Below are 115,343 nucleotides of genomic sequence, written 5' to 3'. Positions count from 1 at the left end.
GGGCCGACAATGATCACCGTCCTCGCGTCCTGCTCGGCCCCTCCCGGAGGCTGATCTGGGCGAACCGGGCAGCCGAGGCCGAACTGCACAAGGGATCAAGCCTCAGGCTGGAAGGCGGCCGGGTCGCGACACGCCGGCCTGACATGACGGCTGAACTCGAGCGCATAACCGCGATTGGGGGTCCCGATCGCGCTCGCATCTTCGTGCCGCTCGCGGATGGCACCGATCACCTCATCATCGACACGGCGCGCCTTCCTTCGAACAGGGAACACGTCGCGCTCCAGTTCCGTCCCGGCACCGCAAAGCTCTTCGACCCGGATGAGGCACTCCGGCCGTTTGGCCTCACTCCTGCCGAGCGGGACGTGGCTGCCTTCCTTCTGGAAGGCGCCACGGCGCGTGAAATCGCCTCGGCGCGGCGCAGCGCTCCGGATACCGTACGTGCCCAGGTCAAGAGCATCTATGCCAAGCTGGGTATCGGGTCGCGCACAGAGCTTCTGCGACGGTTGATCCCCTATTTCTGTTGACCACCCTGAGAAAGGAGGTTTGGCATGGAAGTCTGCGGTCGGCTGCGAAGGAGCCTGGCTGTCTTCAACGCACCTGCGTTGACTATCTAGAAGCGGCTGATGTCACGATGGCTGCGTTTGGGACTTTCGCGCCGTTCCCGGTGGCCTCCGCCAACGGCGCCTTCCGCCGGAACGGGACGTTCCCCGCGCGATCGCACCAGCGGTTATCTATGAGCGAGCCTGGCCGGTTGCTGTCAGAACTTTTCTAGGCGCGATGATCGGTGAAACAGCCAGTCAATTGATTAGAAACCAGCGTGTGCCGGTTCCACAGTCGGCAGCACAAGGCCGCGTATAAAAGGCGGAATTATTACTCAAAAACGATAATGGCTCGGATATTAGTTGTCACAGTCGAGGGTGCCGGGTATCCTAACCCTGTGTTACATACTGAGAATCCGCCGCTCGCCGCACTCAAGTCCTTCTTCACCGACGCGACCGGGGGCTCAGGCACCTACGGCCACCTGCTGCTGGAACAATCAAAAGCTCCGTTTCAGGACGCCACAGTTGACGCACTTCGCCCCTACTTCGAATCAGCTCACGCCGATGCGCGCGAAAACTTCCACAAGGCTGTGCGGATCTCGCTCCATCCTGAGACGGGCGAGATGGGTGCCGACGCCACCTATCCGAACTGCCTGCCGCCCAAAACCATCCGCGGTCTGTTCGGCGAGGTAATGGCGGGCATGATCGCCGAGGCCTACCCAATGGTGGGTGCAAAGTCATGGCGGATCCCGATTTTCCTTTTCCGCTACCATGGCGCGGTCGAGGATTACATCTTCGACCTCGCGCGCGATCCCACGAAGAAGCGGGAGGTGCACGGGCGGCCCGGCAACGACTTCATCGGGCTCGAGATGGCCGCCGACGGTACCGTGACCGCCTTCATCGCCGGCGAGGCGAAATGGCGCGCCGATCTCACGGCTTCGACAATGGACACGATCATGAAGGGTGATGGCACCGGAAAGGGTCCAGCGCGGGTCTACAAGGACAACGGCGTCTGGAACGACATCAACACCGCGCTCCCGGTGCCGAAGGGTCTCCAGCAGATGTGCGACCTGCTCGCGATCAAGGATCGCGACGCCTTCGCCCGAACCATCCTCTCGCTGGACGAAGCGCTGCTCGGGAAGTCGAGCCCGCCCCGCACCGACCTCGTCCTAGTCGCGGGCAACCGATCGCCGACGCGCCCGAAGGGGGCGACGCTACTGCCGACGGCGGCTGCGCCCGCCGACTACAAGGCGGCACGCCCGCTGCAAATCGTGGAGATTGTCCTCGAAGGCGGCGAAGACCTAATCAATCGGATATACACCAGCCTGTGGGTGAAGCATGGCGGAACTTGAGGCGGAACGCCGCGCATTAGCCGAGGCCTTCGTCGCGGTCCATGCTACGGAGAACGCGCTGACCGCGCAGCAGGCGCGCCTCTTCGTGCGGTCAATCCAGAGCAGCTGGCGCGTCACGTCCCTCGACTGGTCAGTCAGGCAATCGATCGAGCTTTTCAGCGATGCGCGCAGGCTGCTGCACGCAGCGACGATCTTCGAGGAGGGTGACGGCCCGGACGGCCCGGCGGCGGCGGCCTGTTACCGCCGCGCGGGCGAGATCCTGGAATGGCTGGCCCGCGCGGGGGACGACGTCACACATGACGTTCCTGCCGAGGTGCTCGCCGCCGGCGCATATCAGCTCGCGGGTCTGCCGGCGATGGCCGGAGGGATCTTGAAGCGGGTTAAGCTCGATGGCGTTGGCGCCATCCTAGGCGCGTTCCTCGGTTGCGACTTCGACTCCGTGATGGAGCTCACCGCCGCGTTCTGGGCCACGCATGGGGATCTGACGGGGCCGGACGGATCACAAGGGCTTCTCGCAGAGGGCGATGACGACCCGTCACCGATTGCGCCATCCGCCGCGTCGGGTGCCGACGAAGAGCACGAAGTGCCGCCGGAGAGCCGGACGAGCCGGGTCGCCTGGTATGTCGCCGTCGAGACGGTTCGGTCTATCGGTCTCCTCGCAGATGGGCTGCGGCGCGGCGAGCTGATCAGGACCGAGACGGCGTTGCAGAAGCTGGCGGCATTGGCGGATGTCGCGACGCGCATCGTCGGCGACGAGGCTTGGATCATGCTCAAGCTTGTCAGCGCTTCCGCCGCCCGTTTCGCGCGGGATAGCCTGCACCGTCGTGCTGCGCCACTTGCGGCGCCCGGCCTGGATGCGGCTGCGAAGCTGCACAGGTTTGCCCGCGAGCAGTTCGCCCGTGGTCGTGGCGTGCTGTGGCCTTCGCAGGTCAGCGGCCTCGCCCGTCTCGCGGTCAGCAGGTCGTTCGCGCTTTGCACGCCGACGGGATCGGGCAAGACGCTGGTCGCCAATCTCGCGCTGGTGAAGGAACTGCTTCTGGCCGCACCGACGGACAGTAAGCCATCACCGCTTGCGCTCTACATCGTCCCGTCCCGCGCTTTAGCCGGCGAGGTCGAGGCGAAGCTGAGCGCTGAGTTCCGCGGCGAGATCACCGTCACCGGCCTCTATGGCGGCACAGACTGGGGCATCACCGATTATTGGCTGACTGCCGACACCCCGACCGTGCTGATCGCCACGGTGGAGAAGGCCGAGGCTCTTATCCGCTATGTCGGGCACCTTCTCGTCCGGCGCCTCGAACTGCTGATCATCGACGAGGCGCACCAGGTGGTCGTCGACGGCACCCCGCGGACCATGCGCGATCTCGCCGCCCACTCCGATCGGGCGATGCGGCTCGAAGGTCTGGTCACTCGCCTTCTTGCGCTCAAGCCAGACATCGGCCGCGTGGCGCTTACCGCCGTCGCGGGCGGAGCGGCACCGCCGGTCGCACGGTGGATCGAAGGGGGCGATGCGGCCGAGCCCGTGGGGCTCGGCGACCGCAGCAGCCGTCAGCTGGTCGGCGTGCTCGAATCGCGTCCGGGCCGGTCGGCGCGTATCACGCTTGAGCTGAACAACGGCCAGCCGCTTTACGTGCGCGGCCGCGAGGACCCTGTCTTCCTCAAGCTCGGCCTTCCCCCGATGCCCGAACCGCTGTCGGCCATACGCAAAAGTCTCCCGCACTACGTGCAGAACCATGCACTGTGGACAGCCATGAACCTAGTCCCCGGTGGTCGTCGCATCCTCATCTCGGTCACGCAGGCGCCCGACCGCGTAATGAAGCGCTATGCCGAGGCGTTCACGCTAAAGGGATGGGACGCCCTGCCGCCATTCGAGCCGCCGGCAGATGGCGCGCAGCTTTTCGCCGACGCGCGCGCAACCTGCGTCGACTATTGCGGACCGGCCTCGTCCGAGGTCGCTCTGCTCGACCGTGGCATCGCGACCAGCCATGGCCAAATGCCGCAGCGTCTGCGGCGCTTTATGGTCGAGTTGATCGAGAGGCGCGTCTGCCCGGTGACATTGGCGACCGCTACGCTGACCGAGGGGGTGAACCTCCCGTTCGACCTCATCATCCTGCCGAGCCTGGAGCGGACCGTGGACATACGGCCGACAGGCCAGCCGGTTACCGACATACTGCCCACGGCGGAATTCCGCAATCTCGCGGGTCGCGCGGGCCGGCCGGGCGCGGCGGAGTCGATGGAAGGCATCACGCTCGTCTGCCTGCCGATGGCCAACTCGTCGACGGCACAGGCCGAGCAGGCTACGCAGCGCAATCAGCGCGACGGGTTCGTTCGCAACCTGAACCGGCTCCTCGACGCGATCGCTGCCGAATCCCGCGCCGACGCCACCGTCAGCACGCCGCTCCAGACGCTGCTACGCTCGATCTGGCAGAAGGCGCACGATGTGCTGGGTCTGCGCACGGTCGCGGACCTGCACGCGTTCCTCGAAACATCCCTGCCCGAATCGGTTGGTGACAACCTCGGTGTCGGATCGACGCAGACCCTGGATATGCTCGGCGACAGTCTCGACGAACTCGACGGCTTCATTCTTTCGGCGATCGAGGAGATGGAACGCCTCTCTGGAACACCCACGGACGTCGAAGCGGCGATACGCGACATCTGGAACCGGTCCTTTACCCGATACGCCGGCGTCGCGGAAGAATGGCTGGAGGCAGCCTTCGTGAAGCGCGGCGGAGCGGTCGCCGCACGGCTATATCCCGATCCCATCCAGCGCCGCGCGCTCTACCAGATCGGCTTCACGCCCTACGTCGGGCGGCAGTTCCAGCAGGTGTCGCCCGCCATCATGGAGGCGCTTCGTGGTGCCGCCGACTATGGCACATGGAGCACCGCTGAGCGGTTCGCGCTCGTCGCGCGGCTGGGCGAACTCGTGCGGGGCGGCAGGGGCTCCGGCTTCACGGCGCGTGGAGCGACCGAGCAGGCGCTGATCGACCGGTGGCTGGATATCGCTGGATGGTGGGTGCAGCGTGACGGTGCGTCGCCGCCGGCGGCCGGCGAACTCCGCCGCTGGCAGGGCTTCGTGGCCAACAACCTGGAGTTCCGGCTTGGCGTCTCTGTCGGCGCGGCGGTCGCGGAGGCATGGAACGCCAACGCCGGCGAGGCCGAAGTCCCCAACCTCGCGGCATGGCGCGAGACCACGAAGCTGCCCTGGATCGGTTTCTGGTTCCGCGAACTGCTCCGCTGGGGCACGCTCGATCCGTTAGTCGCGTTCGCCATGGCGCAAGGGTTGGCCGGGACGCGCGAGGCCGCGACCGTGCTGCGTGCTGAATACGAGACCTGGCTCGCGAGCCGCACGTTGGTCCCCACTGCCGAGGAGCGGATAGATCCGCAGCTCTTCCTCGCCTGGATGGAGGCGCGGCCTCGGGGGATCGTCCCGCCGGCGGTGCCGACGACGGCGGCCGCGAGTTTGACGAGGGTCACCGGTTCGCGCGCCTCGTATGCCGTTCGCCCGATCGTTCGCGACGGCACCGTGACGTGGATAGATCCCGCCGGCTTCGAGGTTGGGAAAGGCCAGACGATCCCGGGTGCTGTCGCGGCGCGGCCATCCGGGCACGATTATGTCATCGCGAACGACCAGTTCGGCGTGCGGGTCACGCGGACCTTCTGAGCCCTCCCCTCCGCAGTGGTTCACTCGAACCGCTTTTTCAAGTCGATCGCGCTCGATTCCAACGCTGCCAAGAGCGGTGTCATTATCGCTTCGTAGTCGCGCGGATCGCCGACCCCAAGCTTCGCGGCGGCGCGCCAGGGAAGTGCGAACGGCGGCGCCTCTGGCCCTCGCAAAGGTTTTCTTCCATCGCCATGACCAGTGATGGCTCGGTGATATCTGGCTGGGGTGGCTTGATGTTAGCTCCGCGTGGAATCCCATCGACATGGGAGGACCAATGTGATTGCTATCGGCAATATGAACGTCAGCGAGAACATCAGGAAGCTTCGCGCATCCCGGGCGATGACCCAAGAGGATCTGGCCGCGTCGGCGGGTGTAGGCATTGCGACCGTGCAACGCGCCGAGGCGGGGCGCAAAATCGCCGCGGCGTCGCTCGCTTCGCTGGCTGCGGCTCTCGGCGTGCCCGCGTCCGAGCTTGGCTCGGCCGGATCGGTCGCCGATCAACCTCACGTACCGCTCGACCGGATAACGACTGGCGGCGGGCTGGTCGGCTTGCTTCGCCGAGGTCGCAACATCGACTTCGGGTTCTGCGAACTGGATAGTATCGACGACGCCCGCTCGATCCAACTTTTTCAGGAGCATTGCGAGGCAGTGGCTGCAATAGAGGGAGCCTTGCGTCCCGTCGACCAGGTCGTGCGGGAACTTGAGGCGAAGACGCTGCTCGACGGCCTTGCCGCCCGGGGCTTCGTGGTCGGTGGCGCCAGTTTCGACGTCCAGTGCTACGACGTCGACGACCACGGAGGTGGCGGCTTGGCGATCCTGATGGCGCAGTGGACCGAGACGAGGATCGCGCTGCGCGTCGGTCGGGACGCATCGGGTATCTCGCGCGCATTCGTGATGGATGGCCTTGGCGAATATGAGACGCCGCGCAATGGTTTGGTCTTCCCGGAGCGAGCCGAGGATGCCGCGGCGACGACCGAAATGGAAGATTGAGGCGGCATGTTCAACGTGATGGTCACCGCAGGCGACAACGCCTGGGAGGAAGGTGCCTACGTCTGGGACCGCAGCCGGGTGCTCGAGCACACCGCTGATGATATCCGGGCGCCGTTGCGGGCGTTAACGCCCGCAGTGCTGGAGGAACTGGCTAAGCTCCCGACGCTGTTCATGTATGAGCAGTCGGCGGACGGCGTCCCGCGCATCGGGCACATCCGTCGAATCCAGCAGCGCGGCAGCGATATCCGCGTCATCTTCGAGTTCGACGTTTCCGTCCCCCCGCTGACGGACGAGGAGCTCCAAGAACTCCGCTGGGACCTGCAGCTGGAGGATTTCGAGTTCAGCCGGACCCATTGGGCCGTGAAGGATGGCGACCTTCTAGCCATCCTTCGCGAGCATGGCATTATTGGCGCGGTCGCCGCCGAGGCGCCCGCAGTGGAACCCGAGCCAGTGGCCCCGGCGGTCGACGTCACGCCGGCGAAGGTGTTTCTGGTGCACGGTCGGGACGAGGCGTCCAAGCACGCGGTCGCACGGTTCCTCGAGCGTCGGGTTGGCGTCGATGTGGTGATCCTGTCGGAACAGCCGAACCGCGGTCGCTCGATCCTCACCAAGTTTCGTGAGGAGGCCGACGGTGCGGCGTTCGCTGTCGTTCTTCTGACCGGCGACGACCTCGGTCATCTCCGGCTCGAACTCGTCCCCGCCGGCGAGGCCGCGCCGGTCGCGGTCCAACGCCCGCGCCAGAACGTGCTCTTCGAGATGGGCTTCTTCATTGGTCAGCTAGGTGTCGAGCGGGTGTGCGCGCTCGTCTCGCCGGGTGTCGAACGCCCGTCCGACTACGACGGCGTCGTCTACGTCCCGCTCGACGATCAAGATGGGTGGCAGCGGCGGCTCGTGACCGAGCTGCACGCCGCTGACGTGCCTGTGTCGGCGACTTGGTGGCAGGCCTAGGGTGGCCACGCGGGACGAGCTCTACGCAAAGGTCAGCGTCACCGCCGAGGCGACGTAGCTCTTCGAGACCGAACTCGGCACGCTGATCCTGTGCTTGCGCGGACTCGCAGAAGGTTGGCACGTCGAGCCTGGCAGCCGGCTGACCCAACGCGGAGATCTGGTCCGCACGCAGGTTGCCACCTTATTGCAGTCTAAAGCGAGGTCGGGGCTCCTTCATGAAAGCCGCTTGGCTGCTTCCGGCTGAAGTAGACATTCATTCTTCTGATCTGGGACGACCGGCTTTGGTCGGTGGCTGCCAGTAGGTCTTGGGATTTTCCTACCCTTCCTAAATGATGTGAAGAATGATCGGCTTCACCAGAATCCGACATTCTGTCGGCCATTTTGGGCACAGCGACTGTCACGGGTTCCTTCCGAATGAGACGCTATTCGAGCTTCGTCCTTTCTTTACGTCAATGTCAAAAACCCGACCGGTCTGCCTCTCAAACTTGCACCTTCAGTTTTTCTCGGAACACAGCAGTCGCTGGCCGATGGTTAGTCGGCCTGTTGCGCGGGCAGAGCGGTGCAATCAGGATTCATCGCGAGGATGGTCATTCCGGGCGCCGGGCACCCGACATGTTAAGGCTCTAACGAAAGGATGGCACTCCGTCTTTAGAGTCTCCGTGATGATCAAGCGTTAAGTGCAGCCGTCTCGCCTACCATCATCGCCAGCAGTTCGGGCATGGCGATCGCCTGCGAGAACAGATAGCCCTGCGCCTGGTCGCAGCCCATGGCGCGCAGTGTCGCGGCAGCCGAGACATCCTCGACCCCTTCGGCGACAACCACCTTACCGAGCGAGTGGGCGATCTCGATTGTCGCGCGCACCACGGCGCGGCTCTCCTCGGAATTGGCCATGTTCAGGACGAACCTCTTGTCGATCTTGAGCTCGGAGCTCGGCAACTGCTCGATATATTCGAGGTTCGACTGGCCGGTGCCGAAATCGTCGATCGACAGACCGATGCCGCGCGCCTTCAGGGCGGCGATCTGCGGCACGATGCGGTTATCCTCGAGCTTGGCGGTCTCGGTCAGCTCCAGCGTCAGGTTCTGGGGCGGGAAGTTGTAGCGGCCCAGCAGGGTCATGATATCGAACAGCAGGTGCGTGTCCGACAGGCTCTTGGCCGACATGTTGACCGCCAGCTTGAAGCGCGGATCGAGCGCGATGGCCTGCTTGCCGTCAACGAGTGCGCTCTCCATCACCACCAGCGTCAGCTCGTTGATGCGGTCGCTTGCCTCGGCGGCCTGCACCAGTTCCTGCGGGTTAACAAAATCGGCTCCGTCGGGTTGCCAACGGATGAGCGCTTCCGCCCCGACAATTTGGCCCGAGGCAAGATCCACCTTCGGCTGGTAGGCGACCCCGATATCACGATCGCGCAGGCCCTGCTCGAGCAACCGGATCATTTCTAGCCGGTTATTGCGCGCCTTAAGGTGTGCCGCGTCATTGATAATGAAGCGCACGCCGCACGCGGTCGCCTCGTCGGCCGCCTGCATCGCCTTCTTGATGCGCAGCGTCACGGGAAGATCGTAGTTGGTATCGACCCCCAATGCCGGCGCGCCGTTGGCAGACTGCCATTCGAGGCTGATCGCGGTGCGGAGCATCAGCGCAAGGCCATCGGCATGGCGTTCAAGCTCGCCCGCCTCCATGCGCGGCGCAAGCCACACGAGGATATCACGCTCGAAGGCAATATCGCCGATCTCACCCGGCTCCTTGACGTAACCAATGAGGGTGTTGACGAAAACGCCGATATCGCGCGCGCTCCAATCCTCCGACAACTCGGCAAGATTGGCGATCTTGAGCGCAAACACGTCCCAGTCGGCCTGCGCCTCGTCGGAACTGATCGCCGACGTGGTCATCGCATCGACCCCCACGCTATAATATTTCTTATTGATCCGGGCGTAACCAAAGGCTGCGAAACCAAGTGCGAGAAGCGCCGACAACACGTCAAGACTGACCAACATCTCATCCAGCACGAAGGTTGCCGCAAAAAGGCCGAGCGCAAGGATCCACAGGGCGCGCAGCGACCGTTGCTGGGTGAAGGCGAGCAGCGCGATCGCGATGGCAGCGACAAGCACTGCCGGGAACCACATCAGATTAACCGGCGTCCCTCGTTTGAGAGTATGGGCACCCAAGACGTGGAAATAGGCCCCGGGCACACTGCCAAGGAACGGATGGTGGATGACGTCGCTTGAAGTAATGAAGGTGTCGCCGATAATCACCGATTTTCCAGCGAGTTCGGTGGCCCCGACATTGCCGCGCAGGACATCGACATAGGAATAGGTCTGCACCTTACGGGGGTCGATTGCAGGATCAGGACGGTAGCTTACCGCCGGGCCGTCATAGTCGGCCAGTAGCGCGGATATTGTCGGATGACTGCGGCCGTGCAATTCGACCTCGGTCGGGAAGACCACGGAGAGCCCGAACGGCGCGACCATGCCAAGCATGGACGCCATGCCGACCTTATCGCGGAACAGCTTGTGCGGCACGATCGCAGGAACGTCCTGGAGGGCCGCCTTGGTTTCGGGCGCCATGCCCAACCAGATTATGCCGGAGTGCTTGGCGAGTGCGCGCGCAAATGCGGCATCGCTTGCCGGCGTTTCCGGATCGGCAAAGGCTCGATCGAAGACAATCTTCTTCACATCAGCAGCGACCAGGCGCTCGATGAGCTGGCTGTGGTGGTGGCGGGTTGGGATCGCAATTTCGAGCTCGTTGAGGGTTTTATCGTCGATCTTGATCACCGCAATGTCCAGCGGTGCAGGGCGCTCGCGCAGCTGTGCACGGGCGAGCCGGAGCGTGTCTTCGGCCGGCAGCGGCAAATCGATTGCGCCTGACACCACGCCGAAACCGATCGCCATCAGCGCGACCTTGATGCGCTTACGGCGCAACAGATCGGCCCCCGAAAGACGCTCGCTTTTGGGTTTCAGAACATGCGCTTCGCCGCCAGAACGTCCGAGCGCACGACGCAACCTGCCAGCCAGAGACGGTATTGAGGCCATGATCAAGCGCGCGATCCCGGGGAAAATCCAAACTTCTCCCTGAGGTGCGGCCGTTGATTCATTGCAAACGGGGTACGTCGTGCGATCCCTGAACCGACGTCACAGCACCCGCGGCGCGATCAGTCCGACCACGATGGTGAGCGTCCCGCCCTGTCGAACAGTGCAAGCGAAGCCGCAGGAAATCGCGTGCGGCGTCGCCCAAGCGCGGCTGGCCAACGGCGAGAGTATGACCAGCGCGCCCAGATAGAGCAGCGCCGGGCCCGGCCGTCCCCAGCAAAAGCTCCACGGCAGGAACAGCGCCACCGCCAGCAGACCCGGCAGAACGGCGAGGATGTAGGCCTCGATGGTCGCGGGCGCATCAGACCGGGCGCTGACGAGCGCCTGCCCTCACCATACGCCGCCAAGAAAACTGAAGACGCCGCTGCATATCGGACGTGATTTTACTCCGTGATGGGGGCTTGCGGGCGCAGATGAGCGATCACGCCGTGTTCGAAGGCGCGAGCGTCGTCAGCGCCTCGCGCAATGTCTTCCGGCGCGATCGCCAACCGGATCGAACCTTCGGCCATCAGAAATCCCTCACGACAGTCGTGGATCAGCGTGGTCAAATCATGCAAGGCGCTGACGATCAGCCGGCCGTCACGCGCCATGTTCGCCAGCGCCTGACGGGCATCGAAGCAGGCCACCGGATCGAGCCAGTTGAACGGCTCGTCCAGCAGCACGATACGCTGGCCGCCGACAAAGGCAGCGTAAAGGGCCAGCCTTTGCCGCATGCCTGCGGACCATTCATCCACGCGTCGCGACCAAAAGCGGGGAAGGTCGAGCGCTTCGCGTAATCCGGCGAGATCGGACGCGGCACAATCGCCCCCCGTGGCGCGAGCGGCAAGAGCGAGCAGCTCGCGGCCGGTCAGCTCGCCGGGGAGCATCGCGATATCCGGACTGAACCCGATCGCCATCGCCCGCGCCCGGCGGTCGCCGCCGATCTCGACACCGTCGAGGCGGACGCTGCCGCGCGTCAGGGGAAGCCGTCCGCCCAATGCGCGCAGCAGCGTCGTCTTGCCCGAGCCGTTGGCGCCGACGATGCCGACCCAGTTCGGTCCCGTCAGTCGCAAATCGGGCACCCGTACGATTGCGCGGCCGCCGAGCTCGACCTCGATGTCAGTGGCTTCGAGCTTCGCTAGCCCAGGCTCCAGAGCCGCTCGTGATCGGCCCGCATGAGCCTCCAGAGCCGGGCTCCGCCGATGACCACTGCCGCGGGCGGTGCCAGAATTGCGGCAAAGGCCACCGCTATCAGCAGCCATTGCAGCTGTCGTTCGGCCTGAGCGCGCGACATCTGCCGATAGTGGAGCAGCCGCGCCGTCATCAGCGCCAAGCCCAGAAAACCGCCCGCTGCGGCAGCGGCGGAACCGCCGCTCCACGCCACCCCGAGCAGCGCGCCCAGCACCGCCGCGGCCGGCGCGCGCGCCGTTTCGAGCACGTGCCGGGCGAGCGAAGTGCCCGAATAGGAATGAAAGCGGCACACCGCCGGCGACACGCGCGCGCAGGCGGCGGCGCCGAAGCCGGCAAGCGCACCGGGTAAGCCGGCACCGATAGCGGGGACAAACAGGGTCAGGCTCGCCAGCGCCAATCCCATTAACGCGCCCCAGACGAACGGATAGAGGACAAGGCCGCGTTCGGGACCGATCTGGCGTCGGCCCCTCAGCCCCGGGCGCAGAACCAGTTTCGGCCAGGCCGGCAGTATGCCGCCGACCAGTGCGCTCATGGCCAAGACGACGGCGGCCATCGCCAGAACGTCCGGGCGGCGCAGCTCGACAATGCCCGCTATCAAACCGATTGCAGGCAGCAGTGCAAAAACGGCCAGCAACGGCACAGCGCGGCGCCAAGCGCTGGCCGCCGGGCTGAGCGCGTGCGCGGCCATAACCGAGCCCGAGGCCAGTTGCGCGACACGGTTCGCCCCGGCCCGGCCGAGCAGCAATCCGGCCAGCCCGGTGCCGCACAGGATAAGGGACACGGGAAGATGCTCCCGCGCAGGCCGGGCAGCGGTGTCCGCGACAAAGCCAGTGCCGATCAGCAGGAGGACAAACAGCAGTGCCCGGTCCGGCCAGCGGGAAAAGGCACGTTCGACGTTTCGCCGCGCGCGCAAACCGTCATAGACCAGCAGTCCGAACGGATCCGGCATGATCTGGCTCAATCTGCCTCGTTCGAATGGAGGATAGTTTTCATACGCATGTCTTGATCGAGGATATATTGAATCCGATCCCCTGTCTCGAAATCGCGCGGGATTACGTTCAAGGTGACGCCAAACGTTTCCTGCCAATGCTGGGCATGATAATCTGCCCCGGCCGCAATGAACAGCACGGGGCCGCGGGGGAGATGGATAGTTCCGAGCGGCTCCACCTCGATCCAGTCAGCGAGCTCGCGTCACCTGGCGAGCCCAAACCCAGGCTGCTCGATGGATACGCACATCCGCCCGGCGTCCTGTGCAGCCCATTGCTTCAACCGCGCCAGTTCCCAAAACAACCGCCCGGCGCTATTCCCCGCTGGGGGAAGGCTTGGGGTCACGTCAGCCGGTTTCTCCTGCCACGATGCTGTCAGCAGGCTCAGATTACATGTGAGCTTCCATAACGGGAGGACAGCATGACAGACACATACGCCGATGGTCTCGTGATGCTCGCCGAGCTGCAGATCAAGCCGGGCGAGCGCGAGGCATTTCTGGACTACGCGGTTGAGAACCTGAAGCTCAGCAGGTCAGCGGTAGGCAATCTCGCCTTCGACATCCTGATCGACGAATCCAACCCTGAGACGGTGCTGTTCTATGAAGTCTGGGAATCGGCCGAGGCTCAGCAAGCCTATATGGCCTGGCGTATCGAGCGGGGCGATCTGACCACGCTGATGTCGTTTCTGGCAGGCGAACCCAAGTTCACCGCTCTGCGGAGTCTCGCAAGCTAATGCAGCCGCTGTCAGGTGATGGCCCTGGATAGAGACGTCAGCCTGACACTCGCTCTCGCACGCGCCAATGTCGTTCCCGCGCCGTCCTGAAGTTCGGCTTCTGCAAAACCAATCGTCCTCCCGAGCTGGACGATGCGGCCGGTCCCGATGAGCGGGCCGGGCTTCGCCGGCGCGAGAAACTGGACGTTCAAATCGATGGTCGACGGAAAGACTTTCGCGTCGCTCGCGATGAGAATGGCAGGACCTATGCAATCATCGAGCATGGCGGTCAGAAATCCTCCCTGCACGTTGCCAGCAGCATTGCAGAATTCCGGGCGCGCGGTGAACGCGATCCTGACCAGGCCCTCCTCCGGATTGGCGTCGATTATGTCGAGCCCGAGCAAGGTCGCGCAAGGCGGGGTCGGAAAGCGATCAAGGACGGTTGGAATGGACATGCCGCACTCCTGCTGGTCTCAGGCTGGGAAGCGTAAACTGGCACTCCTGACAGCCTTGTGTCAGTAATCAGCCATGCGCCGCGCCGAACGCCTGTTCCGATTGGTTCGCGAGTTGCGATCTCGACACATCAGCCGGGCGGAGGATCTGGCGGCCACTTTCGAGATCAGCGCGCGCACCATCTACCGCGACATCGCGCATTTACAGGCGTCGGGACTGCCCATCGAGGGCGAGGCCGGGGTCGGATATATTCTGCGCCCGGGTTTTGACCTGCCAGCCATGACGTTCACGTTCGAGCAGATCGATGCTCTGGCTGTTGGGTTATCCTTCGTCGAGGCGGCCGGCGACGCCTCGCTGTCGCTGGCCGCCAAGGAGGTTCGGGCAAAGCTGCAAGCCGCGCTGCCGGAACCCGACCAACGCAAGTTGGAGCAGGCGCCGTTCTTTGCGAGCAGGCGTGATGGGCCCGCCGATCCAAAACTGCGAACGATCAGGGAGGCAATCCGCGAGGCGCGCATCTTGCGCTTGGACTATGTCGATGCCGATGGCACGATCACCGATCGTCTTGTCCGTCCGCTCGCCATCTGGGCCTTTACCGACGGATGGCTGTTTGTTGCCTGGTGCCAACTGCGTAGCGACTTCCGCGCCTTCCGGCTTGATAGGATTTCCATGATCGAGCTGACGGGCGATCATTTTGCCGACGAGCCTGACAAAGACCTTCGCGCTTATCTTTCATCCAAGCTTCTGGTGCATCGAATCGGGGGTTAGATCAGGAAATGTGCTCCCGATCACCCCGGTTTGATCTCATTGCCGCCATTCGCCTCCCCACCCAATTGCAGTAGATAATCGTGTTATGCCTCGGCCCAGAAAGACGCCTGCCGGCTTTCTGGGGAAATAGACGATCATTGCTCTGACCCGGAACGACTGGGCTTGGTCGGCAGCCGTTACGGTTGAGGTCGAGTCGGGAGTGACAGCTTTACCCGCCTTTCGGAAAACACCTGCCGTTCGACAATCGACCCCGGAGCAGACATTGCCGCTAGTCCTGACGCGGCCAAGCTCCTGCCTCTGCACCAGCAATCACTTTTGCGACCGTAATCGGCTGCATCCTGCCGAGCCCGCCCCCAAGAGCAATGTCGGCGGCCTCGAACTCCCTCTCGCGCAGCACCGATGCGCTCGCGAGATGATCCGTGAGCAGTTTGCGACGGCGGCGGCTCATCTCCACCGGAAGTCAGAGAACGGCAGCGAAGGGTTGCAGCTCGGCCGCTGTCGTGATGAGCCCCTGCCGGGTGAGCGTGTCGAGATAATCCTCAACCGAGTAGCATGGGTTTCTGAGCCGTGCCGGGACCTTCTGAACGGCGGTGCAGAAGAGGCCGGGCGCAAGGCTCATCTGGTTGCAAAGAAAAGTGTCCGGATGCTGCACCTCAATGCCGAACGGAGCGAGCGCGGCGTCGGGAAAATCCTTGAGGTTCTAGGTGACGATCACGTCGCAGCGGCCGGTGATGGCTGCAGCGAGGACGTGGCGGTCGCCCGGATCGGGCAAGGTAAGGGTAGGGATAAGTGCCTCATAGCCGAGGACCAGCGCATCGCGGGTATGGCGGTCCATGAGGTCGCGCGTGCGTTCGAGTGATGCACGGTCGCGATGCGGCTGTTCGCGCAGCAAAGCCTCGATCCATTCGCGATGAATGTCGGCGCTCCAGCGCGCCTTGAACAGGTCGGTCACGGCAAGCTGCAACAACAGGTCCCGCATTGGCGCGGGGTAGAGGACGTTCGCATCAAGCAGGGCCGTGTAACGGCTCACGGGCGACTATAACCCATGTCCTGTTCCTGGGCTTCGGCGGCAAGCTGGTCGAGCACCGCCTCTCGATCGCTGTCGAGTCTGGCCTTATAGGCCATGACGTCCTCCATACGAATGCGCCGATGCTTGCCGACCTTGCGGTGGGGGATCTGGCCTTCATCAAGCAGCCGGATCAGGAAGGGCCGCGACACATTCAGAAGCTCGGCTGCCTGCACAGTGGTCAGCTCGGCGTTCTCGGGAATGAGTGTGACGCCCCGCCCGGCGGCCATGGCCTCCAGAATATCCATCAGCAGTTCGACTGCGCCGGTCGGAAGCTCAAGCGGTTCATCATGGCCAGCGTCGCGGACGCGCAGTGTCAGCGGCCGCTTGCGGTTTGCAAATCGGGACAGAAGCTGCCCAGAAGCGCGCGCGATGGCTGCATCCTGCGCAGAGGGCGGCATCTGGCGGTGGGCGAGCATGGTCATGGGAACCTCCTAGTTCTCTCGAGCCATAAGTGCATTATCTGCTTTAAACGCAATAAATGCATTTTGGCGGGGGCCTCACATGCGCTGACCTCAATACGCGCTCGCCAGCATGATCGTTAGCACCCGCTGGATCACGGCAGGATCGGCGGGGTCTTCGCTGCCGACACTGGCGCAGCTGGCCCGCTTGAACCGCAGAGCATTCCATCTTTAAGCTGGCGCGTGCGCTGCCACCTCCTGCTCCCGCTTCTCGCCCTCGCCGCGTGCCAGCCCGCCGCGCCGGCTCCGGAGATGATCGTCTGGGCTTGGGAGCGGCCCGAGGACCTCCGCTTTCTGCCCAAGGGGGCCGAGATCGCCGTGCAGACCGGCTTCATCGATCTCGCCGGCGACAATTTCCTCGCACGTGGCCGGCGCTTCCCGCTGCGCACCGATCGACCGCCCACCACCGCGGTCGTCCACATCCAGATCGACGACCGCATGCCGCTGCGCTGGACGCCGGCGCTCCGCGCCCGTGTCGCTGCCGCCATCCTCCACTTTGCCCGTGTCATCCCCGCGCGCCGCGTCCAGATCGACTTCGAGGTCCGCCAGTCGCAGCGCCGGGTGCTGATCGATGTGCTCCACGACGTCCGCGCCGCCCTGCCCCGCAATGTCCTGCTGTCGATGACCGCGATTGCCAGCTGGTGCCAGGAGGATTGGCTGGACGCGCTGCCGGTCGACGAGATCGTCCCGATGCTGTTCCGCATGGGACGCGGCGGCGCGGCGCTCCGCGCCCGTATCGAGGGCGGCGGCGACTGGGCCGAACCCGCCTGCCGCAACGCGCTCGCCGTGTCCGCCGACACCCCCATTGCCCGCGCGCCGCAAGGGCGTAGAGTCTATCTGTTCGCCCCCCAAAGCTGGACACCCTCCACCTTCGACGCGGTGCGGAAACGGGTGGAGCAATGGCGATGAAGCGCGGGTGGTGGTTGGCAGCGGCGGCATGTGTCGCGGGACTGGCGGGAAGCCAGGCGGCCGGCTCAGGCGATCAAGGGCCGATCCTCGACTATGTCACCAGCCATGCGCTGCACCCGATCGATCGCGCAGCCTTCGCAGCCGGCAATGTCGGCATCGTCAAACCCAGTGCGCCGGCGGCGGTGCGCTATCTCGACTGGCGGCTGCTCAAAGGGTTGGATGTCGGCGCCGATGCCGCCCGGGCGCTCGCCACCCCGTGCTGCGGTGACTGGCAGGATCCGACCGGTGTCTGGCTTGAAGCACGGCGGCAAGTCCCGGGCCTCGAAGCCGATTATTACTGGGTGTCGACCGAGCGCCGAGGCCCGGACTACACCTCGATCCCCACCTGTTTTGGCGACGCCTTCACCACCGCCGCAGCGACGCTGAAGGCGCGGATCGCTGCGCATGGCGCCGCTTCACCCTGGGTGCGCGCCTGGGTCAATGCGCAGCACCGCGTGTTCGAGGCGTGCAGCAAAGAGGGCGTGACCCTGCCGCCGCTCGATCCCGGCGCTCCGGCCTGGCTGCGCGCCGACCGGCTATACCAGCAGGCGGCGCTGGCGCTCTATGACGGCCGGCTCGCCGATGCCGAAGCCACCTTTGCCGCGATCGGTCGGGATCCGGCCTCGCCGTGGCAGAGGCTGGCGCTGTACCTTCAGGCACGCACCATCCAGCGCGCCGCACTCACCGCCCGCAACCCCGTCGCCTTTGCCCGTGCCCGTGCCGCGATCGCCACCCTCGCCGCTGCACCCGATGGCACCTATGGAAAAGGCGAACTCGTCCGGATGCAGCAGGTGCTCGACTATCACGAGCATCCCGCCGCGCTCCGCGACCGGCTCGATCGCGTGCTCAATGCAAAGACGCCTACCCCGCACATCGCGGTCCAGTTCAAGGACTATTGGAGCCTTTCGGCCAGGCAGCCCGAAAGGCCAGAGGCAGCCGACTGGATCGCGACGCTGGACACGCGCAATCGAGAGGAAGGGTTCGCCCACGCCACCGATCGCTGGCAGACGACGCACCGCACCGCGTGGCTCGTTGCCGCGCTCGGCCTTGCCCGCCCGGACGATGCCGGCGTCCCGCCTCTCCTGAAGGCCGCTGACCGGGTTGCGGCGGACGACCCGGCCTGGCTCACCGCACGCTACCATCTGCTGCGGCTGCGCATCGGCCGCGTGCCCGATGCGACGCTCCGGCCCCAGGTCGACGCGCTGCTCGCACGGCGCGACCTCACGCCGTCGGATCGCAACATCTTCCTGTCGATCCGCGCCCAGCTGGCGACCAGCCTCGCCGATTTTTCTGCATACGCACTCCGCCAGCCCTATTGCAGAGGCGGGGCTGCAGATTGCGCCGCCGTCGCCGCCGAAGCGCAGCTGGGGCAGCGCGGGCAGGACTGGCTCGGCCTTGGCGACGATGCGCGGATGACGATCGACCGGCTGCCGCTCGCCGAGCGGCTGGCGCTCGGCCGCAGCGCCAGGCTGCCCGCCGAACTGCGGCTCGACCTCGCGCTCACCAACTATGTCCGCGCAGTGCTGCTGCGGCGAGATGCAGCGGTGAACGAGACCGCCCGGATGCTCGTGACGCTGCTGCCGCAGGTGAAGGCCGACTGGCAGCGGATCCTGCGCACCCCACCCGGCCGGGCCAAGCGCTTCGCCGAGATCTTCGTGATGACCAAAATCCCCAGTCTGCGCACCGATCTGGCCGATTATGCCCGCCCCCATGGCAATGAGCCTTCGTTCGGCGGTTATTGGGACGATTGGTTCGTGCAGCTGCCGCGCGGCATGGCGCCGGCCACCTTCCCGGCCGCCAAGGCCTATTATCAGGGCAGGTGGTGGGACGGCGGGGACCGCGGTATGCAGGAAGACGCTGTCGACCTGACCTGCAACGGGCGCTGCGGCGAGGCCTTCCCTGCCCGCCCCGCCCCTTTCGTCAAGCCGCTGCACGCCGCGGCGCGCAGCGAACGTAGCGCGTTCCGGCGCGCTGCCGATCTCGATCGCGGCAAGACCGGCGGGACGACGCTGTGGGAAGAGGCGCTGGCCTATGTCGCCGCGCACCCACGCGATCCGCGCGCCGGCGAAGCGCTGTATCGGCTCAACCGGGTGGGACGCTGGGGCAACAACCACAACCAGCTGAGCAAGCGCGCTTTCCGGCTGCTCCACGCCCGCTATCCGGACACGGTCTGGGCGAAGCGCTCACCCTATTACTACAACTGAGTCGACCGGGCGCGGGCCGACTTTGGCAAAGAGGCTCGGGCTCACGCCGCTATGTGTAACCACACTGATGAGCGTTCGCGGCTGAAAGGGAAGGCTTGCCGCCATGCCGCTTCGGTGCGCAAAGAGCGGCCGCCCGGTGGAGAAGAATGCTGTGAAGATCAGTCGAAGGGTTCACCATGCCGCTAGCAGGTTGCACAAATGGCTGGCGCTGATCATCGGGTTTCAGCTGCTGCTGTGGTTTGCCAGCGGCGCGCTGATGGCGTGGCTGCCAATCGGCGAGGTGCGCGGCGAACATCTGGTCGACCGGGCGCGGGCCGAACCCTTGACGGCGGAGCTGGCGCGGGTCGATCCGGCCATGCTCGCCCGGATCGCTGGCGACGGCATAGAGACGATCACGTTGCGCCGGGTCGATGGCCGTCTGATGGCCGAGGCCGGGGAAGGCGATACCGCCCGGCTGTTCGATCCGTTGAACGGGCAGCCGGTCGGTCTGCTTGGCGAAGCGGCGGCGCGGCGGATCGCCAATGCAGCCTGGACGCGGCGTCCTCCGTCGATCGCCGAGACCCGGCTGGTGCGCGCACGGAGCACCGAATATCGGGCGCAGCTGCCGGCATGGCGGATCGCCTATGCCGATGCCGAAAACACCGCCGTTTATGTTGGCGCGCTGACCGGCCGGATCACCGCAGTCCGCACCGGCACCTGGCGTCTCTATGATTTCTTCTGGGGCCTCCATATCATGGACTGGGCCGAGCATGCGGATTTCAACACCCCATGGCTGGTCGGCTTCGCGCTTGGCGGGCTGGTGATCGGTTTGAGCGGCACCCTGTTGCTGCTGGCACGATGGCCGCTGAGGCGCAGACGCGCCAGCCGCTAGGGGGCTCCCCCCTGACAAAATGTCTCATCGTCAACCAGTAGGTCGGCAGGCATGGTGGGTCCGAAAGGACACGGAATGGTCGACCTTATCGATGCCTGGGTCTGTCACGGCCAGCAGCCATGCGGTGCTGCACGAACCGGCAGAATCGATGAATGCAGCCGGCAGGTACTTCCCGGCGCAGGAACGCGCGCGCCATCTCGTTTCGGATGACAGGGAACGGGAAAAGGGGTATCGGCGCGGCCATGTTCACCGCCATGCGCCATGAACGAGGGCTGCGCGCGCTGTTTGCCGTGCTCCTCGTTTGCGTTCTGGCGCTGCGCATGGTCGTCCCGACCGGCTTCATGCCCACGCGGACGGCGGACGGCATTGTCGTCACCATCTGCAACGGGCTGGGCGAAAGCCAGACCGTGCTGGTCGACCTGCAACGGTCCGATGACCAGGATCATTCCGGCCACGAGCAGGCCGAGCACAAGCCGTGCGTGTTTGCATCGGCATCGCTGCCGGCAATCGCCGGCGCGCAACCCGCGCCACTTGCCAAGCCGGCATTGCTGCTGCGCGAATTCGCGCTGCCGCCGCCGGTCGACGCCGCGCCTGCCACTGCCGATTTTCTGACGCCGCCGCTGCGCGGCCCGCCTGCTCTGGCCTGATCGCCGGAGCCACCTGACCGGACGCGATCCCCAAGGATTGCGCGTCGCTGTTCCCACTCCGGCCGATGCCGCGCCTGCATGGCGCGCCCTTTTCCCTGCCGGAGTTTCACATGACCAAGACCTGCCTGCTGGCGTCCGTCGCCGCATTCGGCCTGCCCGCCATTGCCCCCGCCATTGCCCACGCCCAGGATGCGCAGCCCGAACGCTGGACGCCCGCCGATATCATCGTCACCGGCGAGCGCCAGAGTTACCGGGCCGACGAGGCCAGCGTCACCCGCACGCCCGTGCCGCTGATCGAGACGCCGCAGTCGATCCAGGTGCTCACCCGCGCCTTCATCCGCGACCAGGAACTGAACACGCTGGACGAAGCGCTGCGCAACGTCTCCGGCGTCGTCCCCACGCTGCCGTCCGAAGCGGTGCTGGCCAATCCGATCGTGCGCGGGTTCGAGGCGGAGATCTTCACCGACGGCCTGATCGGCTATGGCGACACCGCCGTCATCGACCCGGCCTCGCTGTGGAACGCGGAACGGGTCGAAGTTGCCAAGGGCCCGACATCGACCCTGTTCGGCGGCGGCACCGGCGCCCCGCTGGGCGGCCTGATCAACATCGTGTCGAAAACTGCCAACCAGACCCGCGCCTTCGGCTTCCGAGTCCGCGCGGGCAGCTTCGACGAATATTCGGCAGCGGTCGATGCCAATGTGCCGCTGTCGCCGACGCTTGCCATCCGGCTTGTCGGCGAAGCGCAGACCAATGGCGATTACATCGATGAAGTTGAGGTTGATCGCACGCTGATCGCCCCGTCGATCCGCTTTGCGCCGTCCGATGCGACCGAGATCGTCGCGCGGCTTACGCACACGCGGGTCGAACAGCTCGAATATGCCGGTCTTCCGGTCCAGTTCCGCGATGATCCCCGTGTCGATCGCAACCGGTTTACCGGGGCGGTCGATGCACCGCGCACGACCATCGACAATCTGACCTATCAGGTCGAGCTGAAGCAGCGTCTGAGCGACAGTCTCACGCTCAATGCCCGGCTGCGACGCTATGAAAGTGCGTTCGACGAGCGCGCGACGACGCCATTCTTCGGCTTTTTCCCGTGCGGCGCGGCCTCGCTCCTGAACGAAACGTCATGCCCGCAGGTCAGCGCGCGGCTCCCCGCCGATGTCGGCGAATGGACCGGCGATCTGTCGCTGACCAGCGAGTTCAGCACGGGTGCGGTCAAGCATGTCGTGCTCGCGGGCGTCCAGGCCGACCGCACCGATTATGATGCGGCGATCGGGTTCACCATCTTCACGCCCTTCCCGTTCGACTATGCGGGTCCGGCGCGCGTGACCGGGTTCACCGAACCCACGCTCAATCAGTTCATCACCAACCGCTACAAGACCAACGCCGCCTATCTGCAGGATCAGGTGACGATCGGTCCGGTCCATCTGCTCGGCTCGATCCGCTACAGCGAGCTGCGGCTGGAAGAGGTCGCGGGGGGTGCCGGCACCAACCGCACCTATCGCGAATGGGATCCGCGCATCGGGGCGACCCTCGATCTGGCCGAGGGCGTTTCGCTGTTCGCAGGCTATGCGACCGGCTCGCGCCTCGCGATCTTCTTCACCGGTGCCGAACCGCCGGTGCCCGAGCGCTCCGAAAGCTTTGAAGGCGGCATCAAGTTCGGGCTGGCGCGCCTCGGGCTGTCGGGAACCATCGCCGCCTATCGCATCGACCGCAACAACGTCCCCACGCCGGACCCGAACACGTTCGGCAGCTCGGTTCAGGTCGGCAGGCAGCGCAGCGAGGGGATCGAGGCCGATCTGATCTTCGAACCGACCCCGGCCTTCTCGCTGCTGGCGAGCTATGCCTGTACCGATGCCCGGGTGGTCGAGGACAATGCGATCCCGGCCGGCAGCCGCCTCCCGCGCGTTCCCGAACATAGCGGCCGGCTGGCCGCGCGCTACCGCGTTCAGGATGGCGGGCTGAGGGGACTTGAGCTGGGCGCGGGCGTCACTGCCAACTCGGGCGCGGTGATGACGCTGCCCAACGGAGCCAAGACGGACGGCTATGCCGTCGTCGATGCGCTGGCGAGCTACCGGATCGGGCGCGCCCGGATCGGCCTGCGCATCGATAACCTGCTCAACACCGATTACTTCATCCCCTACCAATATCTCGCGCAGGATGTGGTGCGCCCGGGCAATCCGCGCTCGGCCTTTGTCACGCTGGGGTTCGACCTGTGATCGCCCGCGATCCCCGCGGACCGGCCGCAGCCGCCCCCGATGCCGGCATTGATCGTCGCGCCGCCCTGATGGCGGCGCTGTTCGGGGCGCTCGCCGCCGGCACGGCCAGCGCGCAGGACAAGCCGGCGGCCGACGCCCAGGCCGGGCACGACATGGGCGGGATGCCGCCGGGCTGGATCAAGGCCGACCAGATCGCCATGCTCTGCTATCCGGGCATGACCATTCTTGATCTGATCGGCCCGCAATACATGTTCGCGGCGCTGATGGGCGCGACCGTCCATCTGGTCGGCAAGACGCGCGATCCGATGACCAGCGATACCGGGGTCACGATCGTCCCGACCGCGACCTTCGACCAATGCCCCAGGGATCTGACCGTCCTGTTCGTCCCGGGCGGCACGACGGGCACGCTGGCGGCGATCGGGGACGATGAAACGCGCAACTTCATCGCGGACCGCGGCGCGCGGGCGCAATATGTGACATCGGTGTGCACAGGGGCGCTGGTGCTCGGCGCGGCGGGTCTGCTGAAAGGGTATCGGGCGACGACGCACTGGGCGGCGCTGGAGACGCTGGCCGATTGCGGCGCAACCCCTGTTGCCGAGCGCGTGGTGCGCGACCGCAACCGGATCACCGGTGCAGGCGTCACCGCCGGTCTCGATTTCGGCCTCAGCATGGTCGCGGAGCTGCGCGACGCGACCTATGCGCAGGGGGTTCAGCTTGGCTGCGAATATGATCCGCAGCCGCCGTTCAACGCCGGCTCGACCAGGACCGCACCGGCCGATGTCCGGGCGATCATGGCCTCGATGTATGCCAGCTTCCCCGGCCGGGTCCGCGAGGCGTTCAAGGCAGCGGGAGCGGGTCGATGAACAGCCGCCAATCGGGCTTTATCGGCTGGCTGCGCCAGGCCCGGCGGTCGGCATGGCTGCTGGTCGGGCTGTGCATGCTCTATCGGGGCGGCGAGGCCGTCATCAACGACACGATGGTCCCGGTCGTGGACAGTGCGGCAATCGCGCAGGTGCAGCAATGAGCGCCCGGATGTCTTCAGCGGGCGCCCGGGTCAGTCCCTGGTGCCCCGAACAGATGGCGGACTGCGCGGTCAGGATGGTCGCCCCCAGGTCCACCATGCCGATCCCGAACAGCTATATCCTGGCCGGCGTCGGGGTGGTCGCAGCCCTGCTGTCCGTCCGCTTCGTGATGCTCGGAGCGTGGCCGGTGCTTGTCTTTGCCCTGCTCGACATTGGCGCTTTGGCGGTGGCGTTTTACGTCTTCAGCCGCCGGCCAGTGCCCGAGGAGCAGATCTCGCTGATCGGAGACCAGGTCGTGATCTTGCGCAGCGATGGGCAGGGCAAAGCCCATCGGCTTGCCCTGCCCGCGTTTTGGACGCGGCTTGAGGTGACCAGCCATTCCGAGGTGCAGTGCGATCTCCACCTCGTCTTTCGTCAGGGGCGGCATCCCATCGGCAGCTGCGTGTCCGCAGCCGAACGGCGGTCGCTGATCCCCAGGATCGAAGCCCTGCTCGCACGCGCACGCCGGCCCTGACCATGCCCCGGCGATCCACCGCTCATCCTGCCTGTCGAGGAAACATCATGCGCCTTATTGCCTCATTGCTCGCGGTTGGTGCGGTCACCAGTCCAGCCCCTGCTCAACCTGCCCAAATCACCCAAACTGCCAGCCCGACAGTGCCGGTGGCGGCGCCGTTCACGCTGGCCCCGCTTCCCTATCCGGTGGATGCGCTCGAACCCGCGATCGATGCCCAGACCATGACCATCCATCACGGCCGGCATCATCAGGCCTATGTCGACAATCTGAACAAGGCGGTGGCGGCCGACCCGACGCTCAAAGGCCAGACGCTCGCGCAGCTGGTCGCCCGTGCCGGCACCCTGCCCGCCGCGGTGCGCAACAATGCCGGCGGACACTGGAACCACAGCTTCTTCTGGGCGACGATGGCACCACCGGCTGAAGCCGGCCAGCCATCTCCCGAACTGGCCGACGCGATCACGGCCCAGTTCGGATCGCTCGATGCGTTCAAGGCGCAGTTCAAGGCGGCCGGCACCGCACGCTTCGGCTCAGGCTGGGTGTGGCTGATCGTCGGCACCGACGGCAAGCTGGCGATCACCTCGACCCCCAATCAGGACAATCCGCTGATGGACGCGGCTGAGGTCAAGGGCACACCGATCCTCGGCAATGACGTGTGGGAACACGCCTATTATCTCAAATATCAGAACCGCCGCGCCGACTATCTCGATGGCTGGTGGCAGGTGGTCAACTGGCCCGAAGTGTCGCGGCGTTTTCGTAAAGCCATATCCCGATAAAAATAACATTCTGACATTCAGAAAAGGGCAAAAATGATATTCCGCCTTGCTGTCGTTTCTGCCGCAACATGCCTCGCTGCGCCGTCGCTTGCGCAACGTAGCGCAGACCAGGATAATAATGCCGGACGCGACGAAATCGTCGTGAACGGTCAGAATTTTGTCGTGCTGAACACATCATCCGCGCTGAAATCCGATGCGCCGATCATTTCGACGCCACAATCCGTATCGGTGGTCAACGACGAGTTCATCGACTCGCTCAATCTTTGAACCGTTGCTGAGTCGCTTGGCTATACGTCAGGGGTGCGGGCGCAGACATTTGGAAGCAATACCCAGATCGAATATTTCCAGATCCGCGGCTTTGCGAACTCAAACTTTTTCAAGGACGGGCTCGTCCTGTACAACGCCGGAGCGTTTCTGTCCTGGACGACGCCGGCCGAAGGCATCGAGCGGCTTGAGGTGCTGAAAGGCCCATCCTCCGTCCTCTATGGTGCCGGCAGCGCCGGCGGACTGGTCAATATCGTGTCCAAGACGCCGTCACGCCGCCGGGTCGTCGCGCTGGAGGCCGGTGCAGACGAATATGGCTCCGCCTATGGCTCGGCCGATATCGGCGGCGCGATCTCGGATAACTTGGCAGTGCGGGCCAATGCGCTGGTCAGGCGCGGCGATACCCAGGTCGAACTTGCCGATGACAATCGCACCTATGGTGCTCTCGCACTGGGCTGGACGCCGACCGACAGGACCGTGCTGACGCTGCGGGCCAGCCATGTGCGTGACCGGTCAAGGCGGCCGACCGGGTTTCTTCCCTATGCCGGCTTTGTGACGCCGCTGCCCGACGGGCGGAAGATTCCGATCGACCTGTTCGTCAGCGATCCTGCGATCGATGCCTATGATCGCGATCAGACCGAACTGGGTTACACGTTTGAAACCAGCCTCAATGACCAGCTGAGGTTCGTGTCCAACGGCAGATACGCCGAGATCGATCTGATTTACACCGGCTTGTTCGGATCGTTCACCGGCAACCCCGCGCTGGTGCGCGGCCGCTATGTCATCAACCGGGGAAATGCATCGCTGGATGCAGAGCTTGACAATATCACGGTCGACAACCGTCTCGATATGCGCTTCGCGACAGGCGCATTCGGTCATCAGCTGCTTGTCGGGATCGATTACAGCGCCTCGCGCAACCGGAATACGAACCGGTCCGGGACAGCGCCGGCGCTCGACATTTTTGCGCCCGTTTATGGCGTCGCGATCCCGGCTCTCGGGCCGGCCACGACAACCCGTCAGGATCTCGACCAGACGGGGATCTATGTGCAGAACCAGATCAGCTTGGGCGGCCTGACCGCCCTGCTGTCCGCGCGACACGACTGGATCGGCATCACGGGGATCGCCGCGAACGGACGTGTTGCCCGCGGCGAACCGGGCAAGACGACATACCGGGCCGGCCTCAGCTATCTGACCCCGGCCGGTCTCGCGCCGTTCATCAGCTTTGCCACCTCGTTCACGCCGGTCATTGGGGTCGAGCTTGCCACCGGCCGCTACTACCGGCCCGAAACGGGCAAGGCATGGGAAGCCGGGCTGAAATATCAGGCCAATGCCTTCCCGCTGCTGGCGACGGCATCGCTTTTCTCGATCGAGCGGGACGGGATCCTGGTTTCCAACCCCGTCGCCGGATTCCCGACCAACCAGAGCCAGCTCGGTCTCGTCCGTTCGCGCGGCGGCGAGCTTGAGCTGCAGGCGCGGCCGGTCCCGACACTGAACATCACCGCCGCGCTCACCGCGTTCGACATTCGCAATCGCGCCGGTGCCGTGGCAACGCTCGACAAGGCACCAACCGCAACGCCCGAGTTCGTGGCCTCGGCCTTTGTCGACTACACGCTGGCCGAAGGCAGCTTTATGCCCGGCCTCGGCCTCGGCGCGGGCGTGCGACATGTCGGGCGCAGCTGGGCCGACACGCTCAACACACTGCCCGTACCCGCCGTGACCCTCATGGACGTAGCGATCCGTTACGACATCGGCGCGCTGCGGATTGCGGCGAATGTATCGAATGCGTTCAACACGGCTTTCGTCGCGGCCTGTCCGGCCCCGGGGACCTGTTATTCGGGCAATCTGCGACGCGCCACGCTCAGTCTCACCTATCGGTACGGAGATCCGCGATGACGGGCCTCGATCGTCGGCAGCTGCTCACGCTCGCGGCATTGACCGGTGCCGCCAGTGCGGTGCCCGCCCTTGGACAGGACAGGCGGGCCAGCGATCCGATGGCGATCCCGCCGGATGCGCCCCAGATCGCCATGCTTGTGCACCCCAACATGGTCGCACTTGACCTGATCGGGCCGATGACCGTGTTCAGCATCATGCGCGCGCGGGTCAATCTGGTCTGGAAGGACCTCAGCCCCGTCACGACCGATATCGGCCTGCCCGTTGCCGCGACCCAAAGCTTTGCGGACGTTCCACCAAATCTCGATGTCCTGTTCGTGCCAGGCGGGCTGATGGGCACCATTGCCTGCATGAACGATCCCGAGGTCCTGGCCTTCCTTGCCGACCGCGGCGCGCGGGCGAAATGGGTGACGAGCGTTTGCACGGGCAGTCTTGCGCTTGCCGCAGCGGGCCTGCTCAAAGGCTATGGCGCGACATCACATTGGCGCGTGGCCCGGCATCTGCCGAAAATGGGCGCACGCCATATCGATCAGCGTATCGTCATCGACCGCAATCGGATGACAGGGGGCGGCGTGACGGCAGGGATCGACTTCGGCCTCACGCTCGCCGCCCGCCTGAAGGACGAGGAAACAGCCCGGCGCATCCAGCTGATCCTTGAATATGCGCCAGAGCCGCCATTCCGGAACGGGACGCCGCAAGAGGCCGGGCCGCAGCGCGTTGCCGAACTGACCGGGCGCATGAGTTTCATGGACGCCAAAGTCGACGCTGCAGTCGCATCTGCCGCCAGGCGGCTTGGCACTGCGCGATGACCGGACTGCCCCGGATCATCGCAAGCCACCGCGTCATCGCTGGCGCCGCTCCCGGCAACAAGGAAACCAGATCGTGACCAGTAAGAAGCTTTTCGTGGGTGCCCTGTCGGCGCTGATCATGGCCCCGGCTCAGGCGCAGCCCGTCACCCAGCCGGTCGAGATCCGGTTCGATGCGCATGTCGGTGCTGAGGCCGCGCGCTGCGGTCAGGCCTATACCGGCATCGGCATCGCCAAGGCGGGGCTGCGGTTTCAGGACATCCGCGTCTATGTCTCGGCAGTGCGGCTGATCGCTGCCGACGGCAAGGAGGTCCCGGTGACGCTGACGCCGGACGATCAGTGGCAGAATGACCAGGTCACCCTGCTCGACTTCGAAGACGCGACCGGCAATTGCAATGGGAGCGCCGGCACCAACCGGGTCGTGCGCGGCACGGTTCCGCAGGGCCGCTATCGCGGCCTCGTGTTCGAGATCGGCGTGCCGCGCGCGATCAACCATCAGGACCCCACCTTGGCTGCGGCGCCGCTCAATGTCACGGGCATGACCTGGCCGTGGCGGATCGGCTACAAGTTCATCGGCATCGATCTGGAGACGACCGGCGGCAGCGGCGGCCCGAATGCGGCGACCGGATTTTCGGTCCATCTGGGCAGCACCGATTGCGGCGACGGCCCGCCAATGGCGGCCCCCAGGGTCGCCTGCGCCAACCCCAATCGCCCGGCCTATCGGCTGCCCCGCTTCGATCCGGCCAGGTCGGTCGTCGTGCTGGACATCGGTGCGCTGCTGGCCGGGACCGACATCACGGTGAACGCGCCCAAATCGGCTTCTGGCTGCATGGCCTTTCCCGGCGATGCCGACTGCGCGGCGATCTTCGACCGTCTGGGCCTCGCCTGGGCGGGCAAACCGTCGGCCGGCCAGCAATGGGTGCGGGCGGACTGACCATGCAGTTCGCATCCCGCCTGGCCCTGGCTGTGGCAGCATTGATCCTGGCCTTCAGCGTCGTTCACGCGCAGCAGCGGACGGGCGGCCTCGACCCGATCGACGCGCTGGTCGCCAGCACCCATGATTTCGGCCTGCCCGGCTGGGCACCCAGGCCGATGGAGCCTGCCGCCAACCGGACCACGGCGGCCAGGATCGAACTCGGGCGGCACCTGTTCTATGACACGCGGCTGTCGCTGGACGGATCAATGGCCTGTGCGAGCTGTCATGAGCAGGCGCGTGCCTTTACCGATGGCCGGGCGACCTCTCCGGGCGTCACCGGGCAGCAGACGCCGCGCAACGCCATGTCGCTGGCCAATGTCGCCTATTTCCCGGTGCTGACCTGGGCCAACCCGCTGATGAAGCATCTGGAACAGCAGGCGATTGTTCCCCTGATCGGGCAGGAACCGGTGGAACTCGGCCTTGCCGGCAGGGAAGCCGACATGGTCCGGCGGCTGGCCGCCGAGCCGATTTACCCGCGATTGTTCGCCAACGCATTCCCCGAAACCGGCGGCGAGATATCACTGGCGACCGTGGTGCGGGCGCTGGCGGCGTTTCAGCGGTCTCTCATCTCGCTGCGTTCGCCCTATGACCGCTACCGGTATGAGGGCGATGTCGATGCGATTTCGGACAGCGCGATCCGCGGTGAGGCGTTGTTCTTCTCCGAACGGCTGGAATGCCATCACTGCCACAATGGCATCAACTTTGCCGATACCGTGCTGCATGAACGCAACAAGGCCGGCGAGATCGCCTTCCACAACACCGGCCTTTACAATCTGGATGGCAAGGGCGCGTATCCCGCACCAAACATCGGCATTGCCGAGATCACCGGCCGGCCCGAGGATATGGGCCGGTTTCGTGCGCCCAGCCTGCGCAATGTCGCGGTGACCGCGCCCTATATGCACGACGGATCGATCGCGACTCTCGACGAGGTGATCGATCATTATGCGGCCGGCGGGCGCACGATCGCGGCCGGGCCGCATGCCGGCATCGGCCGCGCCAATCCGCTCAAAAGCTCCTTCGTTCCGGGCTTTACCCTGACGCCCGGGGAGCGCGCGGATCTGCTCGCCTTTCTGACATCGCTCACGGACCGGCAATTCCTGACCGACCCCCGCTTCTCGGATCCCTGGACGAACAAGGAGGTGCGCAAATGAACCCTGGTTTCGGCATCGCCGCCGCCATCGCAATGGCCGTCGTGCCGGCAACGTCCGCACTGGCGCACACCGCCCTCAAACGCGCCAGCCCCGCCAGCGGCAGCGTGCTCACCCAGTCGCCACCAGTCCTGACCTTGACCTTTCTGCAGCCGACCCGGCTGACATCGCTGGTGCTGGTCACGGCGGCGGGCGAGCGGGCGCTGCCGTTCAAGCCCGGCGGCAGTGCGCGGACCTTCTCTGCCGCCAGGCCAGGTCTGGCGCGCGGCCGCAACGAAATCCGCTGGCGCGCCCTGTCGCAGGACGGCCATGTCGTTGAAGGCAGCATCATTCTCGTGCTGAGGGTCCCAAAGCCCTGATGCTGGATATCCTCGCTGCCATCATAAGAGGCGTCAGCTATCTTGCCGTGCTTGGCGGCGCCGGGATTGTGATCGCGGGGGTGACCCTGCCCGGCGATGCGCGGTCACCTGCCCGCGCCATCGCGATGCTGGTGCGCGGCGCCGGCGGCCTCGCCATGCTGTGCGCGGCACTGACGGCCTGGCTATTCGTCGCGCGGCTGGGCGGCATTGCCGACCCGGCCGCTCGTGACGCGGTGGCATGGTCGCCGGTCGGCGCGGCGCTGGCGCTCCAGTTTTTGGGCGGTGCCATGCTCGCGGCGCTGTCGGCCCCGGGCGCCATGCGTGTTGGCGCGATCGTGCAGCTGCTCAGCTTTGCCGTGGTCGGCCATTCTGCCACGCTCGGGCCGGTCAGTGCGCTAACCGTGCTCGTGCATGTCACGGCGGCGGCATGGTGGCTGGGTGGCCTTGTTCTGCTGCGCATGGCGGGCACGGGCCTGCCGCATGAGCGCCATGTCCTGCTGGTTGCCGGGTTCAGCCGCCAGGCGATCTGGGTGGTGGCGGCACTGCTGCTTGCCGCGACCCTCACCGCAGCCATGTTGCTCGACTGGACGGTCGATCTCGGCCGGACCTATGACAGGGGGCTGGCGCTCAAGGCGGCGCTCTCTTCATCGCTGCTCGCACTGGCCGGCATCAACCGGTTTGCGCTGCTCCCGCGGCTGGCCGCCGGCAGCCGGCCCGCGCGCTGGCTGGCGCGCACCGTAGTCGCAGAGCTGCTGATCATCGCGGCGATCCTGGCAACGACTGCCTGGCTCACAGGTTTCCAGTCGCCCCACAAGACAGACCATGCCGCCAGCGCACCACCGCCCATCGAGGGCCCGGTAGCGATCATCGACGCCTGGGCGCCCGCCTCGGTATCCGGCCTGGGGACGGGCGCGGGTTACCTGACGATCGTGAACAACCAGGACGCCGATGACCGGTTGATCGGCGCGAGCAGCCCCTGGGCGGACGCGCTCACGCTGCACCAGTCGCGGCAGAATGGCGGCATCGTGAGAATGCAGAAGATCGCATCGCTCAGGCTGCCCGCGCATCAGCGCACCAGATTGGCGCCCGGTGGCCATCATCTGATGTTCACCGGCCTGTATTCACCGCTGGTGGCGGGCGACTCCGTCCCGGTCACGCTGACCTTTGAACGCGCGGGCACGATCTCAATCACGCTCAAGGTTGGCAAAATCGGCGATCAGGCCCCGCACCGGCATTGACGTCAGACCCGCGACAGTCGGGCTGGATCATGTCGCGGGCGCGAGGCTGCTTTACGAACCTCTCCACGGCCCCGATATGGCAAGGGTCATTGCCGGGCTGTAGAGATTGACGAACAGCACCCGTCCATCGGGCGAGAAACAGGCACCGGCAAGCTCGGTCTGCAGGCGGCAGCGCCCGATGGTATAGACCTGGCCGGAAGGGGTGACCCCGCGCAGATGATTGTCGACGGGATCGGTATATTGATCCTCGCAGACGACCAGATGGCCATTGGGCGCGACCGTCAGATTATCCCCGAAGTTGAACATTGCCGGGCTGGTCGATTCCACAAAGTTTTCGAGAACACCGGGCCGCTCGCGCTCGCCCGGTTGCCCTTCCTGCGGGCTGGGCCGGTAGCGAAAGATCTGGCCGAGCTTTGCTGCGCCACCTGAGGTGCAGCAGAAATAAAGTTCGCCCGCCCCGAAATGAATGCCCTCGCCCCGCGCAAAGCGGGCCGCCCCGGCCGCATGGCCGCGCCGGCGCAGATCGTCATCGGCGCTGTCGGTCCCGTCGAGGTCGATCCAGCGCACCGGGCGCGTCGCCCGCGCCGGGAAATCAAGCCCGGTCCAGTTGCGGGTGTCGTCCCCCGCCATCAGCGCAAGCGCCTGAAGCCGCCCGCCCTCGGCCAGCCGGCCGCGACGGGCAGGCAGAAAGCGGTAGAACAGCGAGTCGCTGCGATCCTCGGTCAGATAGACGATGCCGGTGGCCGGATCGACAGCCACAGCCTCGTGATTGAACCGCCCCATCGCCTTGAGCGGCACGGGATCAACCAGCCCGCGCGCGGCGGCCGGCACTTCGAACACCCAGCCATGGTCCTTGCCCACCCCGTCCCCGGCGCGGGTGACATCCTCCTCGCAGGTCAGCCAGCTGCCCCATGGCGTGGTCCCGCCCGCGCAGTTGCGGATGGTCCCGGCAAGGCTCTGGAACTGGGCTTCGACCCGGTTGCGCGCGACGTCGTAGATCAGCGTCGATGTGCCCCCGGGAAGCGCGGTGCCGTCGGCCAGCCGGTCATAGCTGGCGGCCACGGCCCGCCCATGAAACGGGCCGGCATCCTGGTGGCGTGGCCCCAGTTCATGATTGCGCACCAGAATGACACGGCCGCGCCCGGCCGCAAAACATCCCATGCCGTCGGCGCGGTCCCCGACGACATGGCCATCGTCCATCCGGTCGCCCAGCCGGGAGATGATCCGGTACCGATAGCCCGGGAGCAGATCCAGAATGCCGTCAGGGTCCGGCACCAGCCCTGCTGGCGGTGATGCCGCCAACGGGCCGGCCCGGCTGGCGCAGCCGGCCAGCCCGGCAAAGGCGGCCATGGCAAGCGCCGTCGTAAAGTCTCGGCGGTTCATGTCGCATCTCCGCTGGCGGGTGGATGGGCGGGGCATATCACAATCGGTCAGGCCAGCGTCATGCCAGCCGGCTGATCAGCTCGGCATCGGCGCCGGGGCCGGTCCAGTTGGCGAAGAATGTGGCGAGCCGCTCCGGATCGATGTTGCGCGTGATGAAGACGATGCGGCTGCGGCGATCCTCGCCGGGCCAGCCATCGAGCCGCACCGGCGGCGCGATCAGGTGCTGGACAATGTGGATGACGACCGGATGGTCGGGATAGTCGGCAATCGCCACCAGTCCCTTGACGCGCAGCAGATCCGGCCCCTGATGGGCGGCAAGCAGCTCAAGCGCGAACGAAAACGCTGCCGGATCGAGCGGCTGGTCGATCGTCAGACAGAAGGCACTGATCTCGTCGGAGTGACGGTTCACGTCATCGGCGTGGTCGTGGCGGTGATCATGGGCATGATCGTGCGCATCGCCATGGCCGTGCCCCTCGCCCGGGTGATGGTGATGCCCGATATGGCGCTGCGCATAGGCTTCCGCATTTAGCCACTGGACGACCTCGGGCGGCCTTGTCGCAGCATCGAATCCGGTCAGGCCGTCGACCGCATGTCTCAGGTCGAAGTCCGGGGCGCGCGTGTCGGCGATGGCGGCCCCCGGCGCGCGGCGTGCAAGGTCGGCGCGCAAGGCCGGCAGGGCGACGCGCCCTGCCGCCATGTCGGTTTTGGTGATCAGCAGGCGGTCGGCAATCGCCACCTGCCTTGCCGCTTCGCCATGCGCTGCCAGCGTTGCCTGCCCGTTGACCGCGTCAACGACGGTGATCACCCCGGCCAGCATGAACCGGGCGGCGATCCGCGGATCGGCCAGCAGCGTGTGGACGATCGGCGCGGGATCGGCGAGACCCGTGGTCTCGATGATCAGCCGGGAGAATAACGGCAGCTCCCCCGTCTCCGACCGGTGATGGAGCATCAGCAGGGCGCGGCGGACGTCGCCGCGCACCGTGCAGCACAGGCAGCCCGAGGTCATCTCGACGATCGGATCGTCGGGAAGATGCTCGACCAGCAGATGGTCCAGCCCGATCTCGCCAAACTCGTTGATGATGACGGCAGTGTCGGAAAATCGCGGATCGCGCAGCAGCCGCGACAACAGGCTGGTCTTTCCCGCTCCCAGAAAACCGGTGAGAAGGATGACCGGGATGCGCGAACCGCCCGTCACTGGCCGGTCGCCCGCGCGGTCTGGCAGGCGGCGCACAGCCCCACGACCTCCAGCACCAGATGGAGCCGGACATAGCCATGGGCGGCCCCCAGATCGAGCAGCCGGTCAACCTCGGACGGCCGGGGAACGGGCTGGATCGCCTGGCAGCAGGAGCAGATCAGCATGAGATCGCCGGGCACGCCCGCTTCGACCCGCATCCAGCCACGCGAGGATTCGACGCGGCGTATGCGTCCTTCATCCTCAAGCGCCCGCACAATCCGATACACGCTGAAGGGAGACACCGATCGGCCAAGATGCGTGCTCAGCGCATCGCGCAGCGCATAGGCGCCCATCGGCGTGCGCCGGCCCGCCAGAGCATCGAGGACGAGCGCCCGCGAAAGCCGTTCCCCCCGCGCGCGCTGCGGGCTTTTGCTCTGGCTTCGCTGCAGCATCGCAGTATGTTATGTGACAACATACCATTTGACAAGATATCCTGCCAGGCCCGAAACTGCCCGGGCGTTGATTTCGCCCGCTGGACAGGAAGGCGTGCGGCGTGGCCTTTCCCGCGGCCGCCTGCGGCCATTTTTAATCGTCTGGCGGCCGCCTGCCGCCGCTGGCAACGCTCGTTCGGTGCGCCAGACCGGCAAGCAGCCTGTTCGCCGTCCGCGCAAGCAGGCATGGTCGGTCCGGCGTCTCTTTTCACTCGTCAGCCAGAGGTTCAGCTGTGCGTCTTTCCCTGATCGTTGCCCGGACGGCGTGGTTCGCCGGGCTGCTTGGAGTGGCCGGCCCGGGTGTCGCCGCGCCGTACGCGCCGTCCCTCCAGCCGCCATTGCCGGCACCGGCGGCGAAGCCCCTGTCCGAACCTCCGTCCGCCCATCTGCCGGCCCCCCTGCCCCCGGCCTTGCCATGGTCCGGCCGCAGCGAGGCGCTGGTCGTCGCCGCCGATGATCCATGGATCACCCCGGCAGAAGCCTCGGGTTTCGCCGACACGCCCGACTATGCCGCGACGCGGGCATGGCTCGACCGACTGGTCGCTTCATCCCCCCTTCTGTCGATTGAAAGCTTCGGCCGGACCGCCCGGGGCCGCGAACTTTATGCCGTGCGGGCGCGCAAGGGCGATGGCGGGAAGCCGGTCGTCCTCGTCCAGGCCGGCATCCATTCGGGAGAGATTGACGGCAAGGATGCCGGGCTGATGCTGCTGCGCGACATTGCACTGCGCGGCAAGGAGGGGCTGCTTGACAGCGTCGACCTGGTGTTTGTGCCGATCTTCAACGCCGACGGCCATGAACGATCCTCTGCCTGGAGCCGCCCCAACCAGCGCGGCCCGAACAGCCAAGGCTGGCGGACCACGGCCCAGAACCTCAATCTCAACCGCGACTATCTGAAGGCCGACAGTCCGGAAATGCGGGCGATGCTCGGCCTCATCCGCCGCCTCGATCCGGTCCTGTATCTCGATCTGCACGTGACCGATGGCACCGATTACCAATATGACATCACCTACGCCTTTGCCGGCTGGCGCGGGCTGTATGCGACGGCGCCCGCCATCGGCCGCTGGCTTGATCAGCGGCTGCGTCCGGCGGTCGATGCCGCCCTTGTCCGGCATGGCCATGTGCCGGGCTATTATGTCAGCGCGGTCGACAATCGCGACCCGGCCCGCGGCATCCTTCACGACCCGGAAAGCCCGCGCTACTCCACCGGCTATGGCGATTTCCGCCGCATGCCCACGGTGCTGGTCGAGACGCACGCGCTCAAGCCCTACCGGCAACGCGTGCTCGGCACCTACATCCTCGTCGAGGAAGTACTGCGCCTTGCGGGGGCCGAGGCCGCCGCGCTGCGCACCGCGATCGCGGCCGACCGGCAGCAACGGCCGGCGGAGCTGGTGGTCAAATGGCAAAGGCTGACCGACCCGATCTACACCGTCGATTTTCGGGGTGTCGCCCATGAGATGTTCCGCTCGCCGGTATCGGGACGCGACGAAATCCGCTGGCTCGGCCGCCCGGTCCGCCTGAAAATGCCGGTGTTCGGCGAGGCACCGGCGCAAAGTGTGCGGTTGCCGGCAGCATGGTGGGTGCCGGCCGAGGCCGACAAGGTGATCGAGCGGCTCGACCTGCACGGCATCGCCTATGAACGGATCGCCACCCCGCGAACGCTCCGTCTCGACATGGTCCGGCTTGCCGAACCCGGATTCAGGCCCGCCAATGAAGGGCATGTGCCGCTCGACGCGCGCCTGACCCATGAATGGCGCGAGGAGCATTATCCGGCAGGATCGGTCCGCGTGCCGGCCGACCAGCCCCTCGGCCTGCTCGCCGCAGCGCTGCTGGAGCCGGAAAGCCCGGAGTCGCTGCTGGCGTGGAACTATTTCCCCGAAATCCTGCAGCGCACCGAATATATGGAAGGCTATGTGATCGCGCCGATGGCCGAACGGATGCTGGCGGCCGATCCAGCCTTGCGCGAGGCGTTCGAGACGCGGTTGCGCATGGATCCGGCATTCGCCAACGATCCCGAAGCGCGTCTGGCGTGGTTCTACGAGCGCTCCCCTTATGCCGACGCGCGCTACCTCCTCTATCCCGTGGGGCGCGAACTCGGCCCCGATCGGCGGCAGCCGGTGCAGTCAACGGCAATGACCGGCAGACGCGCTGGGGGGTGATGATGGCCTCGACGGAAGCCGCGCTCGCATTCATCAAAGGGCTCGGCGCGGTCCACGCGATGAGCCATGCAGCAGGCCGGCTCAAAGACCTTAGGCCACACCACGGCACACTCAGTGCCCTATTCTTTGCAGCGGTTCTCCGGTTCAATGCTGACATGCTCCCCCTGATTTTCCTTCACGCGCAGTAAGAGCCTGGCCTGCACATGAGCTGCTCCGCGTTGTCGGACCACTGGCCGGCCTTCATCCAGCTTTTACCGGCAGCGGCGGGCCATGTGCCGTCGACCGGTTCAGCAGCGATATCGGCGGCTTGTTGCCGATCGCGCAATGTGGCCGCCCCTCGTTGCGGTCACTACGCCAGCCCCGGCAGCGGCAAACCGCTTTGGTTCTGGCCGTCACACGATCCCCAGCGCACTGAGTGTGAAGGCAATGCGTTCTGCCTGCCACCGTCTGGCTGTCATGGGATCAGCCGGGGCCCAGTGATTGCCGTCCCGATCCAGTCTGAGCGCCAGCCGGTTCTCGGGATGCGCCGCGCGCAGGCGGGCGACATATTTGAGCACGCCCTGCCAGGGGATGCGCACATCGGCGAGCGAGGCGGTCAGATAGACTGGCGGCAGCTTCCGGTCAGGAAGGTTCTGGTAGGCGCATAGTCGCAGCACCCGTCCAAAGGCAGCCGGATCGCCCGCCACATCGCCGACTTCCGATCGGTCGGCGGCAGAGGCTGCTGTGCGCGTATCGAGGAGACCAGTCAGCACATCGAGAAACGGCACATTGGCCATCACCCCGGCCCACAAATCGGGCGCGCGGTTCAGTGCCGCGCCGACCAGCCAGCCTCCGGCCGATGAGCCCGAGCTGACCAGCTTTCCGGCCGGCACGATCCCCTGCGCGGTCAGCGCGCGGGCGCAGGCGATGAAATCCTCAATCGGCTGCCCGCGCCGCTCCCCGCGGCCTGCCTCGTGCCATGCCCCGCCCAGATCGCCGCCGCCGCGCACATGGGCGATGACATAGGCGACCCCGCGCGTCAGCAAGCTGAAGCGTTGCGGATCGAAATCGGGATTTTGCGGAATGCCATAGGCACCGTAACCGTAAAGCACCGCGCCGCGCAGGGATTGTCCGCGCGGCCGGATCATCGACATCGGGATGATCGTGCCGTCGGGCGCGTTCGCGAACAGCCGTTCGGCGACGAAGCCTCGGGGCGGGCCTGAGGCCGGCGCGAGCGGTGCGAGGGTTCCATCGGCGAAGCTGTATTCGGACAGGGCCTTGGGCGCGGTGAAACTTTCCACCCCGAGCCGGAGCCTGTCCGGATCGGGTTCGCGGTTGGCTTCCGGTCCGGCGGTCCAGCGATCGAACCCGGCCACCGTGACAGCCTCCGGAAAGTTCACGATCCGCCATGTCCCTGCTTCCCGGTCGAGCACCCGCACCCGGCTTGCGCCTTCATGGCGCTCGGCCAGCACCAGATGACGCCGGAAAGCCTGATGCCATGTCATGCCGGTGCGATCCTGTGCGGGCAGCACCTCGCGCCAGCGATCCGGCTGCGCCAGTGGCGCGGTGACAAGGCGGAAATTGGGATGCGTGTCGTTGGTGAGCATGTCGAGCATCTCACCGCCGCCGTGATCGACGACATAGGTGCGGCCTGCCCTGCGGAGACTGACAGGCCGGGGTGTCTCGGGCTTTGCGCGGTCGAGCAGCCAAACCTCCTCGGCAGAGGTCTGTCCGGTGTTGATCAGGGCAAATCGGCCGGACGTTGTCTGGCGGATCTCGACGAAGAAAGCAGGATCGGTCTCAGTGAACAGCACTGGCCCCGCATTTTGCGGCTCACCCAGCCAATAGACCCGCGCTCGCCACGCTCGGCCTGATGCATCGACTTCATTGTAGATGATCCCTCGGCTGTCGGCGGTCCAGACCAGACGCTCCGAGGTGATGGACACCCCGACGTTCCGGATCGTATCGCCCAGCAGCCGACCCGTCGTAAGGCTCTTGAACCGGACGGTGTAGATTTCGGGCGTATCGAGAACGGCAAAGGCAAGCATGGTCCCATCGTCTGACAGGCCCCAGGCCGCGAACTCTCCGATCGGACGGCCATCGGCACCGTGCTCGGCGGCATCGAGCAGAAGCTGCCGTTTGCCGCCCATGCGGTCAACGCGCCAAAGCTGCCTTCCGCCTGCCTCCCATTGGCTCCAATAGCCATAGTCGCCATCCCAAACTGGCGCAGGTGGGCGCACGGGAGGGACCGCCGCATCGGCTTCGGCGAGCAGCGTCTTCACCAGTCCGTCAAGCGGGGCCATGACCCGTTCGGAGGCGGCAGCAAGCTCTTCCATAAGCTGCGCGACCTGCGGATCATCGAGCGCAGCCTCGTCCAGCCAGCCAAAGGGATCGGTGATGGTCACGCCGTGGACCACACGGGTGCGCGCGCCGGATGCGGCCCGTTCCTTCGCCAGAACCGGGATCAACGGCATGCCCGCCAACAGTCCGGCCCCCGACAGGCCCTTGATCACAATACGGCGGCTGGGTGCTGCGGCGGGAGGAGGCATCGGTGCAGGGCTCCATTCACGAAGGAGCCGCCTGATCGCCGTTCTGGCCATTTGCAGGGGGATTTTGCCATGAACGGGCACATCGGGCCCGCAAACGGGCCTGTCAGACGATCAATTGTCGGAGCGCCTGCGAGCCCGTGCGGCTCATCGCGACGATCGCCCCTGTCGCCATATGCGCGACCAGCCGCCCGCCGCCGGCAGGCTCGGCATGATCGAGATGGTCGATATTGATGATGTGCGAGCGATGCACCCTGATGAACCGCGCCGGATCGAGCCGCTGTTCGAACTCGCCAAGGCTCATGCGCACCAGATGGATGCCGGTGAGCGTCGTGACCTCGGCATAGTCCTGCGCGCCAGCAATCAGCACGATGTCGCGCACGTTAACGGGCGCAATGTCATCGCCGGTCCGGGTGAAGTAGCGCTCGAGCGGCGGGGCGGTGACGATCGTGACCGCGGCGGCTGACCGCCCGCCGCGCACGGCATAGGTGGTGGCCGCCACCGCCCAGTAAAGCACCAGCCCCTGCAAGGCCTGCCAGATGAATGCGCCGCCGGTGAAGCCGGTGAAATCCAGCGCACCGCCCGATATCAGCGCATTCATGACCGCCAGCAGGCAGGTCACCAGCGCGAACCATATGACAGCAAAAGCCGCGGCGGCCGCGACATTGCCGATGATTTGCGCCGCGACCGACCATTGCATCAGGTGTCGCCTGATCAGCCAATAGGCCGCCGCTGCCAGAACCGCGAGCGGCGCGACGTTCACAAGCGCGATGAGCGCGGAATGGGCAAAGCCATTGCCCGGCACCTGCAGAAACACCAGCAGATACAGCGCCCAGACCCCGGCCGATGCGCACAGCCAGAGTGTCAGCGGGCTCGGTGGCGGCAGAGTTTCGCTGGGCTTCGCGTCAGGGTCCCGCACGTTCAGCATCCTCGCCAGATACCACCCCTCCGACAGCTCTCACAGCCTTACACAGGCGTCACGCGCCATCATCGATTTTCAAACATTTTTCCCGCCCGTCACCGGCCATGAGCTGGGCCTATCCGCGGTCCCTAAAGCAGCGTGGCGGGATGAGGCGGAACCGGACATTGATTTCACCGGCTGGCTATGAAGCGTCCCGGGTTTTCCGGAAGCAGTTTCATTTGAGTTGACGTGCTCCCCTGATTGTTACCAGTCAGAGGTAGAGTCTGGCTCCTTGATGATGGTTGTTTGATGGGTTGGCAACGTGTCTGGGGGCATGCCCCCAGACACGTTGGCCGGCGATCTCGGCGGGGGTCTTCCCGCCCAGTTTGGAGTGCGGCCTGACCGTATTGTAATCGTGCCGCCAGGCGGCCAGCACGAACCGGGCATGGGCCAGCGAGGTGAACAACGTCTCGTTGAGGCACTCGTCCCGCAGGCGTCCGTTGAAGCTCTCGACGAAGCCGTTCTGCATCGGCTTGCCCGGCGCGATGTAGTGCCACTCGACCCGCCGCTCCTGCGACCAGCGCAGGATGGCCGACGATGTCAGTTCGGTGCCATTATCGCTGACCACCGTGTGCGGCTTGCCGCGGTTGCCCATCAGGCCGGTCAGCTCCCGAACCACCCGAGCCCCCGACAGCGACGTATCGGCCACGAGCGCCAGGCACTCCCGCGTGTAGTCATCGACCACGCACAGGATGCGGAAGCGCCGGCCGCAGATCAGGCTGTCAGAGACGAAGTCGAGGCTCCAACGCTGGTTCGGGCCGTCCGGCAGCACCATTGGCCTGCGCGTGCCCAATGCCCGTTTCCGGCCGCCACGGCGCCGCACGCGCAGTCCTTCCTCGCGATAGATGCGCAGCATCTTCTTGTGGTTGGGTGTGATGCCCTCCCGCGCCAGCAGATAGCCCAGGCGGCGATAGCCGAACCGGCGACGCTCCGCCGCCAGCTCGCGCAACCTTTGCCGCAGAGCCCCGTCATCCGGCCTTGTGGGCTCGTAACGGATCACCCTGCGGCTCACACCAACCAGTGCACACGCCCGACGCTCGCTCAACCCGTGATGCTCCCGGGCATGGGCGACGGCTTCCCGCTTGGCGCCGGGCGTTACCATTTTTTTGATGCCAGATCCTTCAACACGGCATTGTCCAGCATGGCCTCGGCCAAGAGCTTCTTGAGCCGCGAGTTCTCCTCTTCAAGGGATCGCAGCCGGCGGGCCTCAGACACATCCAGACCGCCGAACTTCGACTTCCACTTGTAGAACGTCGCAGAGCTGATCCCATGCCGACGGCAGACCTCCGCTGTCGCCATGCCAGCTTCCTGCTCCTTCAAGATCGCAATGATCTGCTCTTCGTTGAACCTGCTTCGCTTCATTCTAGTCCGACTCCTTGCGTCAGACCCTACCAAAAAGCGGTCACATTTCAGGGGAGCACGTCAGAACTCACTACATGCGTCGAGGGGATAATCGGGCGCTGATATCGTTGGCGACGCTCAGGCGCCCGAATTCGGGGGTCATGCGTTCGGCGAGTCCACAATGACCGTAAGCGCTTTCCTCAGGTCACGGCCTGAACACGCCGCTTGCCCCCGCTGGCCTAAACGGCCTCCGGCAATCGTGTGGTGATCCGGTGACAGACGGAATCGGCACTACCGCCGACGGGCAACGGGCTTATCTGCCTTTTTTTCCCTGACGGAGTCCCGCGGACGGAGGAGTTGATCGCGCTCAATCCGTGTCTCGATCCGTGTCGCAATCCGTGACTCGATGCGGCGTTCCAGCCGGCCGACGGCTTTGATGCCCGCACGATTGGAAAGCTCGGCCGCATTCTGGCGGCGGCCAAAACGACCAATTTCGCCCTGGGTGGTCGCAGCCCGTGGCGGTGCCGGACGATAAATGCTCGGGTCAATCGGCTCGGCTTCAACAGGCGGCGCGATAGCCTGCGCCATTGCATGGCCCAAGCCTCCGCCCCACAGCAACAGAACCGAAGCTGCCCAAATGAAAGTTTGCCGCCGCACGAGGCTCCGGCCAAGGCGATAACCAGTCGTCATCTCACAGGGTCCCGATCGATCGGCGCCAGCACGACATAATCAATCTGGCCAGCAACGCCGCCGACGGCATTTGACGGCCGCACGACCAGGCGCAGATACTGCGCCGAACATGCGGACGGAACAGTGAACTGCCCGGCAAACCGGCCATCGGCGCTGCTCGAATTCGGTATGTCAACTCGGCCCAGCTCTCGACCATCAGCACATACCAGCGTCCAATAGGGACGGGCACGATCCGACTGCTCGACCCCGATGCTGTGGCCGCGCAGCTGATAAGCGCCGGGCTGCAGCAACAGCAACTGTTGCACGGCAGCGCCGCCCGCAGTAGCCGGCGCGGAAAAATCGATCATACCGTGCCGGTCAGAGCGCGCGACGGTTGCCGAAACGCCCCGATCCCCCGTGACGGTAACCCAATCAAATACCGTGGGGTAAACAATGTTTGCCCCAAATTTGGGATCACGGGACTGGTTTCGGGGGGTATCTGGCCGGATGGACAAGAAGTAACGCCACGCCTCATCGAACTTTCTGTCGCGGACCAGGGCCTGGATCACCGCTGCGCTCGCACTCTCGGCGACGGCAATCTGGCTCGACAAAGTACGGAAGAGGGCTGCGGTTGCGACCGGATCGGGTGTATTCCCGGCCAGATACCCGACAAACCCTTCTGCCCATGGCGGGTTTTTTGCCAACTTGCCGGCAAGCGCGCGCGCGATGGCCGGATCGGTGCTGGCTGTCGCAAGAATGGGGTAAAGGATCGCCACCGCCGTGCGAGATGTTCGCAGCGCTGTGTCATAATGCCCGAGCGCCTCATCGATACGTTCTCGCCTGACCGCATCCTCGATCAGCCAAAGGCGGGTGTTGAGGTCGCGACGCGAGATGCGGTCCGAATACGCAAACAGCGCACGAGCCCGGGACGGGTTCTTGTCGATATCGGCTGAAAGGCCCAAAGTGACAACGGCCGGCACCGCGGTTGGATCATGCAGCAACGCCAGCGAGGCGAGCGATGCCGCCGCCGCCCGATCGGCGCTATCGGTCCCGTTGCCGAGCTTTAGTGCCGAATACTGAGCGGCGACCCGGGCATGCCACGGCGCAATACGATAAGCCTGGTCCGGCGCTTTGGCGCGCAAGACCGTCGCGAGACTGTGGGTGCACGCAATGTATCCCGCGATCACCGCCAAGACCGCAAGCACGATCCGCAACGCCCATGCGCTGCGGGGAAGCGGCGCGCCGACAGTGCCGCGCGACAGGCTCACCGCGCCGTCTCGGCGCGGCTGTCCCGGCCATAGCCATAGCCATATTCATAGCCATAGCCGTAATGCGCCTTACGCGCTTCGAACTTTGTCAGCACACAGCCGACAAGGCGTGCATTCGCGGCCGTCAGCCGGCCCAGAGCAGTCTTCACAAGGCTTGAGCGAATGCCGTGCGACTCAACAACATAGACCACACCCTCCACCCGGCTGGCGATCAGCGGAGCATCGGCGAGCCCCATCACCGGCGGCGAGTCGACGACCACATGGTCATAGGTCTCAAGCAAGCGCGTCAGCAGCAGCCCAAGCCGGTTGCCTGTAAGCAGCTCGGCCGCGTTGGGCGGGATCGGCCCGGCCGACATGGCGGTGAAACCAAGGTCGCGCATGGCGAATGTCAATGGCTCGATCGCATCCTGACCCGACAGGAAGTTGCTCAGCCCATGGTCATGGCCGACGCCGCCAAGATGATGGACCGACGGCGAACGCATATCGCCATCGATCAGGATCACGTTCTTGCCTGCACGCGCCAGCATGGTTGCGATCGACAGGGCGGTCGTCGACTTGCCCTCGGCCGGGCGCGTCGACGTAACCGCAAGCGTCCGGGGCACCCCTTGCTCGCTCGTAAAGCCGAGATTGGTCTGGATCGCCAGATACGCATCGACCAGATCCGACTTGCGGTCGAGCAACGCTTCTTCCGGGCTGCCGCCGTCCACCTTCGGCACAGTGCCGAGCAGCGGCAAGCCAAGAAGTCGCTGCACCTCGCCCGGGTCTGCAATGGCTTCGTCGATCTGCTCGAGCGCGAACGCAAGAGCCCCACCCATGACGATACCGGCAAACAAGGAGGCCAGCAGGTTCAGGATCAACCGCGGACTGGACGGACGCTGGGGCGTGTCGGCCGGATCGACGACCGAAATGTTGTTGACGCCCACCCCGCCTGCAACGCCGATCTCTTTGAAGCGCTGGAGCAGGCCATCGTACAACGCACGGTTGGTATCCACCTCCTGCTGGTAGATGTTGTACTGGATCGACCGACGCCTGACCTCAAGGAAACTGCCTTTGAGCTGCTCAACACGCTGGCGAAGAGCGCGCTCCCGCTCGTCGGCCTGGGCATATTCCGCTTGCAGCGTGCTCGATACGCGGCTCTCCTCGCGCCGGATCGACCGGTCGATCTGGTCAAGCTGCGACTTGAGCGCCCGGGCCTGCGGAAATTCAGGCTCGAACTGCACGAGCAGCTTTTCATATTCGGCCGACAATTCGGCGCGGCGCTGCCGCATGCCGTTGATCGCGGGGTTGCGCAGCGCCTCGTTCGACGCGCCGCCAGCGCCAGCCTGCCTAAACCGGGCCTCGGCCTGGATACGGTCGGCAACCGCCTCCGACAGGGCGGCGTTCAACGCGGCGAGCTCGTCCGCGACGATCGAACGCTCGGACGTCGTGCCATTGCCGTTGGCCTGGCTGGGAAGATTGATGATCCTCTGGCGCGAGGCATAGGCGACAAGCTGACGCTGGGACTCGTCAAGCTTGTCCTTGGCCTGGGCCAGTTCGCGTTGCAGCAGATCGCGCCCATAGGACGTCGCCTGAATCTTCCGCTCGAGGTTGGTCTGGATGAAGTTTTCGGCCCAGGCATTGGCGACCCGCACCGAAAAGCCCGCATCCGGGCTTGTAAAATGAAGATCGACCAGACGCGACAGCCTGATCGGCGCGACCTGCAGATTCTTGAGCAGGACCTCGCCGGCGATGCGCTGGCGCGTCGCGCGCCCGGACGGCGGATAGCGGCCGTTGATCAACTCAAATGCCGGATCGTCCTGCGCCACCGAGAAGCGCTCGAAAAACTGAGGATCGTCAACCAGTCGCAGCTGGAGCGCCACCCTCTCGGACAGCGATCGCGACTGCAAAAGACCATATTGGGTCTGGTAGAATTCCTGATCGGCGACGCTGGTTTCGCGCTCGATGCCTTGAAAGTTGGTAACCTGGTTGGCTTCGCGCGAAATCTCGATCTGCGCGGTCGCAGTGTAGCGCGGCGTCATCAGCAGCGTCACGACAAGGCCGATCATCACGCACGCAACGATCGAGCCGAGGATCGCGTACCGCCACTTCGTCGCGATCCGGAGATAACGACGGATAAGCGGAACCGGCTCTGCCAGATTGGGCTGGTGCCCGCCGACCGTCACCGCCGGCGACAGGCCGTCCAGCATATTTGAGGCAATCACGTTCATTGAAACCGGACCTTATTGCAGCACGGCAATCAGTGGTGCTGCGAGGAGTGGCGCAAGGGCGACAAAATCGCGGAACAGCCGTCGCTGCGGGGAATCCCCAACGATGATCACATCATTGGCATAGACGGACGGGTCGTCATAGGCGCCGCGCCGGATGGCCGCCAGATTGTACAGGCCCGCCATCCGCTTTTCCCCGACCGTGCGCAGGATGACGACGTCATCGACCCGGGCAAACTCGTTGAGCCCTTTTGCGGACGCGACGACACGCATCAACGTCATCTGATTGGTCACCGGATACAGACCCGGCTCGGCCACCTGACCATCGATCGTGACCACCTGGCTCACCGAAGCCTTGATGTTCACGGTCACCTGAGGTTCGCGGACGCCTCGCGCGCGCAGCGCCGCGTCGATCTTGGCCGCCAGCTCCTCTGCCGTCGTGCCGCGCGCATCAATCGTGCCGGCCAGGGGCATCGCCACGCGACCGCTGGCGTCCACCTGCAGCTCGCGCGCAAGGTCCGGCACGGAAAACACATCGACCTGGATCGTGTCGAGTGGCCCGATCAGCGCCGGCCTGTCGGCCGCAATCAGATCGTCGCGCCCCGGAGGCGGAAGAACCGAGCGCCCGTCGAGCACGGTCAGCCGCTCACTCGGCAAGATGGCCCGCCTGCCGGCACAGCCCGCAAGCAGCAATGCGCCGGTCAGACCAAGACAAACGAGGCGCAGGCCCGTTGAGTTTTTCACATTGAAAGCCATCGTCACTTCATAGTTGCGAAGGGGAAGAGGGTAAAGCCGAGGCCTCGGGTGTCCGGGGAGGAACACAAAGCCAAGAGGCCACAATGACGATCACCGCCATGATCATGGGCGTCCGCGCCGGATAGTCGAAAATGCTGGCAATCAGAATAGCCAAAATCGCGACGGATCCGGCTCTGGCGAGCGCGTCCGGCACACCTTGCCGCCAGCTGCGCCAGGTCGCTCGCACCCACCACGCCAGCGCCGCCGCCAGCACCAGAACCGCGGGCAGCCCGCCCTCGATCGCAACCTCGACAAAGTCATTATGGACATGATTGAAGTAGGTCGTCCGCAGCATCGCAAAGGGCTCGGCGATCCGAAAAACGGGATCAAAGCTCCCAAATCCCGAACCGGCGGGAAAATATTGACGGATCATGTCAAGCGCGACTGGCAGAGCCTCGAACCGCAGATCCTGACCGACATCCAAAGTCAGCGCACGCTCGATCGAAGCGGCGCGCCCGGTAATCACCGCGACCAGAACAACCATTGCGACAATGGCGCCGAGACCAGCGATGGCGGCCGGGAACGCCCAGCGCGGGGCGTTCATCATCATTTGAATCGCCGGGCGGCGCACGATGAACAGCCCCGCAATGATCGATATTGCGCCGACGAGCATCCCGGCCCGAGAGCCGGTTGCGAGGATCGCGAGGCCGAAAAGCAGGACCAGGCCGAGCGCAACCGGCATCCGCCACGACGCAATCGGCCCTGACGCGCGCCGCCGGCGGCTTGGCCGCGATGCGCGGGCCCGCCCGGCTTCAGAACGGCGCGAAGACGCAGCACGCTCTCCGCCCGTGCTTCCGAAAGCCCATATCGGCGCGACCAAGGCACCCACCGCAAGGAACAGGGCGAAATGGTTGCGGTTCGCAAAGGTGCTGCTGACATGATAGCGGGAGTCGTTGATGAGCGGGTTACCCACCCCAACTCCGGAAAACTGAAGCAGGCCGATCAGCATAGAAATCGTCACGAGCAACAGCAGAACGGTTGGCAACCACGCGCGCTCAGCCTCACGCATGCCCGCAACCAGGGTCAGCACGACGAATGGCACGGACAAGGAAAAAAGGGCGTTGATTGTGCCATCAGGCACCAGCGAAAAGGCGCGCCACTCATCCCCCTTGCCCAGAAGAGCGGTGATTTCGATCGCCGGTTCGCGACCCGGCAGCGCCTGCCACAACGCAGGGGGCAGAGGGACGAGATGCAGAAGCGGCAGTGCTGCGGTCGCGCCCAAGATGATCAGCAGCGGCTTGAACTCGACAAACCGCGGGCGCACCCCAAGCAGCAGGGCGGCAGCGAGCGTCGCCCAGGCAACGGCGCGCACAACCACCTGACCGAGCACATCGGCTCGGGACGCGCCCCCGGCGAACAGAAGCACGACCAGCAAGACAACAAGCAAGACCAAGGCGATGTGATCGCGAAAGGCCCCACGAACGAAATTATTCCCGAGCATCGGACCGTCGATAGAAGAAAGCACGCCTGACCGATACCCGCTTTGGACCGGAAAAATGGCAGACAGGCATCATTTCGGTGCGGCTGGCCTCAGGCATTGGCCTCCGGTTGCGACCATATTGCCTTGTCCCAGATCTTCAAGCCGAAGCGGGTTTACGCAACCGATGTGCAAGACATCAACGGCCACATTGGCGCTGAGCGGTCCGAGGCGGAGACCATAGCGCGCCAATCCACCAGCCTCGACATACCCCCCGGAGACGCGGATGTCCCGACCGTCTATCCGCATGACCCCGGCGGCATGATGACCGTCGGGTTGAGGCACCACATTCTGCAGCACATTGTCGCGCCACGTCACCGCGCGCGCATACTCGCTTTCCTGCGAAAGCAGAAGCTGAGCGCCTTGAACATCGGCACGCTCGACAATCGTGCCATGTGCGCCGGAACGAGGCGACAAATCGGCATCGTCAAGCACGACGCCCTTAAATGCACCCCAGACATGAACATCGCGAATGACGTTCATCTCGCCGCCGGCATAGCCGGCCAGACTGCTGGGCAGGGTACCAACGACCACGCCATAGCCCTGGCTATCGAACATATGGGCATTTGCGCGCGTCACCGGACTGCCGACCGGCGGGGTGTTTCCGACATGCACCCGCTCGACCACGGACCTCGTAACGTTGCGCAAATCGATGCCAATCTGGATTTCAGAACGGCTGATCTGGTCTTTGGGATGCGTAAGCAGCACAGCAAAATCAGCCAGATATACATAGGCGATATAGGGATTAGGCCCCTCAGGGTTGAAATCCCGACCGATGATAACGCCGCGCGGCCGATACGCCGCCAGATCTGCAATACCCCCTCCGCCCGGCGCCGCAACGATCACGGTAGCAGCGATGCCCGCCCCCCGGATCTGCGTACCGTTTCGCAAGCGCAGCCCCCGGCGAGGATCGACGAGATACACGCCGGGGGGAAGGTAGACCGAAGCGTGCAGGTCGATTGCCCGCTGGATCGCCGAGGTATCGTCGGTGCGCCCGTCTCCCCGCGCGCCGAAACGCGGGTCCCGGACATTGACCGCGCCGAGGGCCCCCTCCCGTCCGCTCGCGGCGACCGCCTGGGCGGCCAGTGCGAGGATCATTGCCAAGGCACCCATAGCTTTGATCAAAACGCGAACGCTGCGACCAAAGCGATGAGGCTGGATCATCGATCGCAGGCTTCCATTTCCAGTCGCGCACTGACGTGATCGACCACTTTGGCCGGAGCCGAATACTCCGGAACCAGATACTTGAGGCTTTCCTTGAGCTTAACAAGATCGTTCATGGCCAGCGCCTGATCGAGCTTGGCCAACTCACGCTCCAGTTCGTCCAACGGAAAGTAATGCTCGTTGGTTTTCATGATCCGCGGATGAGTCGTCTGCTCGGGATTGTCGCCGATCAGCAGCTCTTCATACAGCTTTTCACCGGGACGGAGGCCGGTTTCCCGAATCTCGATATCGCCGTCCGGATTGCTGGCGTCGCGCAACGAAAGCCCTGACAGCTCGATCATGTTGACGGCGAGGTCACGGATGCGAACAGGTTCGCCCATGTCCAGCACGAACACTTCGCCTCCCTGCGCCATGGCTCCGGCCTGGATCACCAGCTGCGCAGCCTCGGGAATGGTCATGAAATAGCGCGTGATATCGTTGTGCGTGATGGTGATCGGACCGCCATCGGCAATCTGCTGCCTGAACAGCGGGACAACCGAACCGCTGGAACCAAGCACATTGCCGAAGCGCACCATCGTAAAACAGGTCGCGCCCCCGCGATCCGCCATGGCCTGCAAAACCAGTTCGGCGATCCGCTTGCTCGTTCCCATCACATTGGTTGGCCGCACCGCCTTGTCGGTGCTGATGAGGACAAACTTGTCGACGCGATGGGCCGCGGCAACCCGCGCGGCAGTCAGCGTCCCGAACACATTGTTTTGCACGCCCTCGACCGGATTGTGCTCGACCAGGGGCACATGCTTGTACGCCGCCGCATGATAAATGGTGTTGGGCCGCCACGTGCCGACGATCCGGGACAGTCGCAACTCATCCCGCACCGACGCCAGCAGCGGAATGATGGACACGGCCGATCCGCTGCGATGGGCGAGGCGAATGAGGTCCTGGTGAACAGCATAAAGTGCATATTCGCTGCTCTCGACCAGCAACAGCGTGGCCGGACCGACATTCAGGATCTGCCGGCACAGTTCGCTTCCGATGGATCCGCCCGCCCCGGTGACCAGGACGGTCTTGCCGGCGACATCGGCACGCAGCAGATCACGGTCTGGTGCCACGACGTCTCGTCCCAGAAGATCCTCGATCTTGAGTGGACGAACATCGCTGAACTGGATCACGCCATTGGCCAGATCCATGATCCCAGGGACAGTGCGGACCGGGACATGCAAGGCTTGCAGCGCCTTGACGATTTCGCTGCGTCGCGCCCGGGATGCGGACGGCAGCGCAAGAAGCACCTCCTGAACGCCGAGGGATCGCAGCAGGGTCGAAAGATGCCCCGGATCGTAGATCGTCACACCGCCCAGACGCCGCCCCTGCAGGTCGGGATTGTCGTCGACAAAACCCACCACGCGCAACTGCCCGCTGTAAGCGATTGAGCTGGCGAGTTGCCGTCCCGACGCGCCCGCTCCATAGATCAGCACGCTCTTAAGCGGCCGCCCGTTGCCGTTCCGCCGCTGACCGCCACCGATCCAATAGCCGACGATCGCACGCGAACACCCAACCCCGAGAAAGAGCAGGATCGGCTGGAGCAGACCAATCGACCGGGGCACGCCGGGCACGCGCAACACCGTGAAAATCAGGGCATAAAGCACGGCATAAATCAGCACCGCCCGCACGATGTCGAGCATCATGTTCCAGGTCACATGGCTGAGAATGACCCGGTAGAGATTGGAGAAATAGAAAGTCGGCAGCGCAATGGCCAATGCGACGACCGTTGCAATCTGCACAGGCTGATCAAAGGGAACAAGTCCATCAAGGCGCAACGAAAACGCGATCCAGACCGAAACCGGGCAGACCAGCGCATCGGCGGCAAGCGCGTAACGTCCACGCCCCAGTTTGTTCACGCGCGGCATTCCCTCAATCGTTTCCGACATTTCCGCCCTTAGCCTCTCGTCACACTCTCATCGGGAGCAAAACGCTCCGGGACGGTACGGCACCGTCGCTCCAATGTCAGCGCCGGAGAACGGTCCTGATCGACTGAACGATACGGTCGATCTGCCCGGCATCCATATTCGATCCCGATGGCAGGCACAAACCGGCTTCGAACAGGCGATCCGAAACCGATTCATTGCCCGCGGTGACATACCGGGCCGACGCAAAAAGCGGCTGCCGATGCATCGGCTTCCACACCGGTCGCGCCTCGATCAGATCGTCTGCCAGATGAAGGCGCAGGGTCTCACGCGTGGCAGGCGCGTCGTCCCGGATCGTGCAGGCCGTCAGCCAGCGCGTTGCAAAGCTCCATTCCGGCTCGGGCATCCACTCGATCTCGTCGATATCGCTCAAGGCATCGCGGTAACGGGAAAAAACTGCCCGTCTCGCCTGAACACGATCATCAAGGACGGTGAGCTGGCCTCGACCGACCCCGGCCAGGATGTTGCTCATGCGATAATTGTAACCAAGCACACTGTGTTCGTAGTGCGGTGCGGGATCACGCGCCTGGGTCGCCAGAAACTTCGCTCGGCAGATCAGCGCCTCATCATCCGACAGCAGCATCCCGCCGCCGGACGTCGTGATGATTTTGTTCCCATTGAAGGAGAATATAATAAGGCGGCCGAAGCTGCCACTCGGCCGGCCCTTATAGGTTGCGCCAAGCGACTCAGCGGCATCCTCGACAATCGGCACGCCATAACGGTCGCAGATCGCCTGGATCGGATCCATGTCTGCGCTCTGCCCGTAAAGATTGACGACGACCACCGCCTTGGGCAGCCATCCCTCGCGCCGGGCCATCTCGAAGGCGCGCTCAAGCGCGACCGGGCACATATTCCAACTTTTGGGCTCGGAATCGATAAAGACCGGCTCGGCGCCCTGATAGACGATTGGATTGGCGCTGGCGGCAAATGTCAGCGTCGAACAGAATACACGGTCGCCTCGCCCAACGCCCAGCAAGATCATCGCCAAATGAAGTGCCGCTGTGCCGGAGCTGACGGCGGCGGCATGCCCCACGCCAACACGCTCAGCGACCTCGCGCTCGAAAGCGTCGACGTTCGGCCCGAGCGGGGCGATCCAGTTGGTCCGGAAAGCATCCTCGACGAACGCCTGCTCGGCTTCGCCCATATGGGGGGTCGACAACAGGATCTGTTCACCGATCCTGCGCCTGTCGAGCAGATCGATCGCGACACCCCGGTCGTCGACGATCGGCAGATGATCGATCGAATGCCGGTTCATCAGGTCGAGAGCCTCGCGGCGCGATATCGCGTGTCCGGCAACGACGGAGGTGATTGGCGCCAACGCGGTCAGATCATCATCCATCGACCGCCCGGCCAGCAATTCCCGCCGCAGGTCGCCATCGGTGACCGTCCGTTCAAAACGCAGATCCGGGTGCGCAAGCAGCAGCAGGCCCTGCCCCCCTTGCTCCATCCGCTCCAGCGCCGTGCGCAGCGTCATGTCACGGGTCACAAAAAGCATCTCGATATTCATTGCGCGTTGGTTCCGATCCTGCGGAAAACTTTGGGAATGAACGTCTCCCCTGCCGCGACGTCCCTGAGAACGGTCGATCCGGCCGCGATGACCGCGCCGTCACCGACGCTCACGCCCGGCAAGATTGTCGCGCCCGCGCCAACCAGAACCCCGGACCCGATTTGAACGCCACCACAGAGGGTTGCGCGAGGCGCTATATGGGAGAAATCGCCGATGCGACAATCATGGTCGACGACCGAACCGTGATTGACGATGCACCCGTCACCGAGTGTCGTATCGGGTCCGACGACGGCCTGCGCGGCCACGAAGCTACCCGACCCAAGTTCCGCCCCCCGTCCAACGCAAGCGGCCGGATGGACGATCGTCCACGGCAGGCCTCCCCGCGTCGACAAGGCGGCGTGCAGCCGCGCGCGCGCCTGACAATCGCCGATCGCGATATGAAAGTGAGCGCCGTGCAGATCGGCCTCAACCGGCATTGGGCCCACGACATGCCCCATGAGTTCGGCGCCCTGCCGCGCGGTCTGCTGATCGACCAAATCGACGCGCCTGACCGCAACGGAGGCATGCGCCAAGGCGTCAAGCACCACCTTGGCATGTCCGCCCGCGCCGACAATCACCAGCCGCTCAATAAGCATTGCACTTCCATGTAATGCCCTCAAGCCTCAGATCGGCCAGCAGGCTGGCGATCCGCCCATCGGTTTTGCCATCGCCATAGACGTTTTCAGCTGGATAGCGAAATCCAGGACGCAGGCCTGTCAGCGCCTTGTGGATCTCGTCCCGCTCCGGCCGAACGTCGATCACATTGGCGTTCCGCTGCCGGAGATTCTGTCGGCTGCCGATGTTGACGACCGGGATGCCGAAGCTGGCCGCCTCGATGATCCCGGCACTCGAGTTGCCGATCATCACGTCCGCGACCGCCATCCAGTTGGCAAAGGTCCCCCGGTCCAGATGGGTGGCCACCCTTATGTCGGGATGGCCGGCCCGCGCATCGAGCACGGCGCGGATCTGTTCGCTGCCGCCGTCCGAGTTCGGCCTGAGCGCCACAGTCTGATAGCCGATCGCTGCCAAAGCATCGAGGATCGCCAGGGTCACCGCCCCCCCCTGGGCGGCTTCCTGCAGAACCGGATGATAGACGAACAGCGCGATCGGACGGCTGGGATCGAGGCCCGCCTCGGCGGCAAGCTCAACCCGATCCCGGCCAGCCAGTTCGGTCAGACCCACCAGCCCGGGGGCACCGACGACATGAATGGCGTCCGGCCGCTCGCCCATCCGCACAAGCCGCTCGCGCGCCTCTTCAGTCGCGACAAAATGGAAATGCGCCAGTTTGGAGATGGCATGGCGGACCGCCTCGTCAACGGTGCCCGAACGCTCGCCACCATGAATATGGACGACAGGAATGTCGAGATGGATGGCCGCGATTGCAGCGGCCAGCATTTCGCCCCGATCGCCCAGCAGCAGCACGATATCGGGCCGGCCTGCGTCCATCGCGTCCGTAAACGCGCTCGTCATGCGTGCGATGCCGCGTGCCATGGCCGCACCGGAATGGATCGGTTCATGTGACGCGATCCGCGCCACGAGCGGAAAACCATCGGCCTCGATTTCGCGAACCGTCTCGCCGCATGCGGGATCCAGATGCATACCGGTCGCCAACAGGGCCAGATCGAGCGCCGGATGCCGCGCAATCGCGCGCAACGTCGCCCGCATCAAGCCATAATCGGCACGTGTCCCGGTCACGTACCAGACGGTTCGGGTCATGCAATGTCTGCCCATTGCAGCGTCTGCCCGTCCGCTATGTCGTTTCGCGCACACCGGCCGACCACAGCGCCGAGTTCTCCCGGCGGGATTCCATCCCCCGGTCGCAAGGCGGCAAGATCGCCCTGCTGGATCACCGCCCCAGCGCGGATTGGACGGATCGCGGTCAAGCTGCGCCGGACCAGCGCGCGAACCGGCAGCTCCGACGCCGTCGGACGTTTTTCGGGAGATCCAAGGGCCGTCTCGATCAACCTGATGTCCCGCACCATTGTTGCCAGTTCGTCGGGCGTGAGCGAGGCAGCATGATCAGGCCCCGGCATATTCCGGTCGAGCGTGAAATGTTTCTCGATCACCACCGCACCGATTGCCACTGCCGCCGGCGCCACAGCGGTTCCGAGCGTGTGGTCGGAATAACCGACGGGCAACCCGGTTTCCGCGGCAATGGTCGTCATCGCCCGCAAGTTCACATCGCCCGCATCGGCGGGATAATTGGATGTGCAGTGCAGGATCGTGAGATCGGCGGCGGTCAGAGCGCCATGCCCGGCCGCGGCGCGTGCGGTTTCGATCACGACAACGGCACGGCGGATCTCGTCCATATCTGCCATGCCGGTCGACAGGATAAGGGGGCAGCCGAATGCCGCCAGATAGGCCAGAAAGGGTTCGTTCGTGATCTCGCCGGACGGAATCTTGAAACGACGCATGCCGAGACCGGCAAGCTGGTCGGCAGCCTCTTCGTCGAACGGGGTGGACATGAACTCGACCCCGCGCGCCGCACAACGGTCCGCCAAACGCCGATGGGCCTCGACCGACAGCTCAAGCGCCTTCAGCATCGCATGCTGATCTGTGACGCCCGTCTGACGCTGCTGATATTCGGCGGTCGCCGCCCCCTTGCGGACCAGCTTATCGGCGGAAAAGGTCTGGAACTTGACCGCGTCCGCCCCGGCCGCGGCAGCAGCATCGACGAGCTGGAGCGCCAAATCCTCGCGCCCGTTATGGTTGACGCCGGCTTCGGCGATGATGAACGTTGTCAAAAGGGCATTCCTTACCGTCGAGACGCTTTGGCGTTTCCAATCACCACGCCGTCCAGCCGCCATCTACCATGATGTTCTGGCCAGACATCCAGGCAGACAGGTCGCTTGCGAGGAGAAGGGTAATTCCCTTGAAATCCTCTTCACTTCCCATGCGGCCAAGAGGGGTGCGGGCGACGTAGCGTTCGACAAACGAGTCGGCCTGGCCCCGCGCGATCCCGCCGGGGCTGATGCTGTTGACGCGAATGTCGGGGGCAAGCGTTGTGGCCAGCCATCGGGTCAGTTGGATAAGCCCGCCCTTGCTGCCCGCATAACCGGCGGGATTGCCCATGCTCGTGCCTTCATACAGGCGCTGATCAGGTCCCAGAGTGCCGTAAATCGACCCGATATTGATGATCGCCCCGTTGCCGCTGGCACGGAGGAGCGGTGCCAGCCCCTGCGCCAGATGGAATGGCGCCGCGAGATTGACGTCAAGTGCCCGGCGAAAGGTTGCGACACTCTGCGCCTCGAAGGGCACCGCCCAGCCACTCAGCCGGCTGTCGCCGACAAAGCCGGCGTTGTTGATAAGGACGTTCAGCCGGCCATAGGTTTCGGAAAACTGGGCGATCAACCGGTCGCGCGCCGCCTCGCCTTCAAGATCCGCAACAAGCGTCGCCACCATCGGTGCGCCGTCCCGTTCAAGGATCAGCGCAGCATCTTGAAGCGCCGCCTCGTCACGATCGACAAGCACGACACCGCAACCATGCTCGGCAAGGGCAGATGCCATCGCGCGCCCCAGGAAACCGGCACCTCCGGTGATCAGGGCAAGGCGCCCCGACATGTCGCTCATCTGTTTGACGGTTCGCATCACTCTCACTCCGCCGGTTCGGGCGACATCGCGGGCGGTCCACCGGCATCGCGCGCAAGATATTCGGCAACCGCAAAATCGAATGGCGTATCAATGTCGAGCGCCCGCTCGGCGGGCACTTCCACCACGCGCAGACGCCCGTCGAACAGCCCCGCCCGGTCGCGCACAAAGTCCGGCCGCGCGGCATAAGCGACGGTCGTCATGTCATACACGACCGGCGCATCCTGCCGACGGGTAACGCCTTGGGCAGGCGGGATCACCAGTCGGGCAGCGCCGTCTGGGTCGAGCGCGACCATGTTGAAATAAGGACTGCGATCCGCCTTTTTGACGGTCGCGACCACATCGGCTCCGGGATCATCGCGGAGAACCCCTAAGCATGCCTCGACATCGTCAACGGCGCGGAAGGGCGAGGTAGCCGGGAGACTTACGAAAGCGTCGAATTCGCCACGATGGCTCCGATACCAGGAAATGGCATGCCGCCAGGCCAGCCATTCCGAAGCCGTATCGCTGGCCAGCTCGGGCGGGCGCTCAAACGGCACTTCAGCGCCATGTGCCTTGGCGATTTCCGCGATCTCCGCATCGTCTGTGGAAACGATTACCGTCTCAAGCGAAGGACACGCCTTGCCGATCCTGATGGACCAGCCAATCAACGGCACCCCGCCAAGCGGCCGGATGTTCTTGCGCGGCACGCCCTTGGACCCGCCGCGGGCGAAAACGAACCCGACTGCCTTCATTTTCCGCTCTCCGGCGCAGGGCACAATACTTCGGTGGCGCCGCTTGCCATCGCACGGCGGGCAGTCTCGATGATCCGCATAACCGCAACACCGTCTTCAAGCGGGACCGGAACGCTCCGCCCATGGTCCACGACGTCCAGAAAGGCCGCCATTTCGTCAAGATACATCTGGTTCCGGTCACCGCTGCCGGGACGGACAATCCGATCAGCCGCCGGGGGGCCGGGTGTCCGCACTGTAACAGTGCCGTCCAGCGCGTCCCACAGGAGCGTGCCGCCGGCCCCGACGATCCGGCATTGCCGAACCGGGATGCGTTGCAAAAAGTCCAGATGGATCGACACGACGCAGGGCTGCGCGTCATAATGCAGCGAAATCTCGCAAAAATCCTCTACATCAATCTCGAGATCGGAGAGGCGGCCGCCGCGGCAAGACACCCGGTCGGGCAAACCGAGCATCCAATACACATAGTCGATCTCGTGACTCAGTTCGAGCAATGCACCCCCGCCCAAGGCGCTCTGCGCAGATACCGTCGTGCGATAATCAGCGCCCGGCCGCCAGCTCGGCAGATATTGCCCCACCTCGGCCCGAACCAGCCGCGGCGCACCGACTTCGCCGGCCAACAATGCAGCACGAACAGCCTGCAACGACGGATCGAACCTGAGATTGTAGCCAACCATGACCGGGGTGCCCCCCTGCCGCGCCGCCGCCATCAGGTCGGTCAAGCCTTCGAGATCATGGGACAGCGGCTTTTCAATCAGCACCGGAGCACCCAGCTCGACGAAGGTTCGTGCGAGAGGAACATGCGTGGGCGCCGGACCCGCCAGAATAACAGCGTCCGGCCGGAAAGACCGGGCGTCGTCCAGCGAGCTGAATTGTGCTTCGCATTCGGGGGGCAGCGGGGTGCCGTCGACGGAACGACGCAGTGCGGCGATCCGGCTATCCGGCCTCAGACGGCGCAGATTGGCCAGATGCCGCCGGCCGATACTCCCCAGGCCCACAACCAGAAACCGGGACGCGGATCCAGCCCCGGTCATGCGGCGGGACGCAATACGTCGTGAAGGGACCGGATCCTTGCGACATCCCAGGCCGCCAAATCCATACCCGTTGCGAGCAGATCCAGCCGGGCGGTCTGAAGGCCGTCACCGATAAAGTTGAACAAGTTTGCCGTCGCGATGGCGTCAACATCGCTTCGTGCCAAAGCAGCGCCCATATGCTCGCTTCGGCCACATCCGCCGCACAGGATCAACGGCACCGGCAAGGGACCTCCCACCGCCGTCAACATATCGAAATCAAATCCTTGCCCCGTGCCGTCGCGGTCGATTGACTGGAGAAGGATCTCGCCGGCCCCGGCTGTCAGCATCGCCTGCACCCTTTGGCGCGGCGAGGTCGCAAGCGGCGCAGCCCCTTGGTCCGAAAAAACGACGAATCCGCCATCGGGATTTCGCTTCAGGTCGACACCCCCGACGACACATTGCTCACCGAACGTGTCGGCGATGCTCCGAACCACATCCGGGTCGTGGTCGAATATACGATTCAGAACAACCTTGTCAGCTCCGTTGGCGATCAGAAAGCGCGCGTCATCCAGACTGTCGATTCCGCCACCCAACGTCACGGGAACAAAGCATCCTTTTATGATTTCCCGAACGTTATCAATAAACTTTCTTCTGTCGACACCCTGCCGCGAAACATCGACGATCATCAGCTCGTCGATATATGCCGCCATATCCCCAAAGCCATAGTTTTTCAAAAGCCAGCGCAGATCACCCGCTCGCTGAAGCCGAAAATTACGGCTGAGCATGAAGAAACCGGAATCATAGAACAGAGTATAGATTACTCTCTTGCGTGGCATCTTTTCTATTTTTCCAGAAAGTTTTTAAAAAGCTGAAGCCCGTTCGACTGACTTTTTTCCGGATGGAATTGAGCGCCACAAATATGGCCGGCATCAAAGGCAGCAAGAAGCCCTTCGCCGTAATGCACGAACCCCGCATTCGCGGGCTCGCCAACATCGCGGGCAGCAAAGGAATGGGTGAAATAGAAATTGGCATTTTGCCCGAGCCCCGCAAAGAGCCCCTCCTGGCGATACCCCTCCACCAGAGAAAAACCGACATGAGGCACCTTCAGGCCCATGCCGGCATCGCCCTTCAGGCGGCGCACGGGGAAGGGCATGAGCCCCAGCCCCTCACAATCGCCCTCCTCGCTGTGGACCCCCAGCAACTGCATGCCAAGACAGATCCCAAGGATGCGAACCTTCCCTGCGGCAGCAAGGGAACGGAGCGGAGCGACGAGGCCGTGGCGATCAAGGGCCGCCATGCCCGCGCGATACGCACCGACGCCGGGCAACACCAGATGGGTCAGATGTGCGAGCCGGTCAGGAGACGATACCAGCTCCGGCTCGACACCGAGATACCGCAGCGCCGCCGCGACGGAGTCGATGTTGCCGACGCCAACATCGACAATCGCCACCGACGGCATGTCAGCCGGCCTGAAAGACAGGTTCCCAGCGCCCATCGACCTTCTCGAACAGATCCTTGTTTGCCCAGCGATCCAGAACGGCGTCAAATTCGTCAGCCGTCATACGATAATAGTCCAGATAGCTGTCGAGAAACTCTTCAGGGTAATGATTATCGTAAATCCGAACCAGGTTCAGGGCCTGATCGCGAGACATTGCCCCGCGTCGGATTTCGATTCCAGCGTCCTGGGTCGCGCGCCCGAAACCAAACTTCAGATACATCAGATAGGTGTGGAGCGCGTAAAGCGCCTGATCATTTTGCGCAAAGTTGGTGAAGGTCCCGTTATTCGACCCTTCAGCCTCACGAAGACCACAAAACTCCTTGGCAACCAGGTAGTTCCTGTACGGATCCCAGCTTTCGAAGTAGGACCAGTGAGCGATTTCAAGATTGCTCTTGCTCAGCTCATCATCGGACGGAAACTTGAACAGGTTGAGCGCAGATGCCGACAGCCCGGATCGCTCAAGAACGGCATCATGACCGCCTTCAAGATAAACACGCCGCATGTAATCGACATCATATGTCGGACGCCGCGCGGTTTCGGTGGACCCCCCGTATTCGACTTCGCCATCTTCGCCATAGAAGATCAGATTAATGCCAAGACGGACGGCCATCCTGACGACGGCCGACTGAATGGCGATGAGCCAGCCATAATAGGGGAAACCCATCTCCTCGAAGCCGGTACGGTTCAACCGACGCATAGCCTCGGCATCGGGAGAGATTTGAATGTGATTATAGCCGCTGGCGATAAAGTTGCGAAGGTTTTCATTGCCCAGCTCAAGCGCCAGGGCAGGCGTCACCGTCATCGCGAGTGGGTTCATGCCATATTTGTGCTTGAGGTTATAAGCGACATATGAGCCATCCTTGCCGCCGCTAACCGGCACGACACAGTCGAAACCGCCATCGGTGCGGCGATGGCGGGCGAGAAGCTCCTCCAGTTCGGCTGATCGGGCATTCCAATCGATTTTTTTCTTCTGCTCCGCCCAGACACAGGCATTGCAACGCCCCTGTTCGTCGAACTGGATACGGGGTCGCGTCGACATGTTCAGGCAGGTCGAACAACGAAACGGGGCGTTCTGATGGTTCATCGGCGTTTGGCTCATCTGTTGGTCAGTTCATCAATCTGATCCGACACCCGGATTGCAGCGTCGAAACGGCCCTCCACCCCGTCCGGGCGCGAACGGGTAATCGGGTGACCTGCAAGCACCTGGCGGATCACACCGGCAGCCTCATAGGCGTTGGCCGCCGCGGTCGCAAACCGCAATTCAGCCAGCGGCAAATCGGGCGAGAAGACGGAATTCATGATCTGGACGACGGGCAAGCCGATCAGGCTCGCCTCCAGACCTACCGTCGAGCTGGTGGTCACAATGCAGTCGGCCCCGCACAGTACGTCATCAAGCGGCTCGTCCGACCGGCCATAACGCAACCGCGCCTGCGCGACCGCCGGCGGCCGATCCTCGCTTGGGTGCAGACGCATCAACAGATGAATATGCTGGTCGGCCGCAAATTGCTGCGCCAGCTCGCGCTCGATTTGAAGGGGCAGGCTAGGATCGGCGGCGACCCCTGAAAATGGATGCACGGGCGGCTCGGGCTGGGAAATCCACACCACCAGCCGGTCAGTCTCGGACAGCCCGTGCGCGGCGCGATAGCGCGCCCTCCCCGCCTGAACATCCAACGCGCCAAGCCGGTCGAACGCAGGATTGCCGGTGACAGCCACATTCGCGGCCGGAACGCCCCGCTGACGAAAACGGTCGGCGACGACCTCGTTCAACACGCATATGCGGTTCGCAAAACCCGGCGCCGCGCACCATTCGATCTCGAACGGCGCGTACAGATCAACAACACAGAGCGATGGGATACCCGCTGCGGACGCCATCTCCAGGGCCGCGCGCTCGGCACGGGGCGCGCTTGTCGCAACGACCGCAAGCGGCGGAGCCACCTCAAACAGGCGCCTGAAGAAATCGCGCGGCAAAAAACTCTGACGCCCCAAGCGCGCATAACGCCGATCGGCTTCGACATCTCCATAGTCCCGCTCGAGAGCGCGGTAGCCAACGCCCATATAGGCGTGCGTCTCGGCTTCAGATACGGCACGATGACCCGGCGACCCGCCGTGGAGCGCGGCACCAACGGATGCTGCATCCTCATACCCCGGCACATGGCGGTGCAGATCTGCAACACCAAGCACCGGGAAACCCCGTTCCCGGAAATAGGCTGCCGCAGTGGTCAGTCCCAGAACCTCGAACGGGACACCGCGTGACCGGAGCACCCTTGCAACGGGCGCAAGCGCTGCCGCATGGCCGCCGCCATAACAAATCAGCAACACCGCGCCACGGAGACGGGACAGCGGGTCACCCACGGCGACCGCCCGGCTTCCAAGGGAGCGGCTCGCCCGCCAGAAACAGCAGTATCGGCACCAACAGCGACATGAAGCCCAGGCCTTCGAAGATCAACGAGGGAACGATTGAGGCAAGCACAAGGACATATCCGCGATACTGTTCAACCCGAACCGCAAATGCCAGCAGCCCGGCACCGATCGCGCCGAGCACGAGATAGGCAAGCAGGCGGGTATAATTCCCCTCCATAAGCGACACGAAAATGGTGCTGCGTGACAGGATGGCCTCCACGCCGGACGCGCCATACACCGTTGCGTCGTATCCGGCACGCTGCTCGGAGAAGCCCCGATATTTATCGATGGCGGAGATCACCAGGGATACGCTCTGGACAGCGATGTACAGATAAAGGCCGAAAGACTTTGGACGATAGTTCCGGGCCACGGTCGATGAAATAATGAGATTATTCATCACAGAACCGGAGCTGAGATTGGACAATATGAAAGACAGTCCAAGGAAGAATGTCGCACCACCACCGCGAATGAAAATCATCATATACGCAACGGCAATCACAACCAGGAAAGCGCGCTCGCTGATGATCATGCTCACGATGGGCAGGGCGATGACAAGCCATCCTCGCCTCAGCCTGTAAAACGCAGACAAAACGGGCAGGGTGAGCATGATGAGGATGGCGGCAACCAGCCCGCTACCGCCAACATCCTCCACCGACACGAAAAACCATGCAATCAACGCTCGCAGCGCATGGATCCAAAGCAGCGGCTCGAGGTCGAATATCGAGTTTCTGCCGTCAAAGTAGTTCCAGATATATACGACCTGACTGGTATACCCGTCGGTATTGGCGTCGCCGAGAAACGTCTCACCACCCCAGTGGGAAAAGACGATCGCGACCGCAGACACGACAAGATATCCAAAAACCACAAGCGATCTCTGGATTTGACCGGTATCGAGCGCACGCGAAACAGGGCCGCTCGCAACTGGGATCAAGTCACGACTCATCATCGGCAACGATTTGACGCAAGAAACATGACAGGCGTCATGCAGCGGCCTTCTGGGAAAGCCAGTGATCGAGAGCAATCAAGGCACGAAGCTCACGCGTCTTGTTCGCTCGACCGCTGACGTGAAGATCGAGCAAATCATGCAGCTCCTGTCCGCGAAACATGCCCGAGCGATCGACCAGACGGCCTATGTGGTGATAACAATATTCTTTTAATTTGCCCTTGAACCACTCACCAACCGGAACGGTGAACATCTGCTTGCGCCGATAAGCGAGATCATGCCCGATGAGTGGCGTCACAGCCTTTTTGTAGAGATATTTTGTCTCGCCATGAGCCAGTTTGAGATGCCCCGGCATCCGAAAGGCAAACTCCATCATGCGAAAATCAAGGAAAGGGGTCCTCGCCTCGATCGACACCGCCATTCCCATCCGGTCCGGCTTCACAAGATTGTTACCGCTGAGGAGCAACTGCATGTCAAGAAACAGGGCCTGGTTGATCCGATCCTGGTGGGGCACCTGGTCGAACCAGGATCGCGCAATCGCAAAAGAGTCGGCAGCGGACAGGCGCGCCGCCAGCCCGTCGCTGTAAAGACGCGCTTTGCCGGGTTCGCCGAACAACGAGATGCTTTGAAAATATGACTGCCGAAACTCGTCGTCGCTCATGTCTGCGACATCGGGACGCGCAAAAAACTCCGCATATTTCTCGTAGCCGGCAAAAAGCTCGTCCCCGCCATCCCCCGTCAGGATGACCTTCACGTGATCGGCCGCCAGCCGCGACACTCGGTAAGTCGGCAGAAACGAGATGTCGCCATGCGGTTGATCCAGATGACGGATAGCCATCGGCCAAAGGTCGAGCATGTCGGGATCGACACGCTCCATAACATGGTCGGTCGCAAAGCGCTCGGCCGCAGCAGCGGCAAAAGGCGCCTCATCATATTTCGGATCGTCGAAACCGATGCAGAATGTTTTGACGGGGCTGGGGGAATGGCGCGCCATCAGCCCGACAATGGTGCTCGAATCCACGCCGCCGGAAAGAAAGGCCCCGAACGGCACGTCCGATCGCATCCGGATCCGCACTGCATCGTCGAGAATGGCATTGAACTCGTCAATCCAGTCGGCCTCGGAACGGCCGTGAACGGGCTCGACCGCAGCCAGATCCCACCAGCGCCACGTTCGCTGCCCGTCCGGCGTCACCGCCATGACATGGCCGGGCATCAGGTGCCTGACCTCTCGGTGCATGGTGAAGGGAGCAGGCACATAGTTGAAAGTGAGATAATGATGCAGGGCTTCTTCATCGAGCGTGGTGAGGTGACCCAACGCAGGCTCGATCGCCTTGATTTCCGACCCGAACACCAGACGAGCACCGTCATCAGCGACATAGAGCGGCTTGACCCCGATCCGATCGCGAACAAGGAACAAAGTCTGTTTGCGGCGATCAAAAATCGCAATCGCGAACATTCCGTTCAGCTTGTCGAGGAATCCCAGGCCATCCCGCTCGTACAGCCGAAGGATCACCTCAGTGTCGCTATGGGTGCGGCACACAAAAGGCGTACGCACCAATTCTTCGGCGAGTTCAACATGGTTGAATATTTCGCCATTTTGGACGACGACAATGTTACCGTCGTCCGAAATAAAAGGCTGATGCCCGCCCGCTATATCGATGATCGAAAGGCGCTGATTGCCAAGAGCAATAGCGCCATCATGCCAGACGCCGAAATCATCCGGTCCGCGATGCCTGATAGACTGCCCCATGCGGCGCAAGATCGCCTCATCGAGCGAAGCACCACGGCGGTCGAAATATCCGAAAATGCCACACACGTCAGTTACTCGACTTTTTCATAAGCTGTCGGACCGTGAGCAGAATGATTTTTATATCGAACATGACAGAGGCTGAAGCGGCATACTCAAGATCCATCTGGGTACGCTCCTCTGCCGTGGCATTTGATCGCGATGTCGCCTGCGCCAGGCCGGTGATGCCGGGACGGACGACGTGCCGCAACCGCCAATCCTCCGGCCGATAAAGCGACTGCTGAGCCGGCACATCAGGACGCGGTCCGACGAGGCTCATGTCCCCGCGCAGCACGTTGAGCAGTTGCGGGAGCTCATCGAGGCTGGTTCGCCGGATGAACCGGCCGACCCGCGTGATCCGGGCATCTCCGGCGGCGGTGGCAAACCCGCCGATCTTCTCGGCATTGACCACCATGCTGCGGAACTTGAGCATGTGGAATGGCCGGCAGCCCCGGCCCACCCGCTGCTGCCTGAAAAACACCGGTCCGCCATCTTCCGCCCGGACAGCGAGCGCCACCGCAATCATCGGCAGCGAGAGCACGACCAGGGCGATCGATGCCGCCACCAAATCAAACACGCGCTTGCCAAAACGCACGATGATGCCGGGTCCATGGAGGCGCACGAGATCGTTGTCAGGCATGGCGAGGCGGCCGTTCATCGTTCCCGGGCAAGATGCAGATAGGTCGCGGCACCCGCAAGAAACCCGGCCGCGCCGGCCACAATCGCCAAAACATCGCGCCCTTCCAGCCAGACATAAGCAGGCAAGACAATGCAGAGTGAGACCAGCAAGGCGATCCCGATCGAGCCGAACCACGAACTGTCAGCGAAACCTGCGGGACCCCACAAGCATATTCCCGCATATCGGGCAAGGATGAAGCAGAGCAGCGCCTGAGATCCGACGACAGCCGCCATCAGCGCCAGCCCGGATGACAGGACGAGGCCCGGCACCATCAGCACCACCAGCCCGATCAACGCAGCCCCGCTCGCCTTGAGCACAAGCGCGGCACCACCTTGCGCGTTCAGGGACGCCGTGGCCAGACTGGACACCGCCGCGAACGGAACCCCCAGCAGCGCGACGCGGGTCAGCTGGGCGATCTGTTCCACCTGATCGAGCGTCATCGCGCCCCGAAAGAACAGGATCGACACGACAGGCCGCGCAAGGACGATGCCGAGGGCGGCAACGAGCGATGCGAGCATGAGCGCAAGTCTCAGCCGCGACACCAGATCGCGGTGCGCGCCCTGCGCGTCGCCTGCTCCGAAATAGCCGCTCAGCCGCGAGAGCGCGACAGTCCCAATCGTGGTGATCAGGATACCAAGCGGGAGTTCGACAAGCTTTTGTGCGTAGTTGAACATCGCCACGCTGCCCGTGCCGATCAGCGATGACGCCGCGCGCACCAATGCGGACGGCGCGAGCGTGAGTGCGCTCGCCGCAATACCAGCCAGAAAGGTGGTGACGAACCGCCAATCGATGACCGGTTGCGCCGCCGGACGCCAGAACAGCCGGGGGAGGACGGCAATCTGAGCCGCCAACCGCATGGCTGCGCCAGTGCAGATGGCGACCGCCAGCACCACGAGCCCGTCGCCTCGATTCAGCAGCAGCGCGCTGATCAGCGCCAGATTGAAAATGAGCGTTCCCAGACCGGAAACAAAAAACCGTTCTTCCGCAGCAAGATAGGCCGCCACAATACCGGATAGAGCTGCGAGCGGAATCGACGCTGCAACCAGCGCGGCAGTGGTGCCTGCAATCCGATCCCCTTCGGCAACGATCCCCGGTGCGAAAACCGCAAAGATCCCGCCCGGCCAGATCATGATCATCCCGGCGAGGGCAAGCGTCAGCATCATCGCCGCCGCGCATGCCTCCCAAGCCAGCCGCGCGCCCTCGGGCGCAGCAAGCATCTTCAGGCGCGGAACCAGCGCGGCGCTCAGCCCGCCCGACAGCAGAAGGTTGACGAGCAGATCAGGCAAAGCAAGCAGCACGAAGACAATATCGGCATCGCGCGACGCGCCAAACCGTTCGGCGAGAACGATTTCGCGACCAAGGCCCGATAGTCGACCGGCCATCAGGGCGAGGGCAAGCCCGCCGCCAGCGCCAAATGCCGTTGCGCCGATCCGGCTCAGAAAGCGCATATCACCGCACGACAGACACTGATCCGGCTGCGTTCCCCCGCGAGGCTTCGATCTCGCGAATAATCCGCCATGCCTCCACCCGGTTGGCTTCCAGCGCAACTGGCCCGGCGGCAATAAAGTCTCGCTCGCATTGACGCAGCAGCTCGACTTCCCGGCCAAAATCCATATCGGCACGGATCTCCGCCTCGGTCTCAAGCTGGCGATGGAAAGTGCGCGATAGAATAGCAGCGCTCGAGCCCAGGCGGACATGCTCGCCGATCAGTCTGCGCGCAGGCAGCAATCCCTCGTCTACCCGAGCCAGCCCCCCGATACCGAACGGCTTGCCAACCCGGACAAGTTGTTCCGCCATGACATCGATGAGCCCCATGGCAAGAGGCGAAAACATGAATGCATGCCCAAGATCGAGGCTAAGGTCGTTGAGGCCAATATGCACTTCATCGACCTGCGGCAGCGCTGCACATGCTCCGATCTCACGCATCGCCTCCTTCGTTTCGGCAAGGATGCACAGGCGACACCGGCCATCGATCATACGACCGAAGTTCTCGACCTCCGCCACACTGCGGTACATCGGGAGCATCAGGATATCAGCGCCACTGGCAATCGTATCATCGATCTCGGCGGCAGAGCCGGCATGAACCGGGTTCAGCCGGACCATCAACTCTGTGTCCGGAACCGCTTCACGAACGGCGACCACGTCGGAGAGAGAATGGCGGCTGATAACAGTATTCAGATGGCCTTGACGCTCGACCTTTCCCATCAGTTCAAGATCGACGAAAATCCGGTCGACGCCATTTGCGACCGCAAAACGGGCCAAGGCAGGAGATTTGGTAATCAGAAAAAAGCGCACGTCAGAGCCTTGCCAACCGCATATTTCTATGGCCGCTCATGGCCGGTTTCCAATCACCGCACAAGCGGCCCGGCTTCATCCCATATACGCCGTCGCCTCAATCCTCAGGCCCCAGCGCCGGGTCGAGGTCGCGCGGGCGGACGAAGCGGGTGAGGCGGGCGGTGCCGGGGGCGAGCGTGCTCCACGGCCCGTCAAACTCGATCTCGGCAAGGGCGGCGGTCGGGTATTTCTGCTCGACCGCATCGCGCAGCGCGTCGCCGGCGCGGTCGGGGACCAGCATCAGCACCAGATCCTCCAGCCCCGGATTGTGCCCGGCGAGCAGCAGCGACTGCGCGTCGGCCGGGGCCTCGCGCACCACGTCGAGCAGCGCCACGCACGACGCCAGATAGACGCGCCGGTCCCACACCGGGCGCAGCTTGGCACCATAGCCGTCCCAGACGCCGTCCAGCGTTTCGATCACGCGCACGGCGGGCGAGGCGATGACATAGTCAAAAGCCAGCCCCTCGGCGCGCATGTGGCGGCCGATGGTCTGCGCCGCCTTCAGCCCGCGCGCGTTGAGCGGCCGGTCGAAATCCCGCTGCACGGAATCGTCCCAGCTCGACTTGGCGTGGCGCAGCAGCGTCAGGCGGGTCATCGTCGCTCCGTCAGCACATTTCCGGTCGCGCCATGCCCGACTTCTGTGACCGATGAAAGACGTGATCGCACCGCCGCCACCGCCTCCGCCAGCCCCAGCCGCCGCACCGGGGTGCCCGGCGGAAAGGCGGTCAGCAGCCTGGACGGCATCGCGCCCGACAGGAGGACGAACACCCCCCGGTCATCGCCCCGGCGGATCAGCCGGCCAAAGGCCTGGGCCAGCCGCGCTTTGACCGCCCGGTCCTCATAGGCGCTGCCGCCGCCCGCCAGCTTGCGCGCGGCGTGAAGGACGCTGGGCTTGGACCAGGGCACGCCTTCCATCACCACCAGCCGCAGCGAAAATCCGGGCACGTCGACGCCGTCGCGCAGCGCATCGGTGCCGAGCAGCGAAGCGGCGGGATCGTCGCGGAAAATGTCGACGAGCGTGCCGGTGTCGATCGGATCGACATGCTGGGCGTAAAGCGGCAACCCGTCGCGCGCCAGCCGGTCGGCGATCCGGGCATGGACGCCGCGCAGCCGCCGGATCGCGGTGAACAGCCCCAGCGTCCCGCCCCCCGCCGCGCCGATCAGCGCGGCATAGGCCCCGGCAAGGGCGGCGACATCGCCTTTTTTGACATCGGTGACGACCAGCACTTCGGCCTGCGCCGGATAGTCGAACGGGCTGGGCGCTTCGAACCGCGCGGCGGCGCGCGGCAGATGCGGCACCCCGGCGCGCGCCTCGGCCGCCGCCCAGTCGCCATTGCTGAGCGTCGCCGATGTCACGATCACGCCGTGCGCGGGTTTGAGCACCAATTCGGCCAGCGGCCGGCTGGGGTCGAGCCAGTGGCGGTGGATGCCGATATCATATTCGCGCCCCTCGGCCCGGTCGACGGCCAGCCAGTCGACGAAATCGCCATCGGCGGGGCCACCCACCCGGCCGAGCAGGGCGATCCAGGCGGCGAGCGTTTCGACCCGCCAGCCAAGGCTGGCAATCGCGCCCTCAATCCGCGCCCGCGCCGGGCCGTCGAGCCAGTCGGGCGCATCGGCCATCACCGCTTCCAGCCGCCGCCCGAGCTGCACAAGCGGCCGGTGCAGCGCCTCGAGCGCGGCCGCCGCCTCGCCCGCCGCCTCGACCAGCGCGCCACCCGGCTCGGCCAGCTCGGTTTCGAGCGCATAGCCGGCATCCTCGCCCTCGGCCCGGGCATAGACGGTCGCGCGCACCGCCGCGAGCAGCCGCTCGACCGCCCCGAACGGCGCGCCTTCGGCCAGCCGCCCCAGCCAGCCATCGGACGGCAGGGCAAGCGCGGCACTGGCCGCCGCCGCAATCGCCGCCGCCCCTTCGGCGTCATAGCCGGCAACGTCCGACAGCCGCGCCGCCAGCCCGCGCCGCCGGCCGCGCGACCCGCTTTCGGGGCCGGTCACCCAGCGGCGCAGCTCGATCGCCTCCTGCCCGCTGAGCACGGTTGAAAACATCGCATCGGCGGCATCGAACAGATGATGCCCCTCATCGAACACCAGCCGGGTCGGGCGGCTGGCGGCTTCGCGCCCGCGCGCGGCATTGACCATCACCAGCGCGTGGTTGGCGACGACGATATCGGCATCCGCGCTCGCCCGCGCGGCGCGTTCGATGAAGCATTTGCGGTAATGCGGGCAGCCGGCGAAAATGCATTCGCCGCGCCGGTCGGTCAGCGCGGTCGCCCCGGCGCGGCGGAACAGGGTCGGCAGCCAGCCGGGCAGATCGCCGCCCACCATGTCGCCATCCTTGGAATAGCCGGCCCAGCGCGCGACCAGCTGCGCAAACACCGCCGCGCGGCCGGCAAAGCCGCCCTGCAACGCATCTTCCAGATTGAGCAGGCAGAGATAGTTTTCCCGCCCCTTGCGCACCACCATCCGGCGGCGGCGCACCGCCGGGTCGGGATAGAGCCGCTCCCCTTCGCGGTCGAGCTGGCGCTGGAGCGCCTTGGTGTAGGTCGACACCCACACCGCGCCGTCCGCCGCCTCCGCCCAGAGCGAGGCCGGCGCGAGATAGCCAAGCGTCTTGCCGATGCCCGTCCCCGCTTCGGCCAGCAACAGCGCCGGCGCATCGGGGGCCGGGCGCGGGCCGAACGCGGCGGCGGCGGCGCGGGCGTAAGCGCGCTGGCCAGGACGCGGCTCCGCGCCGCTGCCGGTCAGCTCCTCCAGCCGGTCCTCGGCGGCGGCGGGCGGGACATGGATGGTGCGCGGCGCGGCGCGCGGCGGGCGCTCCTCCCATTCGGGCAGGCGGCTGAACAGCCAGCGCTCGGCGGTCTCGGGCCGGGCGAGGTGGCGGCCGATCGCCGCCGCCCAGGGCCAGCGCAGCCGCCCCAGCGCCTGCAACGCCGTCCACGCCCCCTCGCGCTCCGCCCAGCCGGGCTGGGCCATGCGGTCGATCAGCGCCGCCGCCGCCTCGCGCAGAAACCCGGCCGCCCGATCCTCGGTGGCCGGCGGCGACAGGTCGAGCGCGCGCGCCAGCCCCGGCGGCGTCGGCACTGCAAAGCGCGCCGGATGGACAAAGGCGAACAGTTCGAGCAGATCCAGCCCCGACAATTCGGGATAGCCCAGCCGGGCGGCCATCAGCGGCGAATTGAGCAGGATGACCGGCGTGTCGGCGGCAAGCGCAATCGCCTCGCCCCGGCCGATCCGACGCGGCGCGCCATCGTCATCGGCAAGCCAGATGCCGGCATGGCTTGCGTGCAGCGCCGGATAGGGCAAAGAGGCCATCATTCCCCCTTAGGCGAACCAGGAACGAAAGGGCAACAAGAGTGAATGACCTGCGCGCAGCCGCGATGACGTCCAAGGCATGGCCGTTCGAAGAGGCGCGCAAGCTTCTGAAACGCTATGAAGCCGCCCCGCCCGCCAAGGGCCATGTGCTGTTCGAAACCGGCTATGGCCCGTCGGGCCTGCCGCATATCGGCACGTTCAACGAAGTGCTGCGCACGACGATGGTGCGCCACGCCTTTGCCGCGCTGTCGGACCTGCCGACCCGCCTGATCGCCTTTTCCGACGACATGGACGGGCTGCGCAAGGTGCCGGACAATGTTCCCAATCCCGACATGCTGCGCGCCCATCTGGGCAAGCCGCTGACCCGCATCCCCGATCCGTTCGGCAAATATGAGAGCTTTGCGCATCACAACAATGCGATGCTGCGCGCGTTCCTCGACCGGTTCGGTTTCGAATATGAGTTCGCGTCCTCGACCGATTACTATACCGGCGGCCGGTTCGACGACGCGCTGCGCGCGGTGCTGCGCCATTATGGCGCGATCATGGACGTGATGCTGCCGACGCTGCGCGCCGAGCGCCGCGCCACCTATTCGCCGGTGCTGCCGATCAGCCCCAAATCGGGCGTGGTGCTGCAGGTGCCGGTCGAGGTGATCGACGCCGAGGCCGGGCTGATCGCGTTCGAGGATGAGGGCGAACGCATCGTCCAGAGCGCGCTCGGCGGCCTGTCCAAGCTGCAATGGAAGGTCGACTGGGCGATGCGCTGGGTCGCGCTCGACGTCGATTATGAAATGGCCGGCAAGGACCTGATCGATTCGGTCACCCAGTCGTCGCGCATCGCGCGGGTGCTGGGCGGGCGGCCGCCCGAGGGCTTCAATTACGAGATGTTCCTCGACGAAAAGGGCGAGAAGATCTCCAAGTCCAAGGGCAATGGGCTGAGCCTCGACCAGTGGCTGACCTATGGGCCGGAAGAAAGCTTGGCCTTTTTCGCCTATCGTGAGCCCAAAAAGGCCAAGCAGCTGCATTTCGGCGTGATTCCGCGCGCGGTCGACGAATATTGGCAGTTCCGCGAAAAATATCCGTCGCAGCCGATCGAACAGCAGCTGGGCAACCCGGTCCACCACATCCATGACGGCAAGGTGCCGGCGGAAACGCTGCCGGTCAGCTTCGGCCTCTTGCTCAATCTGGTCAGCCTGCCGGGCGTGGGCGACCGCGACACGCTGTGGGGTTTTCTGCGCCGCTACGATCCGGCGCTGTCGCCCGAGGCGAACCCGGCGCTCGACCGGCTGGTCGGCCATGCGGTTGCCTATGGTCGCGATTTCGTCGCCGCGACGCTGATCCGCCGCGCCCCGAGCGCTGAGGAACGCGCCCAGCTGGCCGAGCTGGATGCCGCGCTGGCCCGCTTCGCCGAACAGGGCTTTGGCGATGTCGAGCCCACCCAGGCGATCCAGGATCAGGTCTATGAGATCGGCAAGGCCCATTACGGCAAGGAAGGGCTGCGCAGCTGGTTCCAGGCGCTGTACGAGACGCTGCTCGGATCGAGCCAGGGCCCGCGCATGGGCAGCTTCTTTGCGCTCTACGGCATCGAGAACAGCCGCAAGCTGATCGCCGAGGCGCTGGCGGGGTAGTTTCGCGCTGCGGCGCGCGGCGGGTTGTGTGTTGCGCGCCTCTCGGCAGGTTGTTTGTTGCGCGCCTTCCGGCGCGGGGGCGGCACCGGCCCGCACCCCCACCCGGCCTCCCACAGTGTATTCTGCCGTTGGGAGGCCGGGCGGGGGTGCGGGCCGGTGCCGTTCTTCCCAGCTAACAACTCCCGGCGCCGTCGCGCAGCGCGACGGCGCCGGGCACATCCCCGCCTCAGCCGGCCTTTTTCGCCGCGATCCAGGCGTCGATCTTCTTTTCGAGGATCGCCATCGGCAGCGCCCCGGTCATCAGCACCTGGGCGTGGAAATCGCGCACGTCGAACTTCGGCCCCAGCTGCGCCTGCGCCTTGGCCTTGAGCCGCGAGATGGTGAGCTGGCCGATCTTGTAGGCGAGCGCCTGACCGGGAATGGCGATATAGCGTTCGACCTCGGCCGTCGCTTCGGTGCGGCTCATGCCCGAATTGGCGAGCATGTAGTCAATCGCCTGATCGCGCGTCCACCCCTTGGCATGGATGCCGGTGTCGACCACCAGCCGCATCGCGCGCAGCATCTCGTCGTCAAGCCCGCCAAACCGCTGATAGGGGTCGCTTTCCATCCCCAGTTCCGCCCAGAGCTGTTCGGCATAAAGCCCCCAGCCCTCGGCATAGGCGGTGTTGCCGCCAAAGCGCATGAACGCCGGCAGAGCCTCATTTTCCTGCGCCAGCGCGATCTGGAAATGATGGCCCGGCGCGCCTTCGTGCAGATAGAGCGTTTCCATGCCGACGACCGAGCGCGACGGCAGGTCATAGGCGTTGAAATAGAAGATGCCCGGCCGGCTGCCATCGGGCGATCCGGGCTCATAGGAGCCGCCGGCCGAGTTCTTCTCGCGATACGGCTCGTAATAGCGGATTTCGAGCGGCGTCTTGGGGATGGTCGAAAACTGCTCGCGGATGCGCTGGTCGACGCGCTTGCCGATCGCGTAAAAGCCCTGAAGATAGCTTTCCCGGTCGGCGGGGCGGAAGCGCGGATCGGTGCGCAGATGCTCGAAGAACTGCGGCAGCGTGCCGGCGAAACCCACCTTGATGCGGATCGCGTCCATCTCGCCCTTGATGCGGGCGACCTCGGCCAGGCCGATATCGTGCACCTGATCCGCCGTCATCTCCAGCGTGGTGTTGCTGGTGATCAGATAGTCGTAAAGCGCCTTGCCGCCCTTCATATGGACAAGGCCGACGCCGTCGCGCGCAACCGGGCGATATTCGTTCTTCAGGAAATCGCGCAGGCGCACATAAGCGGGCAGGATCTGGTCGCGGATCATCGCCGCGGTCGCCGCGCGCAGCCGCGCCTGATCGGCGGCGCTCACATCCTGCGGAAACGCCTTGACCGGCAGATAGAAGGTCGAGTCCTCGACGCCCTGCGCGATCTGCAGGTCGAGCTGGCCGATCACATTGTCGACGACCAGCCGGGGCTGGACGACGCCCGAGGCCATGCCGCGCCGGAACAGCGCCACCGACCGGTCGAGCAGCGCGACATAATCGCGGTGCCGGGCGAGGTTGTTCTCATAATCCTTGACCGTCTTGAACGGGGCCGCGCCCTTGCCCGAGGCCAGCCCCGGATAAAAGACGTGAAAGCCGAAGAAATGATCGACCGGGCGGACCTGGGTGAGCGCCAGCAGCTCTGGCGACAGGCTGCGCAGCGTGTCGCGCGTCTGCCATTCGAACACGTCATAGGCGATCTGGTTGACCGGGGTCAGCGCCGCGCGGTCGATGCCGCGCAGCCGGGCGAGATCCTGTTCAGCCGCGCGGCGCAGCGCATCATACCAGCGGTCGTCGCCGAAATCGCCGAGCCGGTCGGCATAGCGCATGTCGCCCCGGAACAGCGCCGAGATCGGGTTGAGCCTCAGGCTTTCCTCATCGCTGTCGGCGAACAGCCGCGTCAGCGCCGCATCGGCCGCCGAGGCTTTGGCGGCGGCAGGGGCCGCCTGTTCGCGCGCGGGTGCGGGTGCGGCCGCCGCCTGCCCGGCTGCCGCCAGCGCGAGTGCGGCCGAGGCAAGCAGCATGGACATACGCATCATTTTCTCTCCCTGAAACAACTGTATGATGTATATAAGACAGCCCGGCACGCTTTGGGAAGACCGTGCCGCGCCGGGCATGCGGCGTTGCACGCGCGCTTGCATGCCCCGCCCCCTTTTGCTTTGGGAAAAGCGCCATGACCGAGATCAACGAGCTTCAGCTCCGGGCGCTTGCCGCCATCGCCGCCGCGCCCACCCTTGAGGCGCTCGATGCCGAGCGCGTCGCGCTTGTGGGCAAGCAGGGCAGCGTCTCCGCGCTGCTGAAGACGCTGGGGGCGATGTCCCCCGAACAGCGGCAGGTGGAAGGACCGCGCATCAACGGCCTGCGCGAGACGGTGACCGCCGCGATCGCCGAACGCAAGGCGACGCTCGAGCAGCAGGCGCTCGACGCGCGGCTGGCCTCGGAACGGGTCGACCTGTCGCTGCCCGCGCCCGAGCGGCCGCGCGGCAGCATCCATCCGGTGTCCCAGGTGATGGACGAGCTGGCGGAAATCTTCGCCGATCTGGGCTTTGCCGTCGCCAGCGGCCCGGAGATCGAGGACGACTGGCACAATTTCACCGCGCTCAACATTCCCGAGACGCATCCGGCGCGGGCGATGCACGACACTTTCTATTTCCCCGACGCGCCCGATGCGGCGCGGCGGATGCTGCTGCGCACCCATACCAGCCCGGTGCAGATCCGCACGATGACGGCCGGAAAGCCGCCGATCCGCATCATCGCGCCGGGGCGGGTCTACCGGTCGGATTCGGATGCCACCCACACGCCGATGTTCCACCAGATCGAAGGGCTGGTGATCGATCGCGGCATCCATCTGGGGCATCTGAAATGGACGCTGGAGACGTTCCTCAAGGCGTTTTTCGAGCGCGACGACATCGTGCTGCGCCTGCGCCCCAGCTATTTCCCCTTCACCGAGCCGTCGGCCGAAGTCGATGTCGGCTTCACCTGGAAGGACGGCAAGCGCGTGATCGGCGGCAGCGGCGACGCGCCGGGCGGCGGCTGGATGGAGGTGCTGGGCAGCGGCATGGTCCACCGCCGGGTGATCGAGGCATGCGGCCTTGATCCGGATGAATGGCAGGGCTTTGCCTTTGGCACCGGCGTCGACCGGCTGGCGATGCTCAAATACGGGATGGATGATTTGCGCGCCTTTTTCGACGGCGATCTGCGCTGGCTGCGGCATTATGGCTTTGCCGCGCTCGACGTGCCCACGCTGAGCGGGGGAGTGGGCGCATGAAGTTCACCCTGAGCTGGCTCAAGGAGCATCTCGAAACCGACGCCGCGCTGGCCGACATCCTCGCCGCGCTGACGCGGATCGGGCTTGAGGTCGAGGGCGTGGAAAATCCGGCCGAGCGGCTGGCGGGCTTTCGCGTCGCCCGCGTGCTGACCGCCGCGCGCCACCCCCAGGCCGACAAGCTGCAGGTGCTGAGCGTCGATTGCGGCGATGGCCCGCTGCAGGTGGTGTGCGGCGCGCCCAATGCCCGTGCGGGCATGGTCGGCGTGCTCGGCCTGCCCGGTGCGGTGGTGCCGGCCAATGGCATGGAGCTGAAGGTCTCCGCCATTCGCGGCGTCGAGTCGAACGGCATGATGTGTTCGTCGCGCGAGCTGGAGCTGGGCGACGATCATGACGGCATCATCGAACTGCCCGAAACCGCGCCCATCGGCACCGGCTTTGCCGATTATGCCGGGCTGGACGATCCGGTGATCGACGTCGCGATCACGCCCAACCGGCAGGACTGCATGGGCGTGCGCGGCATTGCCCGCGATCTGGCGGCGGCGGGCCTTGGCACGCTCAAGCCGCTCGACGCGGTGGTCGCGGGTCTCCCCGCCATCGTGGCGCAGGGCGCGGGGCCGGACGTGCGCACCGACGATGCCGCCGGCTGCCCGGCATTTTACGCCCGCGCGGTGCGCGGCGTGACCAACGGCCCCTCGCCCGACTGGCTGCAACGCCGGCTGAAGGCGGTCGGGCAAAAGCCGATTTCGGCGCTGGTCGACATCACCAACTTCGTGATGCTGGGGCTGGGGCGGCCGCTGCATGTCTATGACATGGCAAAACTGTCGGGCGGGCTGGTCGCGCGCAAGGCGCGGGACGGCGAAAGCGTGCTCGCGCTCAACGGCAAAACCTATGCGCTGACCGACGGCATGACGGTGATCGCCGATCCTGCCGGCGTCCATGATATCGGCGGCATCATGGGCGGCGAACATTCGGGCTGTGCCGACGACACCCGCGACGTGCTGATCGAATGCGCCTATTTCGATCCCGAACATATCGCCCGCACCGGCCAGGCGCTGATGCTGACCAGCGATGCCCGCACCCGGTTCGAACGCGGCGTCGATCCGGCGTTTCTGGACGAGGGGCTGGATATCGCGACCCGGCTGGTGCTGGCGCTGTGCGGCGGCACGGCAAGCGAGGCCACGCGCAGCGGCACGCCGCCGCTTTCGGCCCGGGTGATCGGCTATGACCCGACGCTGGCCGAAACGCTGGGCGGCATGGCGGTGCCGGCCGCGCGCCAGATCGAGATTCTTGAAAGCCTGGGTTTTGTCGTCCAGCCTCTCGACGGCAATGGCGATCCGGTCGATCCGGATGGCGGGTTCGAGGATCTGCGCGTCACCGTGCCGAGCTGGCGGCGCGATATCGACGGCCCGGCCGATCTGGTCGAGGAGGTGATCCGCATCGCCGGGATCGATCATGTGCCTTCGACGCCGCTGCCGCGCGCCGAAGGCGTCGCCCGGCCGACCGCCAGCCCCGAACAGCTGGTCGAGCGGCGGGTGCGGCGCACCGCGGCGGCGCGCGGGCTGAACGAGGCGATCACCTGGTCGTTCCTGTCGGAGGCCGAGGCCGGGGCGGTGGGCGGCGGCGCATGGTTGCTCGCCAACCCGATCAGCGAGGATCTGAAGGTGATGCGCCCGTCGCTGCTGCCCGGCCTGCTGGGGGCGGCGCGGCGCAACATCGACCGGGGGCTGAAGAGCGTCAGGCTGTTCGAACTGGGGCGGCGCTATCTGGCCGATGGCGAGCGGCTGACCCTGGGCTTTGTGCTCGCCGGCGAGCGCGTGGCGCGCGGCTGGGCGAGCGGCCGGGCGCAGCCCTTCGATGCGTTCGATGCCAAGGCCGAGGCGATGGCGCTGCTCGATGCCGCGGGGGCCCCGGTCGACAATCTGCAGGTGATGGGCGAGGCCGGCGACAGCTATCATCCCGGCCAGTCGGCAACGCTGCGGCTTGGCCCGAAAACCGTGCTGGCGGCGTTCGGCGCGCTGCATCCGGCGCTGGCGCGGCGGTTCGATCTGGCGGTGCCGGTGGTGGCGGGCGAAATCTATCTGGACGCGGTGCCGGCACGGCGCGGCGCGACCCGCCAGCGCCCGGCCTATCAGCCCCCGGCACTGCAGGCGGTGACGCGCGATTTCGCGTTCATCGCCCCGGCCGAACTGGCGGCCGATGCGCTGGTGCGCGCGGTGCGCGGAGCGGACAAGGCGCGGATCACCGCCGCGCGGCTGTTCGATCTTTTCACCGGCACCGGCGTGCCCGAGGGGCAGAAATCGCTGGCGGTCGAAGTGACGCTGCAACCGGCGGACAAGAGCTTCACCGACGAGGATCTGGCCGGCATTTCGGCGCGGATCGTGGCGGCGGCGGCCAAGCTGGGCGCGACGCTGCGCGCCTGATCGGCGGGGCCGCAACAGGGCGTGGACAAGCGCGCGGTCACGCGGCCATGATCCGCGCATGATCGCCCGTTCGTCCCGCCCCGCGCGCACCCGCCGCGCGCTGATCGCTGCCCTTGCCCTGCTGGTGTCGGCCTGTGGCGGCGGGGGCGGTTCCGGGGGGCAGGCTGGCGGCGGAGAGGTTGGCGGCGGGCAGACCGGCGGGGGCACGCCGCTGCCGCCGCCGACCGCCGCCAATTGCACCCTGTCCGACCGGCAGCTCTGGGCGCGGTCGGTGATCGATGAATGGTATCTCTATCCCGAAACCCTGCCCGGCGGGCTGTCGCCTGCAGGCTTTGTGAGCGTGCAGGCCTATATTGATGCGCTGACCGCCACCGCGCGCGCACAGGGGCGGGACCGGTTCTTCACCTATGTCACCTCGATTGCCGAGGAAAACGCCTTTTTCGCGCAGGGCACGACCGCCGGTTTCGGGATCAGGCTCCAGTCCGATCCGACCGCGCGGCAGGTGACGATCATCGAAGCCTATGAGGGGGCGCCCGCGCTCGCCGCCGGGCTGGACCGGGGCGACCGGATCGAGGCGATCGGCACCGCGCCGGATGCGCTGACCCCGGTCGGCGAGCTGTTCGCGCGCGGCGGCGCGGCGGCGGTCACCGATGCGCTGGGGCCGAACACCGCCGGGCTGGTGCGCACGCTGCGCGTATCGGGTCCGGCGGGCACGCGCACCGTGACCGTCACCAAGGCGGCGTTCGACATTCCGCCGGTCTCAAGCCGCTATGGCGTGCAGATCCTGTCCGATGGCGGGCGGCAGGTGGGTTATCTCAACCTGCGCACCTTCATCTCCTCTGCCGATGCGCCGCTGCGCCAGGCCTTTGCCCGCTTCCGCGCCGCCGGGGTCACCGATCTGGTGATCGACCTGCGCTACAATGGCGGCGGGCTGCTGAGCATTGCCGAGCTGTTCGGCGATCTGCTCGGCCGCAACCGCTTCGCCTCCGATGTGTTCGGCCAGACCGTCTACCGGCCGGAAAAGGCGGCGAACAACCGCACCCGGCGGTTCCAGCCGGCCGCAGAGGCGGTCGCGCCCACCCGCATCGCCTTCATCACCACCGGCTCCTCGGCCTCGGCGAGCGAGGTCGTGATCAACGCGATGATCCCCTATCTCGGCAGCAACATCGCGCTGGTCGGCGCCAACAGCTTCGGCAAGCCGGTCGGGCAGATCGCGCTGGACCGCGCGGCCTGTGACGACCGGCTGCGCGTGCTGGCCTTCTCGACCCGCAACGCGGCGGGATCGGACAATTATTTCAGCGGCCTTGCGGGGGTGGTGCCGAACAGCTGTCAGGCGGCCGACGACACCGCCCGGCCGCTCGGCGACCGCAACGAAGCCTCGCTGCGCACCGCGCTCGACTTCATCGCCGGCCGCCCCTGCACGCCGATTGCGACCGGCCAGCAGGCCCGTTCGCTCGCCGCCGCGCGTGCCGCCGCCGAACCGCTGCGGCCTGCGACGCCCAGCGCCGCCCAGCTGGAGCTGCCGGGCCTGTTCTGAACCCCGGCGGGTCCGGGCCACCGGGTCTTCAACCCGACTTGACCATGCTCTATCCCCCCACCAGCCCGTGGGCGAGCAGCGCATTGGCGGTGGCGGCGACATCCTCGGGCGTCCGGTCAGCGCCCAGCACGCCGAACCGCAGCCCCAGAAACACGTTCATCCCCATGATCGCCCAGGCGACGACCTCGGCATCGGGGACGCGCAGATCGCCGCGCCGTTCGGCCTCGCCCAGCCGGGCGGCGATGCGGTCGGCGGTGTTCTGGTAGTGCGCGCGGTAGCTGTCGGGATCGACGAACTCGGCCTCGTCGATGATCCGGTAGATTTCCTTGTGCGCGCGCACAAAGCCCAGAAAGCTTGCAAGGCCCGCGCGTTCGGCGGCCAGCCCGTCCGGGGCGGCGGCGATCGCCGGGGCGACATGGTCGCGCACCTGGGCCGACATGTCGCGCACCAGCGCGCGGAACACTTCCTCTTTCGAGTTGAAATAGGTGTAGAAGGTGCCGAGCGCGACGCCCGCACGCTGGGTGATATGGGTGATGCCGGTATCGTGAAAGCCGCGCGCGCCAAACTCCGCCGCCGCCGCATCGAGGATCGCGCGCAGCGTCTTGCGGCCGCGCGCGGTGCGCGGCGTCTTGTCGGTCACGCCCGGTGCGGCATCGGTTCCCGCAGCCCCGGCCTGCGCGCCGCCCGCCGCTGAAGCCGTGCCTGCTGCCGCGACTGTTGCCGCGCCGCTACGCCTGCCGGCCATTTTCCCTCTCCTGCCGCGTCAAAGTTGAAACCCGGTTCAGGTTTCAGTATAGGCGTGGGCGGACCGGGCGCAAGTCATGCCGAAATGACCGCCCGCAGGAGGGGAAGATGCCAATGAACCGGATGTCGTCGCGCGCGCTGTTTCTGCTGGGGGCGGGGATGCAGGCGCTCGTTTCCGCACCGCTTGCCGCGCAGCAGGTCGAGCCGCCGGCCGGGGTCAGCGATCTGGGCGACATCACGGTGACCGCGCGGCGGCGCGAGGAAAGCCTGCTCGACGTGCCGATCGCCATCACCTCCTTCTCCGGCGCGACGCTGGAGCGGACGGGCGCGATCGACATCACCGAAATCTCCGACGTGACGCCCAACGTCACGCTGGAAGTGTCGCGCGGCACCAACACCACGCTCACCGCCTTCATCCGCGGCGTCGGCCAGCAGGATCCGGTGGCCGGGTTCGAAGCGGGCGTCGGCCTTTACCTCGACGATGTCTATCTGAACCGCCCGCAGGCGGCGGTGCTCGACATTTATGACGTCGAACGGATCGAGGTGCTGCGCGGGCCGCAGGGCACGCTTTATGGCCGCAACACCATCGGCGGCGCGATCAAATATGTGACGCGCGACCTCAATCCCGACGAGGCCGAGGCGCGGGTGCGCGGCAATGCCGGCAATTTCGACCAGTTCGATCTGGTCGCGACGGCGAGCACGCCGCTCAGCCAGGATTTCCGGCTGGGCGCGTCGATCGGCCGGTTCAGCCGGGGCGGGTTCGGGGAGAATCTCGTCAACGGGCTGGAAAACTATAACAAGGACATCTGGGCGATGCGCGCCAATGCCGAATTCGGCCGGCGTGGCGATTTCTTCCTGCGCATCGTCGGCGATTATACGCGCGACCGTTCCAACCCGCGCAACGGCCACCGGCTGATCCCCGGCCTGCTGTCAGGCGCGCCGGTGCTTGACGACGTGTTCGACACCCGCGCCGGGCTGACCCGCCCGACCCAGGATGTGAAGGCATATGGCCTGTCGGGCACCGCCGAATGGACGCTGAACGAGACGGTCACGCTCAAGAACATCATCGCCTGGCGGCAGGACCGCAGCCAGACCCCGATCGATTTCGACAGCCTGCCCGCCGCCGATGTCGATGTCCCCGCCATCTACCGCAACCGGCAATTCTCGAACGAATTCCAGGTGCTGTATGAAGGCGAAAAGCTGCAGGGGATCCTGGGTGCCTATTATCTGAACGCGCGGGCGCGCAACATTTTCGATGTCGTGCTGGCGACCACCAACCCGGTGTTCCTGCCCGGGCTGAGCGCCTCGACCTCGGGCGATGTGCGCACCAGGACCTGGGCGATCTTCGGCGATTTCACCTATGCGCTGAGCGATCAGGTGTCGCTGTCGGTCGGCGGGCGCTACACCTCCGACGAGCGGCGCGCCCGCGTCATCCGCGCCAATCTGCTGGGCGGCCCGTCGCCCGAACTGGGCGGCCAGGGCGTGCAGCTCGGCGCGCGGACCTCGGACTTCACCGGCGCCGAAACCTTCAAGCAGTTCACGCCGCGCGCCTCGATCAGCTGGAAGCCGAGCGAGGATCACACCCTCTATGCCTCCTATCAGAAGGGCTTCAAGGGCGGCGGCTTCGACCCGCGCGGCCTGTCGACCGCAGCGCCCGACCTCAATGGCAACGGCACGCGCGAGGCGTCGGAAATCTTCGACTATTTCCTGTTCGTTCCCGAAAAGGTGAACAGCTATGAACTGGGCTGGAAGGCGTCGATGCTCGACGATCGGCTGCGCTTCGCGCTCGCCGGCTTCTATGCCGATTACAGCGATGTGCAGGTGCCGGGCTCGGTGGGCGCGGTCATTGGCGGGGTGCCGACCTTTGTCGGCGTGACCACCAATGCCGGCAAGGCGACGTTCAAGGGCGTCGAGCTGGAAATGCAGGCCGGGCTGGCCCGCGACTTTGCGGTGGGTGGCGACCGGCTGAATTTCTCCGGCACGCTCGGCTGGATCGATGCGCAATATGACGAGTTCATCACCAACGTCCCCGGGCGCGGGCCGGTCGATGTCGCCGATTTCCGGCGCATCCAGAACACGCCCGAATGGACGCTGTCGGGGTCGCTCGATTACAATGTGCCGCTGGCCGGCGGGCTGTTCACCGCGCTCACCAGCCTGTCCTATCGCAGCAAGACCTTCCAGTTCGAAACGCCCAGCCCGTTCCTCGACCAGCCGGGCTATGCGCTGTGGGACGCGAGTCTGGTGTGGACCAGCAAGGATCAGCGCTACACGATCGGTGCGCATGTGAAGAACATCACCAACCAGCGCTACATCGTCGCCGGCTATCAGTTCCTTGCCACCGATCCGGTCACCGGCGTGCCGACCCGCACCGCGGCGGGCGCGGTGGTGCCCAGCCTTGGCCGCGAGGGCGTGGCCACCGCCTTTTACGGCAATCCGCGCCAGGCATTCGTGTCGTTCGGCGTGAAGTTCTGATGCCGTCGCCCCCGGCCCCCACGGGCCGGGGGCAGGCATGTTCCCATAGTCGCTGGTATTGCGGCCCGGCCCAAAGCGGCCCTACCCGGCCTTAATCCGGCCGGCTGAGCAGGAACACCGCATGTTCGGCGCGGAAGTTCGCCGCCGCCGCGCTGGTCAGGCTGTCGCCCGACAGGAACCAGCTGCCCTCCACCACCAGCCCGCGCGCGGCGACAAGGGCGCGGAAATCGTCGATCGTGACATGGTGGATGTTGGGCGTTTCATACCATTGCAGCGGCAACAGCCGCGTCACCGGCATCCGCCCGCCCCAGAGCAGCGACAGCCGCACCCGCCAATGCGCGAAATTGGGGAAGGACACGAACGCCCGCCGCCCGATCCGCACCAGCTGGTCGAGCACCAGATCGGGCCGCCGCGTCGTCTGCAAGGTCTGGCTGAGGATCGCATAGTCGAACGCCCCGGCCGGATAATCGACCAGATCGACATCGGCATCGCCCTGCATCACCGACAGGCCGCGCGCCACCGCGGCGGCGACATTGGCGGGATCAAGCTCCAGCCCGCGCGCATCGACGCCGCGCGTGTCGCGCAGCGCCGCCATCAGCGCGCCGTCGCCGCAGCCAATGTCGAGCACCCGCGTGCCGCGCGCGACATTGGCGGCGATGATCGCCAGATCGGGGCGCAGCGCCGTCATTCCCCCGCCCTCAGAAACCCGTCGACGATGCGGTTCATCTCCGGCGCGTCGAGCAGAAAGGCGTCATGGCCGAACGGGCTGGACAGCTCGACACAGCTGACCGCCGCGCCCGCGGCGTTGAGCGCATGCGCGATCGCCCGGCTTTCGGCGGTCGGATACAGCCAGTCGGTGTCGAAGCTGATCAGGCAGAACCGCGCCGCGCTGCCGCGAAACGCCTCGGCCAGCCGCCCGCCATGATCCTCGGCCAGATCGAAATAATCGAGCGCGCGGGTGATGTAGAGATAGGAGTTCGCATCGAACCGGTCGGTGAAGCTCAGCCCCTGATGGCGCAGATAGCTTTCGACTTGGAAATCGGCGTCGAAGCCGAAGCTCTTGGCCCCGTCCGGCTTGTCGGGCCGGCCCTGCAGGCGGCGGCCGAATTTCTCGGTCAGCCCGGCTTCGGACAGATAGGTGATGTGCGCGGCCATGCGCGCGACCGCCAGCCCCGAGGTCGGCGGATCGCCGCTGGCGTAATAATCGCCGCCGCGCCAGCGCGGATCGGCCATGATCGCCTGACGCCCGACCTCGTGAAAGGCGATGTTCTGCGCCGAATGGCGCGCGGCCGAGGCGATCACCACCGCCGCCTCGACCCGCGCGGGATAGGTGGCGGCCCAGCTGAGCGCCTGCATCCCGCCCATCGACCCGCCAACCACGGCGCGCAGCCGGGCGATGCCGAGATGATCGAGCAGCGCCGCCTGCGCGCGCACCATGTCGCGGATAGTGATCACCGGAAACCGCATCGCATAGGGCGTGCCGGTCGCCGGATCGACGCTCGCCGGGCCGGTCGAGCCCATGCACGACCCGAGCACATTGGCGCACACGATCAGATGCCGCTCCGGATCGACCGGCTTGCCGGGGCCGACCATGCGCGTCCACCAGCCCGGCTTGCCGGTGCGCGGATGCGGCGAGGCGACATGCTGATCGCCGGTCAGCGCATGGCAGATCAGGATCGCGTTGCTGCCCGCCGCATTCAGCCGGCCATGGGTTTCATAGGCGATCTCGATCTCGCCAAGCGTCGCGCCGCTGTCGAGCGGGAACGGGCCGGGCAGGCGCAGCTGGCGGGACAGGCCGAAACGGGCATCGTCGCTCATGCGCGCCGCTTGGGCGGGGGCGGCCCCGCTTGTCAATCCGCGTGCCCGGTGGCGGGCCGGCGGAAACGGGCGATGAAGAAGCCGTCGAGCCGGCCCTGATCGGCCAGCATCCCGGGCAGGGTGCGGACATGCCCGCGCGGATCGGGCGCGATGCCGGGCGGCAGTTCGTCCGCCGCAACCGGCACCAGCTCCAGCCCCGCCGCCGCAGCGGCCGCCAGATGCGCCTCGCCCTCCTGCGGTTCGAGCGAGCAGGTGGCAAACACCAGCGTGCCGCCCGGTCGCAGCCACCCCGCCGCGCGCGTGAGCAGCCGCGCCTGCACCTCGGCCAGCGCCGCAATGTCCTTGGCGCGCACGCGGTGGAGCACATCGGGGTGGCGGCGGAAAATGCCGGTCGCGCTGCACGGCGCGTCGAGCAGGATCGCATCGACCGGCGCCGCCGGTTCCCAGTCGAGCGCATCGGCCAGAACGATATCGGCCGACAGCCGGGTGCGCGCCAGATTGTCGCGCAGCCGGTCGAGCCGGGCGGGCGCATTGTCGAGCGCCGTCGCCCGCCAGCCCGCCGCCGCCAGCTGGAGCGTCTTGCCGCCCGGGGCCGCGCACAGATCGAGCGCGTGCCGCCCCGCCCCCGCGCCCAGCAGCCCCGCAGGGATCGAGGCCGCCAGATCCTGCACCCACCAGCCGCCCTCGGCATAGCCGGGCAGTTCGGCGACGCGCGTGCCGGCCGCCAGCCGGCGGTGGCGGGGGGCGAGGGCGACGCCGTCAAACGCCGCCGGCTCGACAGCGAAGCTGAGATCGATGGGGGCCGGGGCGGCAATCGCCTCCGCCGCCGCATCGATCATGTCGCGGCCCCAGGCGGCGAGCCAGCGCTGCGCCACGCCGCCGGGCAGCGACGGCCGCGCGGGCAGCTCCACCCGCCGCCGCATCAGCGTGCCGAACACGCCGTGCACCAGCTTGCGCGGGCCGCCATCGACCAGCGGCAGCACGGTTGCAATCGCCGCATGGCCGGGCGTGCCGAGCACCAGCGCCTGGGCCAGGGCGATGCGCAGCGCAAACCGTGCCTTGGCATCGGCGGGCAATGGCCGGGCGGTCGCCGAATCGATGAGCGCGTCGAGATCGGGCAGGCGGCGCAGCACGGCGGCGGCAAGCGCATGGGCGAGCGCCCGGTCGTCGCCGCGCGTCAGGTCGCGCGCGGCGGCATCGAGCGCGGCCTCCAGCGGCAGCCCCCGGCGCAGCACCGCATCGAGCAGCCTGAGCGCCGCCCGCCGCGCCGCCAGCCCCGGCCCTTCCGCCATTTTGTCTCCGGCCATTTTGTCATCACCCATGGTCTTGCCCGATCCCTTGCCTGCCCCAATGTTAGTCCATGCCCCGCCGCCGGGGTGCCACAGCCAGCCGATGCCGAAGGGAGACCGTCAATGGGCGAACGCCCGGCCCATGTGAAGCCGCCCGAATATCTGTCGCCCAACCCGCCGCTGCCGCAGCCCGCGCCCAAGGCCGCTGCGGACGGGACCGATGGCGAGGACGACCCCCTTGGCCTCAACCCCGTCCGTTATGGCGACTGGGAGCTGAAAGGCATCGCCATCGATTTTTGAGTGCGGGCTTACGCCCGCAGCTGTTGTTTGTTGCGCGCCTCTCGGCGCGGGGGCGGCACCGGCCCGCACCCCCACCCGGCCTCCCATCGGCAGGATACGCTATGGGAGGCCGGGTGGGGGTGCGGGCCGGTGCCGTTCTTCCCAACAAACAACTCCCGGTTTCGCGACCCAGAGCGCCGCGACTTCGATCCCCCTCACCCCTCGGCGCGCAGCGGCCGGGCGAGCAGCGTGGCCGTGACCGCGCCGACATCGGCCCCGTCGGCGAGCAGCGCGCACACCGCATCGACGACCGGCATGTCGACGCCGATCGCCCGCGCCGCCTGTTGCAGCACCGGCGCGGTGAACGCGCCTTCGGCAACGGTGCGGCGGTCGGCCATCAGCGCGGCGGCGGCCTGCCCCTCGCCAATCGCCTTGCCCAGCGCGAAATTGCGCGAGCTGGTGGACGAACAGGTCAGCACCAGATCGCCCAGCCCCGACAGCCCGGCCAGCGTCTCGCGCTCGGCCCCGCGCGCCAGCCCGAACCGGGTCATTTCCGCAAAGCCGCGGCTGATCAGCGCGGCGCGCGCATTCAGCCCCAGCCCCCGCCCCTCGACCACGCCGCAGGCGATGGCGAGAACATTCTTGACCGCGCCGCCAATCTCCGCCCCGATCACATCGGCGGACAGATAGGGCCGGAAGGCGGGACCGGCGAGCCGCTGCGCCAGCGCCTGGCCGAGCACGGGATCCGCACAGGCGAGCGTCACCGCCGTCGGCAGCCCGGCCGCCACCTCATGCGCGAAGGTCGGCCCCGACAGCACGGCGAGCGGCCGGCCGGGGCAGATCTGCTCGGCCACCTCGGACATCAGCAGGCCGGTGCCCGCCTCGATCCCCTTGGCACACAGGATCAGTGCCGGGCCGGCCGGAACGGCGGCGAGGACGGCGCGCAGATGCTGGGCGGGCGTGACGATCAGCAGCGCGTCGCAGCCGCCAAGATCGGCAAGATCGCCGGTCGCACGCACGCCCGGCGACAGGGCGATGCCAGGCAGGAACAGCGGGTTGCTGTGGGTGGCGTTGATCGCCGCGACCACGTCGGGCTCGCGCGCCCAGATCGGCACCTCCGCGCGCCCGTCGGCCCCGCCGGCGGCGGCGAGCTGCGCCAGCGCGGTGCCCCATGCGCCTGCGCCGACCACGCCCAGCTTCATCTGCTTGCCCATGCTGCGCCTTTTATCCTTGTTGTCCGCGCGCCATCACGCCTTCACGCCCGCGCCGCGCGCCGGGGCGGCATCGGGATCGAGCGGCCAGCGCGCCCGTGCCGGCGTGTCGAGCGGATCGGCATGGCCAAGCGCGAAGCGTTCCGCCCCGGCCCAGGCGATCATCGCCGCATTGTCGGTGCACAGCCAGAGCGGCGGCGCGACGAACGGCAGGCCATGCGCCGCCGCCAGCGCCTCCAGCGCGGCGCGCACCCCGCCATTGGCGGCGACGCCCCCGGCCACCACCAATGCGGTCGCCCCGGCGCTGGCGGCAATCGCCCGCGCCGTGCGGTCGACCAGACAGTCGATCACCGCCTGCTGGAACGACGCCGCAATATCTTCGGCGCGATAGGCCCCGGTGCCGTGCGCGCGCAGCACCGCGCTTTTCAGCCCGGCGAACGAGAAATGCGGCTCCGCCGTGCCGACCAGCGGCCGGGGCAGCGGCACCGCGCGCGGATCGCCGTCACGCGCCGCCGCCTCGACGCGCGGCCCGCCGGGAAAGCCGAGGCCGAGGATCTTCGCGGTCTTGTCGAACGCCTCGCCGGCGGCATCGTCGATCGTCGTCGCCAGCCGCCGGTAACGCCCGACCCCGGCCACGAACAGCAGCTGGCAATGCCCGCCCGACACCAGCAGCAGCAGATAGGGAAAGGCCAGCCCCGGATCGGCCAGCCGGGGGCTGAGCGCATGCCCTTCCAGATGGTTGACCGCGATCAGCGGCCGGTCCGCCGCCATCGCCAGCGCCTTGGCCGTCACCAGCCCGACCATCACGCCGCCGATCAGCCCCGGCCCGGCGGTCGCCGCCACCGCATCGACATCGCCCAGCCGCAGCCCGGCATCGGCAAGCGCGGCCTCGACGAGCGGGCACAGCGCCTCGACATGCGCGCGGGCGGCGATTTCCGGCACCACCCCGCCAAAGGGGCGGTGCGCCGCTTCCTGCCCGGCCAGCCGGTGGGCGAGCACGCGCCGGCCGTCATCGACCAGTGCCGCCGCCGTCTCGTCGCAGCTTGATTCAAGGCCCAGAATGATTGCCATGTCTGCCCCCTACCTTCTTGCGCCGGTCCTGTCTAAGCTCCGGTCATGGAACGCATTCTCCGGCTCGGTACCCGCGGCTCGCCCCTTGCTCTCACCCAGGCCCGCATGGTCCGCGCCGCACTGGCCGCCGCCCATGGCTGGGGCGAGGAAGATATTGAAATCGTGACATTCAAGACGAGCGGCGACCGGTTTCAGGACCGGGCGCTCGCCGATCTGGGCGGCAAGGCGCTGTGGACCAAGGAGCTGGATGTCGCGCTGACCGAAGGGCGAATCGACTTCGCCGTCCATTCGATGAAGGATGTCGAGACGATCCGCCCGGCGACGATCTGCATCGCCGCCATGCTGCCGCGCGCCGATGTGCGCGACCGGCTGATCGGTGCCGCGTCGATCGCCGCGCTGCCGCAGGGCGCGCGTGTCGGCACCAGCTCGCCGCGCCGCGCCGCCCAGATCAAGCGGCGGCGGCCCGATGTCGAAACGCTGCTCTATCGCGGCAATGTCGAGACGCGGCTGGCCAAGCTGGAGGCAGGAGAAGTCGATGCCACTCTGCTCGCCGCCGCCGGGCTGGACCGGCTGGGGCGCGGCGAAGTGGGCGTGGCGATCGCCACCGACGAGATGCTGCCCGCCCCGGCGCAGGGCGCGGTCGGCATCGAGGCGCGCGCCGGGGACGACCGGATGCGCGACCTGCTGGCGGCGATCGACCATCCGCCGACCACCGCCTGCGTGTTTGCCGAACGCGCCTTTCTGGCGCGGCTGGGCGCGGGCTGCCGCTCGCCGGTCGCGGCGCTGGCCGAGCCCGATGGCGGGCTGATGCGGATGCGCGCCGAAATTCTGTCGCCCGATGGCAGCCAGCATGTCGCCGACACCGCCGAAATCGCGGTCGAGGGCGATGCCGAGGAACTGGCCGAAGAGCTGCTGGCCCGCGCATCGGCCGAGCTGAGGGCGCTGTTCGTCGGATGACGCCGCTGGTGCTGCGCCCCGAACCCGGGGCTGCGGCAACGGCGGCGCGCGCGCGTGCGCTCGGCCTCGATCCGGTCGTCGCGCCGCTGTTCCGGATCGTCCCGCGCGCCTGGGCGCTGCCCGATGCGCGGTTCGATGCACTGCTGATGACCAGCGCCAATGCCGCGCGGGCGCTTGGGGCCGCGCCCGCCGGTCTGGCCGCCCTGCCGCTTTACGCCGTCGGCCCGGCCACCGCGCGCGCGGCTGCGGCGGCGGGCTTTGCCGATATCCGCACCGGCCCCGGCGATGTTGCCGGCACGGCGGCGCTGGCGGCGGCGGACGGGGTGGGGGCGCTGCTCCATCTGGCCGGGGCCGACCGGGTGGCTGCGCCCGCAGCCCCCGTCATCCTGCCGGTCACCGTCTATGCATCGGAGGCGGTCGATCCGCCGCCGCTGCTGCCGTCGGGGCCGCATCTGGCGCTGCTCCATTCGCCGCGCGCCGCGCGCCATTACCGGGCGCTGGTCGCCCCCGATGGCACGATGCCCGCCCGGCACAGCATCGCCGCGATCAGCCCCGCCGTGGCGACGGCGGCCGGGCCGGGCTGGCGCGCGGTCGGCATTGCAGCAGAGAGCGATGATGACGCGCTGCTGGCGGTCGCCGCGCGTCTGTGTCAGGGATGACCGCATGACCAACGGGTTCGATTCACTGGATGGCGGGCCGCGCCCGGTGCCGCGCCGGTCCGGCGCGTGGCTGATCGGCATGGTCGCCTTTCTGGGCGGGCTGGCGCTGGCGGTGTGGGCGCTGAGCAGCTGGCCGGCGCTGCGCGAGATGCTCGCGATCGAGGCCGCGCCGCCGCCAAACGCCGCCGCATCCGCCCCGGCACAGCCCGTTGCCGCGCCGCCGCCGGCCGCCCCCGCGCTTGCCCCGGCACTTGCCGCCTCCCTCGACGGGCGGGTGAGCGAGATCGAACTGCGCATCGACCGGGTGGCCGAACGCGCCAATGCCGCCGGGGCCAATGCCGCGCGCGCAGAGGCGCTGCTGATCGCCTTTGCCGCACGCCGCGCGATCGATCGCGGGCTGGGGCTGGGCTATATCGAGGCCGAGCTGCGCAGCCGCTTCGGCGCGGCCCAGCCCCAGGCCTTGGCGCTGGTGGTCGATGCCGCGCGCCGGCCGGTGACGCTTGAAGACCTGCAATTGGGGCTGGACGATCTCGCCCCGGCACTGACCAGCGGGGTCGACAGCCAGGGCTGGTGGACGGCGCTGCGCCGCGAGCTGGGCGGGCTGATCGTGATCCGCAAGGCCGGCACGCCGTCGACCGAACCGGCCGAGCGGCTGCGCCATGCCCGGCGGCTGCTCGCGGGCGGCCAGGTCGACAAGGCGATGGTCGAAATCGCCCGCCTGCCCGGCAGCGGCGAAGCGGGGAATTGGCTGGCCGCCGCGCGGCGCTATGTCCGCACGCGCCAGGCGCTCGATGTTCTGGAGACGAGCGCGATCCTGCAACCGCGCGGCCCGGCGGCCCCGCCGCCGCTGCTGCCCGAACCGGCGCCCGCGCGCTAAGGCCGCGCCAATGGCCTATTCGGTCAAGGAACTGTTCTACACATTGCAGGGCGAAGGCCGGAATGCCGGCCGCCCGGCGGTGTTCTGCCGCTTTGCCGGCTGCAACCTGTGGAGCGGCCGGGAGGCCGACCGGGCGGCTGCCGTCTGCCGCTTCTGCGACACCGATTTCGTCGGCACCGACGGCGATGGCGGCGGGCGCTTTGCCGATGCCGACGCGCTGGCCGGGGCTGTCGCCGCTGCCTGGCGCGGTGCCGGCGGCCAGCCGCTGGTGGTGATGACCGGGGGGGAACCGCTGCTCCAGCTCGATCCGCCGCTGATCGACGCGCTGCACGCGCGCGGCTTCGAGATTGCAGTCGAGACCAACGGCACCATCGCGCCGCCGCCGGGCATCGACTGGCTGTGCGTCAGCCCCAAATCGACGGCCGCACTCGCGGTCAGCTCGGGCGATGAGCTGAAGCTCGTCTATCCCCAGGCCGATGCCCCGCCCGAGCGGTTCGCCGGTCTGGATTTCCGCCATTTCCTGCTCCAGCCGATGGACGGGCCGGATGTCGCCGCCAACACCCGCGCGGCGATCGCCTATTGCCTCGATCATCCATGCTGGCGGCTGTCGGTCCAGACCCACAAGCAGCTGGGCATCCGCTAGCGCGGCCGATCCGATTTTGTCGGATCGACCGCGCCAGGGCCTTTATTCGCCGGATTTTCCGCCCCCCGGTCAGTCGGCAAACACCGGCGCGCGCTTCTGCATATTGGCCATCACCGCCTCGACCTGATTGGGGCGGCGGATGACCCCGGCCTGCTCGACGCTTTCGGCGACCAGCAGCGGCTCGGGGTCGCCGCCGGCGGCATTGTAGAGCCGCTTGGCCGCGCGCATCGCTTCGGGATTGCGGCCCGCAATCGCGCGCGCCAGCGCCATCGCCTCGGCATGGGGATCATCGGCCAGCCGGGTGACGAAGCCGAGCGCCTGCCCCTCCGCGCCCGAAAACTCGCGCGCCGTATAGGTCAGCTCGCGCAGCACATCGTCGCGCACCAGCGTGCGCCACAGCGCGATCCCCGCCATGTCAGGCACCAGCCCCCATTTCATTTCCATGATCGACAGCCGCGCATCGGGCCGGGCGATGCGGATATCCGCCCCCGACATGATCTGGCAGCCGCCGCCAAAGGCGATGCCCGACACCGCCGCGATCACCGGCACCGGCAGTGCGCGCCAGCCCCAGGCGACATGCTGGAAGATGTTGGCCGGGCCATGGGTGCGCTGGGTCAGGTCAGCGCCCCCGCCCAGTGCCGCGCTCGCCCCGCCCGAGGCCATGCTCGCCATGTCGAGGCCGGCGCAAAAGGCCCGCCCTTCGCCCGACAGCACCACGGCGCGCAGGCTGGGCATCGCCGCCAGTTCGGCAAGCGCCGCCTCAATCCCGGCGAACATCTCGGGATCGAGCGCATTGAGCTTGTCGGGCCGGTTCAGCCGGACATCGGCCACACCATCGGCCAGGGCAATCGTGACACGGTCGGACATTGGCATTCCTCTCAGCGACCGGGGCCTGTCCGGCCCCCTTTCTGCGTCTGTTTGGATAGCCCCGGAGCTCATGCCTGCTCAACGGCCGAAATGCAGGAAGCCGCAATGGGGACTGTATTGCCGGATCAACGCCGGATCGGGGCGCATCACATTCCATCTTCGATCAGTAGGTCAAATCTTTACGATCAACAGTTGTTTTGCGCCCAAATGTGCGTTCCTGCTTGGCGCGAGAACTGTTCGTAAACATTTTTCAGCGCATTTCTTTATTGCCGTAGTTAACAATATTCGGCGCCAGCATAAGGCGCTGCAAATTTATTGCGGATCGACCTGCACAACCCCCGCGCCCTCTATAACGGGAGGGCCGGGCTGCCCCGGCATGGACCCCTGAAGCCGGAGAAGCACGTGCGACGCCTTCGTTCCCAGTTCCTGCTCGCCACCATCTTGAGCGGTTTTGCCGCAGGAACGGGCACCGCCCATGCCGCACCGGCCGCGACGCCGTTCATGTCGGTCGGGTTCGAGGACAACAGCCTGACCGGCTGGACGACCGGGGGCGGCGTGACGCTGGTCGGCTCCGACCAGCTGAGCCTGGGCGGCACCAATTTCGAGATTGGCGCGCGCGGGAACTTCATGGCGCGCATCCTGCCCAACAACTCGGCAATCGACCGTTCGGGTGCCGAAGCGCTGCTCGGCCTGAGCGCGGGCAGCATCGCCGCCGCCGGCGCGCCGGGCTTTGCTGCCTCGACCAATTTCGGGTTGATGACCCGGACGTTCACTCTTGCAGCCGGCACCTACAGCTTTGGCTGGTCCTATGCCGCGCAGGATTATGATCCGTTCGACGACGGCGTGTTCTTCTCGCTTGTCGGCACCGGCGTCCAGCGCATCAATGTGCTCGCCGGCAACATCAGCGGCCAGCCGGACACGGTGATCGTCGGCACCTATGGGTCGACGCCCTGGCGGCTCGCCACCTTCACCATCGATGTCACGGGAACCTATCAGCTGGGCTTCGGGGCGTTCAACAACCGCGATACGGGCGTCGATCCGGTGCTGTTCCTCGACGACGGCCTCGGCTTTCTGAGTGCGAACGGGGTGCCGGTCGATCCGGTCGGTCCCGCGCCCGGGCCGGGCACGGTCGACAACAGCCAGCCGAACTTCCCGGTGTCGCAGATCGGTAGCGGCGTGCAGCCGGTGATGGATGGCGGCACCCTGCTCGTCGATGCCGCCGGCACGGTGACGGCGGCGATCACGATCAACGGGGCCGGTGGCACGATCGACACCAACGGGCTGGATGCGACCTTTTCCGGCGATCTGAGCGGTGCCGGCGGCCTTACCAAGACGGGCGCAGGCACGCTGACCCTGACCGGGGCCAACAGCTATCAGGGTGGCACGACGATCGCGGACGGGCGTCTCGTCGCGTCCACCGGGGCCATTGTCGGCGATGTCGTCAACAATGCGGTGTTCGAACTGGCGCAGGCGAGCGACGGCACGTTCGCGGGCGCGATCAGCGGCACGGGCCAGCTGGTCAAGTCCGGCGCGGGCACGCTGACGCTGACCGGCGCGAACACCCATCAGGGCGGCACCAGCATCGAAGCCGGGCGTCTGGTCGCCTCGACGTCGACGCTTTCCGGCGACGTGACCAACAATAGCGTGTTCGAACTCGCTCAGACCGGCAACGGCACCTTTGCCGGCGCGATCAGCGGCACGGGCCAGCTGGTGAAGTCCGGCAATGGCACGCTGACGCTCACCGGGACGAACACCCATCAGGGTGGCACCAGCATCGAAGCCGGGCGTCTCGTCGCTTCGACGTCGACGCTTTCCGGCGACGTCACCAACAACGGCGTGTTCGAACTCGCCCAGACCGGTAACGGCACCTTCGCCGGCGCGATCAGCGGCACCGGGCAGGTGGTCAAGTCGGGCGCGGGCACGGTGACGCTCACCGGCAGCAACACCCATCAAGGCGGCACCAGCATCGAAGCCGGGCGGCTGGTCGCTTCGACGTCGACGCTTTCCGGCGACGTCACCAACAATGGCGTGTTCGAACTCGCCCAGACCGGTAACGGCACCTTCGCCGGCGCGATCAGCGGCACAGGCCAGCTGGTCAAGTCGGGCGCGGGCACGGTGACGCTCACCGGGACGAACACCCATCAGGGTGGCACCCGCATCGAAGCCGGGCGTCTCGTCGCGTCGACGTCGACGCTCTCCGGCAACGTCACCAACAATGGCGTCTTCGAACTTGCCCAGACCGGCAATGGCAGCTTTGCCGGCGCGATCAGCGGCAGCGGCCAGCTGGTCAAGTCCGGCGCAGGCACGCTGACGCTGACCGGCGCGAACACCCATCAGGGCGGCACCAGCATCGAGGCCGGGCGGCTGGTCGCTTCGACCGCGACCCTGTCGGGCAATGTGACCAACAATAGCGTGTTCGAACTCGCTCAGGCGAGCGACGGCACGTTCGCGGGCGCGATCAGCGGCAGCGGCCAGCTGGTCAAGTCCGGCACCGGCACGCTGACGCTCACCGGGGCCAATGCGGGTCTCAACCTCGCAGTCAATGAAGGCGTGGTCGAGGCGGCGTCGCAGCAGGCGCTGGGCACGACCGGCGGCGCGATCACGCTGGGCGCGAACACGGCGCTGCGTGCGGGATCCAATCTGGTCATCAGCCAGGCCGTCGGCGTCGCGGGCGGCGCGGCGCGGATCGACACCGGCGTCCATGAAGTCACGCTGTCGGGCGGGGCGAACGGCAATGCGTGCCTGACCAAGACCGGCACCGGACGGCTGGTGTTCGCGGCCCCGGCCGGGAACGCGATCGGTGCCTGTGTCGAGCAGGGCGCGGCGCGGTTCAACAGCAGCTTTGCAGGCAATGTGTTCGTCGAGGCCAATGGCCGGGCGGAAGGTAGCGGCCAGATCGCCGGCAATATCGAAGTGCGCGGCACGCTCGCGCCCGGCAATTCGCCGGGGGTGCTGACCGTGAATGGCAGCGTCACCCAGTTTGCCGGCAGCACGCTGGCCATCGACATCGATGGCGCGCGGCCGGGCAATGGCGCGGGCTTCCACGACCAGATCAATCTGGTCGGTGCCGGATCGGTGTTCACCGCGGCGGGCAGCGTCGCGCCGATCCTGCGCGGCATCACCGGTGCGGCGAACAATGATTTCACTCCCGAAATCGGCCAGACGTTCGAGATCGTCACCGCGCAGGGCGGCATTGCCGGCCGGTTCGACACCATTGCCCAGCCTGCCGCCGGACTGCCGGGCAACAGCCGGTTCGACATCATCTATCGCCGCAATGCGATCCTGCTGGCCGTCACCCCGGGCAGCTATGCCGCGCTGATGAGCCCGAGCGGCATCCGCAACCGCGTGGCGGCGGGGACGGCGCTCGACACGCTGCGCGACACGGCGGGCGGCACGCCGGCGGCAACGACGCTGTTCGCCGGGCTGGCCGGCCTGAACGGCGCCGCGCTCGGCACCACGGTCGAGCAGCTGGCCGGCGGCGTTCATGCCTCTGCGGTCGATGCGACGCTCGCGGGTCTGCGGGGCGTGCGCGGCGATCTGATCGCCCGGATCGGCCGGAACGCCCCTGCGGGCGGCGCGGGCGGGCGGACGGGCCTGTGGGGCAATGTCCGCGGCCAGCAGCTCGATGTCGGGCAGGACCGGACAAGCGCGGGCTACCGCGTCAACGGGCTGGCCTTTGCCGCGGGCGCGGATCGCCGGCTGAGCGACGCCGTCACGGTCGGCCTCGCGGCTAGCTATGCCGAAAACGATCTTGCCCAGAATGGCTTCGGCACCGGCAGCACCCGCAGCTACCACGCCCATGGCTATGGCAGCTGGCAGGGTCGCCGCGCCTATGTCGCAGCGGCGGCGAGCATCGGCATCGATGATTATGCGATCGACCGCACGGTCGCGCTGATCGATGGCGGCGCGCGGATGCGTGCGGACACCGACGGCGTGTCGCTGGGCTTCGATGTCGAGGCCGGCTATGCGCTGACGACCGGCAAGGTCGCGGTGACGCCGATCGTCGGCGTCTCCTATGACCGGCTGACGCGCGAAGCGGTGGCCGAACGGGGCAATGCAGCGGTGGCGCTGCGTTTCGACGATGGCCGGCGCGAGGCCTTTGCCGGCAAGGCCGGGCTGCGCGCCGACACCGCGCTCGGCCAGGGCGACAGCGCGCTGCGCCTGTTCGGCCAGGCGATGGTCGAGCATCAGCTGGGGCGGACCGCGACGCGGCTGTCGCCGCTGCTGGCAGGGGTTTCGTTCACCAGCGCCGCCGCTTCGCCGGGACGCACTGCGGTGACCGGGGCCGCCGGCCTCACCGGCCGCATTGGCGAGCGGCTGAGCATCGATGTCGGCTATCAATATGCGCACTGGTCGAACGCCGATGCGCACAATGCCCAGGCCACGCTGCGCCTGAGCTGGTAAGCCGGCGCAACGGCGAAGACCGGAGCGGCCGATCCGATTGCATCGGATCGGCCGCTTTAGGCCTTTGATTTACCGCATTTTCCGGGTCGCCGGGTGATTCAACCCGGCTTGAAAATGCTCGAGAGCGGTTTCCGATCCGATTGCATCGGATCGGCCGCTCTAGGTCTCTGATTTACCGCATTTTCCGGGTCGCCGGGTGATTCAACCCGGCTTGAAAATGCTCTCATCCGGGGCGCGCGGCCGGCAGACCCGGTCCGGCTGCGCGTCAGACGATCCGGGTGTCCTGCTTGCCCCAATAGCGGTCGCGCAGCAGCCGCTTGTAGAGCTTGCCGGTCGGGTGCCGCGGCAGCTCGTCGACAAAGTCGAACCGGCGCGGCGTCTTCACCCCCGACAGCGCGGCGCGGCAGAAGCGGGTCAGCTCCTCGGCCAGCTCCGGCCCGGGCGCAACCCCCGGCGCGGGTTCGATCACGGCGATCACCTCTTCGCCCATTTCGTCATGCGGCCCGCCGATCACCGCGACATCGCCGACCGAGGGGTGGGTGACGAGATGGTTCTCGATCTCCTGCGGATAGATGTTCACCCCGCCCGAAATGATCATGAAGCTCGCCCGGTCGGTCAGATAGAGGAACCCGTCCTCGTCCATCCAGCCGACATCGCCCAGCGTCGACCAGCCATGGCGGTTGCGCGTCTGCGCGGTCTTTTCGGGGTCGTTGTGATATTCAAAGCTGGTCGGGCTTTCGAAATAGACCATGCCGGTCTGGCGCGGCGGCAGCACATTGCCGTCCTCGTCGCAGATATGGGCGATGCCGTGCACCGCGCGCCCGACCGAGCCGGGATGCGCCAGCCAGTCGACCGGGCCGATCGCGGTCATGCCATTGCCTTCGGACCCCGCATAATATTCGTGGATCACCGGTCCCCACCAGTCGAGCATCGCCTGCTTGACCGGCACCGGGCAGGGCGCGGCGGCATGGAACGCGACCTTGAGCGACGAAGTGTCATAGCCGCGCCGCACCGCTTCGGGCAGTTTGAGCATGCGGACGAAATGCGTCGGCACGAACTGGCCGTGCGTGACCTTGTAGCGCTGGATCGCGGCGAGCGCGGCTTCGGGATCGAAATGGGCCATCACCACGGCGGTCCCGCCCAGCCGCTGGGCGGTCATCGTCCAGCGGAGCGGCGCTGCGTGATAAAGCGGCGCGGGGCACAGATAGATGCTGTCGGCATTCATCCCGTACAGCCCCTGCGCCAGCAGCATCAGCGTGTTGGGCGCGTCGATCTCGGGCGGCTCGGGCAGCGCGACCTTGATCCCCTTGGGCCGGCCGGTGGTGCCGGACGAATAGAGCATGTCGACGCCTGCGCTTTCGTCCTCGATCGGCTCGGGCGGCATCAGCGCCAGCGCGGCCTCGGCATCCTCAAAGCCCGTCAGCGCGCCGTCGAGCACCAGCCGGTCGATCCCGGCGGCGGTAAGCGCCCCGGCGGTGCGCGCCAGGCTGGCCTGGGTGATCAGCAGCCGCGCGCCGCTGTCGGCGAGGATATAATCGACCTCGGCCGCGGTCAGCTTGCTCGAAATGCAGACGAAGAACAGTCCGGCGCGCTGCGCGCCCCAGGCCAGTTCGAGATAGCGGAGATGGTTTTCCAGAAACAGCGCGATCACATCGCCGCGCTGGCAGCCGCGTGCGCGGTAAAGCTGGGCGGCGCGGTTCGAACGGGCGTCAAGCTCGGCAAAGCTCAGCGTTTCGCCGGTCTCGGCCATGATCAGCGCCGGTTTGTCGGGTTGGGTCAGGGCATGGCGGGCGGGGTGCATCGGGCGTCTCTCTCCATTGTCGTTATGCTGTGATGTGATCTTAAACGGCCAGCACCTGCGTGGATGCCGGGCGGATGTCGGGCGGGAAGAACGGCCCCGGGGGTTGTTTGTTTGGTCGCGGCACCGGCCCGCACCCCCACCCGGCCTCCCAACGGCAGTATACTATGGGAGGCCGGGTGGGGGTGTGGGCCGGTGCCGCCCCTGCGCCGTGAGGCGCGCAAAAACCCCATCCCGCGCACGGGATTGCCGTTCGCGTCAAGCCGCCCTAAGCGGGGGCCATGCCGTTCGACACGCGCTTCGACCCCGAACGATTTGTGCGCACCCTGGCCAGCCGCGCCCATGGCGGGCTGATCGGCCTGCGCTATGTCGGCCATGGCCCGGACTGGGCGGAACTGGCCATCGACTATCGCGACGCGCTGGTCGGCGATCCGGACAGCGGCGTGCTCGCCTCCGGCCCGATTCTCGCGCTGATGGACATGGCGACCAGCATGGCGATCTGGATCCGGCAGGACCGGTTCCGCGCCCAGGCGACGCTCGACCTCAGGATCGACTATCTGCGCCCGGCCACCCCCGGCCGCGCGGTGATCGGCCGCGGCGAATGTTACCGGCTGACGCGCAGCATCGCCTTTGTGCGCGGCCAGGCGCATGACGGCGACCCGGATGACCCCATCGCCCATGTCGCGGGCACCTATATGTTCACGGACGTGCCATGAAGCTGCCGCCTTATGCCGAGCTGCTGGAACTGCGGATCGCGGGCCTTGAAGCGGGCGCGCCGGTGCTTGCCATGCCCTATCATCACGGGGTCGCCGGGCGGCCGGGATTCCTGCATGGCGGGGCCATTGGCGGGCTGCTGGAAATGGCCGCCTTTGCCGCACTTCACGCCGCCTTTGCCGATGCCGACCGGCCGCGCATCAAGCCGGTGACGGTGACGGTCGATTTCATGCGCGGCGGGCGCGAGGTCGAAACCTTCGCGCTCGGCACGGTGGAGCGGCTGGGCACGCGCATCGCCAATGTCGTCGCCCATGCCTGGCAGGACGACCGCAGCCGGCCGATCGCGGCGGCGCGGATGAACATGCTGCTGCGGCGCGACTGACCGCGCGGGGCGGCAGCGCCCGGCCGACGGGCGGCGGCGCTGCATCCCCAAGCCACGGGCCGGACCGGCATGTTCACCCCCGCCCCCGGCCTCAATCGGCGTCGATGCTGACGCCGCACGACGCGCTGACCAGCCCGCCATCGACGGTCAGCGTTTCGCCGATCACATAATCGCCCGAGCGCGCGGCCAGATAGAGCGCGGCGGCCGCCATGTCCTCGGGAATGCCGATCCGGCGCGCGGGGATGGCGCGGGCGACTTCATCGCCATGGTCGCGCGCGGCGCGGTTCATCTGCGACGGGAAAGCGCCGGGGGCGAGCGAGGTGACGTTGATATTGTCGGCCACCAGCCGCGCCGCCATCCGCTTGGTCAGATAGATCAGCGCCGCCTTCGACGTCTGGTAGCTGTAGGTTTCCCACGGGTTGAGCCGCTGGCCGTCGATCGAGGTGATGTTGATCACCTTGGCCGGCTGCCCGGCCGCGCCCGCCGCCTTGAGCAGCGGATAAAGCGCCTGAGTGAGGAAGAAGGGCGATTTGACATTGAGGTCCATCACCTTGTCCCAGCCCTTTTCGGGGAAGGTCTCGAACGCCTCGCCCCAGGCGGTGCCGGCATTGTTGACGAGGATGTCGAGCCGGCTTTCATGCGCGGCCAGCTGTTCGGCGAGCGCGCGGCAGCCGGCGACGGTCGACACGTCCTGCGGCAGCGCGATGCAGTTCGGTCCCAGCTCTTCTGCGGTGGCAAAGCAGTCCTCGGCCCGGCGCGCCGAGATATAGACCTTGGCCCCCTGCGCGATGAAGCCTTCGGCGATCCAGCGGCCGATGTTGCGCGACCCGCCGGTGACCAGCGCGACGCGCCCGTCGAGGCGGAAAAACGATGCGATGTCCATGATGATCCTCTCCTGATATTTTGTGGGCGACGGTCAGCCGCCGCGCCGGATCGTCTCGCGCGCGATGACGATCTGCTGGATCTGGCTGGTGCCTTCGTAGATGCGGAATAGCCGCACGTCGCGGTAGAGCCGTTCGATGCCGTAATCGGCCAGATAACCGGCCCCGCCATAGATCTGCACCGCGCGGTCGGCGACGCGGCCGACCATTTCGCTGGCGAAATATTTGGCGGCCGCCGCCTCCATCGTCACTGTCTCGCCCCGGTCCTTGGCGGCGGCGGCGTCGAGCACCAGCGCGCGGGCGGCAAGCGCCTCGGTCTTGGAATCGGCGATCATTCCCTGAACCAGCTGGAAGTTCGAGATCGGCTGGCCGAACTGCCGCCGCGTCGTCGCATAGCCGACACAGTCGGCGATCAGCCGCTCGGCCACGCCGACGCACATCCCGGCAATGTGCAGCCGCCCGCGATCGAGCACGCGCATCGCGATCTTGAAGCCCTCGCCCTCGGCACCGAGCAGATTTTCCGCCGGCACCGGCACATCGTCGAAATGCACGTCGCAGATATGCGCACCCTTCTGGCCCATCTTGCGCTCGGGCACGCCCACCGACAGCCCCGGCAGGTCGCGCGGCACCAGAAACGCCGATACGCCGCCCGCGCCTTCGCCGCCGGTGCGGGCCATGACGGTGAACAGCCCGGCCTTGTTGGCATTGGTGATGTAGCGCTTGGACCCGGTCAGCCGGTAGACATCGCCGTCGCGCACCGCACGGGTGCGCACCGACGCGCCGTCGGACCCGGCCTCCGGCTCGGTCAGGGCAAAGCTGGTGATCAGCTCGCCGCTGGCGATGCGCGGCAGATAGCGCGCTTTCTGCGCCTCGGTGCCGGCGATCGCCAGCCCCTGGGAACCGATGCCGACATTGGTGCCGAAGGCCGAACGAAAGGCCGGGGTGGTGCGCCCCAGCTCGAACGCGATCCGCACCTCTTCGGCCATCGACAGGCCAAGGCCGCCATATTCGTGGGAAATCGACAGGCCATACAGGCCCATCGCCTTCATTTCGTCGAGCACGGCCTCGGGGATCGAATCATCCTCTTCGACCTGCGCTTCGATCGGCCGCAGCTTTTCCGCTACGTAACGCCGGACATTGTCGACCAGGGCTTCGAAAGTCTCCGCGTCCAGGGCCATTTTCCTCTCCTTTTCCGCATTCAATCGGGTTGACCTTACGTGTCCGTCAAGTCCAGCTTGCACGCCGGACGCCCAAAAAAGGCCGGAAGCCCGAAAAGGCCGAACGCCGCGAAAAAAGGAGCGCCGCAGGATGAGGACGGACATGGAATCAGCCGATGAGCGGGCGCTGAGGCGGCGCAGCCTGACCCTTGGGCTGCTGACTCTCACCTATTTCTTCTCCTATATGGACCGGCAGATTCTGGCGATCCTGATGGAGCCGATCCGCCGCGACCTCGATCTGACCGATCTTCAGCTCGGCCTCGTCGCGGGCTTTGCGTTTGCGCTGTTCTACGCGACGCTCGGCATTCCGGTCGCGCGGCTCGCGGATCGCGGCAACCGGCGCAACATCGTCGCGGTGTCGCTGGCAGTGTGGAGCCTGTTCACCGCCTTATGCGGGCTGGCGCAGAATTACGCGCAGTTGCTCGCCGCGCGGATCGGCGTCGGCATTGGCGAGGCGGGATCGAGCCCGCCCAGCCATTCGATGATCGCCGATCTCTACCCGCCCGACCGGCGCGCCGGGGCCATGGCGATCTATGCCTCGGGCGTGGTGCTGGGCGGCGGCTTCGGGACGATCCTGGGCGGCTGGCTGGCGCACCAATATGGCTGGCGCACCGCGATCATGGCGGTCGGCCTGCCGGGGCTGGCGCTCGCGGTCGTGGTCCGGCTGCTGGTGGTCGAGCCGCGCCGGGGGCTGTCGGAACCCGCGCGCATCGCGCCCGCCGCGCAACCGCCGCTGGGCGAGGGGTTTCGGACCATCTGGGCCAATCCGGCGGCGCGCCATCTGGTGATGGGCGTCACCCTCACCTCGCTCGTCGGCTATGCGCTGACCTCGTTCGGGCTGACCTATTACATCCGCTCGTTCAAGCTCGACACCGCGACCGTGGGGCTGGTGCTCGGCCCGCTGGTGGCGATTGTCGGCACCATTTCGGGCGTGGGCGGCGGCATGATCGCCGACCGCTGGGCGCGCAGATCGGGCCAGCATGTGCAAAGCTGGCTGGTCGCGATCCTCAAGACCGCGGCGATCCCGTTCATGGCGCTCGTCTATCTGGCGCCAAGCTTCCAGATCGCGGTCGCCGCGCAGGCGGTGTCGGTGCTGCTCCAGTCGAGCTATCTCGGCCCCAGCTTCGCGCTGATCCAGGGGCTGGCCCCGATCCGGCTGCGCGCGATGTGGGCGGCGATCACGCTGCTGGTCATCAACCTGATCGGCCTGGGCCTCGGCCCGGCGGTGACCGGCGCGCTCAGCGACTTCTACCGGCCGCATCTGGGTGCCGAATCGCTGCGCTATGCGCTGCTCACCATGGCGGCGATCACGCCCTGGCCGATCTGGCATTACTGGCGCGCCGGGCAGATCCTCAAACAGATGCAGGCCGCGCGCGACGCCGCCGGCGACACGGGAGAATGACGATGCGGTTTGAAGGCAAGGTCGCGGTGGTCACCGGCGGCGCATCGGGCATCGGCCGCGCGACCGCGCTGCGGCTGGCGGCCGAAGGGGCGATGGTGGTGATGGGCGATATCGATGCGGCGGGCGGCGCGGCGCTGGCCGCGGAGAGCGACGGGCGCATCCATTTCCGGCCGACCGACGTGACCGCCGAGGCCGATATCATCGCGCTGATCGGCGCGGCGCAGGAACTGGGCGGGCCGCATCTGCTGTTCAACAATGCCGGGGCCGGCGGGCTGCGCGCGCCGATCGACGAGATCGATCTGGCGGGCTGGGACCGGACGATGGCGCTGCTGCTGTCGTCGGTCGCGCTTGGCATCCGCCATGCCGCGCCGGCGATGACCGCGCTGGGCGGCGGCGCGATCGTCAACACCGCGAGCGTCGCCGCGCTGGCGGCAGGGGCTGCGCCCACCGCCTATTCGGTCGCGAAGGCCGGCGTGCGCCACCTGACCCGGATGGCGGCGGCCGACCTTGCCCGCCACCGCATCCGGGTGAACGCCGTGCTACCGGGGTTCATCACCACCAACATCTTTGCCAGCGCGATGGAGCTGACCGGCAAGGTGCGCGACACCGCCAATGCGATGATCGCGCAGACCGCCTCCAACGCCCAGCCGATCCGCCGCGCCGGGCGTGCGGAAGACATTGCCGCTGCCGTCTGCTTCCTGCTCAGCGACGATGCCTCGTTCATCACCGGCACCGACCTGCTGGTCGATGGCGGCCTGTCGGTCGGGCCGCGCCACAGCTGGGACGCCGACACGCCCGGGCTGTTCGACGCGCTGGCGATGATCGCGGGCAAATGACCGCCGCCCCGGTCCCGACCCGTGCGCGGCTGGCGATCGGCATCGGGTCCATCGCCTATGGGATCAAGGACAACGGCTTTTCGGTCTTTCTGCTCGTCTTCTACAATCAGGTGCTGGGGCTGCCGGCCGATCAGGTCGGGCTGGTGCTGCTGGCGGCGCTGGTCATTGACGGGCTGATCGACCCGGTGATCGGCGTGCTGAGCGACGGCACGCGCAGCCGGATCGGCCGCCGCCACCCCTGGCTCTATGGCTCGGCGCTGCCCATCGGGCTGAGCTGGCTGATGCTGTGGAATCCCCCGGCGCTGACCCCGGACAAAATGGTGCTGCACCTGTTCGCCATCGCCGTGCTGGTGCGGGCCAGCGTGTCGGCCAACGAAGTGCCCGCCGCCGCGCTGGTGCCGGAAATGACGCGCGATTATCATGAGCGCACCGCCGTCATCCGCTACCGCTTCCTGTTCGGCTGGGGCGCGGGGCTGGCGATGCTGATGCTCGCTTATGGCGTGCTGCTCACCCCCGGGCCGGGCGGCGGCTTCACGGCCGGCGGCTTTGCGCTGTTCGGCGCGGTCGGCGCGGCGGCGATGGCGGCATCGGTGCTGGTGTCGGCGCTCGGCACCCACCGCGCCTATGCACGGATGCCCGCTGTCGCCGGCCCGCGCCACAGCCTCGGCCGCGAACTGAAGGGCATCGCCCATGCGCTGTCGGACCGCGCCTTTCTGATCCTGATGGGCATGGGGCTGTTCGCCTTTGCCAATCAGGGGATGATGTTTGCGCTGACCAATTATCTGCTGCCCTATGTCTGGCAGTTCGGCCGGGCGGGCCTGCTGGCCTATTCGGTGTGCCTGTTCATCGGCGTGATCGGCGCGTTTCTGGTGGTGACGCCGATTGCCCGGCGGCTGGGCAAGAAAGGCGCGGGCGGGCTGCTGGTGCTGGTGGCGGCGGCGGCGGGCACCGCGCCCTATTGGCTGCGGCTGGCCGGGCTGTTCCCGCCACCGGGCGATCCGGCGCTCGCACCGGTGTTTCTGGTCCTGGCCACGATCGGCACCGGGGCGGGCGTGGCGACGATGATCCTGATTTCATCGATGGTCGCCGATCTGGTCGAGGCGGCGGAGGAACGCACCGGCCGGCGCGACGAGGGGCTGTTCTACGCCGGGTTCTTCTTCGTCCAGAAATGCACGACGGGGCTGGGGATCTTCCTTGCCGGGCAGATCGTCAGCCTGTCCGGCTTTCCGGCGCGGGCGGGAATCGGCCAGGTGCCGGAGGCGGCGCTCGACCGGCTGACTTTCGGCTTTGCGGCCATCACCATCGTCTTTGCGCTGGCGAGCAGCCTGTTCGCCCGCGCCTTTCCCATCGGGCGGGCCGAGCATGAGGCGCGGCTCGCCAAGCTTGCCGTAGCGGCAGCGCGACAGACCGGCCAACATGGCGGTTAACCGCCATTTTTTGGACTGGAAAGCGGCGCTGATCGCCCTTTAGAACAGACCCCGACCAAGGAGAGGGACATGGATTTCGACCTGACCGAACGCCAGCTTTACTGGCGCGACCGGGTGCGCGACTTCATCGAGGCGAACGTCCGCCCGCGCGACCCCGATTATCATGCCGAACAGCATGAAGGCAGCCGCTGGAAGGTCCTCCAGACGATCGAGGATGCGAAGCAAAAGGCCAAGGCGCAGGGCATATGGAACCTGTTCATGCCGCCCAGCGCCGGGCGGCCGCATGTCGATGACAGCTTCGTGTTCGAGGGGCCGGGCCTGACCAATCTCGAATATGCGCTGTGCGCCGAGGAAATGGGCCGCATCGGCTGGGCGTCGGAAGTGTTCAACTGCTCCGCCCCCGACACCGGCAATATGGAGGTGCTGCACCGCTATGGCACCCGCGCGCAGAAGGACCAGTGGCTGAAGCCGCTGATGGAGGGCGAGATCCGCTCCGCCTTTCTGATGACCGAACCGGCCGTCGCCTCGTCGGATGCGACCAATATCGAGACACGGATCGAACGCGACGGCGATCATTATGTGCTGAATGGCCGCAAATGGTGGTCGAGCGGCGCGGGCGATCCGCGCTGCAAGATCGCCATCGTGATGGGCAAGACCGATTTCGGGGCCGCACGCCATGCCCAGCAGTCGATGCTGCTGATGCCGCTCGACGCGCCGGGGGTAACGATCCTGCGCCACCTGCCGGTGTTCGGTTATGACGACGCCCCGCATGGCCATATGGAGATCGAGCTCAAGGACGTGCGCGTGCCGGTCGAGAACATGCTGCTCGGCGAAGGGCGCGGGTTCGAGATCGCGCAGGGCCGGCTGGGGCCGGGGCGCATCCATCACTGCATGCGCACCATCGGCGCGGCTGAAGAGGCGCTCGAGAAAATGTGCCGCCGGCTGCTGTCGCGCGTCGCCTTTGGCAAGGTGATCGCTGAACACAGCGTCTGGGAACAGCGCGTCGCCGAAGCGCGCATCGACATCGAAATGACCCGGCTGTTGTGCCTCAAGGCCGCCGACATGATGGACAAGGCCGGCAACAAGGCCGCGCAGGCCGAAATCGCGATGATCAAGGTGGCGGCACCGCGCATCGCCTTGCGCGTCATCGACGATGCGATCCAGGCCTTTGGCGGCGCGGGCGTGTCCGAGGATCCGGGGCTGGCCAAAATGTATGCCGGCATCCGCACGCTGCGCCTCGCCGACGGGCCGGACGAGGTCCATAACCGCTCGATCGCACGGCTGGAGTTCGGCAAATATGGCGGGCGCGAGGCGATCGACGCGGCGCGGCGGCAGTTCAGCTCGGGCGATCTCGGGGTCGCGCGGTGAAGGCCGCGATCCTGTTCGAGCCGCGCTCGGCGCTGCGCATCGAGGATGTGACAGTGTCCAAGCCCGGCCCGCACGAGGTGCTGATCCGCACCGCGGCGACCGGCGTGTGCCGTTCGGACCTGCATTTCGTCGACGGCGCCTATCCGCATGCCATGCCCTGCATTCCCGGGCATGAGGCGGCCGGGATCGTCGAACAGGTGGGCAGCGAGGTGCGCGCGCTCCGCCCCGGCGATGCCGTCATCACCTGCCTGTCGGCCTATTGCGGCGAATGCGAGTTCTGCGTGACCGGGCGGCTGTCGCTGTGCCTGGGCGCGGCGACGCGGCGCGGCAAGGGTGAGCCGCCGCGCCTGACGCTGACCGCCGATGGTTCAGTGGTCAACCAGATGCTCAACCTGTCCGCCTATGCCGAACAGATGCTCGTCCATGAGCATGCCTGTGTGGCGATCAACCCGGACATGCCGCTCGACCGCGCCTGCGTGATCGGCTGCGCGGTGACGACCGGGGCCGGCGCAGTGTTCAACGCCGCCCGGCTGACCCCCGGCGAGACGGTGGCGGTGATCGGCTGTGGCGGCATCGGACTGGCGGCGGTCAATGCCGCGCGCATCGCCGGGGCCGGGCGCATCATCGCGCTCGACCCGGTGCCCGAAAAGCGCGCGCTCGCCGAAAAGCTGGGCGCGACCGACAGCTTCGACCCCGCGGCCGACGGCACCGCCGGCACGGTGATCGAGCTGACCCGGGGCGGCGTCCATCATGCGATCGAGGCGGTCGGCCGCCCGGCCTCCGGCGAGCTGGCGGTCAAGCTGCTGCGCCGGGGCGGGACGGCGACGATCCTTGGCATGATGCCGCTCGACCACAAGGTCGGGCTGTCGGCGATGGACCTGCTCGGCTCCAAAAAGCTGCAGGGCGCGCTGATGGGCGACAACCGCTTCCCGGTCGACATTCCCCGGCTGGTCGATTTCTACATGCGCGGGATGCTCGACCTTGATTCGATCATCGCCGAGCGCGTGCCGCTGACCGACATCAACCATGCGTTCGACCGGCTGCGGCAGGGCGATGCGACGCGTTCGGTGGTCGTCTATCAATGAGCGGGGCCGATGAAACCATGGTCGGCACCATGGCGGTGCCGGAAAAGGACCGGCTGGACGAAGCGCGGCTGACCGCCTGGTTCGCGGCCAATGTCGACGGCTTTGCCGGCCCGATCACCCTGTCGCGGTTCAAGGGCGGCCAGTCGAACCCGACCTACCGGATCGACACGCCGGGCACCGCTTATGTGCTGCGCCGCCAGCCTTTCGGGCCGCTGCTGCCCTCCGCCCATGCGGTCGACCGCGAATATCGGGTGATCGCGGCGCTGCATCCGGCGGGCTTTCCGGTCGCCCGGCCTTATGGCCTGTGCACCGATCCCGACGTGATCGGATCGATGTTCTATGTGATGGGCCTCGCCGATGGCCGCAATCTGTGGGACGGGTCGCTGCCCGGCTGCACGCCGGCGGAGCGGCGCGGCATCTACAACGCGATGATCGACACGCTGGCGGATCTGCACGCCATCGATCCGGTGGCGGTCGGGCTGGGCGATTATGGCAAGCCGGGCAATTATTTCGAACGCCAGGTCGCGCGCTGGACCAAGCAATACCGGGCGTCGGAGACCGAGACGATCCCGGAAATGGACCGGCTGATCGACTGGCTGCCGCGCACCATGCCGGTGCAGGACCGGGTGGCGATCGTGCATGGCGATTACCGGATCGACAACATGATCTTCGCCGCTGCCGAACCGCGGGTGATCGCGGTGCTCGACTGGGAGCTGTCGACGCTCGGCGATCCGCTGGCCGATTTCTCCTATCTGCTGATGAACTGGGTGACGGAGCCGGAAGGCCGGTCAGGGATCAAGGGGCTGGACCTGCCCGCGCTCGGCATCCCGACGCTCGACGAGGCGGTGGCACGCTATTGCGCGCGCACCGGGCGCGCCGGGCTGCCGGAGCTGAACTGGTATTTCGCCTATAACCTGTTCCGCCTCACCGGCATCGTGCAGGGGATCAAGAAGCGGATCGTCGACGGCACCGCATCTTCGCCCCAGGCCGAGGCGACGGCCGCGCGGGTGCCGGCGCTGGCCGCCGCCGCCTGGCATTTCGCCGCCGCCGCCGGCGCGGCCTGAGCCGGCCCCAGAGACTGACCGCAGAGACCGGCACAACACGGGAGCAGCACTTCATATGGCCAGCCTGTTCGACCTGACCGGCAAGGTCGCCATCATCACCGGATCGTCGCGCGGCATCGGCAAGGCGACCGCACGGGCGATGGCGGCGGCCGGCGCACGCGTCGTGATTTCCAGCCGCAAGGCCGAGGCATGCGACGCCGCCGCCGCCGAGATCAACGCCGATCATCCGGGGGCCGCGATCGCGGTGCCGGCCAATATTTCCGACAAGGAGGCGCTCGCCCATCTGGTCGCCGAGACCGAACGCCGGCTCGGCCCGGTCGACATCCTCGTCTGCAACGCCGCGTCCAATCCCTATTACGGGCCGATGGCGGGGATGGCCGATGACCAGTTCCGCAAGATCCTGGACAACAACGTCATCGCCAATCACTGGCTGATCGGCATGGTCGCGCCGGGGATGCGCGCGCGGCGCGACGGCGCGATCATCATCATTTCGTCGATCGCCGGTCTGCGCGGCACGCCGGTGATCGGCGCCTATGGCATTTCCAAGGCTGCCGACATGGCGCTGGCGCGCAATCTGGCGCGCGAGTTCGGTGGCGACAATGTGCGCGTCAACTGCATCGCGCCGGGGCTGATCCGCACCGATTTCGCGCGCGCGCTGTGGGAGGATGCCGACACGCTGCGCCGCTCGACCGAGGGCGCGGCGCTCAAGCGCATCGGCGAGCCGGACGAGATTGCCGGCGCGGCGGTGTTCCTCGCCTCGGCCGCGGGCAGCTTCACCACCGGCCAGACACTGGTGATCGACGGAGGGCAGACGATATGAGCAGCGAAGCGGGCAGCGGCCGGCTGGCCGGGCGGGTGGCGATCATCACCGGGGCCGGATCGGGCATCGGCCGGGCGACCGCGCTGCGCTTCGCCGCCGAAGGCGCGCGGCTGGTGCTGGGCGACCGCAGCGATGCCGTGCATGAAACGGCGGCGCTGGCCGGCGGCGGCGCGATTGCGCTGGAGATGGATGCGGGGCTGGAGGCCGATGTCGTCCGCATGGTCGAGACCGCGGTCGACACGTTCGGCGCGCTCGACATCGCCTTTGCCAATGCCGGCATTTCGGGCGGGCTGACCGGCATTTTCGATCACAGCGTAGAGGACTGGCAGCAGATCCTGCAGGTCAATCTGATCGGCCCCTATCTGATCATCAAGCACGCCGCGCCGCGCATCATGAAGCAGGGGCGCGGATCGATCATCCTGACGGCCAGCGTCGCCGGGCTGCGGTCGGGCGCGGGCTGCCCGGCCTATTCGGCGTCCAAGGCCGGCGTCATCAACCTTGCCCAGACGGCGGCGCAGCAGCTGTCGGCCACCAATGTGCGGGTGAACGCGATCTGCCCCGGCCTGATCCAGACCGGCATGACGCAGCGCGCGTTCGACCATGCCGCCGAAAAGGGCGTGACCGACCGGATCGGCCGGCTCAACCCGCTGCGCCGCGCCGGCCAGCCCGACGAGATTGCGGCGACCGCGCTGTTCCTCGCCTCGGACGAGGCGAGCTATGTCAATGGCCAGGCGATCGTCGTCGATGGCGGCCTGTCCAGTTCGCACCCGGTCACGCGCCAGGAAACCGGCCGCACCGCGGCCTGACCCCCGATCCAGAACAGCCTTTGAGGAGAGAGCAATGACATCCCCGATTTCCACCGAGATCCGTGACGGGATCCTGATCATCACGTCCAACAACCCGCCGGTGAACGCGCTGGGCGCGGCCGTGCGCGTCGGGCTGGATGCCGCGATCACCGAGCTTGAATCGAACGACGCGATCCAGGCGGCGGTCATCCGCTGCGAAGGCCGCACCTTCTTTGCCGGGGCCGACATCACCGAATTCGGCAAGCCGCCGGTCGAGCCGTTGCTGCCGCAGCTGATCGACCGCATCGAGGCGAGCGCCAAGCCGGTCGTCGCCGCCATCCATGGCACGGCGCTGGGCGGCGGGCTGGAAACCGCGCTGGCCTGTCACTGGCGCGTCGCGGTGCCGTCGGCCAAGCTTGGCGTGCCCGAGGTGAAGCTTGGCCTGCTGCCGGGCGCGGGCGGCACGCAGCGCCTGCCGCGCGTCGCCGGGGTCGAGCTGGCCGCCGAAATGTGCGCGACCGGCACCCCGATCAGCGCCAAGAAAGCCGCCGAAGTCGGGCTGGTCGACCAGATTGCCGGCGAGGACCGGCTGCTCGACGATGCGATTGCGTTTGCGCGCACCAAGATCGGCACCGCGCCGCGCCGCAGCCGCGACCTGCCGGTCAAGGGCGATCCGGCGTTCATCGACGCCTTTGCCGCGCAGAATGCGAAGAAGTTCAAGGGCTTCGACGCGCCGGCCGCCAATCTCGCCTGTGTCCGCGCGGCGGTGGAAAAGCCGTTCGACGACGGCATCGCGTTCGAGCGGCAGGAGTTCATGAAGCTGATGTTCGGCAGCCAGTCGGCGGCGATGCGGCACATCTTCTTTGCCGAGCGTCAGGCCGCCAAGATCGACGGCATTGCCGACGACATTGCGCTGCGCCCGATTGCCAAGGTCGGCGTGATCGGTGCCGGCACGATGGGCGGCGGCATTGCGATGAACTTCCTGCAGGCCGGCATTCCGGTGACCATCGTCGAACAGACGCAGGAAGCGCTCGACCGCGGCGTCGGCGTGATCCGCAAAAACTACGATGCCTCGGCCGCCAAAGGCCGGTTCAAGCCCGAACAGGTCGATGCGCTTATGGGGCTGCTGACCCCGTCGGTCAGCCTTGACGATCTGGCCGATTGCGACCTGATCATCGAGGCCGTGTTCGAGAATATGGACGTCAAGAAGGACGTGTTCGGCAAGCTTGACCGCATTGCCAAGCCCGGTGCGATCCTCGCGTCCAACACCTCCTATCTCGACGTGAACGAGATCGCGACGGCGACGGGCCGGGCGGGCGATGTGCTCGGCCTGCATTTCTTCTCGCCCGCCAATGTCATGAAGCTGCTCGAAGTGGTGCGCGGGGCGAAGACCGCGCCCGACGTGCTCGCCACCGCGATGGCGGTTGCCAAGAAGATCGGCAAAGTCGCCGTGGTCGCCGGGGTGTGCGACGGCTTTATCGGCAACCGGATGCTCAAGCCGCGCCAGATCGAGGCGATGAAGCTGCTGATGGAAGGCGCGACGCCTGCGCAGATCGACAAGGTCCATGTCGATTTCGGCATGCCGATGGGCCCGTTCCAGATGTCGGATCTGGCCGGGGTCGATATCGGCTGGCACCGCGATCCGTCGCGGATCGAAAATGTCCGCGACGCGCTGTGCGCCAAGGGCCGCTGGGGCCAGAAGACCGGCAAGGGCTTTTACGATTACGACGAAAATCGTCGCCCGACGCCCAGCGCCGAAGTGCAGGAGATCCTCGACGCCTTTGCCGCCCAGGCGGGCACCGCGAAGCGCGAGATCAGCGATGCCGAAATCATCGAGCGCACCATCTATCCGATGGTCAATGAAGGCGCGCTGATCCTTGAGGAAGGGATCGCCCAGCGCGCGTCCGACATCGATGTCGTGTGGATCTATGGCTATGGCTGGCCGGTCTATCGCGGCGGCCCGATGTTCTGGGCCGATCTGGAAGGCGCGGACAAGATCCTCGCCGGGCTGGAAAAGCATCTGGCCGCGTTCGGGCCTGAGTTCCGCCTGTCGAGCCTGCTCAAGGACAAGGCGGCAGCCAAGGGGCGGTTCACCCGCCCGGCCTGACCGCACGGCTTTCCGGAGCGGGTGCCGGTCCGATGATCCCGGCTCGCCCGCTCCGGGCTGTTTCTGGCCGCATTTTCCGGGCCGCCGGGTGTTTCCACCCGGCCTGAAAATGCTCTAGGGGGGCGCGCATGACCGACATCAGGATCACGCGCGCCCTTCTTTCCGTTTCCGACAAGACCGGCCTGGTCGAGCTGGGCCAGGCGCTCGCCGCCCGGGGGGTCGAGCTGGTGTCGACCGGCGGCACCGCCCGCGCGCTGCGCGATGCCGGGCTGGCAGTGCGCGACGTGTCGGACCTGACCGGCTTTCCCGAAATGATGGACGGGCGGGTCAAGACGCTGCACCCGGTGGTGCATGGCGGCCTGCTCGGCGTGCGCGACAATCCCGAACATCAGGCGGCGATGGCAGAACATGGCATCGGCGCGATCGATCTGGTCGTCGTCAACCTCTATCCGTTCGAGGCGACGGTGGCACGCGGCGCGGCGCGCGACGAGATCATCGAGAATATCGATATTGGCGGCCCGTCGATGGTGCGCTCAGCCGCCAAGAACCATGCCCATGTCGCCATCGTCACCGACCCGGCCGATTATGCGCTGGTCAGCACCGGCCAGACCAGCCTTGCCGACCGCCGCCAGCTGGCGGCCAAGGCCTATGCGCTGACCGCGCGCTACGATGCCGCGATCGCCGGCTGGTTCGCCCATGCCGATCAGGGCGAAGCGCTGCCGCAGACGCTGCCGGTCGCGCTCAGCCGCGGCGCGCTGCTGCGCTATGGCGAAAACCCGCACCAGTCGGCGGCGCTGTATCTGCCCGCCGGTCCGGCCGCGCGCGGCATCGCCCAGGCCGAACAGGTGCAGGGCAAGGAACTGAGCTACAACAATTACAATGACGCCGATGCGGCGCTGGAGCTGGTCGCCGAGTTTCGCGACGGCCCGCCAACCGTCGTCATCGTCAAGCACGCCAATCCGTGCGGCGTGGCCAGCGCCGACACGCTGATCGAGGCCTATCGCGCGGCCTTTGCCTGTGACAGCGTCTCGGCCTTTGGCGGGATCATCGCGGTCAACCGCCCGCTCGACGGCGAAACCGCGCGCGCGATCACCGAAATCTTCACCGAAGTGGTCGCCGCCCCCGACGCCGATGCCGAGGCGCGCGCGGTGTTCGCGCAGAAGAAGAATCTGCGCCTGTTGCTGACCGGCGAGCTGCCCGATCCGGCGCGGCCGGGGCTGATGCTCAAGAGCATCGCCGGCGGGATGCTGGTGCAGACCCGCGATGACGGGCGCATCGACGAGACGGCGCTCAAGGTCGTCACCCGGCGCGCGCCGACCGCGCAGGAACTGGCCGATTGCCGCTTCGCCTGGACGGTCGCCAAGCATGTGAAGTCGAACGCCATCGTCTATGCCAAGGACGGCAGCACCGCCGGCATCGGCGCGGGGCAGATGAACCGGCTGGAATCGGCGCGCATCGCCGCGTGGAAGGCGAAGGACGCCGCCGACAAGGCCGGCTGGGCGCAGCCGCGCACGCTCGGCTCGGCAGTGGCGTCGGATGCGTTTTTCCCCTTTGCGGACGGGCTGATGGCCGCGGTCGAGGCGGGGGCGACCGCCGTGATCCAGCCGGGCGGCTCGATCCGCGACGACGAAGTGATCGCCGCCGCCGATGCCGCCGGGCTGGCGATGATCTTCACCGGGATGCGGCATTTCCGGCACTGACGGGGGGTGTTTGCGCGCCTCTCGGCGCGGGGGGGGTGTTTGTGCCGCGCCTTGCGGCGCGGGGGCGGCACCGGCCCGCACCCCCACCCGGCCTCCCAACGGCAGGATACACTGTGGGAGGCCGGGTGGGG

General features: G+C 66.4%; 99 protein-coding genes and 1 pseudogene (1 of these 100 running past the window's edge). 47 read left to right on the top strand and 53 right to left on the bottom strand.

Translation table 11 applies throughout. From position 1 onward, the window contains the following. From OPU66_RS02740 to OPU66_RS02720, 5 genes are all read left to right on the top strand, one after another. On the top strand, positions 1-524 hold the 3' portion of the coding sequence (locus tag OPU66_RS02740; protein ID WP_498552079.1) for a helix-turn-helix transcriptional regulator. 76 nt of this gene lie to the left of the window's left edge; only the last 524 of its 600 coding nucleotides appear in the window; its start codon lies beyond the left edge, outside the window; its stop codon occupies positions 522-524. Positions 525-937: 413 nt separating this feature from the next. Then, positions 938-1,891, top strand: a complete 954-nt coding sequence (locus OPU66_RS02735; RefSeq protein WP_498552078.1) for an aminotransferase — start codon at positions 938-940, stop codon at positions 1,889-1,891. Continuing rightward, positions 1,878-5,549, top strand: a complete 3,672-nt coding sequence (locus tag OPU66_RS02730; protein WP_498552077.1) for a DEAD/DEAH box helicase — start codon at positions 1,878-1,880, stop codon at positions 5,547-5,549. Before OPU66_RS02735 ends, OPU66_RS02730 begins: the two co-directional genes overlap by 14 nt. 294 nt (positions 5,550-5,843) lie before the next feature. Continuing rightward, positions 5,844-6,539 carry a helix-turn-helix transcriptional regulator gene (locus tag OPU66_RS02725; RefSeq protein ID WP_498552076.1) on the top strand — a complete coding sequence of 232 codons (696 nt, stop codon included), beginning with the start codon at positions 5,844-5,846 and terminating at the stop codon, positions 6,537-6,539. Positions 6,540-6,545: 6 nt separating this feature from the next. Beyond that, on the top strand, positions 6,546-7,487 hold the full coding sequence (locus OPU66_RS02720) for a TIR domain-containing protein (RefSeq protein WP_498552075.1): 942 nt from the start codon (positions 6,546-6,548) through the stop codon (positions 7,485-7,487). 666 nt (positions 7,488-8,153) lie between these two features. Here the strand turns inward: OPU66_RS02720 and OPU66_RS02715 are convergent. The 5 genes from OPU66_RS02715 to OPU66_RS02695 all read right to left on the bottom strand — a co-directional run bounded on the left by OPU66_RS02715 (position 8,154) and on the right by OPU66_RS02695 (position 12,869). Then, on the bottom strand, positions 8,154-10,484 hold the full coding sequence (locus OPU66_RS02715) for an EAL domain-containing protein (RefSeq protein WP_498552074.1): 2,331 nt from the start codon (positions 10,482-10,484) through the stop codon (positions 8,154-8,156). A gap of 129 nt (positions 10,485-10,613) precedes the next feature. After that, positions 10,614-10,817: a hypothetical protein gene (locus OPU66_RS02710; protein WP_498552073.1), complete on the bottom strand. Its 204-nt coding sequence runs from the start codon at positions 10,815-10,817 to the stop codon at positions 10,614-10,616. Between the two features lie 137 nt (positions 10,818-10,954). After that, the gene (locus OPU66_RS02705) at positions 10,955-11,632 is read right to left on the bottom strand and encodes an ATP-binding cassette domain-containing protein (protein WP_498552072.1); all 678 of its coding nucleotides are present in this window, start codon (positions 11,630-11,632) and stop codon (positions 10,955-10,957) included. Between the two features lie 56 nt (positions 11,633-11,688). Next, positions 11,689-12,702 (bottom strand): hypothetical protein, encoded by a 1,014-nt coding sequence (locus tag OPU66_RS02700; protein ID WP_498552071.1) that lies wholly within the window; start codon positions 12,700-12,702, stop codon positions 11,689-11,691. Continuing rightward, positions 12,699-12,869 carry a hypothetical protein gene (locus OPU66_RS02695; protein WP_498552070.1) on the bottom strand — a complete coding sequence of 57 codons (171 nt, stop codon included), beginning with the start codon at positions 12,867-12,869 and terminating at the stop codon, positions 12,699-12,701. Before OPU66_RS02695 ends, OPU66_RS02700 begins: the two co-directional genes overlap by 4 nt. 279 nt (positions 12,870-13,148) lie before the next feature. On the opposite strand from OPU66_RS02695, the gene OPU66_RS02690 reads away from it, so the two are divergent. After that, positions 13,149-13,460 carry a putative quinol monooxygenase gene (locus OPU66_RS02690; protein ID WP_498552069.1) on the top strand — a complete coding sequence of 104 codons (312 nt, stop codon included), beginning with the start codon at positions 13,149-13,151 and terminating at the stop codon, positions 13,458-13,460. An 11-nt stretch (positions 13,461-13,471) separates the two neighbouring features. Here the strand turns inward: OPU66_RS02690 and OPU66_RS02685 are convergent, their stop codons facing one another. Continuing rightward, positions 13,472-13,894: a PaaI family thioesterase gene (locus tag OPU66_RS02685; protein WP_498552068.1), complete on the bottom strand. Its 423-nt coding sequence runs from the start codon at positions 13,892-13,894 to the stop codon at positions 13,472-13,474. 73 nt (positions 13,895-13,967) lie between these two features. Between OPU66_RS02685 and OPU66_RS02680 the strand changes: the two genes are divergently transcribed. Continuing rightward, positions 13,968-14,657 carry a helix-turn-helix transcriptional regulator gene (locus tag OPU66_RS02680; protein WP_498552067.1) on the top strand — a complete coding sequence of 230 codons (690 nt, stop codon included), beginning with the start codon at positions 13,968-13,970 and terminating at the stop codon, positions 14,655-14,657. Between the two features lie 268 nt (positions 14,658-14,925). Here OPU66_RS02680 and OPU66_RS02675 read toward each other — a convergent pair whose 3' ends face one another. The 5 genes from OPU66_RS02675 to OPU66_RS02655 all read right to left on the bottom strand — a co-directional run bounded on the left by OPU66_RS02675 (position 14,926) and on the right by OPU66_RS02655 (position 16,343). Further along, entirely contained in the window at positions 14,926-15,105 is a 180-nt protein-coding gene (locus tag OPU66_RS02675; RefSeq protein WP_498552066.1) for a hypothetical protein, read from the bottom strand. A 12-nt stretch (positions 15,106-15,117) separates the two neighbouring features. Then, positions 15,118-15,309, bottom strand: a complete 192-nt coding sequence (locus OPU66_RS02670; protein WP_498552065.1) for a VapC50 family PIN domain-containing toxin — start codon at positions 15,307-15,309, stop codon at positions 15,118-15,120. A 48-nt stretch (positions 15,310-15,357) separates the two neighbouring features. Next, on the bottom strand, positions 15,358-15,687 hold the full coding sequence (locus tag OPU66_RS02665) for a PIN domain-containing protein (protein WP_498552064.1): 330 nt from the start codon (positions 15,685-15,687) through the stop codon (positions 15,358-15,360). After that, positions 15,684-16,148, bottom strand: coding sequence for a helix-turn-helix domain-containing protein (locus OPU66_RS02660; RefSeq protein WP_498552063.1), 465 nt, complete (start codon positions 16,146-16,148; stop codon positions 15,684-15,686). The genes OPU66_RS02665 and OPU66_RS02660 overlap by 4 nt, the downstream gene beginning before the upstream one ends. A 90-nt stretch (positions 16,149-16,238) precedes the next feature. Further along, on the bottom strand, positions 16,239-16,343 hold the full coding sequence (locus OPU66_RS02655) for a DUF3768 domain-containing protein (RefSeq protein WP_498552106.1): 105 nt from the start codon (positions 16,341-16,343) through the stop codon (positions 16,239-16,241). 93 nt (positions 16,344-16,436) lie between these two features. Between OPU66_RS02655 and OPU66_RS02650 the strand changes: the two genes are divergently transcribed. The 16 genes and pseudogenes from OPU66_RS02650 (at position 16,437) to OPU66_RS02575 (ending at position 32,063) form a co-directional block, all read left to right on the top strand. Next, a complete protein-coding gene (locus tag OPU66_RS02650; protein WP_498552062.1) occupies positions 16,437-17,093 on the top strand; it encodes a hypothetical protein in 657 nt (218 codons plus the stop codon). Then, on the top strand, positions 17,084-19,336 hold the full coding sequence (locus OPU66_RS02645) for a hypothetical protein (protein WP_498552061.1): 2,253 nt from the start codon (positions 17,084-17,086) through the stop codon (positions 19,334-19,336). The genes OPU66_RS02650 and OPU66_RS02645 overlap by 10 nt, the downstream gene beginning before the upstream one ends. 190 nt (positions 19,337-19,526) lie before the next feature. Then, a complete protein-coding gene (locus OPU66_RS02640) occupies positions 19,527-20,207 on the top strand; it encodes a PepSY domain-containing protein (protein WP_498552060.1) in 681 nt (226 codons plus the stop codon). A 152-nt stretch (positions 20,208-20,359) separates the two neighbouring features. After that, complete coding sequence (locus OPU66_RS02635; protein ID WP_498552059.1) at positions 20,360-20,854, top strand: DUF2946 family protein; 495 nt, start codon at positions 20,360-20,362, stop codon at positions 20,852-20,854. Positions 20,855-20,964: 110 nt separating this feature from the next. Then, entirely contained in the window at positions 20,965-23,073 is a 2,109-nt protein-coding gene (locus OPU66_RS02630) for a TonB-dependent siderophore receptor (RefSeq protein ID WP_498552058.1), read from the top strand. A 68-nt stretch (positions 23,074-23,141) separates the two neighbouring features. Beyond that, on the top strand, positions 23,142-23,936 hold the full coding sequence (locus OPU66_RS02625; protein ID WP_498552057.1) for a DJ-1/PfpI family protein: 795 nt from the start codon (positions 23,142-23,144) through the stop codon (positions 23,934-23,936). Then, a complete protein-coding gene (locus OPU66_RS02620; protein ID WP_498552056.1) occupies positions 23,933-24,097 on the top strand; it encodes a hypothetical protein in 165 nt (54 codons plus the stop codon). The genes OPU66_RS02625 and OPU66_RS02620 overlap by 4 nt, the downstream gene beginning before the upstream one ends. A 95-nt stretch (positions 24,098-24,192) precedes the next feature. Beyond that, complete coding sequence (locus tag OPU66_RS02615; RefSeq protein ID WP_498552055.1) at positions 24,193-24,609, top strand: DUF2244 domain-containing protein; 417 nt, start codon at positions 24,193-24,195, stop codon at positions 24,607-24,609. Between the two features lie 146 nt (positions 24,610-24,755). Then, entirely contained in the window at positions 24,756-25,382 is a 627-nt protein-coding gene (locus OPU66_RS02610) for a superoxide dismutase (protein ID WP_498552054.1), read from the top strand. A 33-nt stretch (positions 25,383-25,415) separates the two neighbouring features. Continuing rightward, positions 25,416-25,649 carry a hypothetical protein gene (locus OPU66_RS02605; protein ID WP_498552053.1) on the top strand — a complete coding sequence of 78 codons (234 nt, stop codon included), beginning with the start codon at positions 25,416-25,418 and terminating at the stop codon, positions 25,647-25,649. Positions 25,650-25,661: 12 nt separating this feature from the next. Then, positions 25,662-27,539: pseudogene (locus OPU66_RS02600) on the top strand (TonB-dependent siderophore receptor); the annotation flags it as partial. Next, positions 27,536-28,345: a DJ-1/PfpI family protein gene (locus tag OPU66_RS02595; protein ID WP_498552052.1), complete on the top strand. Its 810-nt coding sequence runs from the start codon at positions 27,536-27,538 to the stop codon at positions 28,343-28,345. The pseudogene OPU66_RS02600 and the gene OPU66_RS02595, both read left to right, overlap by 4 nt. A 73-nt stretch (positions 28,346-28,418) precedes the next feature. After that, entirely contained in the window at positions 28,419-29,276 is an 858-nt protein-coding gene (locus tag OPU66_RS02590; RefSeq protein ID WP_498552051.1) for an MbnP family copper-binding protein, read from the top strand. A gap of 41 nt (positions 29,277-29,317) precedes the next feature. After that, complete coding sequence (locus OPU66_RS02585; RefSeq protein ID WP_498552050.1) at positions 29,318-30,469, top strand: MbnH family di-heme enzyme; 1,152 nt, start codon at positions 29,318-29,320, stop codon at positions 30,467-30,469. Continuing rightward, the gene (locus OPU66_RS02580) at positions 30,466-30,825 is read left to right on the top strand and encodes a copper resistance CopC family protein (protein ID WP_498552049.1); all 360 of its coding nucleotides are present in this window, start codon (positions 30,466-30,468) and stop codon (positions 30,823-30,825) included. Before OPU66_RS02585 ends, OPU66_RS02580 begins: the two co-directional genes overlap by 4 nt. A 125-nt stretch (positions 30,826-30,950) precedes the next feature. Then, positions 30,951-32,063: a copper chaperone PCu(A)C domain-containing protein gene (locus tag OPU66_RS02575; RefSeq protein ID WP_498552048.1), complete on the top strand. Its 1,113-nt coding sequence runs from the start codon at positions 30,951-30,953 to the stop codon at positions 32,061-32,063. 51 nt (positions 32,064-32,114) lie between these two features. Here OPU66_RS02575 and OPU66_RS02570 read toward each other — a convergent pair whose 3' ends face one another. Genes OPU66_RS02570 through OPU66_RS02560 form a run of 3 tightly spaced genes read right to left on the bottom strand, consistent with a single transcriptional unit; the run spans position 32,115 to position 35,072 of the window. Beyond that, positions 32,115-33,446, bottom strand: a complete 1,332-nt coding sequence (locus OPU66_RS02570) for an alkaline phosphatase PhoX (RefSeq protein ID WP_498552047.1) — start codon at positions 33,444-33,446, stop codon at positions 32,115-32,117. A 58-nt stretch (positions 33,447-33,504) separates the two neighbouring features. Beyond that, positions 33,505-34,641 (bottom strand): CobW family GTP-binding protein, encoded by a 1,137-nt coding sequence (locus tag OPU66_RS02565; protein WP_498552046.1) that lies wholly within the window; start codon positions 34,639-34,641, stop codon positions 33,505-33,507. After that, a complete protein-coding gene (locus OPU66_RS02560) occupies positions 34,638-35,072 on the bottom strand; it encodes a Fur family transcriptional regulator (protein WP_498552045.1) in 435 nt (144 codons plus the stop codon). The genes OPU66_RS02565 and OPU66_RS02560 overlap by 4 nt, the downstream gene beginning before the upstream one ends. A 272-nt stretch (positions 35,073-35,344) precedes the next feature. On the opposite strand from OPU66_RS02560, the gene OPU66_RS02555 reads away from it, so the two are divergent. Continuing rightward, positions 35,345-37,267, top strand: coding sequence for a M14 family metallopeptidase (locus OPU66_RS02555; RefSeq protein WP_498552044.1), 1,923 nt, complete (start codon positions 35,345-35,347; stop codon positions 37,265-37,267). 392 nt (positions 37,268-37,659) lie between these two features. Here the strand turns inward: OPU66_RS02555 and OPU66_RS02550 are convergent, their stop codons facing one another. The 28 genes from OPU66_RS02550 to OPU66_RS02415 all read right to left on the bottom strand — a co-directional run bounded on the left by OPU66_RS02550 (position 37,660) and on the right by OPU66_RS02415 (position 71,465). Continuing rightward, positions 37,660-39,759: a prolyl oligopeptidase family serine peptidase gene (locus tag OPU66_RS02550; protein ID WP_498552043.1), complete on the bottom strand. Its 2,100-nt coding sequence runs from the start codon at positions 39,757-39,759 to the stop codon at positions 37,660-37,662. 139 nt (positions 39,760-39,898) lie between these two features. After that, positions 39,899-40,711, bottom strand: coding sequence for a LytTR family DNA-binding domain-containing protein (locus tag OPU66_RS02545; RefSeq protein WP_498552042.1), 813 nt, complete (start codon positions 40,709-40,711; stop codon positions 39,899-39,901). 253 nt (positions 40,712-40,964) lie between these two features. Continuing rightward, positions 40,965-42,115 (bottom strand): IS3 family transposase gene (locus OPU66_RS02540; RefSeq protein WP_498552041.1). Its coding sequence is split into 2 segments (ribosomal slippage): positions 40,965-41,863 and positions 41,863-42,115, totalling 1,152 coding nucleotides; the frame shifts between segments, so codons are not numbered across the junction. A 270-nt stretch (positions 42,116-42,385) separates the two neighbouring features. Further along, positions 42,386-42,784: a hypothetical protein gene (locus OPU66_RS02535; protein WP_498552040.1), complete on the bottom strand. Its 399-nt coding sequence runs from the start codon at positions 42,782-42,784 to the stop codon at positions 42,386-42,388. Further along, entirely contained in the window at positions 42,781-44,031 is a 1,251-nt protein-coding gene (locus tag OPU66_RS02530; protein ID WP_498552039.1) for a hypothetical protein, read from the bottom strand. Before OPU66_RS02530 ends, OPU66_RS02535 begins: the two co-directional genes overlap by 4 nt. Next, positions 44,028-46,238 carry a GumC family protein gene (locus OPU66_RS02525; RefSeq protein ID WP_498552038.1) on the bottom strand — a complete coding sequence of 737 codons (2,211 nt, stop codon included), beginning with the start codon at positions 46,236-46,238 and terminating at the stop codon, positions 44,028-44,030. Before OPU66_RS02525 ends, OPU66_RS02530 begins: the two co-directional genes overlap by 4 nt. Positions 46,239-46,250: 12 nt before the next feature. Continuing rightward, positions 46,251-46,991: a polysaccharide biosynthesis/export family protein gene (locus OPU66_RS02520; RefSeq protein WP_498552105.1), complete on the bottom strand. Its 741-nt coding sequence runs from the start codon at positions 46,989-46,991 to the stop codon at positions 46,251-46,253. A gap of 7 nt (positions 46,992-46,998) precedes the next feature. Further along, a complete protein-coding gene (locus tag OPU66_RS02515) occupies positions 46,999-48,495 on the bottom strand; it encodes an O-antigen ligase family protein (RefSeq protein WP_498552037.1) in 1,497 nt (498 codons plus the stop codon). A gap of 45 nt (positions 48,496-48,540) precedes the next feature. Next, complete coding sequence (locus tag OPU66_RS02510; protein WP_498552036.1) at positions 48,541-49,671, bottom strand: glycoside hydrolase family 55 protein; 1,131 nt, start codon at positions 49,669-49,671, stop codon at positions 48,541-48,543. Further along, positions 49,668-51,596: a polysaccharide biosynthesis protein gene (locus OPU66_RS02505; RefSeq protein WP_498552035.1), complete on the bottom strand. Its 1,929-nt coding sequence runs from the start codon at positions 51,594-51,596 to the stop codon at positions 49,668-49,670. Before OPU66_RS02505 ends, OPU66_RS02510 begins: the two co-directional genes overlap by 4 nt. Positions 51,597-51,672: 76 nt before the next feature. Then, positions 51,673-53,139: an aminotransferase class I/II-fold pyridoxal phosphate-dependent enzyme gene (locus OPU66_RS02500; RefSeq protein WP_498552034.1), complete on the bottom strand. Its 1,467-nt coding sequence runs from the start codon at positions 53,137-53,139 to the stop codon at positions 51,673-51,675. Beyond that, positions 53,136-53,774, bottom strand: a complete 639-nt coding sequence (locus OPU66_RS02495; RefSeq protein ID WP_498552033.1) for an acetyltransferase — start codon at positions 53,772-53,774, stop codon at positions 53,136-53,138. Before OPU66_RS02495 ends, OPU66_RS02500 begins: the two co-directional genes overlap by 4 nt. Then, on the bottom strand, positions 53,764-54,894 hold the full coding sequence (gene neuC / locus OPU66_RS02490) for a UDP-N-acetylglucosamine 2-epimerase (RefSeq protein ID WP_498552032.1): 1,131 nt from the start codon (positions 54,892-54,894) through the stop codon (positions 53,764-53,766). Before neuC ends, OPU66_RS02495 begins: the two co-directional genes overlap by 11 nt. Beyond that, positions 54,891-55,922: an N-acetylneuraminate synthase gene (gene neuB / locus OPU66_RS02485; protein WP_498552031.1), complete on the bottom strand. Its 1,032-nt coding sequence runs from the start codon at positions 55,920-55,922 to the stop codon at positions 54,891-54,893. The genes neuC and neuB overlap by 4 nt, the downstream gene beginning before the upstream one ends. Before the next feature lie 40 nt (positions 55,923-55,962). Next, on the bottom strand, positions 55,963-56,766 hold the full coding sequence (locus OPU66_RS02480; protein ID WP_498552104.1) for an SDR family oxidoreductase: 804 nt from the start codon (positions 56,764-56,766) through the stop codon (positions 55,963-55,965). 5 nt (positions 56,767-56,771) lie between these two features. Then, a complete protein-coding gene (locus OPU66_RS02475; RefSeq protein ID WP_498552030.1) occupies positions 56,772-57,500 on the bottom strand; it encodes an acylneuraminate cytidylyltransferase family protein in 729 nt (242 codons plus the stop codon). Further along, a complete protein-coding gene (locus tag OPU66_RS02470; RefSeq protein WP_498552029.1) occupies positions 57,497-58,531 on the bottom strand; it encodes a Gfo/Idh/MocA family protein in 1,035 nt (344 codons plus the stop codon). Before OPU66_RS02470 ends, OPU66_RS02475 begins: the two co-directional genes overlap by 4 nt. Continuing rightward, entirely contained in the window at positions 58,528-59,295 is a 768-nt protein-coding gene (locus OPU66_RS02465; protein WP_498552028.1) for a HisA/HisF-related TIM barrel protein, read from the bottom strand. Before OPU66_RS02465 ends, OPU66_RS02470 begins: the two co-directional genes overlap by 4 nt. A 56-nt stretch (positions 59,296-59,351) precedes the next feature. Further along, on the bottom strand, positions 59,352-59,960 hold the full coding sequence (gene hisH, locus OPU66_RS02460) for an imidazole glycerol phosphate synthase subunit HisH (protein ID WP_498552027.1): 609 nt from the start codon (positions 59,958-59,960) through the stop codon (positions 59,352-59,354). A 10-nt stretch (positions 59,961-59,970) separates the two neighbouring features. Beyond that, on the bottom strand, positions 59,971-61,107 hold the full coding sequence (locus OPU66_RS02455) for an N-acetyl sugar amidotransferase (RefSeq protein WP_498552026.1): 1,137 nt from the start codon (positions 61,105-61,107) through the stop codon (positions 59,971-59,973). Continuing rightward, a complete protein-coding gene (locus tag OPU66_RS02450; RefSeq protein ID WP_498552025.1) occupies positions 61,104-62,360 on the bottom strand; it encodes a CDP-glycerol glycerophosphotransferase family protein in 1,257 nt (418 codons plus the stop codon). The genes OPU66_RS02455 and OPU66_RS02450 overlap by 4 nt, the downstream gene beginning before the upstream one ends. Then, positions 62,353-63,354: a hypothetical protein gene (locus tag OPU66_RS02445; protein WP_498552024.1), complete on the bottom strand. Its 1,002-nt coding sequence runs from the start codon at positions 63,352-63,354 to the stop codon at positions 62,353-62,355. The genes OPU66_RS02450 and OPU66_RS02445 overlap by 8 nt, the downstream gene beginning before the upstream one ends. Positions 63,355-63,388: 34 nt before the next feature. Then, positions 63,389-65,167 (bottom strand): asparagine synthase (glutamine-hydrolyzing), encoded by a 1,779-nt coding sequence (gene asnB, locus OPU66_RS02440; protein ID WP_498552023.1) that lies wholly within the window; start codon positions 65,165-65,167, stop codon positions 63,389-63,391. Between the two features lies 1 nt (position 65,168). Beyond that, positions 65,169-65,795, bottom strand: a complete 627-nt coding sequence (locus OPU66_RS02435; RefSeq protein WP_498552022.1) for a sugar transferase — start codon at positions 65,793-65,795, stop codon at positions 65,169-65,171. Beyond that, on the bottom strand, positions 65,792-67,264 hold the full coding sequence (gene murJ / locus OPU66_RS02430) for a murein biosynthesis integral membrane protein MurJ (protein WP_498552021.1): 1,473 nt from the start codon (positions 67,262-67,264) through the stop codon (positions 65,792-65,794). Before murJ ends, OPU66_RS02435 begins: the two co-directional genes overlap by 4 nt. A gap of 1 nt (position 67,265) precedes the next feature. Then, a complete protein-coding gene (locus OPU66_RS02425) occupies positions 67,266-68,111 on the bottom strand; it encodes an aldolase/citrate lyase family protein (RefSeq protein WP_498552020.1) in 846 nt (281 codons plus the stop codon). 97 nt (positions 68,112-68,208) lie between these two features. Continuing rightward, positions 68,209-68,745 carry a SixA phosphatase family protein gene (locus tag OPU66_RS02420; RefSeq protein ID WP_498552019.1) on the bottom strand — a complete coding sequence of 179 codons (537 nt, stop codon included), beginning with the start codon at positions 68,743-68,745 and terminating at the stop codon, positions 68,209-68,211. After that, on the bottom strand, positions 68,742-71,465 hold the full coding sequence (locus OPU66_RS02415; protein WP_498552018.1) for an ATP-dependent DNA helicase: 2,724 nt from the start codon (positions 71,463-71,465) through the stop codon (positions 68,742-68,744). Before OPU66_RS02415 ends, OPU66_RS02420 begins: the two co-directional genes overlap by 4 nt. Positions 71,466-71,503: 38 nt before the next feature. On the opposite strand from OPU66_RS02415, the gene OPU66_RS02410 reads away from it, so the two are divergent. After that, positions 71,504-73,087: a lysine--tRNA ligase gene (locus tag OPU66_RS02410; protein ID WP_498552017.1), complete on the top strand. Its 1,584-nt coding sequence runs from the start codon at positions 71,504-71,506 to the stop codon at positions 73,085-73,087. 226 nt (positions 73,088-73,313) lie between these two features. On the opposite strand, the gene OPU66_RS02405 is transcribed toward OPU66_RS02410, so the two are convergent. Next, positions 73,314-75,149, bottom strand: coding sequence for a DUF885 domain-containing protein (locus OPU66_RS02405; protein ID WP_498552016.1), 1,836 nt, complete (start codon positions 75,147-75,149; stop codon positions 73,314-73,316). Positions 75,150-75,283: 134 nt separating this feature from the next. Between OPU66_RS02405 and pheS the strand changes: the two genes are divergently transcribed. From pheS to OPU66_RS02390, 3 genes are read left to right on the top strand one after another with little or no spacing between them, the layout of a single operon-like run. Continuing rightward, complete coding sequence (gene pheS, locus OPU66_RS02400) at positions 75,284-76,378, top strand: phenylalanine--tRNA ligase subunit alpha (protein WP_498552015.1); 1,095 nt, start codon at positions 75,284-75,286, stop codon at positions 76,376-76,378. Then, a complete protein-coding gene (gene pheT, locus OPU66_RS02395) occupies positions 76,375-78,798 on the top strand; it encodes a phenylalanine--tRNA ligase subunit beta (protein WP_498552014.1) in 2,424 nt (807 codons plus the stop codon). The genes pheS and pheT overlap by 4 nt, the downstream gene beginning before the upstream one ends. Positions 78,799-78,856: 58 nt before the next feature. Beyond that, positions 78,857-80,335, top strand: a complete 1,479-nt coding sequence (locus OPU66_RS02390) for a S41 family peptidase (RefSeq protein ID WP_498552013.1) — start codon at positions 78,857-78,859, stop codon at positions 80,333-80,335. A 49-nt stretch (positions 80,336-80,384) separates the two neighbouring features. Here the strand turns inward: OPU66_RS02390 and OPU66_RS02385 are convergent, their stop codons facing one another. Next, on the bottom strand, positions 80,385-81,080 hold the full coding sequence (locus OPU66_RS02385) for a TetR/AcrR family transcriptional regulator (protein ID WP_498552012.1): 696 nt from the start codon (positions 81,078-81,080) through the stop codon (positions 80,385-80,387). Between the two features lie 113 nt (positions 81,081-81,193). Between OPU66_RS02385 and OPU66_RS02380 the strand changes: the two genes are divergently transcribed. Continuing rightward, positions 81,194-83,551, top strand: a complete 2,358-nt coding sequence (locus OPU66_RS02380; protein WP_498552011.1) for a TonB-dependent receptor — start codon at positions 81,194-81,196, stop codon at positions 83,549-83,551. Positions 83,552-83,642: 91 nt separating this feature from the next. Here OPU66_RS02380 and metW read toward each other — a convergent pair whose 3' ends face one another. From metW to OPU66_RS02365, 3 genes are read right to left on the bottom strand one after another with little or no spacing between them, the layout of a single operon-like run. After that, complete coding sequence (metW, locus tag OPU66_RS02375) at positions 83,643-84,239, bottom strand: methionine biosynthesis protein MetW (protein WP_498552010.1); 597 nt, start codon at positions 84,237-84,239, stop codon at positions 83,643-83,645. Further along, positions 84,236-85,369, bottom strand: a complete 1,134-nt coding sequence (gene metX / locus OPU66_RS02370) for a homoserine O-acetyltransferase MetX (RefSeq protein WP_498552009.1) — start codon at positions 85,367-85,369, stop codon at positions 84,236-84,238. The genes metW and metX overlap by 4 nt, the downstream gene beginning before the upstream one ends. Before the next feature lie 32 nt (positions 85,370-85,401). Beyond that, positions 85,402-86,691: an RsmB/NOP family class I SAM-dependent RNA methyltransferase gene (locus tag OPU66_RS02365; RefSeq protein WP_498552008.1), complete on the bottom strand. Its 1,290-nt coding sequence runs from the start codon at positions 86,689-86,691 to the stop codon at positions 85,402-85,404. 90 nt (positions 86,692-86,781) lie between these two features. Here OPU66_RS02365 and OPU66_RS02360 point away from each other — a divergent pair, with 90 nt between their 5' ends. Beyond that, complete coding sequence (locus OPU66_RS02360; protein WP_498552007.1) at positions 86,782-86,958, top strand: DUF1674 domain-containing protein; 177 nt, start codon at positions 86,782-86,784, stop codon at positions 86,956-86,958. A gap of 194 nt (positions 86,959-87,152) precedes the next feature. Here OPU66_RS02360 and OPU66_RS02355 read toward each other — a convergent pair whose 3' ends face one another. Beyond that, positions 87,153-88,139 (bottom strand): NAD(P)H-dependent glycerol-3-phosphate dehydrogenase, encoded by a 987-nt coding sequence (locus tag OPU66_RS02355; RefSeq protein WP_498552103.1) that lies wholly within the window; start codon positions 88,137-88,139, stop codon positions 87,153-87,155. Between the two features lie 45 nt (positions 88,140-88,184). Beyond that, positions 88,185-89,219 (bottom strand): tRNA (adenosine(37)-N6)-threonylcarbamoyltransferase complex transferase subunit TsaD, encoded by a 1,035-nt coding sequence (gene tsaD, locus OPU66_RS02350; RefSeq protein WP_498552006.1) that lies wholly within the window; start codon positions 89,217-89,219, stop codon positions 88,185-88,187. Positions 89,220-89,264: 45 nt separating this feature from the next. On the opposite strand from tsaD, the gene hemC reads away from it, so the two are divergent. The 4 genes from hemC to queE are packed head-to-tail and all read left to right on the top strand — an operon-like array spanning position 89,265 to position 92,355. Next, positions 89,265-90,176: a hydroxymethylbilane synthase gene (gene hemC, locus OPU66_RS02345; protein WP_498552005.1), complete on the top strand. Its 912-nt coding sequence runs from the start codon at positions 89,265-89,267 to the stop codon at positions 90,174-90,176. Then, positions 90,173-90,835, top strand: coding sequence for a uroporphyrinogen-III synthase (locus OPU66_RS02340; protein ID WP_498552004.1), 663 nt, complete (start codon positions 90,173-90,175; stop codon positions 90,833-90,835). Before hemC ends, OPU66_RS02340 begins: the two co-directional genes overlap by 4 nt. Before the next feature lie 4 nt (positions 90,836-90,839). After that, positions 90,840-91,712 (top strand): hypothetical protein, encoded by an 873-nt coding sequence (locus tag OPU66_RS02335; protein ID WP_498552003.1) that lies wholly within the window; start codon positions 90,840-90,842, stop codon positions 91,710-91,712. A gap of 10 nt (positions 91,713-91,722) precedes the next feature. Next, a complete protein-coding gene (gene queE / locus OPU66_RS02330) occupies positions 91,723-92,355 on the top strand; it encodes a 7-carboxy-7-deazaguanine synthase (protein WP_498552002.1) in 633 nt (210 codons plus the stop codon). Positions 92,356-92,424: 69 nt separating this feature from the next. On the opposite strand, the gene OPU66_RS02325 is transcribed toward queE, so the two are convergent. Beyond that, positions 92,425-93,222 carry a crotonase/enoyl-CoA hydratase family protein gene (locus tag OPU66_RS02325; protein ID WP_498552001.1) on the bottom strand — a complete coding sequence of 266 codons (798 nt, stop codon included), beginning with the start codon at positions 93,220-93,222 and terminating at the stop codon, positions 92,425-92,427. 402 nt (positions 93,223-93,624) lie between these two features. On the opposite strand from OPU66_RS02325, the gene OPU66_RS02320 reads away from it, so the two are divergent. Next, positions 93,625-97,626, top strand: a complete 4,002-nt coding sequence (locus OPU66_RS02320) for an autotransporter outer membrane beta-barrel domain-containing protein (RefSeq protein ID WP_498552000.1) — start codon at positions 93,625-93,627, stop codon at positions 97,624-97,626. A 265-nt stretch (positions 97,627-97,891) separates the two neighbouring features. Here OPU66_RS02320 and OPU66_RS02315 read toward each other — a convergent pair whose 3' ends face one another. Further along, positions 97,892-99,427, bottom strand: a complete 1,536-nt coding sequence (locus tag OPU66_RS02315; RefSeq protein WP_498551999.1) for an acyl-CoA synthetase — start codon at positions 99,425-99,427, stop codon at positions 97,892-97,894. 278 nt (positions 99,428-99,705) lie between these two features. On the opposite strand from OPU66_RS02315, the gene OPU66_RS02310 reads away from it, so the two are divergent. Together OPU66_RS02310 and OPU66_RS02305 are read left to right on the top strand one after the other, a co-directional pair. After that, positions 99,706-100,140 carry a PaaI family thioesterase gene (locus tag OPU66_RS02310; RefSeq protein ID WP_498551998.1) on the top strand — a complete coding sequence of 145 codons (435 nt, stop codon included), beginning with the start codon at positions 99,706-99,708 and terminating at the stop codon, positions 100,138-100,140. Beyond that, positions 100,137-100,520: a PaaI family thioesterase gene (locus OPU66_RS02305; protein ID WP_498551997.1), complete on the top strand. Its 384-nt coding sequence runs from the start codon at positions 100,137-100,139 to the stop codon at positions 100,518-100,520. Before OPU66_RS02310 ends, OPU66_RS02305 begins: the two co-directional genes overlap by 4 nt. 91 nt (positions 100,521-100,611) lie before the next feature. Here OPU66_RS02305 and OPU66_RS02300 read toward each other — a convergent pair whose 3' ends face one another. Further along, the gene (locus OPU66_RS02300) at positions 100,612-101,403 is read right to left on the bottom strand and encodes an SDR family oxidoreductase (RefSeq protein WP_498551996.1); all 792 of its coding nucleotides are present in this window, start codon (positions 101,401-101,403) and stop codon (positions 100,612-100,614) included. Between the two features lie 33 nt (positions 101,404-101,436). After that, positions 101,437-102,579, bottom strand: a complete 1,143-nt coding sequence (locus OPU66_RS02295; protein WP_498551995.1) for an acyl-CoA dehydrogenase family protein — start codon at positions 102,577-102,579, stop codon at positions 101,437-101,439. 142 nt (positions 102,580-102,721) lie between these two features. Between OPU66_RS02295 and OPU66_RS02290 the strand changes: the two genes are divergently transcribed. From OPU66_RS02290 to purH, 10 genes are all read left to right on the top strand, one after another. Then, a complete protein-coding gene (locus OPU66_RS02290) occupies positions 102,722-104,020 on the top strand; it encodes a spinster family MFS transporter (protein WP_498551994.1) in 1,299 nt (432 codons plus the stop codon). Positions 104,021-104,022: 2 nt separating this feature from the next. After that, positions 104,023-104,856, top strand: coding sequence for an SDR family NAD(P)-dependent oxidoreductase (locus tag OPU66_RS02285; protein ID WP_498552102.1), 834 nt, complete (start codon positions 104,023-104,025; stop codon positions 104,854-104,856). Then, positions 104,853-106,283 carry an MFS transporter gene (locus OPU66_RS02280; RefSeq protein WP_498551992.1) on the top strand — a complete coding sequence of 477 codons (1,431 nt, stop codon included), beginning with the start codon at positions 104,853-104,855 and terminating at the stop codon, positions 106,281-106,283. The genes OPU66_RS02285 and OPU66_RS02280 overlap by 4 nt, the downstream gene beginning before the upstream one ends. A 69-nt stretch (positions 106,284-106,352) precedes the next feature. Beyond that, positions 106,353-107,651 (top strand): acyl-CoA dehydrogenase family protein, encoded by a 1,299-nt coding sequence (locus OPU66_RS02275; protein WP_498551989.1) that lies wholly within the window; start codon positions 106,353-106,355, stop codon positions 107,649-107,651. Continuing rightward, positions 107,648-108,736 carry a Zn-dependent alcohol dehydrogenase gene (locus OPU66_RS02270; protein WP_498551988.1) on the top strand — a complete coding sequence of 363 codons (1,089 nt, stop codon included), beginning with the start codon at positions 107,648-107,650 and terminating at the stop codon, positions 108,734-108,736. Before OPU66_RS02275 ends, OPU66_RS02270 begins: the two co-directional genes overlap by 4 nt. Next, entirely contained in the window at positions 108,733-109,800 is a 1,068-nt protein-coding gene (locus tag OPU66_RS02265) for a phosphotransferase family protein (RefSeq protein ID WP_498551986.1), read from the top strand. Before OPU66_RS02270 ends, OPU66_RS02265 begins: the two co-directional genes overlap by 4 nt. A 55-nt stretch (positions 109,801-109,855) precedes the next feature. Beyond that, entirely contained in the window at positions 109,856-110,620 is a 765-nt protein-coding gene (locus OPU66_RS02260) for a glucose 1-dehydrogenase (RefSeq protein WP_498551984.1), read from the top strand. After that, a complete protein-coding gene (locus OPU66_RS02255; protein ID WP_498551981.1) occupies positions 110,617-111,426 on the top strand; it encodes an SDR family NAD(P)-dependent oxidoreductase in 810 nt (269 codons plus the stop codon). Before OPU66_RS02260 ends, OPU66_RS02255 begins: the two co-directional genes overlap by 4 nt. Before the next feature lie 34 nt (positions 111,427-111,460). Then, positions 111,461-113,512: a 3-hydroxyacyl-CoA dehydrogenase NAD-binding domain-containing protein gene (locus OPU66_RS02250; RefSeq protein WP_498551980.1), complete on the top strand. Its 2,052-nt coding sequence runs from the start codon at positions 111,461-111,463 to the stop codon at positions 113,510-113,512. A 128-nt stretch (positions 113,513-113,640) separates the two neighbouring features. Further along, entirely contained in the window at positions 113,641-115,212 is a 1,572-nt protein-coding gene (purH, locus tag OPU66_RS02245) for a bifunctional phosphoribosylaminoimidazolecarboxamide formyltransferase/IMP cyclohydrolase (protein ID WP_498551978.1), read from the top strand. Positions 115,213-115,343: the final 131 nt, after the last annotated feature.

It is taken from the genome of Sphingomonas sp. URJC2 (assembly GCF_059803575.1).
This window is presented reverse-complemented; position numbering and strand designations above follow the sequence as displayed.

What these genes read in the sequence shown, in the direction of transcription:
- tsaD (WP_498552006.1), bottom strand. Translation starts at nt 89,219, where the DNA reads ATGGCAATCATTCTGGGCCTTGAATCAAGCTGCGACGAGACGGCGGCG.
- OPU66_RS02285 (WP_498552102.1), top strand. Translation starts at nt 104,023, where the DNA reads ATGCGGTTTGAAGGCAAGGTCGCGGTGGTCACCGGCGGCGCATCGGGC.
- OPU66_RS02335 (WP_498552003.1), top strand. Translation starts at nt 90,840, where the DNA reads ATGACCAACGGGTTCGATTCACTGGATGGCGGGCCGCGCCCGGTGCCG.
- OPU66_RS02325 (WP_498552001.1), bottom strand. Translation starts at nt 93,222, where the DNA reads ATGTCCGACCGTGTCACGATTGCCCTGGCCGATGGTGTGGCCGATGTC.
- OPU66_RS02470 (WP_498552029.1), bottom strand. Translation starts at nt 58,531, where the DNA reads ATGACCGGGGCTGGATCCGCGTCCCGGTTTCTGGTTGTGGGCCTGGGG.
- OPU66_RS02405 (WP_498552016.1), bottom strand. Translation starts at nt 75,149, where the DNA reads ATGATGCGTATGTCCATGCTGCTTGCCTCGGCCGCACTCGCGCTGGCG.
- OPU66_RS02560 (WP_498552045.1), bottom strand. Translation starts at nt 35,072, where the DNA reads ATGCTGCAGCGAAGCCAGAGCAAAAGCCCGCAGCGCGCGCGGGGGGAA.
- OPU66_RS02720 (WP_498552075.1), top strand. Translation starts at nt 6,546, where the DNA reads ATGTTCAACGTGATGGTCACCGCAGGCGACAACGCCTGGGAGGAAGGT.
- OPU66_RS02380 (WP_498552011.1), top strand. Translation starts at nt 81,194, where the DNA reads ATGAACCGGATGTCGTCGCGCGCGCTGTTTCTGCTGGGGGCGGGGATG.
- OPU66_RS02635 (WP_498552059.1), top strand. Translation starts at nt 20,360, where the DNA reads ATGCAGCCGGCAGGTACTTCCCGGCGCAGGAACGCGCGCGCCATCTCG.
- OPU66_RS02415 (WP_498552018.1), bottom strand. Translation starts at nt 71,465, where the DNA reads ATGATGGCCTCTTTGCCCTATCCGGCGCTGCACGCAAGCCATGCCGGC.
- OPU66_RS02360 (WP_498552007.1), top strand. Translation starts at nt 86,782, where the DNA reads ATGGGCGAACGCCCGGCCCATGTGAAGCCGCCCGAATATCTGTCGCCC.
- OPU66_RS02435 (WP_498552022.1), bottom strand. Translation starts at nt 65,795, where the DNA reads ATGAACGGCCGCCTCGCCATGCCTGACAACGATCTCGTGCGCCTCCAT.
- OPU66_RS02660 (WP_498552063.1), bottom strand. Translation starts at nt 16,148, where the DNA reads ATGACCATGCTCGCCCACCGCCAGATGCCGCCCTCTGCGCAGGATGCA.
- pheT (WP_498552014.1), top strand. Translation starts at nt 76,375, where the DNA reads ATGAAGTTCACCCTGAGCTGGCTCAAGGAGCATCTCGAAACCGACGCC.
- OPU66_RS02615 (WP_498552055.1), top strand. Translation starts at nt 24,193, where the DNA reads ATGCCGATCCCGAACAGCTATATCCTGGCCGGCGTCGGGGTGGTCGCA.
- OPU66_RS02505 (WP_498552035.1), bottom strand. Translation starts at nt 51,596, where the DNA reads ATGTCGGAAACGATTGAGGGAATGCCGCGCGTGAACAAACTGGGGCGT.
- OPU66_RS02445 (WP_498552024.1), bottom strand. Translation starts at nt 63,354, where the DNA reads ATGATGAGTCGTGACTTGATCCCAGTTGCGAGCGGCCCTGTTTCGCGT.
- OPU66_RS02265 (WP_498551986.1), top strand. Translation starts at nt 108,733, where the DNA reads ATGAGCGGGGCCGATGAAACCATGGTCGGCACCATGGCGGTGCCGGAA.
- OPU66_RS02480 (WP_498552104.1), bottom strand. Translation starts at nt 56,766, where the DNA reads ATGCGAACCGTCAAACAGATGAGCGACATGTCGGGGCGCCTTGCCCTG.
- OPU66_RS02520 (WP_498552105.1), bottom strand. Translation starts at nt 46,991, where the DNA reads ATGGCTTTCAATGTGAAAAACTCAACGGGCCTGCGCCTCGTTTGTCTT.
- OPU66_RS02275 (WP_498551989.1), top strand. Translation starts at nt 106,353, where the DNA reads ATGGATTTCGACCTGACCGAACGCCAGCTTTACTGGCGCGACCGGGTG.
- OPU66_RS02390 (WP_498552013.1), top strand. Translation starts at nt 78,857, where the DNA reads ATGATCGCCCGTTCGTCCCGCCCCGCGCGCACCCGCCGCGCGCTGATC.
- OPU66_RS02280 (WP_498551992.1), top strand. Translation starts at nt 104,853, where the DNA reads ATGACCGCCGCCCCGGTCCCGACCCGTGCGCGGCTGGCGATCGGCATC.
- OPU66_RS02295 (WP_498551995.1), bottom strand. Translation starts at nt 102,579, where the DNA reads ATGGCCCTGGACGCGGAGACTTTCGAAGCCCTGGTCGACAATGTCCGG.
- OPU66_RS02570 (WP_498552047.1), bottom strand. Translation starts at nt 33,446, where the DNA reads ATGAACCGCCGAGACTTTACGACGGCGCTTGCCATGGCCGCCTTTGCC.
- OPU66_RS02340 (WP_498552004.1), top strand. Translation starts at nt 90,173, where the DNA reads ATGACGCCGCTGGTGCTGCGCCCCGAACCCGGGGCTGCGGCAACGGCG.
- OPU66_RS02535 (WP_498552040.1), bottom strand. Translation starts at nt 42,784, where the DNA reads ATGACGACTGGTTATCGCCTTGGCCGGAGCCTCGTGCGGCGGCAAACT.
- OPU66_RS02630 (WP_498552058.1), top strand. Translation starts at nt 20,965, where the DNA reads ATGACCAAGACCTGCCTGCTGGCGTCCGTCGCCGCATTCGGCCTGCCC.
- hemC (WP_498552005.1), top strand. Translation starts at nt 89,265, where the DNA reads ATGGAACGCATTCTCCGGCTCGGTACCCGCGGCTCGCCCCTTGCTCTC.
- metW (WP_498552010.1), bottom strand. Translation starts at nt 84,239, where the DNA reads ATGACGGCGCTGCGCCCCGATCTGGCGATCATCGCCGCCAATGTCGCG.
- purH (WP_498551978.1), top strand. Translation starts at nt 113,641, where the DNA reads ATGACCGACATCAGGATCACGCGCGCCCTTCTTTCCGTTTCCGACAAG.
- pheS (WP_498552015.1), top strand. Translation starts at nt 75,284, where the DNA reads ATGACCGAGATCAACGAGCTTCAGCTCCGGGCGCTTGCCGCCATCGCC.
- OPU66_RS02365 (WP_498552008.1), bottom strand. Translation starts at nt 86,691, where the DNA reads ATGGGTGATGACAAAATGGCCGGAGACAAAATGGCGGAAGGGCCGGGG.
- OPU66_RS02475 (WP_498552030.1), bottom strand. Translation starts at nt 57,500, where the DNA reads ATGAAGGCAGTCGGGTTCGTTTTCGCCCGCGGCGGGTCCAAGGGCGTG.
- OPU66_RS02355 (WP_498552103.1), bottom strand. Translation starts at nt 88,139, where the DNA reads ATGAAGCTGGGCGTGGTCGGCGCAGGCGCATGGGGCACCGCGCTGGCG.
- OPU66_RS02575 (WP_498552048.1), top strand. Translation starts at nt 30,951, where the DNA reads ATGCTGGTGCGCGGCGCCGGCGGCCTCGCCATGCTGTGCGCGGCACTG.
- OPU66_RS02680 (WP_498552067.1), top strand. Translation starts at nt 13,968, where the DNA reads ATGCGCCGCGCCGAACGCCTGTTCCGATTGGTTCGCGAGTTGCGATCT.
- OPU66_RS02310 (WP_498551998.1), top strand. Translation starts at nt 99,706, where the DNA reads ATGCCGTTCGACACGCGCTTCGACCCCGAACGATTTGTGCGCACCCTG.
- OPU66_RS02650 (WP_498552062.1), top strand. Translation starts at nt 16,437, where the DNA reads ATGATCGTCTGGGCTTGGGAGCGGCCCGAGGACCTCCGCTTTCTGCCC.
- OPU66_RS02645 (WP_498552061.1), top strand. Translation starts at nt 17,084, where the DNA reads ATGGCGATGAAGCGCGGGTGGTGGTTGGCAGCGGCGGCATGTGTCGCG.
- OPU66_RS02510 (WP_498552036.1), bottom strand. Translation starts at nt 49,671, where the DNA reads ATGATCCAGCCTCATCGCTTTGGTCGCAGCGTTCGCGTTTTGATCAAA.
- OPU66_RS02580 (WP_498552049.1), top strand. Translation starts at nt 30,466, where the DNA reads ATGAACCCTGGTTTCGGCATCGCCGCCGCCATCGCAATGGCCGTCGTG.
- OPU66_RS02595 (WP_498552052.1), top strand. Translation starts at nt 27,536, where the DNA reads ATGACGGGCCTCGATCGTCGGCAGCTGCTCACGCTCGCGGCATTGACC.
- OPU66_RS02250 (WP_498551980.1), top strand. Translation starts at nt 111,461, where the DNA reads ATGACATCCCCGATTTCCACCGAGATCCGTGACGGGATCCTGATCATC.
- OPU66_RS02625 (WP_498552057.1), top strand. Translation starts at nt 23,142, where the DNA reads ATGGCGGCGCTGTTCGGGGCGCTCGCCGCCGGCACGGCCAGCGCGCAG.
- metX (WP_498552009.1), bottom strand. Translation starts at nt 85,369, where the DNA reads ATGAGCGACGATGCCCGTTTCGGCCTGTCCCGCCAGCTGCGCCTGCCC.
- OPU66_RS02290 (WP_498551994.1), top strand. Translation starts at nt 102,722, where the DNA reads ATGGAATCAGCCGATGAGCGGGCGCTGAGGCGGCGCAGCCTGACCCTT.
- OPU66_RS02260 (WP_498551984.1), top strand. Translation starts at nt 109,856, where the DNA reads ATGGCCAGCCTGTTCGACCTGACCGGCAAGGTCGCCATCATCACCGGA.
- OPU66_RS02690 (WP_498552069.1), top strand. Translation starts at nt 13,149, where the DNA reads ATGACAGACACATACGCCGATGGTCTCGTGATGCTCGCCGAGCTGCAG.
- OPU66_RS02315 (WP_498551999.1), bottom strand. Translation starts at nt 99,427, where the DNA reads ATGCACCCCGCCCGCCATGCCCTGACCCAACCCGACAAACCGGCGCTG.
- queE (WP_498552002.1), top strand. Translation starts at nt 91,723, where the DNA reads ATGGCCTATTCGGTCAAGGAACTGTTCTACACATTGCAGGGCGAAGGC.
- OPU66_RS02300 (WP_498551996.1), bottom strand. Translation starts at nt 101,403, where the DNA reads ATGGACATCGCATCGTTTTTCCGCCTCGACGGGCGCGTCGCGCTGGTC.
- OPU66_RS02725 (WP_498552076.1), top strand. Translation starts at nt 5,844, where the DNA reads ATGAACGTCAGCGAGAACATCAGGAAGCTTCGCGCATCCCGGGCGATG.
- OPU66_RS02455 (WP_498552026.1), bottom strand. Translation starts at nt 61,107, where the DNA reads ATGAGCCAAACGCCGATGAACCATCAGAACGCCCCGTTTCGTTGTTCG.
- OPU66_RS02675 (WP_498552066.1), bottom strand. Translation starts at nt 15,105, where the DNA reads ATGAGCCGCCGCCGTCGCAAACTGCTCACGGATCATCTCGCGAGCGCA.
- neuC (WP_498552032.1), bottom strand. Translation starts at nt 54,894, where the DNA reads ATGACCCGAACCGTCTGGTACGTGACCGGGACACGTGCCGATTATGGC.
- OPU66_RS02305 (WP_498551997.1), top strand. Translation starts at nt 100,137, where the DNA reads ATGAAGCTGCCGCCTTATGCCGAGCTGCTGGAACTGCGGATCGCGGGC.
- OPU66_RS02730 (WP_498552077.1), top strand. Translation starts at nt 1,878, where the DNA reads ATGGCGGAACTTGAGGCGGAACGCCGCGCATTAGCCGAGGCCTTCGTC.
- OPU66_RS02620 (WP_498552056.1), top strand. Translation starts at nt 23,933, where the DNA reads ATGAACAGCCGCCAATCGGGCTTTATCGGCTGGCTGCGCCAGGCCCGG.
- OPU66_RS02465 (WP_498552028.1), bottom strand. Translation starts at nt 59,295, where the DNA reads ATGCTCAGCCGTAATTTTCGGCTTCAGCGAGCGGGTGATCTGCGCTGG.
- OPU66_RS02495 (WP_498552033.1), bottom strand. Translation starts at nt 53,774, where the DNA reads ATGCTTATTGAGCGGCTGGTGATTGTCGGCGCGGGCGGACATGCCAAG.
- OPU66_RS02500 (WP_498552034.1), bottom strand. Translation starts at nt 53,139, where the DNA reads ATGAATATCGAGATGCTTTTTGTGACCCGTGACATGACGCTGCGCACG.
- OPU66_RS02525 (WP_498552038.1), bottom strand. Translation starts at nt 46,238, where the DNA reads ATGAACGTGATTGCCTCAAATATGCTGGACGGCCTGTCGCCGGCGGTG.
- OPU66_RS02255 (WP_498551981.1), top strand. Translation starts at nt 110,617, where the DNA reads ATGAGCAGCGAAGCGGGCAGCGGCCGGCTGGCCGGGCGGGTGGCGATC.
- OPU66_RS02420 (WP_498552019.1), bottom strand. Translation starts at nt 68,745, where the DNA reads ATGACCCGCCTGACGCTGCTGCGCCACGCCAAGTCGAGCTGGGACGAT.
- OPU66_RS02605 (WP_498552053.1), top strand. Translation starts at nt 25,416, where the DNA reads ATGATATTCCGCCTTGCTGTCGTTTCTGCCGCAACATGCCTCGCTGCG.
- OPU66_RS02385 (WP_498552012.1), bottom strand. Translation starts at nt 81,080, where the DNA reads ATGGCCGGCAGGCGTAGCGGCGCGGCAACAGTCGCGGCAGCAGGCACG.
- OPU66_RS02685 (WP_498552068.1), bottom strand. Translation starts at nt 13,894, where the DNA reads ATGTCCATTCCAACCGTCCTTGATCGCTTTCCGACCCCGCCTTGCGCG.
- murJ (WP_498552021.1), bottom strand. Translation starts at nt 67,264, where the DNA reads ATGCGCTTTCTGAGCCGGATCGGCGCAACGGCATTTGGCGCTGGCGGC.